Source organism: Arthrobacter sp. YD2 (assembly GCF_030410475.1).
Taxonomy (GTDB): domain Bacteria; phylum Actinomycetota; class Actinomycetes; order Actinomycetales; family Micrococcaceae; genus Arthrobacter_B; species Arthrobacter_B zhangbolii.
In genome coordinates this window covers 1-112,884 of sequence record NZ_JAUHHB010000004.1, presented here as the reverse complement: position 1 = coordinate 112,884, position 112,884 = coordinate 1, and the positions used below count along the sequence as shown (strand labels likewise).

Annotated in this window: 108 protein-coding genes, 1 tRNA gene, 2 rRNA genes and 2 pseudogenes (1 of these 113 only partly in view); 61 read left to right on the top strand and 52 right to left on the bottom strand. The window is 65.7% G+C overall.

The window, feature by feature from the left end; genetic code table 11:
• The 3 genes in view from QWJ37_RS15300 to QWJ37_RS15290 are tightly spaced (each overlapping or abutting the next) and all read right to left on the bottom strand, a layout consistent with a single transcriptional unit that may run on beyond the window.
• Positions 1–139, bottom strand: partial view of a bifunctional PIG-L family deacetylase/class I SAM-dependent methyltransferase gene (locus QWJ37_RS15300; protein WP_227904870.1) — the beginning only. The gene continues 1,211 nt to the left of window position 1, outside the view; 139 of the gene's 1,350 nt are visible here — the first part of the coding sequence; its start codon is at positions 137–139; its stop codon lies beyond the left edge, outside the window.
• Entirely contained in the window at positions 133–1,188 is a 1,056-nt protein-coding gene (locus QWJ37_RS15295) for an acyl-CoA dehydrogenase (protein WP_290245841.1), read from the bottom strand. The genes QWJ37_RS15300 and QWJ37_RS15295 overlap by 7 nt, the downstream gene beginning before the upstream one ends.
• Positions 1,185–1,805 carry a class I SAM-dependent methyltransferase gene (locus tag QWJ37_RS15290; RefSeq protein WP_290245840.1) on the bottom strand — a complete coding sequence of 207 codons (621 nt, stop codon included), beginning with the start codon at positions 1,803–1,805 and terminating at the stop codon, positions 1,185–1,187. The genes QWJ37_RS15295 and QWJ37_RS15290 overlap by 4 nt, the downstream gene beginning before the upstream one ends.
• A gap of 130 nt (positions 1,806–1,935) precedes the next feature.
• Here QWJ37_RS15290 and QWJ37_RS15285 point away from each other — a divergent pair, with 130 nt between their 5' ends.
• Positions 1,936–4,053, top strand: coding sequence for an NAD(P)/FAD-dependent oxidoreductase (locus QWJ37_RS15285; protein ID WP_290245839.1), 2,118 nt, complete (start codon positions 1,936–1,938; stop codon positions 4,051–4,053).
• A gap of 107 nt (positions 4,054–4,160) precedes the next feature.
• On the opposite strand, the gene QWJ37_RS15280 is transcribed toward QWJ37_RS15285, so the two are convergent.
• Positions 4,161–4,898, bottom strand: coding sequence for a glucosamine-6-phosphate deaminase (locus QWJ37_RS15280; RefSeq protein WP_227904861.1), 738 nt, complete (start codon positions 4,896–4,898; stop codon positions 4,161–4,163).
• Entirely contained in the window at positions 4,895–5,632 is a 738-nt protein-coding gene (locus tag QWJ37_RS15275; RefSeq protein ID WP_227904859.1) for a FadR/GntR family transcriptional regulator, read from the bottom strand. Before QWJ37_RS15275 ends, QWJ37_RS15280 begins: the two co-directional genes overlap by 4 nt.
• Before the next feature lie 199 nt (positions 5,633–5,831).
• On the opposite strand from QWJ37_RS15275, the gene QWJ37_RS15270 reads away from it, so the two are divergent.
• The 9 genes from QWJ37_RS15270 (at position 5,832) to tatA (ending at position 15,305) form a co-directional block, all read left to right on the top strand.
• Positions 5,832–7,439: an ABC transporter substrate-binding protein gene (locus tag QWJ37_RS15270; protein WP_227904858.1), complete on the top strand. Its 1,608-nt coding sequence runs from the start codon at positions 5,832–5,834 to the stop codon at positions 7,437–7,439.
• Positions 7,440–7,514: 75 nt separating this feature from the next.
• Positions 7,515–8,468 carry an ABC transporter permease gene (locus QWJ37_RS15265; protein WP_227905218.1) on the top strand — a complete coding sequence of 318 codons (954 nt, stop codon included), beginning with the start codon at positions 7,515–7,517 and terminating at the stop codon, positions 8,466–8,468.
• Positions 8,469–8,470: 2 nt separating this feature from the next.
• A complete protein-coding gene (locus tag QWJ37_RS15260; RefSeq protein ID WP_290245838.1) occupies positions 8,471–10,624 on the top strand; it encodes a dipeptide/oligopeptide/nickel ABC transporter permease/ATP-binding protein in 2,154 nt (717 codons plus the stop codon).
• A complete protein-coding gene (locus QWJ37_RS15255; RefSeq protein WP_290245837.1) occupies positions 10,621–11,439 on the top strand; it encodes an ATP-binding cassette domain-containing protein in 819 nt (272 codons plus the stop codon). Before QWJ37_RS15260 ends, QWJ37_RS15255 begins: the two co-directional genes overlap by 4 nt.
• 52 nt (positions 11,440–11,491) lie before the next feature.
• The gene (locus QWJ37_RS15250; protein ID WP_227904855.1) at positions 11,492–12,424 is read left to right on the top strand and encodes a dihydrodipicolinate synthase family protein; all 933 of its coding nucleotides are present in this window, start codon (positions 11,492–11,494) and stop codon (positions 12,422–12,424) included.
• A 5-nt stretch (positions 12,425–12,429) separates the two neighbouring features.
• On the top strand, positions 12,430–13,386 hold the full coding sequence (locus QWJ37_RS15245; protein WP_227904853.1) for an ROK family protein: 957 nt from the start codon (positions 12,430–12,432) through the stop codon (positions 13,384–13,386).
• Entirely contained in the window at positions 13,379–14,053 is a 675-nt protein-coding gene (locus tag QWJ37_RS15240; protein WP_290245836.1) for an N-acetylmannosamine-6-phosphate 2-epimerase, read from the top strand. The genes QWJ37_RS15245 and QWJ37_RS15240 overlap by 8 nt, the downstream gene beginning before the upstream one ends.
• A complete protein-coding gene (locus tag QWJ37_RS15235) occupies positions 14,053–15,027 on the top strand; it encodes an alpha/beta hydrolase (RefSeq protein ID WP_290245835.1) in 975 nt (324 codons plus the stop codon). The genes QWJ37_RS15240 and QWJ37_RS15235 overlap by 1 nt, the downstream gene beginning before the upstream one ends.
• On the top strand, positions 15,024–15,305 hold the full coding sequence (gene tatA / locus QWJ37_RS15230; protein WP_227904846.1) for a Sec-independent protein translocase subunit TatA: 282 nt from the start codon (positions 15,024–15,026) through the stop codon (positions 15,303–15,305). The genes QWJ37_RS15235 and tatA overlap by 4 nt, the downstream gene beginning before the upstream one ends.
• 41 nt (positions 15,306–15,346) lie before the next feature.
• On the opposite strand, the gene QWJ37_RS15225 is transcribed toward tatA, so the two are convergent.
• Positions 15,347–16,009: a response regulator transcription factor gene (locus QWJ37_RS15225; protein WP_227904843.1), complete on the bottom strand. Its 663-nt coding sequence runs from the start codon at positions 16,007–16,009 to the stop codon at positions 15,347–15,349.
• Complete coding sequence (locus QWJ37_RS15220) at positions 16,006–17,142, bottom strand: histidine kinase (protein WP_290245833.1); 1,137 nt, start codon at positions 17,140–17,142, stop codon at positions 16,006–16,008. The genes QWJ37_RS15225 and QWJ37_RS15220 overlap by 4 nt, the downstream gene beginning before the upstream one ends.
• Before the next feature lie 168 nt (positions 17,143–17,310).
• Between QWJ37_RS15220 and QWJ37_RS15215 the strand changes: the two genes are divergently transcribed.
• From QWJ37_RS15215 to murJ, 8 genes are all read left to right on the top strand, one after another.
• On the top strand, positions 17,311–18,312 hold the full coding sequence (locus QWJ37_RS15215; protein WP_290245832.1) for a type II CAAX endopeptidase family protein: 1,002 nt from the start codon (positions 17,311–17,313) through the stop codon (positions 18,310–18,312).
• A gap of 338 nt (positions 18,313–18,650) precedes the next feature.
• On the top strand, positions 18,651–18,845 hold the full coding sequence (locus tag QWJ37_RS15210; RefSeq protein WP_227929323.1) for a hypothetical protein: 195 nt from the start codon (positions 18,651–18,653) through the stop codon (positions 18,843–18,845).
• 158 nt (positions 18,846–19,003) lie between these two features.
• On the top strand, positions 19,004–19,153 hold the full coding sequence (locus QWJ37_RS15205; RefSeq protein WP_227904837.1) for a hypothetical protein: 150 nt from the start codon (positions 19,004–19,006) through the stop codon (positions 19,151–19,153).
• A complete protein-coding gene (locus tag QWJ37_RS15200; protein WP_290245831.1) occupies positions 19,150–20,310 on the top strand; it encodes a N(5)-(carboxyethyl)ornithine synthase in 1,161 nt (386 codons plus the stop codon). Before QWJ37_RS15205 ends, QWJ37_RS15200 begins: the two co-directional genes overlap by 4 nt.
• A gap of 80 nt (positions 20,311–20,390) precedes the next feature.
• Positions 20,391–20,972: a YdeI/OmpD-associated family protein gene (locus QWJ37_RS15195; RefSeq protein WP_290245830.1), complete on the top strand. Its 582-nt coding sequence runs from the start codon at positions 20,391–20,393 to the stop codon at positions 20,970–20,972.
• Positions 20,973–21,063: 91 nt separating this feature from the next.
• The gene (locus tag QWJ37_RS15190) at positions 21,064–22,119 is read left to right on the top strand and encodes a DNA polymerase IV (protein ID WP_290245939.1); all 1,056 of its coding nucleotides are present in this window, start codon (positions 21,064–21,066) and stop codon (positions 22,117–22,119) included.
• A gap of 146 nt (positions 22,120–22,265) precedes the next feature.
• Positions 22,266–23,813, top strand: a complete 1,548-nt coding sequence (locus QWJ37_RS15185; protein ID WP_290245829.1) for an LTA synthase family protein — start codon at positions 22,266–22,268, stop codon at positions 23,811–23,813.
• 56 nt (positions 23,814–23,869) lie between these two features.
• Positions 23,870–25,573, top strand: a complete 1,704-nt coding sequence (gene murJ / locus QWJ37_RS15180) for a murein biosynthesis integral membrane protein MurJ (RefSeq protein ID WP_290245828.1) — start codon at positions 23,870–23,872, stop codon at positions 25,571–25,573.
• Between the two features lie 77 nt (positions 25,574–25,650).
• Here the strand turns inward: murJ and QWJ37_RS15175 are convergent, their stop codons facing one another.
• The 3 genes from QWJ37_RS15175 to QWJ37_RS15165 form a co-directional block, all read right to left on the bottom strand.
• The gene (locus QWJ37_RS15175) at positions 25,651–26,637 is read right to left on the bottom strand and encodes an alpha/beta hydrolase (RefSeq protein ID WP_227904825.1); all 987 of its coding nucleotides are present in this window, start codon (positions 26,635–26,637) and stop codon (positions 25,651–25,653) included.
• Positions 26,638–26,680: 43 nt separating this feature from the next.
• The gene (locus tag QWJ37_RS15170) at positions 26,681–28,357 is read right to left on the bottom strand and encodes an NAD(P)/FAD-dependent oxidoreductase (protein WP_269436368.1); all 1,677 of its coding nucleotides are present in this window, start codon (positions 28,355–28,357) and stop codon (positions 26,681–26,683) included.
• 151 nt (positions 28,358–28,508) lie between these two features.
• On the bottom strand, positions 28,509–29,615 hold the full coding sequence (locus QWJ37_RS15165; protein ID WP_290245827.1) for a helix-turn-helix domain-containing protein: 1,107 nt from the start codon (positions 29,613–29,615) through the stop codon (positions 28,509–28,511).
• Positions 29,616–29,716: 101 nt separating this feature from the next.
• Here QWJ37_RS15165 and QWJ37_RS15160 point away from each other — a divergent pair, with 101 nt between their 5' ends.
• Together QWJ37_RS15160 and QWJ37_RS15155 are read left to right on the top strand one after the other, a co-directional pair.
• Complete coding sequence (locus tag QWJ37_RS15160; protein WP_290245826.1) at positions 29,717–30,739, top strand: NADPH:quinone reductase; 1,023 nt, start codon at positions 29,717–29,719, stop codon at positions 30,737–30,739.
• A 149-nt stretch (positions 30,740–30,888) separates the two neighbouring features.
• Complete coding sequence (locus QWJ37_RS15155; RefSeq protein WP_290245825.1) at positions 30,889–31,017, top strand: hypothetical protein; 129 nt, start codon at positions 30,889–30,891, stop codon at positions 31,015–31,017.
• A gap of 279 nt (positions 31,018–31,296) precedes the next feature.
• On the opposite strand, the gene QWJ37_RS15150 is transcribed toward QWJ37_RS15155, so the two are convergent.
• From QWJ37_RS15150 to arsB, 3 genes are read right to left on the bottom strand one after another with little or no spacing between them, the layout of a single operon-like run.
• Positions 31,297–32,805 carry an FAD-dependent oxidoreductase gene (locus QWJ37_RS15150; protein ID WP_290245824.1) on the bottom strand — a complete coding sequence of 503 codons (1,509 nt, stop codon included), beginning with the start codon at positions 32,803–32,805 and terminating at the stop codon, positions 31,297–31,299.
• 13 nt (positions 32,806–32,818) lie between these two features.
• Positions 32,819–33,244, bottom strand: coding sequence for an arsenate reductase ArsC (locus QWJ37_RS15145; RefSeq protein WP_290245823.1), 426 nt, complete (start codon positions 33,242–33,244; stop codon positions 32,819–32,821).
• Complete coding sequence (arsB, locus tag QWJ37_RS15140) at positions 33,241–34,344, bottom strand: ACR3 family arsenite efflux transporter (RefSeq protein WP_290245822.1); 1,104 nt, start codon at positions 34,342–34,344, stop codon at positions 33,241–33,243. The genes QWJ37_RS15145 and arsB overlap by 4 nt, the downstream gene beginning before the upstream one ends.
• Before the next feature lie 117 nt (positions 34,345–34,461).
• On the opposite strand from arsB, the gene QWJ37_RS15135 reads away from it, so the two are divergent.
• A complete protein-coding gene (locus QWJ37_RS15135; protein WP_227904814.1) occupies positions 34,462–34,806 on the top strand; it encodes a metalloregulator ArsR/SmtB family transcription factor in 345 nt (114 codons plus the stop codon).
• 10 nt (positions 34,807–34,816) lie between these two features.
• Positions 34,817–34,951, top strand: a pseudogene (locus QWJ37_RS15130) (DNA polymerase IV); the annotation flags it as partial.
• 33 nt (positions 34,952–34,984) lie between these two features.
• On the opposite strand, the gene QWJ37_RS15125 reads toward QWJ37_RS15130, so the two are convergent.
• Complete coding sequence (locus QWJ37_RS15125) at positions 34,985–35,857, bottom strand: helix-turn-helix transcriptional regulator (protein ID WP_227904813.1); 873 nt, start codon at positions 35,855–35,857, stop codon at positions 34,985–34,987.
• A 101-nt stretch (positions 35,858–35,958) separates the two neighbouring features.
• Between QWJ37_RS15125 and QWJ37_RS15120 the strand changes: the two genes are divergently transcribed.
• Both QWJ37_RS15120 and QWJ37_RS15115 read left to right on the top strand, forming a co-directional pair.
• The gene (locus tag QWJ37_RS15120; protein WP_290245821.1) at positions 35,959–36,651 is read left to right on the top strand and encodes an SDR family NAD(P)-dependent oxidoreductase; all 693 of its coding nucleotides are present in this window, start codon (positions 35,959–35,961) and stop codon (positions 36,649–36,651) included.
• Positions 36,652–36,865: 214 nt separating this feature from the next.
• Entirely contained in the window at positions 36,866–37,651 is a 786-nt protein-coding gene (locus tag QWJ37_RS15115) for a hypothetical protein (RefSeq protein WP_290245820.1), read from the top strand.
• A gap of 4 nt (positions 37,652–37,655) precedes the next feature.
• On the opposite strand, the gene QWJ37_RS15110 is transcribed toward QWJ37_RS15115, so the two are convergent.
• The 4 genes from QWJ37_RS15110 to QWJ37_RS15095 form a co-directional block, all read right to left on the bottom strand.
• Positions 37,656–38,117 (bottom strand): hypothetical protein, encoded by a 462-nt coding sequence (locus tag QWJ37_RS15110; protein WP_290245819.1) that lies wholly within the window; start codon positions 38,115–38,117, stop codon positions 37,656–37,658.
• Positions 38,114–38,407, bottom strand: coding sequence for a PadR family transcriptional regulator (locus QWJ37_RS15105; RefSeq protein ID WP_341482044.1), 294 nt, complete (start codon positions 38,405–38,407; stop codon positions 38,114–38,116). The genes QWJ37_RS15110 and QWJ37_RS15105 overlap by 4 nt, the downstream gene beginning before the upstream one ends.
• Positions 38,408–38,568: 161 nt before the next feature.
• The gene (locus tag QWJ37_RS15100) at positions 38,569–39,405 is read right to left on the bottom strand and encodes a PhzF family phenazine biosynthesis protein (RefSeq protein WP_290245818.1); all 837 of its coding nucleotides are present in this window, start codon (positions 39,403–39,405) and stop codon (positions 38,569–38,571) included.
• A gap of 96 nt (positions 39,406–39,501) precedes the next feature.
• Complete coding sequence (locus QWJ37_RS15095) at positions 39,502–39,969, bottom strand: VOC family protein (RefSeq protein WP_227929306.1); 468 nt, start codon at positions 39,967–39,969, stop codon at positions 39,502–39,504.
• A gap of 107 nt (positions 39,970–40,076) precedes the next feature.
• Between QWJ37_RS15095 and QWJ37_RS15090 the strand changes: the two genes are divergently transcribed.
• Positions 40,077–41,021 carry a WYL domain-containing protein gene (locus QWJ37_RS15090; RefSeq protein WP_290245817.1) on the top strand — a complete coding sequence of 315 codons (945 nt, stop codon included), beginning with the start codon at positions 40,077–40,079 and terminating at the stop codon, positions 41,019–41,021.
• A gap of 111 nt (positions 41,022–41,132) precedes the next feature.
• Positions 41,133–41,375, top strand: a complete 243-nt coding sequence (locus tag QWJ37_RS15085) for a hypothetical protein (protein ID WP_290245816.1) — start codon at positions 41,133–41,135, stop codon at positions 41,373–41,375.
• A 35-nt stretch (positions 41,376–41,410) separates the two neighbouring features.
• Here QWJ37_RS15085 and QWJ37_RS15080 read toward each other — a convergent pair whose 3' ends face one another.
• The 5 genes from QWJ37_RS15080 to QWJ37_RS15060 form a co-directional block, all read right to left on the bottom strand.
• On the bottom strand, positions 41,411–42,256 hold the full coding sequence (locus QWJ37_RS15080; protein WP_290245815.1) for a class II glutamine amidotransferase: 846 nt from the start codon (positions 42,254–42,256) through the stop codon (positions 41,411–41,413).
• 110 nt (positions 42,257–42,366) lie between these two features.
• Positions 42,367–43,017 carry a maleylpyruvate isomerase family mycothiol-dependent enzyme gene (locus QWJ37_RS15075; RefSeq protein ID WP_290245814.1) on the bottom strand — a complete coding sequence of 217 codons (651 nt, stop codon included), beginning with the start codon at positions 43,015–43,017 and terminating at the stop codon, positions 42,367–42,369.
• A 57-nt stretch (positions 43,018–43,074) separates the two neighbouring features.
• Complete coding sequence (locus tag QWJ37_RS15070) at positions 43,075–43,842, bottom strand: EAL domain-containing protein (protein WP_290245813.1); 768 nt, start codon at positions 43,840–43,842, stop codon at positions 43,075–43,077.
• An 88-nt stretch (positions 43,843–43,930) separates the two neighbouring features.
• Positions 43,931–44,143, bottom strand: coding sequence for a hypothetical protein (locus tag QWJ37_RS15065; protein ID WP_227904792.1), 213 nt, complete (start codon positions 44,141–44,143; stop codon positions 43,931–43,933).
• Positions 44,140–44,760 carry a helix-turn-helix domain-containing protein gene (locus QWJ37_RS15060; protein ID WP_227904790.1) on the bottom strand — a complete coding sequence of 207 codons (621 nt, stop codon included), beginning with the start codon at positions 44,758–44,760 and terminating at the stop codon, positions 44,140–44,142. The genes QWJ37_RS15065 and QWJ37_RS15060 overlap by 4 nt, the downstream gene beginning before the upstream one ends.
• Before the next feature lie 140 nt (positions 44,761–44,900).
• Here QWJ37_RS15060 and QWJ37_RS15055 point away from each other — a divergent pair, with 140 nt between their 5' ends.
• Positions 44,901–45,413, top strand: coding sequence for a PaaI family thioesterase (locus QWJ37_RS15055; RefSeq protein WP_227904788.1), 513 nt, complete (start codon positions 44,901–44,903; stop codon positions 45,411–45,413).
• 196 nt (positions 45,414–45,609) lie between these two features.
• Here the strand turns inward: QWJ37_RS15055 and QWJ37_RS15050 are convergent, their stop codons facing one another.
• On the bottom strand, positions 45,610–46,950 hold the full coding sequence (locus QWJ37_RS15050) for an APC family permease (protein ID WP_290245812.1): 1,341 nt from the start codon (positions 46,948–46,950) through the stop codon (positions 45,610–45,612).
• 183 nt (positions 46,951–47,133) lie between these two features.
• Between QWJ37_RS15050 and QWJ37_RS15045 the strand changes: the two genes are divergently transcribed.
• A complete protein-coding gene (locus QWJ37_RS15045) occupies positions 47,134–48,417 on the top strand; it encodes an MFS transporter (protein WP_290245811.1) in 1,284 nt (427 codons plus the stop codon).
• Positions 48,418–48,446: 29 nt separating this feature from the next.
• Here QWJ37_RS15045 and QWJ37_RS15040 read toward each other — a convergent pair whose 3' ends face one another.
• Together QWJ37_RS15040 and QWJ37_RS15035 are read right to left on the bottom strand one after the other, a co-directional pair.
• Entirely contained in the window at positions 48,447–50,096 is a 1,650-nt protein-coding gene (locus tag QWJ37_RS15040; RefSeq protein ID WP_290245810.1) for an FAD-binding protein, read from the bottom strand.
• A 1-nt stretch (position 50,097) separates the two neighbouring features.
• The gene (locus tag QWJ37_RS15035) at positions 50,098–50,925 is read right to left on the bottom strand and encodes an SDR family oxidoreductase (protein WP_290245809.1); all 828 of its coding nucleotides are present in this window, start codon (positions 50,923–50,925) and stop codon (positions 50,098–50,100) included.
• A gap of 82 nt (positions 50,926–51,007) precedes the next feature.
• Here QWJ37_RS15035 and QWJ37_RS15030 point away from each other — a divergent pair, with 82 nt between their 5' ends.
• Positions 51,008–51,601, top strand: a complete 594-nt coding sequence (locus tag QWJ37_RS15030) for a TetR family transcriptional regulator (RefSeq protein ID WP_290245808.1) — start codon at positions 51,008–51,010, stop codon at positions 51,599–51,601.
• An 80-nt stretch (positions 51,602–51,681) separates the two neighbouring features.
• Entirely contained in the window at positions 51,682–52,149 is a 468-nt protein-coding gene (locus QWJ37_RS15025) for a hypothetical protein (protein WP_290245807.1), read from the top strand.
• On the opposite strand, the gene QWJ37_RS15020 is transcribed toward QWJ37_RS15025, so the two are convergent.
• Positions 52,142–52,993, bottom strand: coding sequence for a MerR family transcriptional regulator (locus QWJ37_RS15020; RefSeq protein WP_290245806.1), 852 nt, complete (start codon positions 52,991–52,993; stop codon positions 52,142–52,144). The two genes, QWJ37_RS15025 and QWJ37_RS15020, sit on opposite strands and share 8 nt — an antisense overlap.
• A 150-nt stretch (positions 52,994–53,143) precedes the next feature.
• On the opposite strand from QWJ37_RS15020, the gene QWJ37_RS15015 reads away from it, so the two are divergent.
• From QWJ37_RS15015 to QWJ37_RS15005, 3 genes are all read left to right on the top strand, one after another.
• On the top strand, positions 53,144–53,539 hold the full coding sequence (locus tag QWJ37_RS15015) for a VOC family protein (RefSeq protein ID WP_290245805.1): 396 nt from the start codon (positions 53,144–53,146) through the stop codon (positions 53,537–53,539).
• Positions 53,540–53,597: 58 nt separating this feature from the next.
• Positions 53,598–54,065, top strand: a complete 468-nt coding sequence (locus QWJ37_RS15010; RefSeq protein ID WP_290245804.1) for a DUF2975 domain-containing protein — start codon at positions 53,598–53,600, stop codon at positions 54,063–54,065.
• A gap of 172 nt (positions 54,066–54,237) precedes the next feature.
• A complete protein-coding gene (locus tag QWJ37_RS15005) occupies positions 54,238–54,843 on the top strand; it encodes a DUF1349 domain-containing protein (RefSeq protein ID WP_290245803.1) in 606 nt (201 codons plus the stop codon).
• A gap of 14 nt (positions 54,844–54,857) precedes the next feature.
• Here QWJ37_RS15005 and QWJ37_RS15000 read toward each other — a convergent pair whose 3' ends face one another.
• Positions 54,858–55,544, bottom strand: coding sequence for a hypothetical protein (locus QWJ37_RS15000; RefSeq protein WP_290245802.1), 687 nt, complete (start codon positions 55,542–55,544; stop codon positions 54,858–54,860).
• A 1,094-nt stretch (positions 55,545–56,638) separates the two neighbouring features.
• Positions 56,639–57,019, bottom strand: a complete 381-nt coding sequence (locus QWJ37_RS14995; protein WP_290245801.1) for a hypothetical protein — start codon at positions 57,017–57,019, stop codon at positions 56,639–56,641.
• Between the two features lie 214 nt (positions 57,020–57,233).
• Here QWJ37_RS14995 and QWJ37_RS14990 point away from each other — a divergent pair, with 214 nt between their 5' ends.
• A complete protein-coding gene (locus QWJ37_RS14990; RefSeq protein WP_290245800.1) occupies positions 57,234–57,701 on the top strand; it encodes a hypothetical protein in 468 nt (155 codons plus the stop codon).
• Between the two features lie 18 nt (positions 57,702–57,719).
• On the opposite strand, the gene QWJ37_RS14985 is transcribed toward QWJ37_RS14990, so the two are convergent.
• Together QWJ37_RS14985 and QWJ37_RS14980 are read right to left on the bottom strand one after the other, a co-directional pair.
• Positions 57,720–58,445, bottom strand: a complete 726-nt coding sequence (locus QWJ37_RS14985; protein WP_290245799.1) for a class I SAM-dependent methyltransferase — start codon at positions 58,443–58,445, stop codon at positions 57,720–57,722.
• An 88-nt stretch (positions 58,446–58,533) separates the two neighbouring features.
• A complete protein-coding gene (locus tag QWJ37_RS14980; protein ID WP_290245798.1) occupies positions 58,534–58,818 on the bottom strand; it encodes a hypothetical protein in 285 nt (94 codons plus the stop codon).
• Between the two features lie 223 nt (positions 58,819–59,041).
• Here QWJ37_RS14980 and QWJ37_RS14975 point away from each other — a divergent pair, with 223 nt between their 5' ends.
• Genes QWJ37_RS14975 through QWJ37_RS14965 form a run of 3 tightly spaced genes read left to right on the top strand, consistent with a single transcriptional unit; the run spans position 59,042 to position 61,086 of the window.
• On the top strand, positions 59,042–59,743 hold the full coding sequence (locus tag QWJ37_RS14975; protein WP_290245797.1) for a histidine phosphatase family protein: 702 nt from the start codon (positions 59,042–59,044) through the stop codon (positions 59,741–59,743).
• 15 nt (positions 59,744–59,758) lie between these two features.
• Positions 59,759–60,319, top strand: a complete 561-nt coding sequence (locus QWJ37_RS14970; protein ID WP_290245796.1) for a DUF3090 family protein — start codon at positions 59,759–59,761, stop codon at positions 60,317–60,319.
• Complete coding sequence (locus QWJ37_RS14965; RefSeq protein WP_290245794.1) at positions 60,319–61,086, top strand: SCO1664 family protein; 768 nt, start codon at positions 60,319–60,321, stop codon at positions 61,084–61,086. Before QWJ37_RS14970 ends, QWJ37_RS14965 begins: the two co-directional genes overlap by 1 nt.
• Here the strand turns inward: QWJ37_RS14965 and QWJ37_RS14960 are convergent.
• Complete coding sequence (locus QWJ37_RS14960; RefSeq protein ID WP_290245793.1) at positions 61,083–61,649, bottom strand: GrpB family protein; 567 nt, start codon at positions 61,647–61,649, stop codon at positions 61,083–61,085. The genes QWJ37_RS14965 and QWJ37_RS14960 overlap by 4 nt on opposite strands.
• Complete coding sequence (locus QWJ37_RS14955) at positions 61,646–62,128, bottom strand: GNAT family N-acetyltransferase (protein WP_290245792.1); 483 nt, start codon at positions 62,126–62,128, stop codon at positions 61,646–61,648. Before QWJ37_RS14955 ends, QWJ37_RS14960 begins: the two co-directional genes overlap by 4 nt.
• Before the next feature lie 125 nt (positions 62,129–62,253).
• Here QWJ37_RS14955 and QWJ37_RS14950 point away from each other — a divergent pair, with 125 nt between their 5' ends.
• On the top strand, positions 62,254–62,898 hold the full coding sequence (locus QWJ37_RS14950) for a TetR/AcrR family transcriptional regulator (protein WP_290245791.1): 645 nt from the start codon (positions 62,254–62,256) through the stop codon (positions 62,896–62,898).
• 37 nt (positions 62,899–62,935) lie between these two features.
• Here the strand turns inward: QWJ37_RS14950 and QWJ37_RS14945 are convergent, their stop codons facing one another.
• Positions 62,936–63,739, bottom strand: a complete 804-nt coding sequence (locus QWJ37_RS14945) for an alpha/beta hydrolase (RefSeq protein WP_290245790.1) — start codon at positions 63,737–63,739, stop codon at positions 62,936–62,938.
• A gap of 66 nt (positions 63,740–63,805) precedes the next feature.
• Here QWJ37_RS14945 and QWJ37_RS14940 point away from each other — a divergent pair, with 66 nt between their 5' ends.
• The 3 genes from QWJ37_RS14940 to QWJ37_RS14930 all read left to right on the top strand — a co-directional run bounded on the left by QWJ37_RS14940 (position 63,806) and on the right by QWJ37_RS14930 (position 68,437).
• The gene (locus tag QWJ37_RS14940; protein ID WP_290245789.1) at positions 63,806–65,191 is read left to right on the top strand and encodes an NAD(P)-binding domain-containing protein; all 1,386 of its coding nucleotides are present in this window, start codon (positions 63,806–63,808) and stop codon (positions 65,189–65,191) included.
• Position 65,192: 1 nt separating this feature from the next.
• Entirely contained in the window at positions 65,193–66,020 is an 828-nt protein-coding gene (locus tag QWJ37_RS14935; protein WP_290245788.1) for an SDR family oxidoreductase, read from the top strand.
• A gap of 200 nt (positions 66,021–66,220) precedes the next feature.
• Positions 66,221–68,437, top strand: coding sequence for an acyltransferase family protein (locus tag QWJ37_RS14930; RefSeq protein ID WP_290245787.1), 2,217 nt, complete (start codon positions 66,221–66,223; stop codon positions 68,435–68,437).
• Between the two features lie 172 nt (positions 68,438–68,609).
• Here the strand turns inward: QWJ37_RS14930 and QWJ37_RS14925 are convergent, their stop codons facing one another.
• Positions 68,610–68,858: a GNAT family N-acetyltransferase gene (locus tag QWJ37_RS14925; RefSeq protein ID WP_290245786.1), complete on the bottom strand. Its 249-nt coding sequence runs from the start codon at positions 68,856–68,858 to the stop codon at positions 68,610–68,612.
• A 171-nt stretch (positions 68,859–69,029) separates the two neighbouring features.
• On the opposite strand from QWJ37_RS14925, the gene QWJ37_RS14920 reads away from it, so the two are divergent.
• Both QWJ37_RS14920 and QWJ37_RS14915 read left to right on the top strand, forming a co-directional pair.
• On the top strand, positions 69,030–70,034 hold the full coding sequence (locus QWJ37_RS14920; RefSeq protein ID WP_290245785.1) for a hypothetical protein: 1,005 nt from the start codon (positions 69,030–69,032) through the stop codon (positions 70,032–70,034).
• A 1-nt stretch (position 70,035) separates the two neighbouring features.
• Positions 70,036–71,487 carry a hypothetical protein gene (locus QWJ37_RS14915; RefSeq protein WP_290245784.1) on the top strand — a complete coding sequence of 484 codons (1,452 nt, stop codon included), beginning with the start codon at positions 70,036–70,038 and terminating at the stop codon, positions 71,485–71,487.
• Between the two features lie 23 nt (positions 71,488–71,510).
• Here the strand turns inward: QWJ37_RS14915 and QWJ37_RS14910 are convergent, their stop codons facing one another.
• The 3 genes from QWJ37_RS14910 to QWJ37_RS14900 form a co-directional block, all read right to left on the bottom strand.
• A complete protein-coding gene (locus tag QWJ37_RS14910) occupies positions 71,511–72,233 on the bottom strand; it encodes a potassium channel family protein (RefSeq protein WP_290245783.1) in 723 nt (240 codons plus the stop codon).
• A 136-nt stretch (positions 72,234–72,369) separates the two neighbouring features.
• Positions 72,370–73,767, bottom strand: coding sequence for an APC family permease (locus tag QWJ37_RS14905; RefSeq protein WP_290245782.1), 1,398 nt, complete (start codon positions 73,765–73,767; stop codon positions 72,370–72,372).
• Positions 73,768–73,810: 43 nt separating this feature from the next.
• Positions 73,811–74,722: a proline iminopeptidase-family hydrolase gene (locus tag QWJ37_RS14900; protein WP_290245781.1), complete on the bottom strand. Its 912-nt coding sequence runs from the start codon at positions 74,720–74,722 to the stop codon at positions 73,811–73,813.
• Positions 74,723–74,813: 91 nt separating this feature from the next.
• On the opposite strand from QWJ37_RS14900, the gene QWJ37_RS14895 reads away from it, so the two are divergent.
• Positions 74,814–75,545 (top strand): GntR family transcriptional regulator, encoded by a 732-nt coding sequence (locus QWJ37_RS14895; RefSeq protein ID WP_290245780.1) that lies wholly within the window; start codon positions 74,814–74,816, stop codon positions 75,543–75,545.
• Positions 75,546–75,587: 42 nt separating this feature from the next.
• On the opposite strand, the gene poxB is transcribed toward QWJ37_RS14895, so the two are convergent.
• Positions 75,588–77,306 (bottom strand): ubiquinone-dependent pyruvate dehydrogenase, encoded by a 1,719-nt coding sequence (gene poxB, locus QWJ37_RS14890; RefSeq protein WP_290245779.1) that lies wholly within the window; start codon positions 77,304–77,306, stop codon positions 75,588–75,590.
• A gap of 167 nt (positions 77,307–77,473) precedes the next feature.
• Here poxB and QWJ37_RS14885 point away from each other — a divergent pair.
• The 10 genes and pseudogenes from QWJ37_RS14885 to QWJ37_RS14845 form a co-directional block, all read left to right on the top strand.
• Positions 77,474–77,805: pseudogene (locus QWJ37_RS14885) on the top strand (phosphatidylinositol kinase); the annotation flags it as partial.
• 540 nt (positions 77,806–78,345) lie between these two features.
• Positions 78,346–78,891 (top strand): DUF4365 domain-containing protein, encoded by a 546-nt coding sequence (locus tag QWJ37_RS16215; protein WP_356882734.1) that lies wholly within the window; start codon positions 78,346–78,348, stop codon positions 78,889–78,891.
• Entirely contained in the window at positions 78,891–80,129 is a 1,239-nt protein-coding gene (locus tag QWJ37_RS14880; protein ID WP_290245778.1) for a hypothetical protein, read from the top strand. The genes QWJ37_RS16215 and QWJ37_RS14880 overlap by 1 nt, the downstream gene beginning before the upstream one ends.
• 3 nt (positions 80,130–80,132) lie before the next feature.
• Entirely contained in the window at positions 80,133–80,570 is a 438-nt protein-coding gene (locus QWJ37_RS14875; protein ID WP_290245777.1) for a hypothetical protein, read from the top strand.
• A gap of 322 nt (positions 80,571–80,892) precedes the next feature.
• On the top strand, positions 80,893–82,833 hold the full coding sequence (locus tag QWJ37_RS14870) for a hypothetical protein (protein WP_290245776.1): 1,941 nt from the start codon (positions 80,893–80,895) through the stop codon (positions 82,831–82,833).
• A 238-nt stretch (positions 82,834–83,071) separates the two neighbouring features.
• Positions 83,072–84,517, top strand: a complete 1,446-nt coding sequence (locus QWJ37_RS14865; RefSeq protein ID WP_290245775.1) for a DUF3375 domain-containing protein — start codon at positions 83,072–83,074, stop codon at positions 84,515–84,517.
• Positions 84,514–85,359, top strand: a complete 846-nt coding sequence (locus tag QWJ37_RS14860; RefSeq protein WP_290245774.1) for a DUF4194 domain-containing protein — start codon at positions 84,514–84,516, stop codon at positions 85,357–85,359. Before QWJ37_RS14865 ends, QWJ37_RS14860 begins: the two co-directional genes overlap by 4 nt.
• Positions 85,356–88,667 (top strand): ATP-binding protein, encoded by a 3,312-nt coding sequence (locus QWJ37_RS14855; RefSeq protein ID WP_290245773.1) that lies wholly within the window; start codon positions 85,356–85,358, stop codon positions 88,665–88,667. Before QWJ37_RS14860 ends, QWJ37_RS14855 begins: the two co-directional genes overlap by 4 nt.
• 141 nt (positions 88,668–88,808) lie before the next feature.
• Positions 88,809–89,726 carry an oxygenase MpaB family protein gene (locus tag QWJ37_RS14850; protein WP_290245772.1) on the top strand — a complete coding sequence of 306 codons (918 nt, stop codon included), beginning with the start codon at positions 88,809–88,811 and terminating at the stop codon, positions 89,724–89,726.
• 371 nt (positions 89,727–90,097) lie between these two features.
• Entirely contained in the window at positions 90,098–91,564 is a 1,467-nt protein-coding gene (locus tag QWJ37_RS14845) for an HNH endonuclease signature motif containing protein (RefSeq protein ID WP_290245771.1), read from the top strand.
• A gap of 53 nt (positions 91,565–91,617) precedes the next feature.
• On the opposite strand, the gene QWJ37_RS14840 is transcribed toward QWJ37_RS14845, so the two are convergent.
• The 3 genes from QWJ37_RS14840 to QWJ37_RS14830 are packed head-to-tail and all read right to left on the bottom strand — an operon-like array spanning position 91,618 to position 94,593.
• Entirely contained in the window at positions 91,618–92,406 is a 789-nt protein-coding gene (locus QWJ37_RS14840) for a GntR family transcriptional regulator (RefSeq protein ID WP_227904666.1), read from the bottom strand.
• Positions 92,407–92,416: 10 nt separating this feature from the next.
• Entirely contained in the window at positions 92,417–93,388 is a 972-nt protein-coding gene (locus tag QWJ37_RS14835; protein ID WP_290245770.1) for a hydroxymethylglutaryl-CoA lyase, read from the bottom strand.
• Entirely contained in the window at positions 93,385–94,593 is a 1,209-nt protein-coding gene (locus tag QWJ37_RS14830) for a CoA transferase (protein WP_290245769.1), read from the bottom strand. The genes QWJ37_RS14835 and QWJ37_RS14830 overlap by 4 nt, the downstream gene beginning before the upstream one ends.
• A gap of 307 nt (positions 94,594–94,900) precedes the next feature.
• Here QWJ37_RS14830 and QWJ37_RS14825 point away from each other — a divergent pair, with 307 nt between their 5' ends.
• From QWJ37_RS14825 to QWJ37_RS14805, 5 genes are all read left to right on the top strand, one after another.
• Positions 94,901–96,976, top strand: coding sequence for a hydantoinase/oxoprolinase family protein (locus QWJ37_RS14825; protein ID WP_290245768.1), 2,076 nt, complete (start codon positions 94,901–94,903; stop codon positions 96,974–96,976).
• 4 nt (positions 96,977–96,980) lie between these two features.
• Positions 96,981–98,855 (top strand): hydantoinase B/oxoprolinase family protein, encoded by a 1,875-nt coding sequence (locus QWJ37_RS14820; protein WP_290245767.1) that lies wholly within the window; start codon positions 96,981–96,983, stop codon positions 98,853–98,855.
• Positions 98,852–99,460, top strand: a complete 609-nt coding sequence (locus QWJ37_RS14815) for an isochorismatase family protein (protein ID WP_227904655.1) — start codon at positions 98,852–98,854, stop codon at positions 99,458–99,460. The genes QWJ37_RS14820 and QWJ37_RS14815 overlap by 4 nt, the downstream gene beginning before the upstream one ends.
• Before the next feature lie 179 nt (positions 99,461–99,639).
• Positions 99,640–100,323, top strand: coding sequence for a DsbA family protein (locus QWJ37_RS14810; RefSeq protein ID WP_290245765.1), 684 nt, complete (start codon positions 99,640–99,642; stop codon positions 100,321–100,323).
• Between the two features lie 112 nt (positions 100,324–100,435).
• A complete protein-coding gene (locus tag QWJ37_RS14805; RefSeq protein WP_227904651.1) occupies positions 100,436–101,047 on the top strand; it encodes a DUF305 domain-containing protein in 612 nt (203 codons plus the stop codon).
• Between the two features lie 28 nt (positions 101,048–101,075).
• Here QWJ37_RS14805 and QWJ37_RS14800 read toward each other — a convergent pair whose 3' ends face one another.
• The 6 genes from QWJ37_RS14800 to QWJ37_RS14775 form a co-directional block, all read right to left on the bottom strand.
• The gene (locus tag QWJ37_RS14800) at positions 101,076–101,639 is read right to left on the bottom strand and encodes an AAA family ATPase (protein ID WP_290245764.1); all 564 of its coding nucleotides are present in this window, start codon (positions 101,637–101,639) and stop codon (positions 101,076–101,078) included.
• A gap of 321 nt (positions 101,640–101,960) precedes the next feature.
• Positions 101,961–103,208 carry a beta-ketoacyl-ACP synthase II gene (locus tag QWJ37_RS14795; RefSeq protein ID WP_290245763.1) on the bottom strand — a complete coding sequence of 416 codons (1,248 nt, stop codon included), beginning with the start codon at positions 103,206–103,208 and terminating at the stop codon, positions 101,961–101,963.
• 7 nt (positions 103,209–103,215) lie between these two features.
• The gene (locus QWJ37_RS14790) at positions 103,216–104,904 is read right to left on the bottom strand and encodes an AMP-binding protein (RefSeq protein ID WP_290245762.1); all 1,689 of its coding nucleotides are present in this window, start codon (positions 104,902–104,904) and stop codon (positions 103,216–103,218) included.
• A 23-nt stretch (positions 104,905–104,927) separates the two neighbouring features.
• Complete coding sequence (locus tag QWJ37_RS14785) at positions 104,928–105,758, bottom strand: SDR family oxidoreductase (RefSeq protein WP_227904643.1); 831 nt, start codon at positions 105,756–105,758, stop codon at positions 104,928–104,930.
• A gap of 123 nt (positions 105,759–105,881) precedes the next feature.
• Positions 105,882–106,526, bottom strand: coding sequence for a response regulator transcription factor (locus QWJ37_RS14780; RefSeq protein ID WP_227904641.1), 645 nt, complete (start codon positions 106,524–106,526; stop codon positions 105,882–105,884).
• Entirely contained in the window at positions 106,514–107,857 is a 1,344-nt protein-coding gene (locus tag QWJ37_RS14775; RefSeq protein ID WP_290245761.1) for a histidine kinase, read from the bottom strand. Before QWJ37_RS14775 ends, QWJ37_RS14780 begins: the two co-directional genes overlap by 13 nt.
• A 146-nt stretch (positions 107,858–108,003) precedes the next feature.
• On the opposite strand from QWJ37_RS14775, the gene QWJ37_RS14770 reads away from it, so the two are divergent.
• Together QWJ37_RS14770 and QWJ37_RS14765 are read left to right on the top strand one after the other, a co-directional pair.
• Positions 108,004–108,759, top strand: a complete 756-nt coding sequence (locus tag QWJ37_RS14770) for an ABC transporter ATP-binding protein (protein WP_290245760.1) — start codon at positions 108,004–108,006, stop codon at positions 108,757–108,759.
• A 2-nt stretch (positions 108,760–108,761) separates the two neighbouring features.
• On the top strand, positions 108,762–111,239 hold the full coding sequence (locus QWJ37_RS14765; RefSeq protein WP_290245759.1) for an ABC transporter permease: 2,478 nt from the start codon (positions 108,762–108,764) through the stop codon (positions 111,237–111,239).
• A 57-nt stretch (positions 111,240–111,296) separates the two neighbouring features.
• Here the strand turns inward: QWJ37_RS14765 and QWJ37_RS14760 are convergent.
• The 4 genes from QWJ37_RS14760 to rrf (QWJ37_RS14745) all read right to left on the bottom strand — a co-directional run.
• Positions 111,297–111,384: transfer RNA gene (locus QWJ37_RS14760), tRNA-Ser, on the bottom strand.
• Positions 111,385–111,462: 78 nt separating this feature from the next.
• A complete protein-coding gene (locus QWJ37_RS14755) occupies positions 111,463–112,110 on the bottom strand; it encodes a TMEM175 family protein (RefSeq protein ID WP_227904626.1) in 648 nt (215 codons plus the stop codon).
• Between the two features lie 208 nt (positions 112,111–112,318).
• A 5S ribosomal RNA gene (gene rrf / locus QWJ37_RS14750) occupies positions 112,319–112,435 on the bottom strand.
• Positions 112,436–112,807: 372 nt separating this feature from the next.
• A 5S ribosomal RNA gene (gene rrf, locus QWJ37_RS14745) occupies positions 112,808–112,884 on the bottom strand; the annotation flags it as partial.

Below are 112,884 nucleotides of genomic sequence, written 5' to 3'. Positions count from 1 at the left end.
CATCATCCGGATGCGCGGCCAGGACCACCATCCGGCGCGGCGGCTCCGGCAGCACGTCCGCCAGCCCGGGCAGGCCGGCCAGCACCGGCTGCCAGATGTTCTCTCCGGGGGTGGGGTCCCGGTGCGTGAAGCTCACCATGGCTCTCCCCCGGCGGTGAGCAGGGCGCGGCCAAGGGCTGCCGAGTCCCGTTCGGCGTGGTGCTGGCGCAGATAGACCTGCAGGTCCGCCACCCGCCGGGCATACTCCTCCTCGCCGGTCAGCGGCCCCGGACCCAGCCCGTGCCCGGCCAGCCGGAGGACCTGCTCGGCGGCGTCCGCCACCACCGCCCTCACCTGTCCGGCGAGCAGCGCGCCGTCGGGCCCGTCCGCACGGCCGGCGTCGACGTCAGCCGCCGCGGCGGCCAGGACGCGGCGGGCCCCGTGCAGGGCGGTGTCCGTCTGGCCCAGCAGCATGAGGGCAATCTGGTCCGGTTCCCGGTTTCGGGCTGCGGCGGCCAGCCGGCGGGCAACCCCCACGGCGCCGCCAAACCAGACCGCGGCAACGCCGATACCGCCCCAGGCGAAGCCGCTGCGTTGGAGGTACCAGTTATCCCCGCCCACGGGCACCGCCGGCACGTCGGTGAACTCCACCGCGGTGCTGTCCACGGCGGTCAGCCCGCGGCTGGCCCAGGTCCCCCGGCCGGGACGGACACCGGCATGGCGGAGGTCCACGGCGAAGGCCCGGCGGGTGCCGGGGCCGGTATGGGCGGTGACCACCGCACGGTCCAGCTCTGCTGCCAGGGAGCACCAGGGTTTGGTGCCGGCCAGGCGCCAGCCGCCGCCTTCCGCCCGGGCATCCAGCCGGAGCCCGGAGCCTTCGGCGGCGTACACACCCCAGGAAGCCCCGGCGGAGCCTGCGCTTCCTGGATGGTCCAGGCCGGCCTGGGCAAGAATGGCCAGGGCGTCGAGGTGGGGCTCTACTACCCGGGCCGCGGTAAGGTCTGCCGCACCCAGGGTGGCCAGCAGCTCCCAGAGCCGCATCGTGGTGCCGGTGCCGGGCAGCGGCACCAGCGTCTCAGCCGGTGCCAGCAGGCCCAGGGCGGCGTCGACAGATCCTTCCACCGCCGCGGTCCGGCGGGCCAGGTCGGCTAACGCGTCCAGCCACGCTGCCGACGGGGCGTCGGAGTCCAGCAGGACGGGACGTCTCACTCCCCGCCGCCGCGTGCGGCCGAGAGTACCGCCACCAGGAAGCCGGCGTCCGGGGTCAGCGGGCGCAGGTCCCAGGTGGACAGCTTCAGTTCCACGCCCAGCCCGGCTGCCTCGGCGTCGGCGAAGAACTGTCCGAAGTCGTAACCGCGCCCGGCGCCGAAGCCGATCACCACCCGCCCTTCCGGCGCGAGGTGCGCACGCATCCGGGCCAGCACTTCAGGCGCGGTGCCGGGGGCCAGAAACGTCATCACGTTGCCGGCGCAGACAATCAGGTCAAACGGCTCGCGGATGCCCTCAGCGGGCAGGTCCAGTTCGGTCAGGTCCCCGACCAGCCAGGTGGCCTGGGGATGGTCGTTCCGGGCGGCGTCGATCAGCTCCGGGTCCACATCCACACCGACGACGGCGTGCCCGCGCCGCGCCAGCTCGCCGCCCACCCGGCCGGGCCCGGCCCCGGCGTCGAGAATCCGAGCCCCGCGCGGCACCATGGCGTCGATCAGCCGGGCCTCACCGTGCAGATCCGCACCCTGCTCCCTCATCTGCTCGAACCGCTGGATATACCAGGCGGAATGTCCCGGATTTTGCTTCTTTTTGGCTTCCCAGAGGGTTTCCTTGCGCATCCTTCCAGCGTACTCAACCGCGGAGAGGGAAAACGCCCGCCCGGGCGCCCGCCGAGGGGCATAAACGGCTGTACGTGGCCCACCCGACATCGTGTGTTTACACCGTAAACATCAGCGGTAAAGTACCACTGTGAGTACTAAAACCTTCCCCCACCTGATGTCTCCGGGCCGTATCGGCCCCATGGAAACGCACAACCGGATCGTCCTCCCTGCGATGGACATGAATGTCTCGGAGCACGGTGAGATCGAACAGCCGGAGATTGACCACTATGTGGCCCGCGCCAAGGGCGGCGCCGGCCTGATCATCACCGGCGCCTGTGCCATCGCGTTCCCGTACGGCGCGGCCTCCATGAAGGAGCCGGGCCTCTCCGATGACAAGTACATCCCCGGTCTCAAGGCGCTGACCGATGCCGTCCACGCCGCCGGCAGCAAGCTCTGCATCCAGTCCACCCACCACGGCAAGGTGGCCCGCGTCGACACCGCCAACGACCGCCCCGTGCTCGCCCCGAACCAGCCGGACTACAGCTATGACATGTCCGCCCTGGCTGACAGCACCCGCGAAGAACTCGGCAAGATGGGCGCCGCCACCGCCGGCAAGCAGACGTCCTACAAGGAGATGACGGCCGAGGACATCGCCTGGCTGGTCACCACCTGGGCCGATGCCGCCGAGCGCATCGCCAAGGCCGGCTGCGACGCCATCGAAATCCACGCAGCCCACGGGTACATCCTCGGGGTGTTCCTGAACCAGCGCGACAACAAGCGCACGGATCAGTACGGCGGTTCGCTGGAAAACCGGGCTCGGCTGGCCTGCGAGGTCATCAGCGCCGTCAAGGAGCGCGTCGGCGACCGCCTGGCCATCCTCGTCCGTGTCGCCGGTGAAGAATACGGACAGGACGGCGGACTCACCCTCGAGGAAGCCACGGAAGCCTCGAAGCTGTTCGAAGCCGCCGGCGCCGATGCCATTCACGTCACCGGCTGGGGCCGCAACCCGTTCGATAACTTCACCGACGGCCCGCTGCCCAACAAGGTCGGCGCCTACCTGGAGAACGCAGCCGAGATCAAAAAGCAGGTCAGCGTTCCCGTCATCGCCGTCGGCCGTATGCTGCCGGAGGTGTCCGAGAAGGCACTGGCCGCCGGGCAGATCGACTTCGCGGCCATGGGCCGCCAGCTGCTGGCCGATCCGGAACTGCCGAACAAGATCCGCGACGGCAGGTTTGACCAGGTCCGCCCCTGCATCAACTGCTACCTGTGCGTGGCCGAGAACTTCTTTGACGACACCCCGTTCTGCGCCGTCAACCCTGCACTGGGCAACGAGGCGCTGCTGCCGCTGAAGCCCGCCTCCGCCACCAAGCACGTGGTCATTGTTGGTGCCGGTCCCGCAGGTCTGGAAAGCGCCCGCGTGCTGACCGAACGCGGCCACCGCGTCACCGTGGTGGACAAGTCGGACCGTCTGGGCGGGACCATGTGGTTCTCCACCATGACCACCCCGGACAACGAGCGGCTGCTGCGCTGGTTCAAGTCCGAAATCCGGCGGCTGAACATTGCGGTGAAGCTGAACACCCCTGCCACGGTGGAATCCATTCGGGCCCTGCACCCGGACCACGTCATCATTGCCACCGGCGCCGTCCGCCCCAAGCCGGACTTCCCCGGCGGTGACCTGCCCGTGGTGCAGACCGGTGACACGCTGCGCGCCATGATGCTCGGAACGGCCACTGCCGAGGAAGCCGGTGCGGTACTGAGCACCCTGGGCAAGCTGGGCCGGCTCTCCGGCATCACCAAGAGCCCCGAGTTTGTCCGCCAGTTCACCAGGTTCTGGCTGCCCATGGGCAAGGACGTGGTGGTTATCGGCGGTTCGCTGGTGGGCCTGGAACTGGCCGAATTCCTCGCCGAGCGCGGCCGCCGCGTGACGCTGCTGCACGAAAAGCAGCAGCTCGGCCTGCCGCTGGCCATGCCCCGGCGCTGGACCGCGGTGAAGGATGCCGAGAAGCACGGGGTGAAGATCCACCGCAATGCCTCCATCACCCGCATCACGCCCAAGAGCGTGGAGTGGACCGTGGGCGAAGAGAGCTTCACCGCTCGCGCGGACATGGTGGTCTACGCAGACGGTACGACGTCGGCCTCACCACTGGCGGACGAGCTGCGGGCGGCGGACCTGGGCATCGACGTCGACGTTGTGGGTGACGCCGGCGCCGTCAACTACATCCACGGCGCTATCCACTCCTCGTGGAAGGTTGCCGCGGAGCTCTAGGTCATTGTCCGCAGGGAGCACCGGGCCGCTGAAATGAACTGCAGGACCAGGTCGCTGTCGGGGTCCAGAGTCACAGTGAGTTTCCGTTCGGGGGACGCTGCGGTCAGTCAGTTGCGCGGGGTAAGAAGCGAGGCGGCGGCGTTGTCCGCAAGAATGGTGACGCTTCCGTGCAGCTGCAGCACCGACGCCGGGCATTCCGGTGTCACCGGACCGGTGAGGGCACGCGCCAGGGCATCGGCCTTGTCCTGACCCTGCGCAAGCAGCAACAGATGCCTGGCCTCGCGAATGGTTCCGAGCCCCTGGGTGAGGCAGTGCGTTGGCACCTCATCCAGGGAAGCGAAGAAGCGCTGGTTGGCATGCCGGGTGTCCTGCGTGAGGGTCTCCACCCGTGTGCGCGAATCCAGCGCGGCTCCCGGCTCATTAAACGCGAGGTGCCCGTTGCGCCCAATGCCCAGGATCTGCAGGTCAATGCCGCCGGCAGCGGCAATCTGCTGTTCGTAGCTGTGTGCGGCATCCTGCAGGTCCGCCCGGTGCGGGTCCGGCAGGTGGACCCGCCGGGGGTCCAGGCCCAGCGGGTCAATGATTTCGCGGCGCAGTACCTCGGCGTAGCTTTGCGGATGGCCCGCCGGCAGCCCCACGTATTCATCGAGGGCAAACCACGTGGCGGCACCGAAATCCGCACCGCTGGCGGCCAGGGCGGCATACAGCGGCATCGGCGAGGATCCCGTGGCCACTCCTATCACCGGCGCGGGCCGGGCGAGCGCCTGCAGCACAACGTCGGCGCCGGCCTGTCCCAGGGCCGCATCCCCGGAGCAGCGGATCAGGTTCATGGTTCCGGCACTCATCGGGCATCGGGGAGTTTCGCGAGTTCGGCCCGGATGCCGTCAAAGTGGCGACGCAGCCGCTCGGAAGCGAGTTCCTTGTCGCCGTCCTTGACCGCTTCGAAAATATCGCGGTGCACAGCCGCGGTCTCCACCAGGTTGATCAGCGGGTCCACGCCAAGTTCGGAGTGGATCTTGCCGTACACCTTCCAGAAGACGGACATCAGGTTGGAGAGCAGTTCGTTCCCGAGGGGTTCAAACAGCTGGTAATGGAAGGTCTCGTCCACCTCGGTGAAGATTTCCCCGCGCTCTGCCCGGGCCTCCATTTCACGGACAGTGGCTTCGATATCGGCCAGGTGTTCCGGGGTGAAGAGGTCCATCGCCTCTCCCACCAGGCCGGCCTCGAGCGCCTGCCGCACGTCCACCAGCTGCAGGGCTTCCTTGCCTTCATGGCGGAGGGAGAGCCTGCCCCTAAACGTCAGGCCGTCAGCGAGCGCGTCAAAATTGGCCGGCGCCACGAACATGCCGAACCCGTGGCGGATCTCCACCACACCCAGAGCCTGCAACACCTTGAGTGCCTCACGCAGCGTGTTCCGCCCGACACCCAACGTGGCGGCAAGCTCAGCCTCGGTAGGCAACGCATCCCCGGCCTTCAGGTCGCGGTCAAGGATGAGTTCCATGATGTCCGCCTGCAGGGCGCGGGAACGGTTTTGGGCGCTGAACCGCGCCGGCGGCAGTGACGCCTCGGGCAGACTCATCGGGATCCTCCTGAACGGGATGGCGGTAGTGAGAGAACGAAAGACAGTTTGAGGTTATAGGATGTCCTACCTGTTCCGGAAGAGGCTCCAGGTACCCCGCCGACAAAAGCTTGACGCGGCGCTGTGATGAACCTTACAGTTCACGAAACAACTTCGGACATCCTACGTCCGATAAGTGACTTGGATGGTGAGGCAATAGATGAGCAACTCTTTTGAACCCGGCGGGCTGCTGAAGGATTCGAGCCGCCGCAATTTCCTCAAGCTTGCGGGCGTCATGGGTGCTGCCGCAGCCTTCGCAGGCTCCATTTCCGCCTGCAGCCCCGGCGGAAGCCCGGCCCCGGCCGGCAATGCAGCCGCCCAGGGCACCGGCTCCATCGAAGCCGGCATCTCCTACCAGCTCTCCACCGGCTTCGATCCGATGCTTTCCACCGGAGCCACCCCGCAGGCAGCCAACCTGCACATCTTCGAAGGCCTCACCGAGCTGCACCCGGCCACACGCGAGTCCTATCTGGCCCTGGCCAAGGCCGAGCCGGTCAAGGTGGATGAAACCACCTACGAAGTACAGCTCCGCGACGGGGCAACGTTCCACAACGGCGATCCGGTGACCACCGCCGACGTCGTCTTCTCCTTCCAGCGTGTGATGGATCCGGCCAACAAATCCCTGTTCGCGGGCTTCATCCCCTTCATCGACTCCGTCTCCGCCAAGGATGACTCCACCGTTCAGTTCAAGCTGAAGTACCCCTTCCCGGGCTTCAGCTCACGCATCTCCGTCATCAAGGTGGTACCCGAAGCCGTAGTGAAGGCCGATCCGGCCGGCTTTGATCTGAAGCCTGTCGGCTCGGGGCCCTACAGCCTGGTGTCCGCGGTCAAGGAAGACCGCATTGTCTTCAGGAAGTTCGACGGCTACAACGGCAAATACCCTGCCCGGGTGGCGGACATGACCTGGCTGCTGCTGGCCGACCCGGCAGCCCGTGTGGCAGCGGTTCCGTCCCGGACCCAGGCCATTGAAGACGTGCCCTACCTGGATGTGGACCAGCTGGCCGCCAAGGTGGACGTGGAATCGGTGCAGTCCTTCGGTCTGCTGTTCCTGATGTTCAACTGTGTGAAGTTCCCGGACAAGCGGATCCGCCAGGCCCTGCACTACGCCATCGACACGGATGCGGTCATTTCCAAGGCACTGCTGGGCAACGCCGCCGCGGCGTCGTCGTACTTCCAGGAAGGCCACCCCTCCTACACCAAGGCCTCCACCGGCTACGGCTTTGATGCCGCCAAGGCCAAGTCGCTGCTCGCCGAGGCCGGGATGGAGAACATGACCGTCACGCTGACCTCCACCGACACCGGGTGGGTCACCCGCGTGGTGCCGCTGATCAAGGAGTACTGGGACGCCATCGGGGTGAAGACCACCCTGGAGATCCTGCAGTCTGCGGCCGTGTACGCCCCGGAAAAGGTGGGCGGCAAAAACTTTGACGTCCTCTGCGCTCCCGGCGACCCATCGGTTTTCGGCAACGACGGGGACATCCTGCTCAGCTGGTTCTACCGCGGCGCCACCTGGATGGAGGCCCGCGCCGGCTGGAACACCACCCCCGAGTACGCCGCTGTGCAGCAGAAGCTGGAACAGGCCGTGCAGGTGGACCCGGATGAAGCAAAGAAGATACACGCCGACGTGGTCAACATTGTTGCCGAAGAAGCACCGCTGTACCCGCTGTTCCACCGCAAGCTGCCCACCGCGTGGGACAGCAACGCACTGGACGGCTTCCAGCCGCTGCCCACCACCGGCGTGTCCTTCATCGGGGTAGGACGCAAGTAGCACCACCACTCGCGGCGGGACGTTTCCACCGGGGCGTCCCGCCGGCCTCCCCTGTATTGGAGTTATGCAGTGACAATGTTTTTCCGTCTGCTGGGCCGCCGTTTGGCCGCCCTGCCGATCATGCTGCTGGGCGTGACCATCATGGTCTTCATCGTGCTCTCAGTGGTACCTGCTGACCGCGCCACCGCCGTCCTCGGTGAAAACGCCACCGAAGAAGCCAAAGAGGCCTGGCGTGAGGAGCGCGGACTCAATGATTCCCTCCTCATCCAGTTCTTCCGCTACCTCGCCGGTGTGATCCGGCTGGATTTCGGCACCACCAACCCGCCCGAAGAATCCGTGGCCGCCAAGATCGCCACCGCCTTCCCTGTCACCCTGCAGCTGACTTTCCTGGGCATCCTGCTGGCAGTCATCCTCTCCCTCACCCTCGGCGTGGCCGCGGCCCTCTACCGGGACCGCTGGCCGGATCAGGCCATCCGCATTTTCTCCATTGCCGCCATCGCCACGCCCTCCTTCTGGCTGGCCATCCTGCTGATCCAGTGGTTTGCCCTGCCCGAAGGTTCCATTTTCCCCACCGGCGGCCTCGCCTGGGCGGACCAGTACGGTTTTGTCGGGTGGCTCTATTCCATGGCACTGCCCGCGCTGGCCCTGGGCATCCCTGTTTCCGCCTCGCTCATCCGCGTGGTGCGTACCTCCATGGTGGAAGAGCTGGACCGGGACTACGTCCGTACGGCCATCGGCAACGGCGTGCCTTACCGCACCGTGGTGGCGCGCAACGTCCTCCGCAACGCACTGGTCACCCCGGTGACCGTGCTGGGACTGCGCGTTGGCTACCTGCTCGGCGGCGCCGTCGTCATCGAAAAAATCTTCAGCCTCAACGGCATGGGAGACCTCATTGTGGTGGGCCTGACGACGTCGGACACCAACCTCGTCCAGGGCGCCGTGCTCACCATCGCCGTTGCCTTTGTGCTGGTCAACATTGTGGTTGACCTGCTCTACCTGCTCATCAATCCTCGAATCCGGACGGTGTAACCATGCGCAACGGACTAACCGAACGGCTCAGCAACACCGGGGCCCGCTTCACTGCGCTGAGCATCAGCTCCAAGCTGGCCCTCGGCTTCCTGGCCTTTATTGTGCTCGTGGCAATCTTCGGGCCCTTCCTGGCCCCCTTCGGCGAAAACGAATCCACCGCTCCCGTCCTCTCCCCCGCCGGCGACCATATCTTCGGCACGGACGGCTCCAGCTATGATGTCTTCTCCCGCATGCTCTACGGGGCCCGGGTGTCCATCTCGATTGGCCTGGGCGCCGTCGCCCTGGCCCTGGTGCTCGGCTCCATCCTGGGCGCCGTCGCCGCTACGTCCCGCAAGGCCGTGAGCGAAACCGTGATGCGGATCCTGGACATCATGATGGCCTTCCCCGGCATCGCCCTGGCCGCCGCCCTGCTGTTTGCACTGCGTGAGCATTCGCTGAACCTTTTCGGATCCACGGTTCCGGTGCTGATCCTGGCCATCGCCATTGTCTACACCCCGCAGCTGGCCCGCGTGGTCCGCGCCAACGTGCTCGCCCAGTACGGAGAGGACTATGTCCGAGCCGAACGCGTCATCGGCGCAGGGCGCACCTACATTCTCCTGAAGCACATTGCCCGCAACTGCGCCGCCCCCGTGCTGGTGTTCGCCACCGTGATGGTGGCCGATGCAATCATCCTGGAAGCCTCGCTGTCCTTCCTGGGCGCCGGCGTCCAGCAGCCCGCCGCGTCCTGGGGCAACGTGATGGCGGACGGCCGCAACGTGGTCTTCTCCGGGGCCTGGTGGCCCACCACCTTCGGCGGCATCACCATCCTGCTGACCGTCCTGGCACTGAACATCCTGGCCGAAGGCCTCACCGATGCGATGGTCAACCCGGGCACCCGCCGAAAGACGAAGCGGGCCGCCGACGCCGTGGCTACCGCCTCCCAGCCCTCCGTGCTGGATCCCGCGGGCACCTCGCTGACCGAGTCCCCGCTCACCGCATCCGCCGACGCCGGAACGGACGCCGACGGTGCCGCCGCCGGTTCCCTGCGTTCCGACGCCGGTGCCCGCGTTGCCAGGGCCGGCTCACTGGAGGCGCTCGCCGCGGAACTGGAACTGCTGGCCGCCGCAGAGTCGGCCCGTTCCGACCGGCTGCCTCCGGTCAGTACCGACGCCCCGGTGATCCTGGAGGTTCGGGACCTCTCCATCCGGTTCCCGGAACGCTACGGCGAAACCGCCATTGTGGACCGGGTCAGCTTCACCGTCCGCGAGGGCGAGACCATGGGCCTGGTGGGTGAATCCGGCTGCGGCAAGTCCATCACTTCCCTGGCGATCATGGGCCTGCTTCCTGCCACCGCCCGGCTGAGCGGCTCCATTAGGTACCGCGGCAAGGAACTGCTCACCAACAACCCCAAGGACCGCGACAAGCTGTACAAGGGCCTGCGCGGGGAGCAGATCGCCATGGTGTACCAGGACGCACTCAGCTCGCTGAACCCGTCCATGCTGATCAAGGACCAGATGCTGCAGCTGACCCGGCGCGGCGGGCGGAAGAGCCCGCGCGAGCTGCTGGAGATGGTGAAGCTGGACCCGGACCGTACGCTCAAGAGCTACCCGCACGAGCTTTCCGGCGGACAGCGCCAGCGCGTGCTGATTGCCATGGCGCTGTCCCGCTCACCCAAGATCGTGGTGGCGGATGAGCCCACCACTGCCCTGGACGTGACGGTGCAGAAGCAGGTGGTGGACCTGCTCAACGAACTGCGCGAGCAGCTCGGCTTCGCCATGGTCTTCGTCAGCCACGACCTGGCCCTGGTCGCTTCCCTGGCCCACCGGGTCACCGTGATGTACGCGGGCCAGGTGGTGGAATCCGCCGACGTTCCCGAACTGCTCGGCAATCCGCAGCATGAGTACACCCGCGGGCTGCTGGGTGCGGTGCTCTCCATTGAGGCCGGCGCGGACCGCCTGCACCAGATCCAGGGCACCGTCCCCTCCCCCAAGGACTTCGCCCCCGGCGACCGGTTCGCCGAGCGCTCCCTGCGTCCCGATGCGGACCCGAACCAGGTGCTGGAGTTTGTCCGCGTCGGCAACCAGGACCACTTTTGGGCCAGCCACGAAACCGGCGCAGCAGCGCCTACCCCGGCCGCCCTGGTGGATTCCGGCACTACAGCAAGGCAGGACTCATGAGCAGCACCGTGCAGCACACAGACACCCGCCCCGTCCTCGAGCTAAAGGATGTGAAGGTCTACCACCGGGCACGTTCCGGCTCCCTGTTCCGCCCGAACATCGTCAAGGCAGTGGACGGCGTGGACTTCACCGTCCGCCGCGGCGAAACCGTGGGCATTGTGGGCGAATCCGGCTGCGGCAAGTCCACGCTGGCCTCCGTGCTGGTGGGGCTGCAGGAGCCGACGTCAGGCTCTGTCCTGTTCCACGGCCAAAAGGTCAGCACCCGGGCCTCCTCCTCAAAGAAGACCTTCGGCCGCGACGTCGGTGTGGTGTTCCAGGACCCTGCCACCGCACTGAACCCGCGAATGACCATCCACGACATCCTTACCGACCCGCTGCAGGTCCACGGCATCGGCAACCAGCAGAGCCGGGACGCCAAGGTCAGGGAACTGCTGGCCCTGGTCGGCCTGCCGCAGTCCGCCGCCGAGGTCACCCCGCACCAGGTCTCCGGCGGCCAGCGCCAGCGCGTCGCCATTGCCCGGGCGCTGTGCCTGGACCCGTCAGTGATCGTGGCCGACGAGCCGACCTCGGCGTTGGACGTTTCGGTGCGGGCGCAGGTCTTGAACCTGCTCTCGGACCTGAAGAAGGACCTGAACCTGGGCATGGTTTTCATCTCTCATGACATCCAGACCGTCCGCTACGTCTCGGACCGGATCTGCGTGATGTACTTCGGCCGGATTGTCGAAGAAGGCCCGGCCCGGCAGGTCTTCGACTCGCCCGCCAACGACTACACCAAGTCCCTGCTCGGCGCCGCACCCAGCCTGCTGCATGCCTGACCCTCAAACTGCACCCCTACATTCCGCACCAACACCAAGCACTGGAGAAGTTTTGTCACACGCACCAACGTCCCGCTTCCACGGCGTCATCCCGCCGGTCGTCACGCCCCGCACCGCGGACGGCGCCATTGACACCGCCTCGCTGGAGAAGCTGACCAAGTACCTGCTTGACGGCGGCGTCAGCGGCCTGTTTGTGCTGGGCTCCTCCGGCGAGGTCCCGTACCTGACCAACAGCGAGCGTGACACGGTTATGCGCACCATCGCCGGCGTCAATGCCGGAGCGGTGCCCCTCATTGCCGGGGCCAGCGAGCAGACCACCCCGCGCGTCATTGAGGAAGGCCGGCGGCTGATCGGGCTCGGCGCGGACGCCATCGTAGCCACCTCGCAGTTCTACGCCATCTCCGACATGGCCGAGACCGAAACCCACTTCCGCGCCCTGCACGCCGCCTTCGACGTGCCGCTGTTCGCCTACGACGTCCCGGTCCGCACCCACTTCAAACTGCCGCTGCCCATGCTGGTGGCCCTGGCCCGGGACAGCGTCCTGGCCGGTGTGAAGGACTCCTCCGGCGACGATGTGTCCTTCCGTCAGCTGCTGCTGGCCACCCGGGAAATCCCGGACTTCGCGGTCTTCACCGGCCATGAGGTAGTGGTGGACGGCGCCCTGCTGGGCGGCGCCCACGGCGTGGTTCCAGGCCTGGGCAACGTGGACCCGGCAGGTTACGCGGCGCTGTACGCCGCCGCGCAGGCAGGCGACTACGCCGAAGCGGCCCGGATCCAGGACCGCCTCGCGAACCTCTTCAACATTGTCTACGCACCCACCCCCGGCCGCGTCTCCCCCGGCGCCGCCGGACTGGGCGCCTTCAAGACCGCCCTCATGCTGCTGGGGGTCATCGACACCAATGTCATGTCCGCGCCCATGGCCGCACTGAACGAGGCCGAAACCGCCGCCATCCGCGCGGTCCTCGAACACAACGGGCTGCTCTGATTTCCATGCGCCACGTCATCGGGATCGATTTGGGCGGCACCAAGACCGCGGGCGGGATTGTCGACGCCGGCGGGAACGTGGTGTTCTCCTTCGCCGTGCCCACCCCGTCACAGTCCGGGGCCGACGAGGTGCTGGAAACGGCCGCCCGGCTCACCCGCTCCCTGCTTGAGGAGGCCGGCCTCCGAGGCCTGGCCGTGGAGGGACTGGGTATCGGGGCGGCCGGGGTCATCGATTCCGTTCGCGGCGTGGTGACCTCAGCCACGGACGCGATCCTCGGCTGGGCGGGCACGGAACTGACCGCCGAGCTTACTGCCCGGACCGGGCTGCCCGCGGCGGCACTCAACGATGTCCACGCCCATGCGCTCGGTGAAAGCTGGCTGGGAGCGGGCGCGGGCGTGCCCAGCGTCCTGTTCATCGGGATGGGCACCGGGGTGGGCGGCAGCTACGTTCTGGACGGCCGGCCCATCGAAGGGGCCAGCTTCACCGCCGGGCACGTGGGCCACTTAGCTTCCCCGTTCGCCTATGAGGCCGCCGAACCGCTTCCCTGCAGCTGCGGTGCCGCCGGGCATGTGGAAGCCATCGCCTCCGGCCCCGGCATTTTTGCGCTGTACACCCGGCTCGGCGGTACCACCGCACTGGACACCCGGGAGGTCTACCGGCTGGCGGCCGACGGCGATCCGGTGGCCGCCGAAGCCCTGCGCCGCGGGGCCGAGGCCGCCGGGTCCGCCGTTGGCGGGCTGGCCAACGTCCTGGACCCCGCCGTCGTTGTGGTGGGCGGCGGGCTGGCGTTCGCCGGGCCGCTCTGGTGGGACGCCATGGAACGTACCGCCCGTGGCGAACTGCTGCGTCCGCTCATCGACCTGCCCATCGTCCCGGCCCGGCTGGGCGAAACCGCGGCCATCCGCGGCGCCGCCCGCCGGGCGTTGTCCCTCATCCCCGTTTCCGAAGGCTCCCATGCTTGATCTTGCTCCCCTCCGCTCGTCCCTGATCGTCTCCTGCCAGGCCTACCCGGGCGAGCCGATGCGCGATCCGCGCACCACCGCCCAGGTGGCGCAGTCCGCCGTGATCGGCGGAGCCGCGGCCGTCCGGGTGCAGGGCATCGGCGACATTCTGGCCGTGCGTTCGGCCGTGGAGGTACCGGTGATCGGGCTCTGGAAAGACGGACACGACGGCGTCTTCATCACCCCTACGCTGCACCACGCGCTGGCCTGCGCGAACGCCGGGGCACACATCGTGGCCCTGGACGGTACACGCCGTCCCCGGCCGGACGGCCTGTCGCTCGCCGAAACCATCGACGGCGTGCACCGGCAGTCACCGGCGCTGGTGATGGCCGACTGCGGTTCGGCCGCCGACGCCGTGGCTGCCGCCGAGGCCGGCGCGGACATCATCGGCACCACACTGGCCGGTTACACCGGGGAGCGGTCAAAGACTGACGGACCCGATCTGGAGCTGCTGCACGAGCTGGCCGCAGTGGACCTGGGCGGACGGCCGGTGATCGCCGAAGGCCGGATCCACAGCCCCGCCCAGGGACGGGCCGCACTGGACGCAGGCGCGTTCGCCGTCGTCGTCGGGACCGCCATCACCCATCCGGCCACCATCACCGGCTGGTTCGCGGACGCGCTGGCCTGATGGCGTCCTTCCTGGCGAGGGTGGACCCGGAACTCCGGCCCGGGCTGGAGTATTCCTTCTCCTTCCCGCCACCGACGTCCCTGGCGGAGCTGCTCGCGTTCCGGCAGAATGCGGAGGCTCCCGCCGGTGCCCCGGCCATGCCGGGGATCACTGTTAGCGACCATGCCGCGGACGGACTGGCCCTGCGGGTGTTCACACCCCCGGGCCCGGGACCGCATCCGGCCATTTACTGGATCCACGGCGGCGGCATGATTGCCGGGAACATCGCACTGGATACCCCGTACTGCGCCGCCCTGTGCGCCCGGACCGCGGCCACAGTGGTAGCCGTGGAATACCGGCTGGCACCCGAGCATCCCTTTCCGGCACCGCTGAATGACGTGGTTGCCGGCTTGAACTGGCTGTTTGCCTCGGCGAAGGCTCTGTCCGTGGATCCGGCCCGGGTGGCCGTGGCCGGATCCAGCGCCGGCGGCGGCCTGGCTGCTGCCGTGGCCCTGCACCACCGCGACGCCGGCGGACCGCCGCTTGCCTTCGTTTACCTGATGTACCCGATGCTCGATCCCTCGCACACCTCCGCGTCTGCCCGGGAGTTCGAGGCCATTCCCACTTGGAACCGGGCCCACAGCGAGTTCGCCTGGACCTGCTATCTGGGCGGCGCAACCGCCGATTCCCCGTATGCTGCGCCCGCACGCGCCCGGGACCTCTCCGGCCTGCCGCCCACCCTGATCCAGGCCGGCGAGTTGGATCTGTTCCGTGATGAGGACATGTCCTATGCTTCGCGGCTGCTGCAGGCCGGAGTGCCGGCCGAGCTGCATGTGTATCCCGGCGCCTATCACGGCTTTGAGCTGAACTGTCCGGATTCCGCCGTCGGGAGCCAGTGCCTGCAGGACCGTGACCGGGCTTTGGTCCGGGCTCTGCATGGCGTGCCCTCCCCCGAATTATCCATCCCCACCCCTATGGAAGGTTCACTGTTATGAGGCTTGAAGGCTGGCAAATAGTTGTTGTTGTCGTGTTGGCGATTGTGCTGTTCGGCGCGCCGAAGCTGCCCGGCCTCGCGCGGAGCGTCGGTCAGTCCCTGCGGATCTTCAAATCGGAGGTGAAGCAGCTGAAGGAAGAGAACAAAACTGACGAGCCGGTGCTGGACCCGGTGACCGGCGCGGTGGTGGACGCCCCTGCGCCGGTGCGTCCGGCGGCGGGTAACGTGCCCCCAGCTGCAGCCGCCCCCGCAGATCAGTCCGCGGCGCGCCCCCTTTAGGGTCCCCTTCAGAGAGAAGCACAGCGGCAACGGTTCCGAAGCTACCCGGCCGGTGCGTCGGCCTGGAGGACGGTCACGGCCAACTGGACACGGTTGGTGACGTCGAGTTTGGTGAAGGCACTGGCAATATGGGTTTTCACCGTAGCTACGCTGACGAAGAGTTCGGCGCCTATTTCGGTGTTGGTCAGGCCGCGGGCAACGGCACGGGCCACGGCACGCTCCCGTTCACTGAGCTCCAGCAGCGGATTGGGCTGTACCGCGGGCGCCGGCCGGACCGTGGCTGCGGCCGCGACAATACGTTTAAGGATTCCCGGGGAGAAGCGCAGCTTGTCCTCCGCCGCGGCGCGGACCGCTGAGACTATGTCGGCCGGCGCGGTGTCCTTCAGCAGGAAACCGCTGGCCCCGGCCCGCAGCGCGGACAGAATGAAATCATCCGTCTCGAATGAGGTCAGGACAATCACCTTGGGCGGGACGGGCAGCACGGTCATGCGTTCAGTAGCCCCGATGCCGCTCAGGCGAGGCATGCGGATGTCCATCAGTACGACGTCGGGCTCCAGCTCGGCGGCGAGCCGGACGGCGGTTTCGCCGTCGCCCGCTTCACCGACAATGGAAAGGTCCGGCGCCCCGTCGAGGATGAGCCGCAGCCCCGCCCGGATCAGGGGCTCATCATCCACCACCATTACCCGCACTTTGTCCGCCTTCACCACGGCACCTCCACTTTGGTCATGTAAACGCCCTGGCGGGCCCCCGATTCAAAGGACCCGCCGGACAGCCGGGCCCGTTCGGCCAGCCCGATCAGGCCCAGCCCATCCGGCGAGCGGCGCGGAGAGCCGGAAATCGGATTGCTCACTTTCACGGTAATCCCCTGTCCGGGGGCACCGGTCAGGGACACCGTCACCGGATGGCCTGGGGCGTGTTTCTGGGCGTTGGTAATGCCTTCCTGCGCCACACGGTACAGGTGGCGGGAGGTGGCGTCCGCGGGAGCATCCTCCCCGGTGGCCAGCAGGGCCGGCTCAATACTCAGGGTGATCTCGGTGCCGGCCGCACGCGCGGAATCCACCAATGCCGGAATGGACGCGATGTTCGGCTGGGGCGCAGCCTCCGCCTCGTCCTCCCGCAGGACCGTCAGCACGGTGCGCAGTTCCGTTGCTGCCTTATGGGCCGTCTCCCGCAGCATCCCGGCCGTGGAACGGATGGTCTCGGCGTCCAGATCCGTCCGGTATTCCAAGGCTCCGGCATGCATGCTGATCAGGCTGAGCCGGTGGGCCAGGGTGTCGTGCATTTCCCGGGCGATCCGGGTGCGTTCGGCCAGCCGCGCCTGGTCCGCGCGGGCGTCCTGTTCCCGGCGTGCACTATCCGCTTCGTGGTGAAGGGAGACGATCAACTGCTGCCGCGCGCCGCGGTTCAGGCCGACAAGCACCAGGACCACCAGCGGGACCACTGCGGCCACGAGCACCCACCAGATCTCGCCGTCGATCGGATCACCGGGGTTGACGGCTGTGCCGGCGGCCATCCCCGCGGTAAAGACTGCCGCGGTCGCGGCCACGTACCTGGGACGCCGCAGCGCGGCAATGCGGATAATGCACAGACAGGCCGCCGGGAAAGCCAGGCTGGAGAGCCCGCTCACGGCGATGATGGCCAGCCCGGCACCCACCGGTGCCCGGCGCAGGGCAAGGGGCAGCAGCCCAAGCGCAGCAAGGCCCAGGAGGAAGTCCAGGAACATCAGGGCGGCGAACCTGCCCGTGACCTCTTCGCCTTCGGGCGGCATCATGGCGCCTTGGACCACCAGGAAAAGCAGCAGCCCGGCCACCCCGGTCCCGGCAGTAATACCGGCCACTCTCCAGGCGCTGTGGCGTTGTCTCAGAGGCGGCATTCCACCGATCCTAGTGAGCTGTGTGCCGGGCCCGCAATTGGCCGAAAGCATGAGGTTATCTCCTCCATCCGGCAGGCGGTTAGGACCCGATGGCCGAAGCGGGAGCCGGCATGCTGCGGTCAGGCTGGTTTCATGACATTCACCGACCCGCACCGGGACCCGCCGGTCCCTGACCTGCCCCGGCTCCCAGCGGAGCCCTACCCGTATCACCGGGCGGCCCTCGCCCGCCCCGGCAACAGGTGGTGGCACCCGCTAACCACCCTTCTGGTTGCCGTAGCTGTGTTCGCAGTCCTGATGCTGCCGACAGTGGTTGCGCTGGTGGTGGCGGGCATCTTCGTGCCTTCCATTGGCACCGCCGTGGACCGGGCGGTCTCCGTGGACGCGGACCTCACCGATCCCGCCCAGTTGCTCTTTATGCTTGCCACAATCTGCCTTCTGTGGCCGGCGGCAGCACTGGGCGTCCGCTGGGGAGGCAGGCGTCCGGCCGGCACACTCTCATCCGTCACCGGCCGGCTGCGCTGGCGCGTCTTTCCCCGCCTGCTCGGGTTGGCCGCAGTGCTGTTTGTGGTGTGGAACGGCCTGAGCCTGCTGCTGCCGGAGGCTTGGGTGCAGGCCGGTGAGGGCCGCGGGGACGGAAGCTCCGGCAACGTGTGGCTTTTGCTGCTGGTGGTCCTGGCCGTTGTGCCGCTGCAGGCCACCGCAGAGGAATACGCCTTTCGCGGCCTGCTGATGCAGGGCATAGGTTCCTGGCTGCGGCATCCGGCCTTTGCAATCCTGCTGCCGGTTCCGTTGTTTGTCCTCGGCCACGGGTACGGGCTGGTGGGGCAGATTGATGTTGCCGCCTTCGCTGTTGCCACGGGCTGGCTGGCCTGGCGCACCGGCGGCCTCGAAGCGGCCATCGCCCTGCATGTCATCAACAATGTCGGTGTTTTTGCCCTGGGATCGGTGGGGCTGTCAGACCCCAACGCCACCGATATGCCGCTGGCGGCCCTCCCGTTTTCGCTCGCCTTCCTGCTGGCCTATTCACTGATTGCGGCCCGCGCATTTCCAGCGCCGGCGCTGACGGCAAAGCCACACGAACGAAATGGTCATCCGCCAACGTCCGGAACCACAGCGGCCTCTTCCAGGGTTTGAGCGGCGGTCCGCCATCGCCTAGGCTCCCGCAGATAGGTTGCCTAACAGTTGTTCAGGGGGAAATCGCTTTGCGTATGGAAAACAGTTCAACCAGGACCACCGTTTTAATGCTGTCCGCTTTAGTCCTCTCGGCGGCGGCTGTCTCCGGCTGCAGCGTCAGCCCGGAGGCGGCGGATCCCGCACCGTCCCGGACACCTTCCGCGACGGCTGCAAAGTCAGCGACACCCGCCCCGGTCACCCGGCAGCCCTCACCGCCTGCGGGCGAAGTGTCAGTCCCGGAGGCGACCGCGGAACCGCCTGCCGTGTCCGCACCGGCCCTCCCGGGAACCCGGGCCCCGTTGACCGCCGACACCGCACAGCAGATCGTCGCCGATTCCCTGCAGAACAGCCCGGACCTGGTGTACGACGTGTTTGAGAAGCCGGACGGATCCTTCGAGGTGAAGGTCCGGTCCAAATCGCTCGCGGAGCAGGGCGGGTCCGGCACCGTGGGCCTGTACAAGGTCTCACCCACCGGGGCCTTATCGCTGAAGTAGATCGCGGCGGCTTCTGCCTCATGCACGGCGGTCATAACCGGTATACCCAGGGTCGGGGCAGGCCCGGGTACTCCGCAAAAACATGCGTAACCCGGAGACGAACCGGACCTGTATGGTTCAGAGTCAGGAACCCCTCCGGTTCCGCTACAGGAGCGAACATGTCAGACAAGTCCCCGCGCCAAGCAGCATCCAAGAAGTCCGGCAAATCCATCAAGGAAAAACGCGCCGAGAAGAAGGCCGCAGCAGCTCCGTCCGGTTCCATGGACAAGGCCACCGGCTCAAAGCCAGCAAGCAACCAAAAGAAGTGACCGGCCCCGAGCACCATCTCACTCTCGGTGTCCTGGCCAGCACCCGCAAGCCCGCCGAACGCCGGCTGCCCCTCCACCCGCTGCATCTGGAACGCATCGCGCCGGAGGTGCGGCAGCAGCTGATCCTCGAAACGGGGTACGGCGAGAGTTTCGGCGTGTCCGACGCCGTGCTGAAACCGCTGGTGGGCGCAATCCTCCCCCGGGCCCAGGTAGTGGCGGAGGCCGACGTCGTCCTGCTGGCCAAGCCGCAGCCGGAGGACCTTGCCGAGCTGCGGGACGGGCAGACCCTCTGGGGCTGGCCGCACTGCGTGCAGGACCGGGCCATCACCCAGCTCGCGATCGACAAGAAACTCACGCTGATTGCCTTCGAGGCCATGAACCACTGGGCCGGCGACGGCGGCTTCGGCCTGCACGTGTTCCACAAGAACAATGAGCTGGCCGGTTACAGCTCCGTGCTGCATTCCCTCGCCCTGACCGGCGTCACGGGCGATTACGGCCGCCGGCTCAGCGCCGTCGTTATCGGTTTCGGTGCCACCGCCCGCGGGGCCGTGACCGCACTGAACGCGCACGGCATCCACGAGGTCCAGGTACTGACCAACCGCGGCGTCGCGGCAGTGGGCTCCCCTATCCACTCGGTGCGGATAGCCCAGTTCGACCACAATGACTCTGCGCCGTTCCTCAGCGAAGTTATCACCGAACGCGGCCGGGTGCCGCTCGCCCCGTTCCTGGCCCAGAGCGACATTGTGGTGAACTGCACGCTCCAGGATCCCAATGCCCCGCTGACCTATCTGCGCACCGAGGACCTGGCTGCCTTCCGGCCCGGGAGCCTGATTGTGGATGTGTCCTGCGACGAGGGCATGGGCTTCGAGTGGGCGAAAACCACTACCTTCGCGGACCCCATGTTCGAGGTGGGTGAGCACATCAACTACTACGCCGTGGACCACAGTCCGTCCTACCTGTGGAACTCCGCCAGTTGGGAAATCAGCGAGGCCCTGCTGCCGTTCCTGGAAACCGTCATCGGCGGACCCGCGGCCTGGGCGGAAAACGACACCATCCGGCAGGCGATCGAGATCAGCGACGGCGTCATCCGGAACAAGGACGTGCTGCAGTTCCAGCGCCGTCAGGCCGTTTACCCGCACGCAGCGCTGGCGGTGTAAACGGTGCGGGCCGGCGGTTTGCCCCGGTCCGCTCCGGATAGCGGACCGTAGTTGTCCTGGTTATGCGCCAGACTCGAAGCATGCCCGCAATCCCATCTCCTGCCGTTCCAGAACTGACGGTGGCTGACGCCGCCGCCTGGCGGGAGTGGCTGGAGGAAAACGAATCCTGCAGCAACGGCGTCCGCCTGGTCCTGGCAAAGAAGGGCATTCATTCGCCCACGTCGCTGAGCTACGCCCAGGCCTTGGAGGAGGCCCTGTGCAGCGGCTGGATTGACGGGCGGAGGAACAGCGGAGACCAGGGGACCTACCGGCAGCACTTCACGCCCCGCCGGGCGCGGTCGCTGTGGTCGAAGCGGAACATCGAACTGACCGCAGGCCTTATTACTGCCGGCAGGATGCGGGAACGCGGTTACGCCGAAATCTCGCGTGCCAAGGCGGACGGCCGCTGGGACAGCGCCTATCCCGGAGCTGCCGAGCTCGACGTCCCCACGGATCTGCAGACCGCGCTCGACGCCGATCCCGCCGCAGCCGCCGCGTTTGCCGCGCTCAACCGCTCTGCCCGGTATCCGGTCCTGCTGCAGGTGGTCACCGCCCCCAATGATGCCGTGCGTGCCGCGCGCATCCTCCGGCAGGTAGCGCGCCTGGCCGCAGGCAACGGCTGAGGACTGCACTGTTCGCGGCTCTGTCGGGAAATTTTTGCTGGTCCCGCAGCGGTGCCTGCGGCACACTGGTCGCGTGGACGCTATCCCCTGGGTGCTGCATGTTGACCTCGACCAGTTCATTGCCGCCGTCGAGGTGCTGAGGCGCCCGGAACTTGCCGGCAAGCCGGTGATCGTCGGCGGCCGCGGTGACCCCACGGAACGGGCGGTGGTCTCCACAGCTTCCTATGAAGCCCGGGCCTTCGGCGTTGGCTCCGGGATGCCGCTGCGGATTGCGGCCCGGAAGGTGCCCGACGCCGTGATCCTTCCGGTCGACGCCGACGCCTACCTCGCCGCCTCGGAGACGGTGATGGCCACGCTGCGCGCCCGGCCCGGCGCCGTCGTACAGGTCCTGGGCTGGGACGAAGCCTTCGTTGGCACGTCCACGGACGATCCCGAGGCCTACGCCCGCCAGTTGCAGTCCGCAGTCCTGGAGCAGACGCAGCTGCACTGCAGCGTGGGCATTGGCGACACCCTGGTACGGGCAAAAAACGCCACCGATCTGGGCAAGCCCGCCGGGGTTTTCCGCCTCACCAAGGAGAACTGGCTGGAGGTCATGGGAGCCCGGCCCACCAAGGAGCTGTGGGGCGTTGGCAACAAAATCTCCGCCCGGCTCGCGAAGCTGGGCATCACCACCGTTGCGGAGCTGGCCGCCGCTGATCCGCGGTCGCTGGTGCCCGAGTTCGGGCCGAAGATGGGCCCCTGGTATGCGCAGCTGGGCCGCGGCGACGGCTCCGGTACCGTTGACGACACCCCGTGGGTGGCCCGCGGACACAGCCGGGAAACCACCTTCCAGCAGGACCTCGCCGAGGCGGAGCAGGTGGAGGACGCAGTACGGGAACTGGCCGCGAACGTCCTGAAAGACGTGGAAGCCGAAGGGCGGCCGGTGATCGGGCTGACCCTGAAGGTCCGCTACGCACCGTTCACCACCAAGACCCACGCCAGGAAGATCCCGGAAACCCGCGACCCGGGCGAAGTCCTGGACCGGGCGCTGGAGCTCGCCCGGGCCATCGAGCCCGGCCGCCCGATCCGGCTGCTTGGCCTGCGGGCGGAAATGGCCATGCCGGAGAATGCCAGGAAGGGCCATACCCCCACGCGCGGCGGCTGGTGAGGCCGCTGCAACGGGTGTGCAACTGGTTACTAAACGCACCATCATGTTGAACGGGTACCCTAACGGTATTAGTCTTCTATGACCCGAGAACGGGTGAATGTCAAGGGTGCCCGGAGAAACGTGCGTCCAGAACGAGAGGTGTAGCCATGTCCGGCCGTAATCTTCACGTGGCCCGACGGAGCGGCGCCGTGGTAGGGCATCTTCTTGTCTACCTCCTCATCTGGCTGGGCCTCACCCTGCTTATCGCTGCCATCGGCATCCGGATGTTCTGGGGCGAGATCACGGTGGGGCAGATGCTCCTGAACCTCGTGTCGGTGGAAACCGACGGCGGAGGCGGATCCATCGTCTGGATGGGCATCCTCGGCGTCGGCGTCCTGCCCGTGCTCATCACCCTGGCCGTCGCCTTCTGGCAGCGTTCCCGGCGCCGCAAGCACCGCGCCCGGGGCCAGCACCTTTCCTCCCCGCGCTCGCGCTGGGTCATGCGCAGCGTCTCCACCGTCCTGGTGGGCGCGGTGGTCATCGGCGGCACCACGGCCTTCGCAACCACTGTGGGCGTGGGCGACTACATCAAGGCCGCGAATTCCCCTTATGACATCGGGGACTACTACGCGGAGCCGAACGTCACCAGCGCGGAGAACAAACGCAACCTGGTGACCATCTACCTCGAATCCGGTGAAGCCACCCTCGCCGATGACCAGCTCTTCGAAAAGGACGCCTTCGCTCCCCTCAAGGAAGCCACCCCGGCCGAAGAAGGCTGGCAGAGCGTGGAAAACCTGCAGCAGTACAACGGCGGGGGCTGGACCATGGCCGGCCTGGTTTCCACCCAGTGCGGCATTCCCCTGAAGGGCTCGGGCCTGGGCGGCGGCAGTGCCACCAACGAACTCGGCGAAGACGTCGACACCTATCTGGGCGGCTCCACCTGCCTGGGCGACGTCCTGGAGGACCACGGCTACACCAGCGTCTTCCTGGGCGGCGCCAACTCCTCGTTCGCCGCGAAGGACACCTTCCTGGGCAGCCACGGCTACTCCGAGGTCAAGGGCCTCAACGAATGGCGCGCCACCGGGGAACCCGAGGAGAACTTCCGCAAGGACTGGGGCCTGAGCGACGAGCGCCTGCTCGCCCACGCCAAGGAGCAGATGGACGAGCTGCACGCCGAGGCAGAACGCACCGGGCAGCCATTCAACCTCTCCGTGCTGACCCTGGACACCCACGAGCCGGTCCACATTTACGATTACTGCGATGTGGACACGGATAGCGCCGTCACGTCCGTGTTCGCCTGCTCCCTCACGCAGGTGGCCGGCTTTGTGGAGTACATGGAAGCCCAGGGATACCTCGAGGACACAGCGGTGGTGATCATGGGCGATCACCTTAAGCACATGAGTGCCGGCGACGCGTTCCACGAACAGCTGGACCACCACCCCAACCGCACCATCTTCAACCGCGTCTGGGTTCCCGGCGGAAGCCAGCCGCTGCGCTCCGACATTGACCAGCTGAACATGTACCCGACCCTGCTCGAAGCCGCCGGCCTGACCCTGCGGGATAAGTCCGCCGGGCTTGGCGTCTCCGCCTTCGCCCCGGCGGTCCCGGAAAGCTCGGCGCAGGCGCTGGAACCCGAGGCATACTCCCTGCTGCTGGATTCCCTGTCGCCACGCTTCTACGCGAAGGCCTGGGCTGGCGAGGACCCGGTCCGGTAGCTGCGCGCCCGTGCCGGGAGGCGAGTCCCTCCCGGTGCCGTGAAACGATGGCCGATATGAGTACACCCTCCGGTCCGCAGCCGAACGCGGCGCCCGCGGCCGTTGACGGTCCTGCAGAGGCGGGGTCTACCGTCCGCGCCGGCGCCGTCATGGCGGCCGGCACCGTGGCCTCCCGGATCCTCGGCCTCATCCGGACGGCGCTGCTTGCCGCCGCCATCGGTACGGCCGGCGGAGTCTCGGATCCGTTCAACTCGGCGAACAGCCTGCCCAACTTCATTTACCTGATGGTTGCCGGCGGCGTCTTTAACGCCGTCCTGGTTCCGCAGATCATCCGCGCGAGCAGGCAGCCGGACCGCGGAGCGGACTACGTCAGCAGGCTGCTGACCCTCGCCGCCGCCGTACTACTGGTCCTCACGGTCCTGGCGACCCTCGCGGCCCCGCTCATCGTGGATCTGACCACCGGTTTCACCGATGAACGCCTGCAGCTGGCCACGCTGTTTGCCTACTGGTGCCTGCCGCAGATCTTCTTCTACGGGATGTATGCCGTGGTGGGCCAGATCCTGAATGCCAACGGCTCTTTTGGCCCCTATATGTGGGCTCCCGTGGTGAACAACGTGGTGTCCATCGCGTTTCTGACGGTCTTCCTGGTGGTGATGGGCGGCGAAGGCACGCAGGAGCACACCCCCGAGACCTGGACCTCGGCGCAGACCCTCCTGGTGGCAGGGGGCATGACACTCGGTGTGGCCGTTCAGGCCCTGGTCCTGCTTATTCCCCTTCAACGGCTCAAGCTGGGCCTGAAACCCAGGTTCGGCCTGCGTGGGACCGGGCTGGGACGGACCGGCAGACTGGCGTCCGTCACCATCATCACGATGCTGGTGGGCAACGGGCTGTACTTCGTAAACCTGCGCATTGCCACCATCGCCTCCGACGCACGGAAAGGTCTTTTGGCGCAGGATCCGCCGGTTCAGATTGCCGGCTCCAGCAACCTGGATACCGGCGTCCTGATGTACCAGCTTCCGCACGCCGTCATAGCCCTGTCCCTGGCCACCATCATGTTCAACCAGCTCTCCGCCGCCTCCGCGAACGGCGATCTTGCCGCAGTGCGGGCGGTACTCTCCCGGGGGCTGCGGTTCACCGGCGTGGCCACTGTCTTCGGCGCGGCCGCCCTGCTGGCGTTGGCCGGCCCGCTCGGCATGCTCTTCAGCGAATCCCCCGAGGTGGCCACGCTCAACGGCACCATCATCGCCATCCTCGCCGTCGGTACCCCGTTCCTGAGCATCAACTTCTTCCTCACCCGCGTCTTTTATGCCGCCGAGGATGTTCGGACGCCGTTGAAAATCCAGCTGATCCTCTCCGCCGTGGGGGTGGCCCTTGCCCTGACCGCCGGCATGCTGGACCCGCGCTTTATTGTGCCCACGCTCGCGGCCGCCTACTCCCTGGGTAACGTGATCGCCGTCGTCGTGAGCCATCTCTTCCTCACCCGGGCCATCGGACCCTACGGGGCCGGGCACGTTTTCGACGTGTATGTCCGGCTTGCCCTCGCCGGGCTTGCCGCCGCCGCTTCCGGCGCAGCCCTGTGCGGGGTGTTCGGCGCCAACGAGGTGGGCGGCTATTTCTGGCAGTCCAGGCTCAACTCCGTGGTGGTGCTGGCCGTAGGCGGTGTGCTGATGCTCGCCGTCTACTTGGGCATGCTGCGTCTGCTGCGGGTCAGCGAGCTCAAGCAGCTGATCGGATTGGTCCGCGAGCGCTTCGGCCGGTGAGCGCGGCCTGAAAGCGGCCGCGGACGCCGAAGCGGCGGCCCGGGTGTACCGGACCGCCGCTCTTTCAAACAGTGCAGCTAACCCTTGAGTGACCGGCTCAGTCCGCCCAGGAAGTCCCGGAAATAGGACCCGGTGACCTGGGCCTGCGGGTTCATGTCATAGGCGTGGTAGGCCCCCGGGTAAACATGCAGTTCGGTGGGCACGCCTGCGGCAATCAGCCGGCGGGCATAGTCGATGTCCTCTTCCAGGAACAGGTCCAGGGCACCCACGCTGATGAACGCCGCCGGCAGTCCGGCCACACTCTCCACCCGGGCGGCGGCCGTATAGGGTGATACGCCGTCGATGCCCGGTTCGTGGCCAAGGATCGAGGTCCAGCCGAAGCGGTTGTCCGACTGCGTCCACAGGAACTCACCGGCGTACGGGTGCGGGTCCCGGGTGCTGGCCGTGCGGTCATCCAGCATCGGGTAGATCAGCAGCTGGTAGGCGATGGGGAACTCGCCGCGGTCCCGGGCCAGGATCGCCAGGCAGGCAGCCAGCCCGCCGCCGGCGCTGGCACCCCCCACCGCAATACGGGCAGCATCGATGCCGAACTCGGCGGCTTTGCCATGCAGCCACCGAAGCGCGGCATAGCAATCCTCCACCAGACCCGGCGCCGCTGTCTCGGGGGCGAGCCGATAGTCCACCGAGGCTATGGATGCCCCGGTCTCGGCGACAATCCGGCGGCACAGAATCTCGTCGGCGTCGGCGGACCCAATGACGTATCCCCCGCCGTGGATCCAGACCATCGCGGCAGAGGACGTCGTCGTTTTGTTTTTGGGTTCGTAGTACAGGACCCGCACGTCGGGGTCGCCCTGGGCGCCGGGGACGAAGTACTCGGTGGTCGTGACGTCGGGGAAGAGTTCCTGGGGGTCCGGGGCATCCTCGACCGGGGCTCCCATCATTTCGCGGACACTCGGAAGAGTCTCGGCCGAAAGGTTCAGGACCGGGAAAACGTCGAGAAGATCGACAATTTCCGGGTCAATCAGATGCCGGGAACTGATGGATGAAGCGGGTTTCAGGGTCATGGCGTCCTTCATTCTGTTGGGAGGTGGGAGTGATTCGACGGAGTCAGGATTCGGCAGGCACCGGGGCCTGCGAAGCTGACTGCCGGGAGGGGCGTACATCGTTGGAGGTTTTGAGGGTGAAACCGCGGTAACCATCCGCCGCCACCTGGTCACACAGCTGGCGGTAGGCACCGACACCGCCGATGTACGGCATAAAGACCCGGGGCTTACCGGGGATATTGGCGCCCATGTACCAGGACGCCGCCCGGGGATGGAGGGTCATGTTGGCTACCTCGTTGACGTGGTCGCCCCAGTTCTCCTCCGCCGTCGGGTCGGCGTCGGTCCTGGTGACGCCGTGGTCCCGGGCGTACGCGATGTGGTCGGTAATCCAGTCCACGTGCTGTTCTATCGAGACCATCATGTTGCTCAGCACGGACGGGCTGCCGGGGGCAGTGATCATAAAGAGGTTGGGGAACCCCGCGCTGGCGATGCCCAGGTAGGTGCGGGGCCCGGCTACCCACTTCTCCCGGAGTGCCACGCCGTCCGTCCCGCGGATGTCGATGGCGTTCAGTGGGCCGGTCATCGCATCGAAACCGGTGGCGTAGACAATGTCATCCACTTCGTAGAGTTCCCCTGCCACCACCACACCGCGCTCGGTGATCCGTTCAATCGGCGTCTCGCGGACACTGACGAGGGTGACGTTGTCCCGGTTGTAGGTTGCGTAGTAGTCCGTGTCCACGCAGATCCGCTTCGTCCCGATCGGATGGTCCCGCGGCACCAGGAGGTCGGCGATATCCGGGCGCTCAACTACCTCGCGGATCCGGTCACGGACAAACTCCGCCACCACCTCGTTGGCTTCGGCGTTTACCCCCGTATCGATGAACGCGGACAGGAAGCCCGCACCGCCGTAGTCCCAACGCTCCTTCATTTCCCGGGTCCGGACATCCTCGGGCAGTTCAAGTGCGCTGCCGATGGGGGCCGCGGGATTCGTCCCGGTGGGCGAGATCCGTGCCGCCTGACGCAGCTGCTCGTAGTTCGCCTTGGTCTGCTCGATCTCTGCAGCGCTCAACGGTCCGTTCACCGCCGGCACCGAGAAGTTCGGAGTCCGCTGGAAGACCGTGACATGCGCCGCCTGAGCGGCAATCACGGGGATGGACTGGATTCCCGAGGATCCGGTGCCGATCACCGCCACCCGGCGGCCGGTGAAGTCGACCTCCTCATGGGGCCACCGCCCGGTGTGGTACGTCGGCCCGCTAAAGGTCTCCATGCCCTCGAAGTCCGGCACGCGGGAGGCAGAGAGGCAGCCGACGGCGGTAATCAGGTACTGCGCGGTGGTAACGAGGCCGTCGTCCGTGTATACCGTCCAGCGATCCTGCGCTTCGTCGTACCGGGCGCTGTCGATCGAGGTGGAGAAGGCAATGTCGGGACGAAGCCCGAACCGGTCAGCTACGTGGTTTGCGTACCGCAGGATCTCCGGCTGGGTCGGGTAGCGCTCGGTCCATTGCCATTCCTGCTGGAGCTCCGGCGAGAAGGAATAGGAATAAAACAGTGACTCAACGTCGCACCGCGCCCCCGGGTACCTGTTCCAGTACCAGGTCCCGCCTACCCCGTCTCCCCGTTCAAAGACCCGTACGTTGAGCCCCAGGTCATCGCGCAGCCGTTTCAACATGTACATGCCTGCGAACCCTGCGCCCACAATTACGGCGTCGTAGTCGGTTGTTTGCCCGTCCGATACAGTCATCGGGACACTCCGTCCTTTTCCGGCGTCATTGCCGGCCCAGGCTTTCTGGTGCCCATCAGTCTTTATCGAACCCGGGGACACGTCTTCGGCCAAGTGGCTCAACAAACCCTCCGGCGCACGCCATCTGGCGGTTTCAGGACCCGGCCAGGCCTTAGGTGCCGGACGTGTCCTGCTCCGCGGAGTCGCGGACCCGGCGCAGACAGAGGGCAATGAAGAGCCGGGTCCGTCCGTACGGTTCCGTGATGGTGAAGCCCAGTGCCTGCTCGGCGCGCTCAACCCGGTAGGCCACGGAGTTGTGGTGCAGATACACCGAGCGCGCTGCCTGCCGGACGGAGTCCGTTGCCGCGACCGCCTCGAGGATCCGCAGCATCTCCGGACCGTGTGCCTTCCGCAAGGCATCGAGTACGTGGACGTCCTCCACGGTGTCTATCTGCTCCCGGGTCAGGTACGCCGGCAGCAGGGCATACCCGCCCAAGGCCGCTGTCTCCACCAGCACCGCTTCACTCGTGGGATAGGGCGCACTGTCATGGGTTGCCGGCAGAGCGTAGCGCAGCCCCAGGAGCGCCTCGGTGTGAGCTGCCGGCAGGTCCGGGACATTGACGCCGCGTGAGAACGCCGCCCGCACCCCGGTCGGTACGGCCAGGCTTTGCAGCGTATCCGCTACGCCTGCGGCTGCGAGGAACAGGGCCTTCCCGTCATCGTAGGTACACAGCACCGAGGCCGTTTTCCCGATCCGCCGCACCAGTTCCTGCACCCCCTCCGCCGGGCCCCTGATACCGATGACGGTGAGCAGTTCAGCCGCGGAAAGCCCCAGCTGCCGTGCCGCCGTGAGCCGCTCATCCGGACGGCGGTTCGCATCAAAAACCACCTCGGCGGCCGGTAGGGAACCCCTGGCTGACTGCCGCAGGGCCACCTTCACGGTGATCCCGAGGCGGCGCAGGAGCAGATCCTCCTCCGGGCATGGCAATCCGTCCAGCCAGACCTGCAGACCTCCCGGGATCCGGCGCGCGCCACGAGGGAGGGGGCCCGTGCCGCGCCGTACCGCCCCGTCCGCATCAACGGTGAGCCCTGCCCCGTCCGGCGCCCGGAAACCGGCTCCGCGGCCCAGGACCCTGGCCACGCTCTGCAGAACTGTTGACGGGTCGGCCTCCCGTTCCAGCAGTTCGTCGAAGACTTCCCAGACATCGGCCCGGCAGGGAGCCCCGGCACCACGATGTGCCAGAGTTTCCTCGCGCGGGTTGTCCGAGCCGGTCAACATAGGGGTCAGGCTAACCCGTTACCGGTTTTTCCGCGATGGGTGTACCTCCGCGGAAGGCAGCCGGCGGGAATAGATCGCCGGTCACCGCACTTGTACCGCCCATGAAATCAATCGTGTACTCCGCCACCGGTCCTTCATCCGTCCTTTCACTCGCGGAGCGCGACGTCGCCGCGCCCGGTCCGGGCGAAGTGCGGGTCCGCGTCGCTATCTCCGGCGTGAATCCCACCGATTGGAAGGCCCGCGCCGCCGGGGAACCTCCGTTCCCCGAGGTGGTGCCGAACCAGGACGGTGCCGGTACGGTGGACGCCGTCGGCGACGGGGTCACGCACCTGCAGCCAGGTGACCGCGTGTGGATTTACCTGGCAGCGCACGGCCGCCCCACGGGCACTGCACAGGAATTCACTGTCCTCCCCGCGGACCGTGCGGTGAAGCTGCCTGAAGGCATCGGGTTTGACGTCGCCGCCAGCCTCGGCGTGCCCGCCATGACGGCGCACCGCGCCCTGACCGTGCATGAACACGGCCCTGCCCGGCTCGCCCCCGGGGCCCTCGCCGGACGCACCGTGCTGGTCCAGGGCGGTGCCGGCGCCGTCGGGCACGCTGCAATCCAGTTCGCCGTCTGGGCCGGAGCCACCGTGATTGCCACGGTGAGCAGCGATGCGAAGGCTGAACTGGCTACTGCCGCCGGGGCCCACCATATTGTCCGCTACCCCGACGACGCCGAAGCGGACCGGATCCGCGAGGTAGCCCCGAACGGTGTGGACCAGATTGTGGAGGTCTCCCCCGCGCAGAACGCCGCCCTCGACGTGGAAGTGATTGCCAACCACGGCAGTATTGCCTACTACGCCAACAACAACGGCGAAGAATTCACTGCACCCATCGTGGCCAGCTTCGCCAAGAACGTCCGCTGGCAGGGTGTGCTCATCTACACGGTGGGTGAAGACGCCCAGCATGCTGCCGCCGAGGACATCACCGCAGCCCTCCGCGACGGTGCCCTGCCGGTGGGCGGCTCCGCCGGACTGCCGCTGACCTGGTTCCCGCTGGAGGAAACCGCCGCCGCACATGACGCCGTCGAAAATGGCATCACCGGCAAGATCCTCATCCGCGTCTCTGAGGAAAGCGCCTAGTTCTCTGAGGACACCTAGTCAAGGGGCCTGCCCTCCGCCGGCGTACCTGATAGGGGTTACGTTCGGTGGCGCGCGGGTGCAGGATGGGTCCTACCAACCGAGGAAGTGGGCACGCGCTTCGGCCCCCTAGCGTGGAAAGGCAGAATCCCATGGCAGATCTGGGCGGAATGGCAGACAAGGCGAAGGATGCAGCCAAGGATCACCCCGAGCAGGTGGACCAGGCCAAGGAGAAGGCCAAGGACGCCATGAGCGGCAATAAGGACGACGAGCAGAAGTAGCACTCGTTCGCGCACCAATCTTCACAGCGGAGCCGGGCAGCCCCAGGGAGGCCCGGCTTTGTGCTGGTTTGGGGTCTGTTTCCTGCTGCCGCCCCGACCACCGCAGAACTTCCCAGTCAGTGGTGCCGATGATTCCGGTGAGGTCCCACGTGCCCCACCAGTCACCAAGCGTGGGAATTCCCGCAGGCGACGCCGTCGAGTGTACAGATAGCGGGCTTTTGACCGGCCGATAGGGCCGTTAGCTGTACGGCAACCCGAAAACACCCGGGCAGCGGGCATTCAGTTCCCCTGTGCTGCGGAGCGGCCGTGGGCCAGTCCGGTGGGAATGCCAAGGAACTGCGGTTCCGGCGCACTGCAGCACGACGACGACGCGGGCTCCGGTTCCGGCGCGGTCCCGCAGCACGACGACGCCGGCTCCGGTTCCGGCGCGGTCCCGCAGCACGACGACGCCGGCTCGGGTTCCACCGGCGCGGTTCCGCAGCAGGAGGCTTCAGCTGCTCCGCCGCCCGCCGGTGCGTCGCAGCTGCCGCCCAGATCCGTGGAACAGACACCGGTTTCGGGCAGGACCAGCTGCACGTCATCGGCGGCCTCCCGGTCTCCGGCCAATGCGGCAGCAATGGAACGGACCTGCTCGTAGCCGGTGGCCATCAGGAAGGTGGGCGCCCGGCCGTAGGACTTCATGCCCACAATGTAGAAGTCCTGCTCCGGGTGGGACAGCATTGTGGCGCCGTGCGGTGCCACTGTGCCGCAGCTGTGGAACTCGGGATCAATCAGCGGTCCGAGTTCCCGCGGCGCCTCCACGGCAGGGTCAAGGTCCAGCCGGATTTCGCGCAGCATGCCCAGGTCGGGGCGGAAGCCGGTGGCGGGCACCAGCAGGTCCACCTCCAACAGTTGTTCCCCGGCCGGCGTCTTCCCGGCCACGGACAGGGTGCCGGCGGCCGTGAACCCGGTGATGGTGAAGGAAGTGTGCAGCTGGATCCGGCCCTCCTGCACCAGGGAGCGCAGCCGGCTGCCCAGTGCGCCGCGGGCCGGCAGCCCGTCCAAGTCGCCGCCGCCGTACACCCCGGCCGCGGAGGCACTGCGGATGGCCCAGCTGATCCGGGTTCCGGGTTGCTGTTCGGCCAGCTCGCCCAGGGCCAGCAGGGTGTTCGCGGCGGAGTGGCCGGCGCCGACCACCAGCACGTGCTTACCGGCAAAGCGTGCACGGTCCCTGCCAAGAACGTCAGGCAGCGGACCGGTGATCAGCCCTGCCGCCAGCGCCTCGGCTTCCCCGGGGGCCGGCAGCCCGGCCTGTCCCAGCGGGTTCGGGGTATTCCAGGTGCCGGAAGCGTCAATGACGGCGCGTGCCCGGTACTCGGTGACCGTACCCCGGACGTCTTCCGTCCGGATCAGGAACGGGGTGTTCTCCCGGCCGCCGGTACGGGTTTTGTCCAGGCCTTCGCGGCTGACGGCCACAACGCGGGTGGAGGTGTGCAGGGAGCCGGCGATCGCGGGGAGCGCAGCCAGCGGCTGCAGGTACCCTTCCCACAGCTCGGCGCCGGTGGGCAGGGTGTCGGCATCCGGTTCCTGCCACCCGGCAGCAGTGAGCAGGCGGCGGGCGGCGGGGTCGACGTCGTACTGCCACGGTGAGAAGAGCCGGATGTGTCCCCAGGCCGCCACGGCGGCAGCCGGTGTTGGCCCGGCTTCGAAAATGACCGGGGTGAGACCGCGTTCCACCAGCTCGGCAGCGGCGGCCAGACCTACCGGTCCGGCACCGATCACGGCGACGGGAAGGTCGGAAGTGTTCATGGTGTGTTCCTCTTCAGCGCGGGTATTGGGTCGCGGGCAGCAGGTCGGTGATGAGTGCGGAAACCCGGGCCTTGATCTCATCGCGGATGGGCCGGACAGCTTCCACACCCTGGCCGGCGGGGTCCTCGAGCTTCCAGTCTTCGTAGCGTTTCCCGGGGAAGATGGGGCAGGCGTCGCCGCAGCCCATGGTGATCACCACGTCGGATTCCTGCACGGCCTGCGTGGTCAGCACCTTGGGCAGCTCCGCGGACATGTCGATGCCGTCTTCGGCCATCGCAGCCACGGCGGCAGGATTCACGGACCCGGCGGGTGCGGAGCCGGCGGACCGGACCTCGATCCGCCCCTCGCCCAGGCTGCGGAGGTAGGCGGCGGCCATCTGTGAGCGGCCGGCGTTGTGCACGCAGACAAACAGGACGGAGGGTTTCTGGCTGGCGCTCATCGGTTGGTCTTTTCTGTGGAAACGGCGGGGACGGGAGCAGCGGGCCAGTATTTCCTCTGCGCCCACAGGGCGGCGTAGACCAGGCCCACCAGCACGGGCACTTCGATCAGGGGCCCGACGACGCCGGCTAGTGCCTGCCCGGAGGTCACGCCGTAGGTGCCGATCGCCACGGCGATGGCCAGTTCGAAGTTGTTGCCCGCGGCGGTAAAGGCGAGCGTGGCAGTGCGGGGGTACCCCAGGTCCAGGACCCTGCCCAGGACCATACCGGCGCCGAACACAACAATGAAGTACACCAGCAGCGGCAGCGCAATCCGGGCGACATCCAGCGGGCGGGAGGTGATGCTGTCCCCCTGCAGCGCGAACAGCAAAACGATGGTGAACAGGAGGCCGTAGAGCGCCCAGGGGCCGAGTTTTGGCAGGAACCTCTGCTCGTACCAGTCCCGGCCGCGGGCTTTTTCACCCAGGATGCGGGTGAGGAAGCCCGCCAGCAGCGGGATGCCCAGGAAGATCAGGACGCTGGTGGTGATGGCCAGGAAGGAGAACTGCATGCTAGTGGTTTCCAGGCCCAGCCAGCCGGGGAGCACCTGGAGGTAGAACCAGCCGAGCGCACCGAAGGCCAGAACCTGGAACACGGAGTTGATGGCCACCAGTACGGCGGCAGCCTCACGGTCCCCGCAGGCCAGGTCATTCCAGATCATCACCATGGCGATGCAGCGGGCGAGTCCCACAATGATCAGTCCGGTCCGGTATTCGGGCAGGTCCGGCAGGAAGATCCAGGCCAGCACGAACATAAACGCGGGGGCGGCCACCCAGTTCAGGACCAGCGAGGTGAGCATCAGTTTCCGGTCCGCCACCACGGTGCGGGTTTCGTTGTACCGGACCTTGGCCAGCACCGGATACATCATCACCAGCAGGCCGACGGCGATGGGCAGGGACACGTTGCCCACGCTCACCGAGTCGAGGACGGGGCCAATGGCGGGAACCAGCCGGCCCAGCAGCAGGCCCGCTGCCATGGCGGCCAGGATCCATACGGGCAGGAACCGGTCCAGGGTGGAAAGCCGCCCGGTGACATTGTCGGCGGGCGGGGCGGGGGTGCTCACGGAACTCCTCTGGCGGGGACGGGATTCATAGCGGTCGGCAGGAATATATCGACGTTCTTCGATCTCGAGTATTCTCCCAGGCATCGACGGGTGTCAATTTATCGGCATAATGGACAGGTGACCTCCGCCCAGACAGCTACCGATCCCGCAGCCTGCTGCGCGCCGTTGACGTCCGAAGCGATCAGTCTTGAGGATGCCCAGCAATTCGCCCGGCTGCTCAAGGCCATGGCGGACCCTACGCGCCTGCGCCTTCTCTCACTCATTGCGGCCCAGGAGAACAAGGAAGCGTGCGTCTGCGATCTCACCGGCCCGGTCGGCTTGGGGCAGCCCACCGTGTCCCATCATCTGAAGATCCTCGTGGACGCGGGCATCCTGAACCGTGAAAAGCGGGGAGTTTGGGCTTATTACTCCCTCATTCCCGGCACCCTGGAGCGGGCTGCGGCCGTGCTCGCGCCGCGGTAAAAACCGCTAGGTCCTGGCCCGCTCGCTGGACCCGGCCGGCGCCATCGAACCCGGCCGTCCGATCCGGCTGCTGGGCCTGCGCGCCGAAATGCCGATGCCCGACGACGCACGGAAGTGCCGTACGCCCACCCGCGGCGAGTGGTGAGCAGGGACGTGGAGGCAGCGCCGGCGGGTCTCCTCAACCGTCCAGTTGAAGTGCCGCCGAGACAGCCGAGACAGCCGATACGCGCAGGAAATCGAGTTTTCCTGCCGCCTCGGATCCGGCGGCCGCGGTGTAGGCAACAATGTGCAGGTCCGTGCCGGCCACGGTGAAAATGTCGCAGTCCAGCTCCACATCCCCGACGACGGCGTTCTGCACCACTTTCATTTCGGACTGGTGCTCGCTGACGGTTCCGCTGTCCCACAGTGCCCGGAACCGTTCACTGGATGCAGTCAGATCAGCAATCAGTTCCTGCACCCTTTGGTCATGCGGGTACCGACCGCGAGCACGGCGCAGGTCCGACACAAGGGAGGCTTCAAAAATCTCCAGGCTGCCCTCCGGACAGATGATCCGGATTCCGCTGCTGCCCAGCGTTCTCCCGGCAAAGTGCGAGCGCAGGAGATTGGGACGGCCCTTGTCGGGCGGGGTGGGCTCCCCGAGAAGGGCAGCCCACAGCGGACTGAAGGAGAGCAGGTCCCAGGCGGCGGTGAATACGGCCACCGGTACTTCACCGAGCCGCGCCACCAGCCGCTGCACGCCGGGCGGGATATGCGCCGGCACTTCTCCGGGCCCGGGCGGAAGCAGCCCGGAAATCTCGAAGAGATGGGAGCGTTCGGCGTCGCTCAGCTGCAGCGCACGTGCCAGCGCCGCTGCCACCTGGGCGGAGGGCCGGCGGGCGCGGCCCTGCTCGAGGCGCACCAGGTAATCAACACTGACACCTGCCAGCTGGGCCAGCTCCTCCCGCTTCAGCCCCGGCGCCCGCCGGAAGCCGTAGACGGGAAGGCCCGCGTCCGCCGGCTGCAGTCGGTCGCGCCAGGAACGGAGAAGGGCACCCAAGCCAGAATCCTTCATGGAGAGAGTCTGCCAGCCGCAAACCGGTTCTGGGTGGCACTGACAGTCCATATGCTGGCCCGTGCCACGACATCGGTCCGCAGCGGGTCAAGACTAGGGCCATGACAACAACACTGATTACCGGCGCCAACAAAGGCCTGGGCTATGAAACAGCACGCCGTCTCCTCGAAGCGGGGCATACCGTCTGGATGGGGGCGCGCGATGAAATCCGTGGGCGGGAAGCGGCCGAAGCACTCGGCGGCACGTTCGTACAGCTCGATGTCACCAGCGATTCCTCCGTGGAGGCCGCCGCCAAAACCGTGGCAGCTGCCGGCGGCCTGGACGTCCTGGTCAACAACGCGGGCATTCCCGGACCCTTCGCCCAGGCGGAGGACCTGACGGCGGCCGATGCAGAGGCGGTGTACGGCACCAATGTGGTGGGCATCGTCCGCATGATGCATGCTTTCCTGCCGCTCCTGCGGGAGTCCGACGAGGGAACGGTCGTGAATGTCACCAGCGGAGTGGGCTCCTTCGGCTTTGCGCACGACCCGGAGCGTGTTGAGTCCACCGTGGTGATGCCGCTCTACACCTCCTCCAAGTCCGCCGTCACTATGCTGACCGTGCAGTACGCCAAGGCGTTCCCGGAGCTCCGCATCAATGCTGCGGACCCGGGCTACACCGCCACTGATTTCAACCGGCAGCAGGGCACCCAGACGTTACAAGAGGGAACGGACGCCATCGTGGAGCTGGCCACCCGCGGCGGTTCCGGCCCCACCGGCACGTTCATCGACAGGTCCGGTGCCGCCCCCTTCTAATATCACCGCTTTCCGGCAGCAGCTGCTGTCTCCTCTTCGTAAGCGCACACCATTGAACCGGGCGGGAGATGCCGGGAGCGAACAGACGGTCCGTACCCACCCATGCATCCAGCCTCGCGGCTAGACTGGATTTGAGCCTGGAGACAGGGCCGCCACTCGTGCGCACGGGAGAAGACGGTTGCCCTGATGGCCGTCATCTCACGAGAGGATCATGATGTCTCGTCTAACTCTGGAGAACATCTTCAAGGTGGCCGTCGCGGTCTTCTTCTTTCCTTTCCTGCCGCTACTGGTCCTGATGATCGGCATCCGCAGGAAAAACGTCAAAGTGATCCTCGAAGGCGCCCTCTACGTCGCCTGCATCCTGGCCGTCACCGCTGGTGCCACCTCGTTCCTTTTCGGCACCTTTGTGGTCCTTGGGATTATTGCCGTCTCCGGCATGCGGTCCTATCACCTTCGGGACCTGTGGCTGCACCCGAGAGCCCGCGGATGGCGGCCCTTCGGCATGACCCCTTCCCCGGATGCAGGACAGCCAGGCGACCCGGCCGCGACGGAGGCATCGGCGGCAACACAGGGGCTGTCTCAGGCGCTGTCGTGGTCTGCTTCTCTGGCGAAACGGAACCGGAACCGCCTTCCGGAGCAGGCGTATGCCAGTGTGCTGGAAACCTGCCGGACGTTGGATTCGGTGATCAAAGCCGAAGAGCGTGAGCCGCTGGGTGACCCGCAGTTTGAGTACGAACTCTCCGCCACCGTGCGGGACTACCTGCCCAGCGTCCTTCGCAGCTACCTGGCCATCCCGCCGCGCATGCTCGAGACCCCGCAGGCCAGCGGACGGACCCCCAACCAGGAACTCGCGGAGCAGCTGCAGCTGCTCCGCGGCCAGGCGGACACCCTGCATGCCAGCCGCCACCGCCGCACATCCGCGGAGCTGACCAACACGGGCAACTTCCTGCGGGAGCGGTTCGGCAACGGCAAGAGCGGCTTCGACTTCGGGATCAGGTAAGCAGTCAGCCGAGGCGCAGGAGGAATATCGCGCCGGAGAGCGCCACCGATGCAATGGAGATCCACAGAGCTACCCGCTGCAGTGTGCGGTTTCCGGTGTTTCGCCGAATCCGAACGATGGCCCAAACCAGCATCGCAACACCAATGAACGGCAGAATCCAATACACGAGGGCCGCGATAGAGCCAACCAGCAGCCAGATATCGGGCCAGGAACGCGGTGCGGGAGCCGGGCCGGGTGTGGGTGCGGACGTGGCGGCAGCAGCAATCTGTTCTACCGGGCCGAATTCGGCGATGATGCGTTTAGCGCTCTGCTCCGAAGTTCCCTCCCGGTTGAGCATCTCTGCGGCATCCTCCCGCATGGCCTGGACTGTCTCAGCTCGCTCGCGCGGGTCCGTGCCGATCAGCGCGCGGTCCAGATCGGCGAAGTACGCCTCCAACAGTGACGGCATCGGTTCGGTGGTAGTCATGAGTTCTCCTTAACCATGGTTGTAACGTCTGCAGCGAACGGGTGCCAGGTCCTGGTAAAAACCTGCAGCGCGTCCGTACCCTCATCCGTGAGGTGGTAGTAGCGGCGCGGCGGCCCCACGGGTGAGGGCTCCAGCGTGGTGGTGACCCATCCCTGCTGCCGCAGCCGCGACAGCAGCGGATAGAGAGTGCCTCCGCTGGCGAACAGCACTTTCCCCTCCCCTAGCCGTTCAGCTATTTCCAGCCCGTAGGCCGGTCCGGAGCGCAGACAGGCGAGGACACAGTAGTCCACAGTGCCTTTACGGAGTTGAGTCAGAACAGACTCAGCAGTAGGTGTCATGCACTGCACGGTACCGGTAACTTGTAATGCATGCAACCGGTCAGCAGTGAAAGCCCCGCCCGCTAGATTGGTCGGCATGAACTACAGGCGCCTCGAACGACAGGCGCCTTGAACTACAGCCGCACAGTCCCCTCGATGCAGCTGGTGACCGTGCCGCCAACCCAGATTTTCCCCTCGCGCCGGGTTATACGAACCCGACCGTGGCGGTCGAGGACGGATCCTTGCGACGCCGTGTAGGGCGGTGCCGCCACAGCCGTGTCGGTGAGCCACTGCCCCAGGCCGGCGTTGAGGCTGCCCGTGACCGGGTCTTCCCACACGGGGTCTCCGCCCACGAAGGCACGCACCTCAAAGTCGGCCTCACCGGCGTCGTCGTACGGTCCCACCACACCGATTTCCAGATCGCCTGCCTTGCCCGGATCGGGCTGCAGGTTCAGGACCTCCCGGGCCGAGGCAAGCCGGACACCGATCCACTGCGGACCGTTCACCAGCCATGAGGCATCAAGGATCTCCTCCCGACGGATCCCGAGCACCTCCGCCACCCGGCGGAGAAGCGTTTCATCAACCGGCCCATAACGGGTAAGCGGCGGCGCTTCGAAGGCCAGTGAATCCCCCTCCACCCGCACCGGGATCAGGCCTGCGGCACATTCCTGCAGCACCGTTCCGTTTGCCCTGGGCCTCCCTCCGGCATCCAGCCAGGCCCTGGCCGAGCCCAGTGTCGGATGCCCGGCAAACGGCAGCTCTTCCCTGCCGGTGAAGATCCGCACCCGGTAGTCGGCCCCGGGGCTGCTCGGCGGCAGAAGGAATGTGGTTTCCGAGAGGTTGGTCCAGGCGGCGAAGCGCTGCATCTCCTCGGCGCTCAGTCCGTCGGCATCGTGCACTACCGCCAGCGCATTGCCGCGGTAGGCTTCCTCCGAGAAGACATCGACTTCGCTGTAGGAACGCGTTCTCATCGCGCCACTGTAACAAGGCCACCGGCCGAACAAGGGTCCGCGATGAACCCGGTCCCCGGGCGGCGCGGCACCCGGGGACGGTAGCGGGACGGCGGTTCACCCGTTGTAGGGCGCCTCGACGTCGATCACCCAGGTCACGCCGAACCGGTCGGTGAGCATCCCGAAACCGGGGCTCCATGCCGAGGCGGCGAGCGGTTCGATGATCTGCGCACCGTCAGCCAGGGCGCCCCAGAGCTTGTCCACTTCCGCCAGGCTCTGTCCGCGCAGGGACTGGAAGAACGTCCGGTCCGTGATGGTGGTGCCGTTTTCACGGCGGGTGGTGCCGGCGGTTGCGGCGGCGTCGGCACTGTCCTGGCCGGGGATGTCGTAGGCCATCAGGCGGAAGCCGTCCGGGGCTTCGAGCTGGCCGAACACGATCTTCTCGGCACCCGGAACCTCCTTGGGCATGCCGAAGTCCCCGTAGGTGGCGGAGGTGACGCTGCCGCCGAAGACCGACTGGTAGAACGCCAGCGCGTCCGCCGCGGTGCCGGGGAAGTTCAGGTGGGTGGTGGTTTTGATGCTCATGGGTTCCGTCCTTTTGCCTCTGTAAAGGCCCGCCCTTTGCGGCCCTGAGAACAGACTGAACCTGGTAGAGGACAGGTTATGTCCTCTACTTCAGGCATACTCAAACCATGCCCGGAACCTCGTCGCGGATGCTCGCCCTGCTCTCCCTGCTGCAGTCGCGCCGGGACTGGCCGGGCCGGGTGCTGGCCGAGCGACTGGACGTGACCTCGCGAACGGTGCGCCGCGATGTGGACCGGCTGCGTGAGCTCGGCTACAGCATCGAGGCGGTCAAGGGGCCCGACGGCGGCTACCGGCTGGCGGCCGGTGCGGAACTGCCGCCGCTGCTTTTTGATGATGAGCAGGCCGTGGCCATCGCCGTCGCGCTCCAGAGTGCCGCGTCCAGCGGGGTGAATCTGGACGACGCCGCGGCCCGGGCGCTGACCACGGTGAAGCAGGTGATGCCCTCCCGGCTGCGGCACCGTGTGGAGGGAATCCGGTTCACCGACGCCGGGGCCGCCGTGCGGGTGGATCCGCAGGTCCTCGAAGCGGCCAGCACCGCCGCCCGGGACCGCCGGGTGCTTCGCTTTGACTACGGTAATGACGTGTCCGGGCCGCCGCGCCGTGTGGAGCCGCACGCCGTCGTCGCCCGCCACGGCCGCTGGTACCTGATCGGCTGGGACCTCGAGAAGGCCGATTGGCGGATCTACCGGCTGGATAAGGTGGCGCCCAGGTTCCCGGCCGGCCCGGTATTTGCCCCGCGGCCGGTCCCTGCCGGGAACGCTGCCGCGTTCCTCGCGGCCCGCCTGAAGGGTTCCGACGGCGGCACGGACTGGCCCTGCTACGGGGAGCTGCTGATCGAACTTCCCGCCGCCGCGATTGCGCCGTGGCTGGGTGACGGCGAGCTGGAGCAGATTTCAGAGAGCGCCTGCCGCGTGCGGGTCGGCTCCTGGTCGGAGGCCGGGCTGCTCTCCTGGGCACTGCGCTTTGATGCTCCGTTCACCGTCCTTGGTCCCGACTCGTTGAGGGACTCACTTGCCGGCTTCGCGGCGCGGATTGCTGCCGCCCGTCCCTAGTCCGGGAGTGCCACCGGTGACTGAGGCAGGCTATGTGCCTACGCTGGTGCTGACCGGCGGGCTGGTGTTTGCTGACCGCGTCCGATCACTGCGGCTGAAAGGGAAAATCCCATGGATGCGAGAAACCACCCGGCTGTCCGGCGAGGCACCGGCTGGTGGCGGTTCCAGACTGGACTGGCGGCCGTGGTTTTTTGGGGCCTCGCCATCCTGCTGCTGCGCGAACCGACCGTTCTGCATGTCCTGGGAGCAGTGGCATGCATTGCAGGTGCCGGACTCGCGCTCTACTTCGGCCAGCAACAAATACGGAAGCTGCGGCACGACTACCGCTATAAGGACACTGAGCCCTCCAGCTGACAGCCCCACCATCACGGGTCGGGCGCCGTCGGTCCTCAGACTGCAGTGGGGACCGGAGGTGACGGGGCAAACGGGTAGAGCTCCTGCTCGCCTCCCCGAACCACAACACACGTGGCATCCGGTATTTCCTGCCATGCCCCACGCAGATCCCCCAGGGGTTCGGAGACCACCAGCCGGGTGTCGGCGGAAAGGTCCCGCACCAGCGGGTGGTCCGGATGCTCGGCCTGGATGGCGGTTATGTCGGAGCTGCAGAAGAGGGAGCGGGAGCTGCCTTCACTGGAGTAGCGGAAGGCCCAGGTGGTCTCGCCGTCGGTGGTCGCCACTGTCATTTGGACCGGGTGCTCGACGCCGTGCCGCCGCCCGGCATCCTCGATGAATCCCACTGCCTCGGCGACGGCGGCCCGGGGATCGTCCTCCAGTCCGAAAGTCAGTGCCAGGTAAAAGAACAGCTCGGAATCCGTTGACCCTTCGATCTCTGGGTACAGGCCGGGTTCCACTGCCATGGCGAGGTCCCGCTTCACGTGCTGGAAGTCGGCGAGCGCGCCGTTGTGCATCCAGAGCCATTGCCCGTGGCGGAACGGGTGGCAGTTTGTCTGCTGGACGGGTGTGCCGGTGGTGGCGCGGATATGTGCAAAGACCCGGTCGGCAGAAGCCTGTGCTGAGAGCTCGCGCAGGTTCCGGTCACTCCACGCCGGCTCCGTGCTGTGGAACAGCCCGGGAATCGGTTCGGTGCCGTACCAGCCGATGCCGAATCCGTCCCCGTTGGTGGTCTCCGCTCCCATCCGTGCGTTTTTGCTCTGGATTACCAGCGAATTCGCGGGTTTGTAGAGCAGGTCATCCAACCGGACGGGGGAACCTGAATACGCTAGCCAGCGGCACATGGTCTCTCCTTCGGAGAATGCCGGTCCAACGGGGCGGGCTGTCATCACCGTTGTATCGCCAGTCGACCACAGACGGAAGGGAACTTACACCGGCTGCGGCTAACTTTTTCCTAGCCCTGTCCCGGGGCCGGCGCGTGCAGGAAATCCCCGGCACCGTCACCGGTGAACGCGTCCGCGCTAACCGGGCGTCCGGACACGGCCATCAGCAGGGACAGGGAACCGGCGAGAACTTCCGGCCCGGACCCGTGGTCCAGCCCGGCGTCGGCGGCACGAAGCCGGAATCCGGCCGCTCGTTCCCTGCCGCCGCCCATCGAGACACCGGTTTTGAGCTGATACCGCAGGGCCGCGGCAACCGGCCCAACCGGATAGGAGCGCACAATACCCAGCGGACGCCGGATGTCCTCCCCGTGCACAATGGCTTCGACCAGGCGGGTAGCCGGCGCCGCGGGCGGGGTTTTGGTAAACCCGCTGACCCGGCGGAATTCAGCCAGTGTGGCCTCCGGCGTCGCGCCGCGTTCCCTGGCAAGACCGTCAGCGTTGGCCCGATCGAAATCGAACCGGGCGGCGATCAGCCCGCGGACAAAGCCGAGCCGGGTGGTCTTCGCGGACTCCACCAGGTGGGCGACGACGTCGTGTACGTCCCAGCCCGGGCACAGCGAAGGCCTGGCCCACTGTTCCGGGGTGAGCCGTTCCAGGTCCTGGATCAGGGCCTGACGCTCGGCGTGCACGGCCGGCCACACCGCCGTTGATCGGGAAGACATGGGCCCATGTAACCACGCTCCTGCAGGGAGTCCACCCCGCCGGGCCCTGATGTGTGCCTAAACGGTCGCGCCGGCCTCCGGCACGGCGTCGAAGCGCACCGGCGGAAGTTCTTCGAAGGCGGGCTTGGCAAACCAGTAACCCTGGAACAGGCGGATTCCGGCATCCCTGAGCACCAGGAACTCCGCTTCGGTCTCAACACCTTCGGCCAGCAGGGTGATGTCCAGGTCGCGGGCGATGCCGATGATGCCGGCCAGGACGGCCTGGCGGGCAGGGCTGGTATCGATTCCGCGGACGAGTTTCATGTCGATTTTGATCAGGTCCGGCTGGAAATCAACCAGCAGGCCAAGCCCTGCATGGCCGGCACCGAAATCGTCCACGGCTGTGGTGAACCCGTGCTTGCGGTATTCGGTGATGATGTTGGTGAGGTGCGCGGTGTCGGAGACCTCTTCGTTTTCGGTGAACTCGAACATGATCGAGGACATCGGAAAGTTGCACCGGCGGGCAGTATTCAGGGTCGCCCGCAGGCAGGCAGCCGGTTCATAAACAGCTTTGGGCATGAAGTTGATGGAGAGCATCAGCTCCTCGCCCGCGGGAAACAGGCGCGAGGCCAGCTCAATGGCCTTGACCCGGCAGTCCTGGTCGAAGCGGTACTTCTGCTCCGGTGAAACCTTGGACAGGACCTCATAGGCCCCTTCCCCGGAGGCACCACGCACCAAAGCCTCGTAGCCCCACACCCGGCCGGCAGCGGCGTCGTAAATCGGCTGGAACGCCATACTGAAGTCGAAGTCGAGTTTTGAAGCCGTGCTGCAGCCGTTGCATGCCATGTGGTGTCCCCCCGAGTGAATAGGATCAGTACATTACTGCAGCTGGAACACGGAGGTGAGCACCCCGCCGCCCACACGCACCGCGGCGTTACAGCAGCGGGTAAAGACCGCTGTGGGCGATGGCCCGTGCGTCCGTTCGGCGCTCAAGGTGCTGCCGGAACAGGGCAACTTCGGGCCCTTCGGGCCGGCCGAGCCGGGAGCCGGCGGCGATGAAGGCCGTGCCGAGGCGGATCAGTGCGCGGGAGGTGAATCCTGCATGAACGGTTGCGGGCGGGTAGTACCCGAGGCTGGCGGAACTCATGGCTGCTCCTGGAAATCGATGAGGGGAAAGGCGTTGAAGTGCAGTTGGACGGGGCGGGCGCCGGGGGTTCCGGGTTCGCTCCGGTAGGCCTCGAGCTTTTCCCGCAGGATCGCTTCCATTTCGCGGGTGAACTTCCGGAGCTGGTCTGCGGTGAGCTGGGCGTTGAGGGTACTGAGCATGGCGGCGTCCGCCCACTCTGCCGGCAGTTCGGACGGGCTGCCTGACGTAAAGGCAGCCAGGGCCTCCGCACGTCCCTGGACAAAGTGCCGGTTCACCTGCCGGGCCGCCTCGCGGACGGCAGGGTCCTGTTCGGACGAAGAGGTATTGACGGCCAGGGTGCCCCGCGGGCGTTCCCACCACCGCTCGCGTCCCGAGCCCCGGTTCTCGATTTCGCGGACCAGGCCGTGCCGTGCCAGTTGCCGGAGGTGGTAGCTGGTGGCTCCGCTGGATTCCCCCACCCGTTTGCCCATGCTGCTGGCGGTCTGAGGCCCGTACTGGGACAGGATGTCCAGCAGCTGCACCCGGAGCGGGTGGGCCAGGGCTTTGAGTACGGGGCCGTCGAGGACACGGTCACCGTCACGGGCGGGCTGCTTTTCGGGCAGTGGTTCTGCGGTCATGGAGCCAGCATGCCAGTGCAAAGGTTTATTTGCAAACGTTTCTTTGCATCTGCTCCGCAAGCAGTCCTGCGCTGCCCTGTGTGTGGCCTGCATTACTGTGGCTATGGATCCCAGCACCCACAAGCCTTCAAGGAGACCCGATGTCCGCTTCCGAAATGCGTTCCAAAACGCTTGAATACTCCCCGGCGGAACGGGACGTCGCGCGCATCTTCTCGCGGACCGGGCTCGAGCACCTGCAGGCGCTGGCCGCCGGCGAGGTTTCCGGCCCGCCGATCAGCAGTCATGTCGGCCTGCGGCTCGTCAGCGTGAGCGAGGGCGACGTCGTCATGACGGCGGAGCCTGACGAATCGCACTACAACCCCATCGGCTCCGTCCATGGCGGCTTTTTCGCCACCGTCCTGGACTCGGCCTGCGGCTGCGCCGTGCACTCGACTTTGCCGGCCGGCGTCGGCTACACCAGCCTCGAGCTCAAGGTGTCCTTCCTGCGGCCGGCCACCGCGGACACGGGCACCGTCACCGCCCACGGGTGGGTGACCAAGACCGGGCGCAACGCAGCCTTTGTCGAAGCGGACCTGCGCGACGCCGCCGGCCGGGTCCTCGCTACCGCCTCAAGCACCTGCCTGGTGGTGGGCCCCGATCCGTCGGGACGTTGAGCTGGACTTATCCCTATTGTTTGCCCGCCCCGGCAAGCCCCCAACGCCCTGCGCTCACGTCACCCTCCCATGGATTCGGCTATCTCGTGCGCCCAGCCTGCCACACAGGCGCCCGGGCCGTCACACCCTTGAATCCCGGGGCGACTACCTGCGACCAGCAGCCTGCGGTTGCGTGCACCGGACCGGCAACTGCGGGTCAGCGGGGGTTCACACGGTCCTCGTGCTTGCGTTGCGCCCGTGCAGCGAGGAACAACAAGGATCCGATCGCCACGTAGACGGCTGCACTGAGCCAGATAGCCGCGGATTGCTGGGTGAGGAGCGCAATGCTGGCAATGATCGCCAGGACCGGCATGAACCGGGGGGCGGAGAAGTGTTCATGGTCCACTTTGTCCTTTTTGAGGACAAGGACGCTGACGTTCGCGGACAGGAACACCAGGAGCAGGAGCAGCACGGTGGTTTCGGCCAGCGAGGCGACATTTCCGGTGAGGGTCAGGACAATCGTCAGCCCGGCCACCACCACAATGGAGACCCACGGGGTGCGGCGGCCCGGCAGCACGCGGCTGAAGGCGCGAGGGAGCAGTTCCGCTTCCGCCAGGCCGTAACCGACGCGGCTGGCCATGACCATAAACAGCAGCGCTCCGTTGGCAATGGCGATCAGCGCGATGATGCTGAAGAGTCCCGGCGGGATGGCGACACCGCTGGCGCCGACGACGGCGAGGAGTGGGCCGGTGGACTCGGCCAGCTCCGTCGGGTCCATCACGATGACGGCGCCGAGGGCGATAAGGAGATACACCAGCCCGGCGGTGCAGATGGCGCCGAACAGTGCGCGGGGGTAGGCCTTGGAGGGATTACGTACTTCCTCGGCCATGTTTGCTGCCGCCTCGAAACCCAGGAAAGAGAAGAACGCGACGATCGATGCGGCGAAGGCGCCTTGCAGGGGCGGCACGTCCGGCGCAAATTCAAGGAGCCGGGAGGGTTCACCGTTGCCGGAGGTGAAAACGATGGCGCAGACCACAATGACGATGACCAGGCCGGATACTTCGATGATGGAAGCTATCAGGTTCGCGGCGAGGGACTCCTTGACGCCGCGAAGGTTGATCAGGGTCAGCAGGATGATGAACGCAACCGCTGCGGGGGCTGCCGGCACATCGATGAGCGCCGTCAGGTAGTCGCCCGCGAAGGCGTTCGCCAGCGCGGCAGCCGTGGTGATTCCGGAGGCCATCATCAGGAAGCCAACCAGAAATGACACATAGGGGATGCCAAAAGCCCGATCAGCATAGCGGGCGGCTCCGCCGGCGTGCGGGTACTTGGTGATCAGTTCCGCGTAGGTTGCGGCGGTGAGGAGCGCGACCACCAGCGCGATCAGCAGGGGTAGCCAGATCGCACCACCGACGTCGGAGGCCATGGTCCCCACGAGGGTGTAGATGCCGGCACCGAGGGTGTCGCCCACGATAAACGCGAACAGCAGCGGCACCCCGATGGCCCGCTTCAACCCGGGTGATGATTTTGATGTGGCAGTGCCGGTCTCTTCCGTCATTGGGCTATTGGATTCCGTTTGCTCCCCCTGCGCAATACTTGGGCGGAATCCGGTGCACAAAAAGTGTTGGCCAGCAGGCGCACCGGCCTGCCATGGTGCCGGCGGGGGCGGATAGGCTGGGGTTCGCCAGCCAGCGGCCGTGCGCGGCAAACCGCCTCGAGCCCCTCACGACGAAGGACGCCAGTGTCAGACCCCCAGCCGCCCGCGCGCGGGCCGTATCCCGCCGTCGCACCGGACCCGCTGGGCCTGGTGCAGCGGCGCACCATGCGCGTGCTTGTTGTGATGCAGATTATCGGCACTGTCGGCGTCGGCGTGGCCCCCTCAATCGGCGTGCTGCTGGCAGGGGAAGTCACCAACAGCGAAGCGTGGGCGGGGTTGGCGCGGACGGCCAGTACGCTCGGGGCCGCCCTCCTCGGCCTGCCGCTGGGTAATCTGGCCGCCCGCCGCGGCCGCCGCATCGCCCTGGCCACCGGGTGGTGGACCGCTGCCGCCGGCGCAGCGCTTCTGGTTGCGGCGGCCCAGTGGAGCCTGGTGGTGCCGCTGTTCATCGGGCTGCTGCTGATCGGCGCCGGGTCCGCTGTCAGCCTCCAGGCCCGGTTCGCTGCTACCGATCTTGCCGAGCCGCACCACAAGGGCCGCTCCCTGGCCCTTGTGGTGTGGGTGGGCACCATCGGTTCCGTGCTCGGCCCGAACCTGGGGGTGCCGGGCGAGATCATCCACCGGGCTACCGGACTGTCCGTGTTCGCCGGGGCGTTCCTGGTGGCCGCCGCCTGCCTGGCCCTGGCCGGCGTCGTTGTGTTTCTCCGGCTGAAGCCGGACCCCCTGCTGACCCTGCAGGCCAGTGCCCCCTCCCCCGCGGCACCGGCCGGGAAGAAACGGGCTCCGGTCCGCCGCATCCTCGCGGAACTGCGCATCAACCGGCCGGCCCGCTTTGCCATGATTGCCATCCTTTCCGCCCAGGTGGTGATGGTGTCGATCATGACGATGACCCCGGTGCATCTTGCGCACCAGGGCGGATCGATCACGGTCATCGGCATCACGATCAGCCTGCACATCGCCGGTATGTACGCGCTGGCACCCCTGGTCGGGTTCATTGTGGACCGCTACGGGCACCGGCCCAGCATCGTGGCGGGCATCCTTGTCTTCGGAGCATCCGCGGCCGTCGGCGCCCTCCGGCCTGCGGACGCCGGCTGGATCATGGTGTCGCTGTTCCTGCTCGGTGTCGGCTGGTCGTTCGTTAACGTCGCCGGCTCCGCCCTGTTCAGCCGGGTCGTCTCGGCGGAGACCCGCGCATCCTCCCAGGGCGGCGTCGACGCGCTCGCGAACCTGTGCGGCGCCGTCGCGGCCTTCGCCGCCGGCCCCCTGCTGGCGGCCAGCAGCTTCCCCGTGCTTTCCGTCCTCGCCACCGCGGTCCTGCTTCCGCTCGCGGTCCTCACGGTCCGACGCCGGCACAGCACCACGGTCTGATCCACCGCTGATCAGGCACGACATCGGCTTTAGCCCCGGGCGCCCTCCGCCGCACCCCCAGCCGCACCCCCGGCACCAGGACCGGCCAGCAGGGATGCCGCGTGAGCCCCCGCCCGGCGTCCACTGAAGATGCAGTCCGCCAGGGACAGGCCGCTGATGTAGCTGTTCGAACAAACGCCGACCGCCGTTCGCCCGGCGGCATACAACCCGGCGATGGCGGAACCGTCGTCGCGCTTGACCCGTCCGGTCCGCCCGTCAACCACCAGTCCGCCCAGGGTCAGGCCCGGTATCGGCGAAAAAGGTGACGCGTCGTCGGAGATATTCACCGCGTAGAACGGGGCCTTGGCTACGGGGTGGCACACCTCGGCCTCCTTGTGCGCAGGGTCGCCGGAGTCCGAGGCGATTCCGGTGTTGTACGCGGAGACCGTTTCCATCATTGCCGCCGGGTCAACACCGGTCTTCGCGGCAAGCTCCTCCAATGTACGGGCACGTGTGTGCCCGAGCGTGAACGTAAACGCTGCGGTGAGTTTGTGGAAAATCTGGGTCTGGGTCCAGAACTGCCTGCGGGCCTTCTTCCAGTTGTCGGCGTCATAGACGGCCCAGCCCTTGCCGCCGAACCGGCGCATCAGCACGTTTCCGTGCGTGGCCCCGTAGAGGTCTTCGTTGGCGATGCGGCGGCCGTTGAGCCCGACAGCCACGCCTTCAATGAACGCACTGGGCGGGGACAGGAACCGCCATGCGGTGACGTTGCCCATCTTCGCCGTTGCGCCCCCTGCGTCCAGGCCCAGCTGGATGCCGCTGCCGTCGTCGGCGGGAGTGCCGAGCGGGGAGATTTTCGTGAACTCCGGCGCGTGTTTGGCCACCCAGTCCCTGTTGTAGATGAAACCGCCGGCAGACAGGATGACCGTGGATGCGAGCGCTTCGCGTTCAACCGATCCCTCCTGCCAGATGCGTGCCATCCGGGCGGTGGTTCCCTTGACCAGGTCAGGGGCCCAGTTGCCGATTTTGGCCGAGGCCTTTGTCATCCGCCGATGGCGTGCGGCGGAGGGGTGGGACTGCTCGAGTACCCGGTACCTCACGCCGCTGACTGCGCCGTCGTTCATGATGAGGTCGGCGACCCGGGCAATCGGGATGAAATGCACGCCTTTCCGCTTGGCGGACTCGGCCAGATGCGTCCACAGAACCTTCCCCGAGGCGAGGCCCTTGGCAAGGGCACGGTGTCCGCGGGGAGCAGGGGTGGCGGTTTCCCGGTAGGGATACGCCTTTTCGTTTCCGGAGAAATACAGGTAGTGCTTATCCGTCGGATAGGACGTCTTATACGGTGCGACGGCGCTGCCAAAGGACACGCCCTGGCGCTCCAGCCAGGGGATCATCCCGGGGCTTTCCCGGCAGAAGCGGCGCAGTGTTTCCTCGTCGACGGCGTCCCCCACTTCCTGGCGGAGATAAGCGAACAGGTTGTCCGGGCTGTCGGTGTAACCGGCCTGCGTTTGGTACCGGGTGCCGCCGCCGGCATACACCACTCCGCCGGAGAGGGCGCTGGCACCGCCGCCGTAGGAACTGTCCAGTACCAGGACGCGGGCTCCCCCGTCCGCTGCCTCTATCGCTGCCGCGGCTCCGGCGACGCCGAAACCAACAATGATGACGTCGTAATCCCCCGCTGCGCCGTTTGTCCGGGTCATGTCAGATCGTCTCCCCGGCGTCGGCGAGCAGGACGCTGCCGGTCATGATGGTGGAGAGGTCACTGGCGGCAAAGAGCACAACGCGGGCAATGTCATCCGGGGTACCGGTGCGTCCGATCAGGCTCTGGTTCATCACGTCCATCTCCGGCAGCTCGATTCCCGCGGCGGCTGCCTGTTCCATCATGGCGGTGGCCATTGCCATGTTGCCTTCGGTGGGAACATAGCTCGGGGCTACCCCGAGAACACGGATGCCCAGCGGCGCGAATTCGAGGGCCATTGCCTTCGTCATGCCGCGGACAGCGTGCTTTGAGCTCACGTAGGCGGACAAGCCCGGGGCGGGGGCCTGGAAACCTGCGGTGGAGACGATGTTGACGATGACTCCTCCGTTGCCGCCCATCTGCTTCACTGCTTCACGGGCACCCAGGAAAGTGCCGCGGGTGTTCACTGCGTAGACCTGGTCCCAGGCCTCCACCGACATGGCCGGTACCGGCACGCTGGGGAAGAGTCCGGCATTGTTGACCCACACGCCGATGGCTCCGATAGCAGCGGCTGCTTCGTCAGCGCCCTGCGTTACGGACTGCTCTTCGGTGACGTCCATTCGTACACCCACGGCGGTGACACCGTACCGCTCCCCGATTGCACGGGCGGCTTCGGCGGCAAGGTCAACGTTCAGATCGGCCAGGGCAACGTTGGCGCCCGCTTCGGCAAGCCGCTCTGCGATGGCCCGGCCTAGCCCCTGCGCTCCACCGGTGATGAGTGCCGCGCGCCCATTGAGCGCTATCAGCTCGGCAATGGGGTTTTTGGATACATCGGGAAAAGGAAAAGACACAGTGACCTCCTTGGCACGTGCACGGATAGTTATGACACGGTATGCCATAAGTCCGTCCCTGCCTAGTGGTTAGGCTTAGCCAATGGAGCACACCAGACCGCGGATCGGCCGGCCGCCCATCGCCGACCCGGAAGCACTGCGGTCAAGACTGCTCGGATTCATCGAGCGCGCAGGCTACGGCAACACGTCAATGGCATCGCTCGCCGCGGAAGCCGGAATGAGCGCCCGGACGCTGCACCGCTACTTCCCCGCCAAAGCCGACATTGTCTGGGGCGGCATTGAATCGTCGATTGAGACGCTCACCTTGGAACTCGATAACGCCGACGACGGCCTTCCGGTCATCGAGGCCGTAGCCGCCGCAGTGGCAGGGGTTTTCGACCAGAACGCCGAGGACCTCGCAGTCATGCGTATTCGGCTTCGGCTGATAGCACTCACCCCTGAACTCCGGGCCAACCGCTCTGCCACGTTCGAGGGCTGGCGCCACGCCATCATCGGATTTGTGGCAGCACGCCGCGGCGAAGATCCGCGGAGCCTGGTCGCCGTCTCCGCCGGGACGGCGGTGCACACCGTGCTTCTGGAAGCACTCAGCTGGTGGGCGTTGCACAGCGAGGCGACCGACCCGGCGGCCACCATTGCAGCGGCACTTCACGGCCTGGGGACGCTGATCGCGTCCTAGCCGTACGGATGCGGGTGTCGATCGGCGCTCGAAAACCGTCGTAATGTTTTGCCCTATGGCTTCGGAAAGGATCAGGCGTTGTGAATAAGGCCGAGGTGACTCTGGGAAGTTATCCCCGTGATGATGTCCCATGGGCGAAGGACGGCAAGATTCGGGAAGGCCGCGCGACGGTACTGGTCCGCCAGCCGGACAAAACGCTGAAGCCCGCCGGCGAAGTCTCCATGGGGGACCGGAGCGTTATGCATCCCGACGTGGAAGTCGGTGGCGAGTTCGTCATTGAGCTGCGCGCCCGCTTCGAGTCGGAGGTATATGAGCGCCGGGTGACCTTCATTGCCAGTGGTGACGAGGCCAACGATGTTTTTGTGTCGGCTGTCGGCCCAGGCGCACTAGCCGAACCGAAGGCCGGCCGGTTTAAGCGGATACGGTATTCAGGCTTCGAGTTTGGTGTGCTGGTTATGGCCGCCACCACCGAGCAGGGCACCCGTCTCAGCGGCACGTCAGGCCCGCTTATCAAGCATGGACCCGGCGACGGCGTAGCCGCTATTTAGCCGCCGCAGCCGGGGACGCGTTCGGCTCGTTGGCGGCGAGCTCTGCGGTTAGTTCCAGGCACCGCAGGCGGGCCGGGGAGTAGTCGTAGGGCATCATTTTGACGGCGTCGATGAGGCTTACGCACGCTTCCCCCGCGCCGGCGTCCTCCCCACTTGCCGTGCCGGCGGGGTTCAGGGCATCCCAGGAGTCGAAAAGCTTATCGTCGCTCTGCGCCTGGCCGGATTTGGTGCTGGCGGCGTCCAGTTTCCCTTCGAAGGCGTGCCGGTCAGCGGCGGCCTGTGCCACGCGGGGGTCCTCGACGGCGACCGTGTCATCGAGCGCTTCCTCGGCGGCCTCCACGCGGTCCGATTCCTCCCGCAGACCCGGGTGCGCGGCCATGACGGTGTAACGGCCGGTATTAACGGCCGCTCCGAGCGGCCCGAAAATCCGTTCCATGACCAGCAGGCTGTCCAACTCCGCCTGCCGCAGCCAGCCCGCCGGCAGCTCCTTGAGGCGTCCCGTGACGACGTCGGAGAGCAGGTCCATCCGGCCCTCCACGGTGCGCATGCGCTTTACGACGACGGCGGCGTCACCGCCGTCGTCATCACCGGCAGGAGCCGGGTCGGCAAAGACTTCACGGATGTCATCCACGGCCATCCCGGCGTCGACCATTTTGCGGATCCACAGCAGCCGGATCATGTCCTCATAGCCGTACCTGCCGCCGCCGTCGCTGCCCCGTGCGGGCTCGGCCAGCAGGCCAATCCGTTGATACTCACGGATCGTTTCCGGTGCGGTGCCGGTGAACTGTGCCGCGTCAGCAATCCCGACCTGGCGCGGCGGAAGCGGGACAAGCGGTGAGGGCATGTACGGGGCCTTCCATAACGGGGCGGGACGTCACGCCCGGACTCCACACCCGGACTTCATGACGGTGCTGACAACCTTTCGCAAGACACTACCGGGCGGAGGGCACCCGAATCCCGCTGAACTGCTCTATGTCACTTGTAGCCTTCATATATGACTTCCCTCGCTGCCGCCCACATCAGAATTGCACGGCCCACCAAGGATATGGATGCCGCCATACGTTTCTGGGTGCAAGGCTTCGGTATGACATTGGAGGGGCGGAAGCCCAGTGAAACCGGCACGCTGGAGGAGCTGGCGTTTATCGGCTGGCCGGGCGGAAATTGGCATCTCGAGCTGGTTCTGGACCGGGAAATTACTCCCGCGCCTAGCGAGGAGGACCTTCTGGTTCTCTATCTTGAGGGTCCGGTTGAGGACCAGCTTCTGGAGAGCATTGAGAATGCAGGCGGACGGCGGGTGGGCGCACGCAATCCGTATTGGGACGAGCATGGGGTCACCATCGCTGATCCTGACGGCTATCTGGTGGTCCTGTCCACGCGTTCCTGGAGCTGAGGCACCCGCTCCTCCCAAAGCAGGTGAAACAACCGTGAGATAGGAAGATGATGTTGCTATGACGAAGCAGGAAGCCCTGCCTTTGCGCATTGCGTTCGCAGTCCTAGCTCTCGGAGCACTACTGCTTCAGCTCATTCTCATTCCGCAGGCGGGTGACAGCTACGCCGGCAGATTTCCCGAAGCCGAGTATCTCGCTTTCCCCTACGCCGCAGGAATTACGGTCGGGCTCATCGGTTTTGAAGTGGCGTTGGTGGCAGCGTGGCAGCTCGTCTCCGCTGTCCTGACGGAAAGGTCGCTGGACAGCCCGACAGTCGCATGGACCAACGTTATGGCGGCTTCGCTTGCGTTCATGGCAGCGGTCTTTGCCGGCGTGTGTGCACATGCCCTGTTCTGGACGAAGTTTGGAGGCCCGGCAATCCTTTTCGGGTTTTTTGTTTCCCTCGCCCTGATTGCCGGTATCTTCGCTGTTCGACACGGAATAAGGGATTGGTTGGAGAATGCCACGGACGACGGCGCTCACCAGTAGCCAATACACATGAACCTCTGGGCTTCACCAACTATCTTCATGGGAGCGTGAAACGAGTGGGGCCGGCTTAGCCACCGACGACCGCTACTGAATCGCCCCAAGTGCAGGCCCATGCACCACTGCTTGGACAATGTAAAAGGATTTCAAGACTCGCACGGGGAGATTGAGCGCGATGACAAAGGCCGAAGAAAACCGGATTGCCTGGGGCCGGGGGACGTGGCGTAACCCGCCGATACAAGTCGTCGCTGACGGGAATTGTCTGCAGGTGACCGCGGCCGGGCACAGTGATGCGTGGAGGCACACCTCGTATGGGTTCGTCCATGACAGCGCACATGCTCTCCTTGCGCCGCTAGCTGCCGAGGGCGCAATGGAGGTCTCGTTCCTGCTGGACTACTCGGAGCAGTTCGATCAGGCGGGAATCTTCCTGCACGTCTCGGAGTCGGTGTGGATCAAGGCCGGCGTCGAGGTTTCCGACGGGATTCCGCAGGTTGGTGCCGTCGTCACGCATGAGGTCTCGGACTGGTCGGTGGCACCTGTTCCGGAGTGGATCGGTCAGGTCATCACAGTGAGGTTGAGCAGATCCGGTGACGCTGTCACCATCAGGGCACGCGCCGGCGATGAACCTTTCCGCCTCATCCGCGTCGCTCCCCTGAGCGAGAACGCGAGCGCAGCGGCCGGCCCGTTTTGTGCCTCGCCCACGCGGGATGGTCTGACGGTCACGTTCACCCGATGGGTCGAAACGGATGCGGATCCGTCGCTGCACCCTGGGAGCGACTAGCGTCGCGTGCTCCGTCAGCCCCGGGTCGCAAACCGGACCTGGATCCATTTGAGTTCAGTGCGTGGAAGTACGGCGGTCACGACGCCGCCGCCGGTAAGGCGGGCTCCGACGCCGTAGACGAACGGGTCGGTATCGACCTCTGCACCGGGTACGTCGACTCCGTTGACGACGGTTCTGGCGTTGCCGTTGACCATCCGGCCGGTTAGTCCGGGAGCGTGCTGGTCCCAGGGGCTGGCCCCTGGCCAGAGCTCTTGCCGGTACTGGTTCATGAGGATGTAGTTGACATGGTCAGCCAGGAGGCTTTGAACCGAAGAACGCTCCGACGGCTCGCGGTGCCAAGTGGTTCGCACGGCCTCCCACAGCTGCGGATAGCGCATTCGCTCCACCTGCTCGATCAGCCACGGAGGCCGGGGCCAGGGCGGAACTTCCTCGATCGATCTGCGGGTCTCCTCGTCGAGGTCCGCGAGGTTAACCGGGTCTGAGCGATCATCCGGGTTTCGCCAGAGAGTGTATGTGATGCTCGCTGTCATTTCGCTGTACCCATGTTCACCCGAGGCGGAGTTCAGGCTGACTAAGTCCGTGTCCTCCAGCGACGGCTGGGGTACAAGCCCCAGCACCGGAATAGGCATGCGCTTCAGGTTTTCGGCCCATTCAACACGGGGATCGGGGGCGTCTTCGGGGAGAATACCGACCACTCTCATGCCTTGACTATGAATCAAGCGAGGATGCCTGTAAATGGGAATGAGTTAAGCCCGCAAATGTTCCGGTAAAGGACCGGGCCGCGAGACTCGATCGCCGGGAACAACGCGGTGCAAAGCCGTGCCTGTTTCTTATGCGGCCTAGTGGCAAAGCGCGCATCTGCGACAGAGCCCTGTTAGTTTCGGGTCATGGGGAGCATGGAAGACGGCATTCTTCACTCGATCGTGGATATCGCTATTAAGGACCTGTCGCCGGCTGCACAAGCGGCTCAGCGACAGGTTGTAGAGATCGGGTCAGCTCATATTGTTGTTCTGCTGCATGGGGCGGCCGCGGTTCGGATCGGACGCGATCCGCGCATGAACGTTGAGATGCGAAAGCGCCAGGAACTAGTAGACAGCATTCCGGTATCGATCGGGTTCCACGTACCCAGATCGTTGGGCCCGGTCGTAACGCTGGATGAGTTTTCAGCCGTTGCGGTTGAGCTGGTGCCCGGCGCACCTTGTCCTGCAGGTGAAGGTGAGCCATCGGAGCTCCAGGACTTGCTCGCCCAGGTGTCATCCATTCCCACGGAGCCAATCGCAGGGTTGCTCGCTGAGCCTCTGGCATTTTGTGGGGGGCCGGAGTGGTATCGGATCCAGCGCGACGAAGTACTTCCACGCCTGAAGCAGGAGGTGCAGAGGCAAGCCATGGATGCGATCTGGGCGCTGGTGAACCTTGAGCCGGTCAAGGAAGTGTTTGCCCATGGCGATCTCGGGGGCCACAACGTCTTCTGGGAGGCGGGCGCGTATCGGGTGTTCTCGACTGGGACCTGTCTTCCCGAAGCGACCTGTCCACCGACCTCGCCTGCGTGGGTGTTTGGAACGGATGGAAAAAACTTTCACTCATTGCGGATGCTGCGGAGGTGCGCCGGGCCTCCGTCCGGCGGAATACCTTTCGGCTCCAGCAGCTTGCCTTCGCCATTCTCCATGAACGGCCTCCAGCAGAGATCGACAGGGCGGTCTCAAGAGCAAATGCCTGGTTCGAGAAACAGTCCTTTTGAGCGAACGACTGTGGCCCGCCGTCGGCTTCCTGGGATTCGGCGCCGCTCAGGAAGTAGTCAAAGGCGGCATCGACTATGTACGTGCGACCCGTCTGACTTTCCCGTCGCGGCCCTTGCCGTTGGCTCAGCACAATCATGGCTGCCTGTTGAGATCTTGTCGAGGAGCGCAATCGCGGCTACAGCTACGGCACCAAGAACGCCGTTGGTCCACGCCAGCACAAACCAACCCAGCCCCGGGTCGGCCTCATTCGGCGTGCCGGGATGAGGCGTCAGCACGAGAATGCCGGTCACAAGCGCGGGGATTCCCAAGGCCAGACCCAACCCCCAGGCAAGATACCTTTCCCGGTCCAACAACCCCTGCCAGGACCTAAAGACACCGATGACCATGGCCAAGGCGGGGAAAACAAAAAATGGGGCAACTTGAGTAAATGTGCTCATGACTCCCCTACATCTTTTCGGTCACTCTGGCAGCAGTTACTGTCACGAACATAGATTAGATCCGATCCCAATGAAGGTGCCACGATTCCGTTCCTTGAAGCGATACCGCAGCGCGACATGCCTAAGGATCCTGCCGAGCAGAACACAGCATCCCTCGACGCGCGGGCAATCAACCGTTAGATTGTCACAACCGTCTAAATCTCCCGGGGGAACCATGAGAATATCTGCCATCAGCCCTGTCCTCGCGCTGTTACTCCTTACCGGCTGTGGCGCAGCCACCGTGGGAGCTGAGGCTAAGCCGCCCCTTCCTTCGGCATCTGCCGAGCCCTCCGTTGAAACAGGGGCTGCGGATACCGAAGAGCAGTCATGCCTCAAACTCCTAGGAACAGACGGTCAAGGACCGCTGACCCGGGTGGTTTCGGTAGTGAAAATCGGCGACGGTACAACCGGCGTCGAAATGGGCGCGGAGGAGGCACGCCCGCTCCACGACGAAGTCCTGGCTATCGCCAAGGAGGCCCCTGTGGAAATCGCTCCCCTGGTGAAAGAGCTGTCCTCCCCCACAGAAAACGTCCTGCGGAAGGCAGAAAATCCAGATGCCTCGTGGAACCTGAACGCCGATACCTGGACAACAGCCGTCACAGAACTTCAGACCCGGTGCGAACCATACGAGCCCGTCAGCTAGTAGCCCCCTTTGCCGGCGTCATGATGTGGCAGTGAGAACGAAGATCCATTCTCGCGACGCCGGGCCAACACCCTCTCGGTCCCAGCCTCCCCAAACCAGAGCGACATGAAGTCCTGCGTCCTTTATCCCATCGATCACATCATCCCAGGACGGGAAACGTAGCGTTTCACTTGTGGCCCAGTTCCTGTCGCCTACGTTCCAGCGATCCACATGGGTAATGAGGTCCCCGTCCTGCAAGACTTCCCCACGCACAGTTCCCCACCCGACGTCACGAGGAGCCTCGTCAGCCCACTCACGCCATTCCTCAACGGCGGCGTTGCGAATCTCGAAGGCAACGTGACCGCCAGGGCGTAGCGCCCGGCGCGCTTGGAGCAGTACATCTACCCAAGCGGATTGATCGAGGAAGTACTGTGCCACATGGCCGGTCATCAGAATCAGATTCGCGCACGCGTCCTCTAGATCAACTGCCGTTCCCTGAATCCAAGTGACATCGGAGGCATACGGCTGTGATTTAGCGAGAGCGAGCATTGTCTCTTGTGGCTCAACCCCTATTGCCTGGTGACCCTGCTCCACCAGGCGGCTGCATAGAAGACCGGTTCCTGCACCGATGTCCGCGACAACCTGCGCCTGTAGTTCTTGAGCCAGCGCGAGGTAGAAGGGGATATCAGGGCGGCACGCATAGTCGGCGTCGTAATGAGCTGCGAGCTGGTGTGTGGCGTAGTAGTTGCCATAAGACTCGTGCATGTTCAAACTCCAGACAGAACGCGGTCACTACGTTGGTGGCGGACGGGGAACGGCGTCGCGGTTAGAAACCGGGTGCCCACAGCTACCCTCACGAACCGAAACAGGCAAGCCGGCTGCCTGGACCCTGATCCAATGCAGAGGTTTCTTCGGCGGCGGGCACAACGTAGTGTGCGGACAACAGGGCCAGCGCTGCAGGCGGTTGGGATGAAATCGTGATCAAGCGGGGGAAACGTCGTTTCAACTGGCTACTTGCTGCCATCGCAACGTCGATTGCAGGCATTGTGGCGATGTTCTGGCGGTCGGGAACCTGTACTGATTTGGTTGCCGTGGCGGGGAAATGCAGTATTGGGCCGTCGCCGTCCACAATCATCATGGCGGCACTCCTTTGGGCTCTGGCGGTGTGGCTTCTCTACGTATGGTGGCGCGACGATCGGCGAGCATGAAGTCGGGCCGTGGAAAGTGGGGAGTGCCGAGACGAGCCGGTGACGCGTCCGGACAGGCATCGTCCAACGAACACACCCCACAGACAGCTAAAGCACGACGCCGGCCGCAGCCACCGTCCGCCCCTTCCCCGCCCGTAGAACTAGGCTGGGGGCATGGCAACAGTAATCCTCGTGCGGCACGGCCGCACCACCGCCAACGCCTCCGGGCTGCTGGCCGGCCGGACCCCCGGCGTCGAACTCGACTCTGTGGGCCGCGGCCAGGCCGCCGCCACCGGTGACCGGCTCGCCGTCGTCCCCCTGGCCGGTGTGGTGTCCAGTCCGCTGGAACGCTGCCGGCAGACCGCGCAGTTCATCTTGGACCGGCAGGCCGGCACCCCCCACACCCCGGTCGAGGACGGCCTCACCGAGTGCGATTACGGCTCCTGGCAGGGCCGCACGCTGGAGGAGCTCGCGAAGGAGGAGCTCTGGAAGACGGTGCAGTCCCAGCCCTCCGCCGTCACCTTCCCCGGCGGCGAGTCCATGGCCGCGATGCAGGCCCGCTCGGTGGCCGCCATCCGGCGGCACGACGCCGCGTTCGAGGCCGAGCACGGGCCCGGCGCCGTCTGGGTGGCGGTGAGCCACGGGGACATCATCAAGTCGGTCCTCGCCGACGCACTCGGTATGCACCTGGACATGTTCCAGCGCATCAACGTGGGTCCGGCCTCCGTGTCGATCGTCCACTACGGCGCGGGGCGGCCCACCGTCCTGGCCACCAACACCGACGCCGGGGACCTGTCCTGGCTCGCCGCCCGCCCGACGTCGGAGGATGCGCCGGTGGGTGGTGGCGCAGGGCACGCGGCACCTCCGGCCCAATGAGCCTAGAGTAGTTCCATGCCTACAACCGTTCATGAGTTCGACTGGCCGGACCGCGTTGTCGTCGGTACCGTCGGCGTCCCGGGCCAGCGCACGTTCTACCTGCAGGTACGCACCGGAAAGCAGATTGTCAGTATTGCCCTGGAGAAGCTGCAGTCCGCCCAGCTCGCCGAGAAGATTGACGAGATCCTCGACCAGCTGATGACGGCGGACGGCAACCCCTTCCACGTTCCCGCGAGCACTCCCCTGGAGCTCGTGGACAATGACGACCTCGACGCCGTTCAGGAACAGTTCCGCGCCGGCGTGATGAGCCTGGGCTGGGACCCGACGACGGCGCAGGTGGTCATCGAGGCCTACCCCCTCGGCGAGGTGGATGAGGACGACGACGGCTTCCTCGAGGATGACGACGACGAGGCCGACGACGCCGAAGAGGTGCTGCGCGTGCGGATGCCGGTGGGCACCGCCCGGGCCTTCGCCAAGCGCACCCGCGAGGTGGTGGGGGCCGGCCGGCCGATCTGCGTGATCTGCGGCCAGCCGATCGACGCCGACGGGCACACCTGCACCTTCCCCGAGGCCTGATGCCCGCGCCCGACCTGGTGACCGCCGAGCTCACGCTCACCGGCCGCCTCACCACGGCGTCCAACGCCACCTTCCTGGGCAGCATCGGCGACGCCGCGGTGGTCTACAAGCCGATTGCCGGCGAGCAGCCGCTCTGGGACTTTCCCGACGGCTGCCTGGCCCACCGCGAAGTCGCCGCCTACCTGGTGTCCGAAACGCTGGGCTGGAACATTGTGCCGCGCACCTGGCTGCGGGACGGCCGGTTCGGTGAAGGCATGGTTCAGCTCTGGCAGGAGACCGACCCGGAGCAGGCTCCGGTGGATCTGGTGCCGGAGGACGAGGTGCCGGAGACTGGGTGGAAAGAGGTGCTGCAGGGCTCCGACGAGGCCGGGCGGATTGTTTCGCTCATTCACGAGGACACTGCGGCGCTGCGGCGGATGGCCGTGTTCGACGTCCTGGTCAACAACGCCGACCGCAAGGGCGACCACGTCCTGGCCATGCCCGGCGGGCACCGGTACGGCGTTGACCACGGCCTGACCTTCCATCAGGAGCACAAGCTGCGCACCGTGCTGTGGGGCTGGATCGGCGAGGAGCTGAGCGCCGAGGAACTTGCCGGCATCGACCGGGTGCTTGAGGGACTGGAGGGTGAACTCGGATCGCAGCTGGCGAAGCTGCTCACCGCCGAGGAAATTGCGGCATTTGCCGCCCGCTGCGCCCGGCTGCGTTCAGCCGCGGTGTTTCCGGCTCCGAGCGGCGACATGCCTGCAGTCCCCTGGCCGCTGTTCTAGGAAGCTCCGCGAGCGGCCCGTGCGCGAGCCTTGATCGCCAGGATGACGTCAGTTTTCGCGTCGGCGTAGTCGTTCATGTCCTCCCACTGACCGCTGAGCAGAGTTCTCTTGGTGCTCTCGTAGAGCGCGCGGTCCGCCGCGTTGGCGCGCAGATGGTCGCGAAGGAGGAGGTACTCCTCCACGGCGTGATCGCCGCGCTCGTACAGGTGCACATGCACGTCACGGGCCGGTGTCCGCACCAGACGGCGCCCCGGTTCCCGCACCCGCAGCTCATAGCCGGCGGCGATGAGCGGAGCGAGGTAGTCCTCTTCGGCGGTGGTGTCCTCCACGGCAACCACAATGTCGATGATCGGTTTTGCTGCCAGGCCGGGAACCGACGTCGAACCGATGTGCTCGATCTCTACGCGTGTGGGCGCGAGTGCGGCCTCGATCCGGCGGCGGTGCGTCTGATAAACGTCCGGCCACCGGTCGTCGTAGCTGTGGAGGGCCACCTCGACCCGCTCGGGACCGCCGATCAGCTCCACCGTCGTCACGTCCGGGCGTGGCAGCTTTCGATTTTTCATTTCCCTACCGGCTTTCGCATCTGCGTGGAGACGGTTTCATAGCCCAGGGATTCGTACAGCTCACGCGCCACGGAGTTGTAGCCGAACACGTTGAGCCCCAGCGTCGCAGCTCCCTGTTCGGCTGCGGCGGCCTCCGCCAGTTGCATCGCGGCACGCCCGTAGCCCTTGCCCCGGTGCTCCTCACGAATCTCAATATCCGAAACCCACCACGCGTCTGCCCTGTCCTCTGTTTGCGAGATCCAGAGGTACCCGACGATCGTGGACGGGCCGTTGCTCCCGCGAGCGACGACGTCGTACACGAGGTGCCCGGGCGCGACCTTTCCGCCCGGGAACGAGGCCGCCATCCCAGCCCGCGCTTTTCGTGCCGCCACTTCCGCGGATTCGCCTGACTCAATGCGCGATTGCTCGTAGCTCCGGCGGGTTTCCTCCAGCCACGCGGGGAGTCTGTCGGCCGGCATCGCACGCAGTTCAATGGTCATTCGATCACTCTAGGGCGGTGTGCGACGGCGCGGGGCCAAGACCCTACCTCCCGCGTCCGCGTCCGGGCCGGGCAGGGACTCTGGGAGACTGGGGCTGACGGTGAGCGCAAGCGGGAGGACATTGGATGCCGACGACGACGTGGGAGCGGCTGCCGGAGGCCCGGCGCAACGCGGTGATCAGCGCGGCAGAGGATGAGTTCTCCCGGCACGGCTTCTCCGGGGGCAGCCTGAACGTCATCGCCCGCGAGGCAGGTGTCGCCAAGGGCAGCCTGTTCCAGTACTTCCGCGATAAATCGGACCTGTACGCGTATCTGTCCGAGCGCGCCAGCGTCCGCATCCGGGCGGACATGGAGGTGGCCATCCGGTCCCTCGACTGGAGCCACGGGTTCTTCGTCCCGCTGCGCGGGCTGGTGGTGCTGTGGGAGGAGTACTTTCATTCCCACCCCCTGGAGCTGGCCATGACCGTGGCGGTCAACGTGGAACCGGAGCGGTCCGCGCGGATGGCGGTCCGCCAGGTCGCCAATGAGCACTATGCCGCCGTTCTGCGCCCGCTGCTGGCCGGCGCTTCCGAACGGGGTGACCTGCGTCCGCAGGCAGACCTCGAGGCTTTCCTCGCCCTGTTGCTGGTGCTGCTGCCCCACATCGCGCTGGCCCCGCACAGCCCGGGCCTGGATCCGGTGCTGGGGTTGAGCAGCACGGCCCGGCGGGAACGGCATACCGCCGTCGAGCGTTTGGTCGCGGTGCTCGAGGCCGCGTTCGGTCCGGAATAACCCCGACGCCGTGTGACCGCGCGCGATACGTCGCTATTCAGCGCGGCGGCAGCTGGGCGAGCCAGCTGGTCATCGCGTCCAAGGGCGCGCGCCACCCGTGGTCGAGCATCAGGTCGTGGCCCATGCCAGGGAAGGTGAGGACGGGGGCTGCGTAGCGCGATGCGGTGCGGCGCACGTCGGCCAGCGGCACGAGGGCGTCGTCCGGAGTGGCGAGCACCAGCACCGGCGCGTCGCCACGCGGCTGCCCTGCTGGGCGGTGCATCAGCAGCTGATACTGGACCAGCGGCGACTCCGGCCCGCACCGGTCGGCCAGCCGCTGGGCTTCGGGGCCGGAGAGCTGGTTGAACAGGTACTCCCGGCGCAGCGGCAAGGACCTGCCGAGGAACAGGCGGGCCGCGTCTCCGGGGTGGCGGCGGGCAATCGCCAGAAGGGAGCCCACGGCAGGGTGAGCCGGCACGGGAGCCACCAGGACGCCGGCCCGGGCGGCGTACCGGGCCAGCACCAGCTGCACCACGAGCCCACCCAGGGAATGTCCCACCAGCACCGGACGCCGGGGCAGGCTGGCTGCCGTGTGGACGACGTCGTCGACATAGTGGCTCAGGCGGGCCGTCCGCAACGACCCCTGGCTGCTGCCGTGGCCGCGCAGCGAGACCGCGTATGCCGGATGGCCGGCCGCGGCTGCACCCTCGAGCCAGTGGGACCAGCACCATGCACCGTGCCCGAGCCCATGCACGAACAGCAGCGGCGCCTTCTCCGGTACGCCGGGCGCCGGAGACGCGTGGAGCAGCTCCAGGCCGCGGGGACCGATACTGCGTGTCGGGGTGTTGATGTTGATCGTCACAGTCGGGGAGTCTACAGTGACACACATCACATGACCACCGGTCATATTCAGAGCCCTGGAGCGCCAATGACGACATTCCACAGCACGTCCTCCGCCGACAATCTCAGCCGCAGCGACCGCGAGCGCGTGTGTGTCATCGGCGCCGGCTCCTCCGGCATCACGGCAGCCAAGGTGCTCCACGAACGCGGACTCGACTTCGACTGCTTCGAGCTTTCCGACCGGGTGGGCGGCAACTGGGTGTGGGGCAACAGCAACGGTGTGTCGGCGTCGTACAAGTCCCTGCACATCAACACCTCCCGCAGCCGGATGGAGTTCAGCGACTTCCCAATGCCCGAGACCCTGCCCAACTTCGCCCGCCACGACCAGATCGCCGCATACTTTGACGCCTACGTGGACCACTTCGGGTTCCGGGACAAGATCACCTTCACCACCGGCGTGGAGCAGGTGCGCCCGTTGTCCGGCGGCGGCTTCGAGGTGCGCCTGAACAGCGGGGAGACCCGGTTCTACCGCTCGGTCATGGTCGCCAACGGCCACCACTGGGACCCCCGGATGCCTGAGCCCGCCTTCCCCGGCGCGGAAACCTTCACCGGCGAGCAGATGCACTCCCACGACTACAAGGACGAGCAGCAGCTCGTCGGCAAGCGGGTCGTGGTGCTCGGCATGGGCAACTCGGCCATGGACATCTGCACGGACGCCAGTTACCACGCGGCCGAAACCTACCTCTCCCACCGGCGCGGGGTGCACATCATTCCCAAGTACGTCTTCGGCAAGCCCTACGACGAGATCGCCGGGAACGAGAAGATCCCGTCCTGGGTCCGCTGGCCCGTCGCCCGGCTGCTTATGCGCGCAGCCACCGGCCCGATGTCCCGCTACGGTCTCCAGGAGCCCGACCACAAGTTCGCCCAGGCCCACCCGACCATGTCCAGCCGGGTGCTCGACCGGCTGGCCCACGGCGCCGTCGTCCCGAAGCCCACCATTCAGCGGTTCGACGGCGACGACGTCGTCTTCGCCGACGGAAGCCGCGTCGCGGCCGACCTGGTGGTCTACTGCACCGGATACAAGATCTCCTTCCCCTTCTTCAGCCGTGACTTCCTAGACCCCGGCGGAGACAACGAGGTCAGACTCTACAAACGGATGTTCCACCCCACGGTGCCCGGACTGTATTTCATCGGACTGGTGCAGCCGCTCGGTGCGATCATGCCGATCTCCGAGCGGCAGTCCGAGCTGGCCGCCGACCACCTCCAGGGCCGTTACGCCCTGCCGGAACCGGAGGAGATGAACGCAGAGATCGACCGCCACCGGAAGGCGGTCGCCAGGAGGTACGTCGCCAGCAAACGGCACACCATCCAGGTGGATTTTGACGATTACATGCGCGTCCTGCGCACCGAGCGTGAGGCCGGGGCGCGGCGCGTCGCCACTGCCGACGCCGCGTCCCACCGCGTGGCGGCCTGACATGGCCCGGACCATTGAGCAGCACTCACGCCGCGTCGCCGTCGTCAGCGGCGCCGCCCGCGGCATCGGACACGCCACCGCGGCCCTTCTGCTGCGCAACGGATGGCGGGTCGGTGCCTTCGATATCGAAACTAACGGCCTCGCTGAGCTCAAGGACATCGCTGCCGCGCACGGCACGACTGTCGTCACCGGACCGCTCGATGTCGGCGACGCCCAACAGTGGCGTGACGCCCTGACCTCCGTGTGCGAGGACCATTTGGACCTGCTGGTCAACAACGCCGGGCTGCTGTCTGCCGGGCCGTTCGTCGATACTGATCTTGAAAGGCACCGGGCACTCGTGGACGTCAACGTTATCGGCACCATCAACGGTGCCCATACCGCGTTCCCGTACCTGAAAAACGCTGACAGGCCGGTGCTGCTCAATCTGGGATCCGCTTCGGCCATCTACGGGCAGCCTGATCTTGCCACCTACTCGGCCACGAAGTTCGCTGTCCGCGGGCTGACCGAGGCGCTGGAACTGGAATGGACGGAACATGGCATTGCCGTGCTCGACCTGTGGCCGCTGTTCGTCAACACCGGGATGGTCAAGGGTGTCAGTATCGGCGCCATCCAGTCGTTCGGCGTGCGGTTGAACGAGACCGATGTTGCTGCCGCCGCTGTCGCTGCCGTGGAACGCAGCGTCAAGGCCCGCAACCGGAGGTGGCCCCGGAACGTCCACCGCGCCGTCGGCGTTCAGGCCCGGTTCCTGGCTGCGACGGCCCAGATATCTCCGAACTGGGCCAACCGACTCCTCACCGAGCGCCTCACCCGGCGTCCGGATGTCCACTGACAGGTCCCTCCTGCCTGACGCCAGCCCGCACCAGCGCAGGCCACCTTCCTGTGCGCATCGGCGGCCCTGGGCTCAACATCGTGCCGTGCACCTTGCGGCGCGACGGCCCGTTCGGCCTCGCGAGGCCTTTCCACCCGGAAACCTGCTGATTCGCCAGCGGCGCCGGTACGCTACCCGCTCGCATCCGCGAACACTATGCTGTGGAAAATTTTGCGGTTGCAACGATGGGGGACAAGTACATGACCGTACTTAAGGCCGCTTTGCCGGCCCCGACGCGAAGGGCCCGCCGTACGCCCCCCAGCTCAGCACGCTTGGATATTCAGGGACTCCGTACCGTCGCCGTCCTAGCGGTGATCTCGGATCATTTGCTGGGCTATCCGTTCGGCGGATTCGTTGGAGTGGACGTCTTTTTCGTGATTTCCGGATTCCTGATTACCGGCCTGCTATTGCGGGAACAGGAGCGAACCGGCCGCATCTCCTTCAGCGGGTTTTACCGGCGCCGCGTCAAAAGGATCATTCCGGCGGCAGTTATCGTCATAGCGGTCACGATCATTCTTTCCTGGGCGCTTTTCCGGCGGACGCGGGCCGAAAGCATCACCTGGGACGGCTTCTACGCTCTGATCTTTGGCGCCAACTGGCATTATGCCGCAACGGGTACCGATTACATGCAGGCCGGCGGACCGGTGTCGCCGCTGCAGCATTTCTGGTCCCTCGCCGTCGAGGAGCAGTTTTATGTCTTCTGGCCCTGGCTGATAGTTCTGGTGATGGGTGTGCTCGCCCACCGGCTTAGTCTCTCCCTGGCCGCCGCCCGCCGTCTCCTGGCCGGCGTCATGGGCCTTGTCATTGCGGCATCCTTTGTCTTTTCCCTCTGGGAGACCGCAGCGCGCCCAACCGTCGCGTACTTTTCAACGGCGTCGCGGACCTGGGAACTGGCAGTCGGGGCGCTGCTCGCAGTGATAGCGGGCAGTCTGCCAACGCTATCCCTGATGATGAGGACTGTTTTGGGCTACGCGGGGCTGGCCGGCATCATCTGGAGCATCATCTACGTGAGTCCTGACATGGCGTTTCCCGGGCCATGGGGATGCGTACCCGTTTTGTCTACGGCACTGGTTATAGCCGCCGGCATAAATGGTCCACAGCCTTATCTGTATCCCCTGACCAACCGCGTCAGCAATTACCTTGGCAACATCTCCTACTCACTGTATTTGTGGCACTTTCCGGTCATCATCCTGATGGAATCGGTTGTTCCGCAAGAAAATCTGACCGCATGGCTTCTTATGGTGCTGGGAATGGTTGCGTTATCAATCGCTTCCTACCACTTTATTGAAGATCCCATCCGTAAATCGTCATGGCTGGATCCCTCTCCCCGCCCCCGCAGGAAGAGGAAGCCTTCCGGCCTTGACCAGCCGTCAAAGCAGGCCGCGATGGGTGTCCTTGTGTCAGTGACAGCTTTTGCAGTCATTCTCGCCATAACGACGACCACCGAAACGGAACCGTCGCTGTCCGTCCAGCCGGCACCGGCGTCGACCTCCGGCCAGGAGGGTGCAACTCCTGATGCACCGCCGGACACCGCTGCCGGCAGACTATCCGCTGAAATCGAGGCAGCCAGTACGTCAACGGCCTGGCCGGAACTCTCGCCGTCGCTGGATAACCTGGCGTTTGTTCCCGAGTGGACCGTCGACAAGTGCATGAATGTCACTGACGCAAACTTCAGCCAGTGCATTTACGGGGATCCCGCGGCTGCAAAGACGGCAGTGGTCATCGGTGATTCCGTGGCTATCAGCTGGATGCCGGGGCTGCGCGAATCGCTTGGAAAGCAGGGGTGGAGGATCCAGCTGCTGACCAAGGAGCAATGCCCTGCCATCGAGCTGCAGGTTGAGCGGTCTGATGACAAGGCCGGCTTTGCGGATGAATGTATTGCGCACCAGCAGTGGACCATGGCGAAAATCGCCGAGATGACGCCGGACATGGTGCTCGTATCCAGTGCCCTTAATACGCGTGATCGCCTCGTGGGAGCGCCCACAAAGGAGGAAGCCCTTTCACTCTGGTCCGAAGCAACGGTCCAAAAGCTGACGGACGTTCGTGAGGCGACGGAAGGGCAGATCGTTCTGATGTCGGTCGCTGCGACCGGTAAAAACCTGCTCGAATGCGCCACCAGGGTGAGCAGCCCCGGCGACTGTGCCGTGACGGATAGGGATCGATACGTCAGCACGGTCGCCGCGGAGAGAGCTGCAGCGGAGAGTGTGGAAGGAACCCGTTTCGTCTCGACCGTCCCGTGGTTTTGCGGTGCGGTCTCCTGCCCTGCCTTCGCCGGAACAACCCCGATATTCGTAGACCCGCAGCACATAACACCGGAATACTCGGCGAAGCTCGCACCCGTCCTTGCTGAAGCCATCCTTGGCCCGGAGGAGGGGTGAGCACTGTCGGCGCGTAGCAAAGCCGGTGGCCTGCTTCGCGTCGATCTTCGGCGGTGCATCTCTTACACGCCCGGCCACCGGTCGTCGTAGCTGTGCGGGGCCACCTCGAGCCATTCGGGTCCACCGATCAGTTCCACCGCCGCCACGTCCGGCCGTCGCGGTTTTTGGTTCGTCATTTCCCTACCGGCTTTCGCATCTGCATGGAGACGGTCTCATACCCCAGGGACTCATACAGGTCACGCGCCACGGTGTTGTAGCCGAACACGTTGAGGCCCAGCGTCGCAGCACCCTGTTCGGCCGCGGCAACCTCCGCCAGTTGCATCGCGGCTCGGCCGTAGCCCTTGCCCCGGTGGTCCTCATGAATCTCGATATCCGAAACCCACCACGCGTCTGATGATGACCGTGGCCGAGACGCCGACACCAGCTCCCCCCTAACGCCGTAGCTAGTGCCACGGCTAGGCTATTTCGGGGAAGTAATCCTTCGGCGGTCCCCGGAGTCCCGGACTGCCGAGCAGCAATAGAACGTCAGTGGGCTCAGCTACAGTTCTAGGACAATGCCGTTTTGATGTGACTGGGTGAGGAACCCGAGGGGTTGGAGATCACGATGGATGGTCCCTTCAATGCTCGTGATAGCAAGCACGACAAGGGGAAGGCCTTTGACGGACTCGACAGAATCACCGAGAGCGTCCGCCAAGCCCGTCGAGTAGTGTCGACACACCTAGTTGCCCAGACCAGCCAGACAAAGAAGAGAATCGAGGAGCTCAACACCAGGGCCCCCGATTCGTATGACGAAGCTGTGGCGGAATACAACGGCGTGTTCACCGTAATGAGCGACAAAGGCATGTCTCTCATGCGGCAACGTGAACGATCAACCGATCTAATCACCCTTGTCGAGATGCTGGTGAACAGTATCGCCAACACACCGAAGTCATTCCGCACCGATGTCGACGAGATCCTGCTCCGCAAGAGGGATTTTCTGCAAGCCGAGGAATTTGCTCGAAAGGATTTGGAGGCGGCACGGCGATCGGCAGTCGGAGCAGGGGCTGGCTTCACCGCGGGTGCCGCCGTTGCCAGCGTGGCGCCCACAGCCGCGATGTGGGCAGCGACCACGTTTGGGACCGCGTCGACCGGCACTGCCATTTCCACCCTTTCCGGCGCGGCCGCCACCAATGCCGCGCTGGCCTGGCTCGGCGGGGGCGCTATCGCCGCGGGTGGCGCTGGTTCCGCCGCTGGGGGTGCGTTACTCGCCCTGGCCGGCCCGATTGGTTGGACGATCGCTGGTGCCACTTTGTTAACGACCGTCGTACTCTTCTCTAGGAAAAAATCCGAGAACAGAGCTGCGAAAGACGTAGCGCTATCCGCGATAAAGCAGAACATTGCCCTGACTAAACGAAGCGATATTCAGATCGCGGCCGTGTTAGAGGAGACTTCTTCGTTGCGCAACCGCTTGGTCTCACTATATGCAGAGTGCCTGACCTTTTATCGTGCTGATTTTGCCACCCTAAATGAGGCCGATCAGGTGCGGCTTGCGACGCTGGTGAACAACACGAAGGCCTGTGCTGCCCTGCTAAGTCGGCGAATTGACCCGGAAGAGTGACATGAACAAGTTCGTCCAGACTACGCAGGAACAAGCAACCGCTGCTTGGATAAACTATCTAAACCAGCTTCGCGTGGACGCTCTACTAGAGTCACTCACTGCGCAAAAAGAGAATCTCAGCGAGGCAATTTCCAGCGTCAATAATGCTCTCTTGAAGATCAATCTCGAAGTCGTCTCAACCAATCGAGGCGGGCAAAAGGGAATGCATGGATTCATCGCTGAGATCGCCGAAGTGGGAATAGGGAACGCGAGAGAGCTGATAAGAGGCCAGAAGGCGACCAATACCTGGGTGAATGACAACGGGCCAGTGGACCTGATGCGCGCCGGAGTGGATATCCAGCAGAAGTTCTCCATGGCCGGAGGAAGTTTCTCGCTAGCGGCGGTGGAAGAACATCTCAAAAAGTATCCGGACTATGTCAAAAACGGTGGCCGATACCAGATCCCACGAGATCATTTCACGACCGTTCAACGGCTGCGCTCCATGTCCCCGGAGGAGGCGGGAAGGTTAGTGTCCCGCAACGGCAAGGGGGAATCGTTCAAGGATTGGCAGCGAGTCAACAAATTCTTCAACGAGGGATCGATCCACGTCGAATCTTTGGAACCCTCGAAGCTGGACTACGGCGACGTGCAAAGAGGGACCTACACGTCGACTTTAGAGTCCGAGCAGGACTCACTAAAATCCACTGACCAAGCGTTGCGTGACGGCGCCTACCAGCGAAGCCGTCCAAAACTACAGGAGGGCATGAAGGCTTCTCTAGTTGCTGCCGCTTTAGAAGGAGGAACGAGTTTTTTACTGGCAGTCACAGCCAAACGCAGGGCGGACAAACAGTTCAAAGAATTCAATGCCGAGGACTGGGCCGAGATCCTCACCGGATCAGGACTTGGAGTCGCCAGGGGTGGCGTGCGAGGTGCGAGCGTTTACTCGTTGACAAACTTCACCGCCACATCGGCGGCGGTTGCCAGTTCCCTCGTTACCGCTACTTTCGGCATTGCAGAGCAGGCGCACAGGCTACGTAACGGCGAGCTTAGCGAGCTCGCATTTCTTGAGAACGCGGAAGTCGTCTGTCTGGAAGCTGCAATAGCTGCCCTGTCGTCCTTCGTGGGGCAAGCACTGATCCCGGTTCCTGTCATCGGCGCCGTGGTCGGCAACACCGTTGGCACCATCATGTACCAGTGCGTTTCCGCTTCACTCTCCAGGGCCGAGGCGAACCTGATCAAGGGCTACCTCGCGGACCAGCGCGCTCTGGATGAAGAGCTGGCGGCACAGTACGGCCGCCTCGTCGCAGAGCTGAACGAGGGCCTGTCCAACTACCTGGCAGTACTGGAACGGGCTTTCTCGCCTGACTTTCAGATTGCGCTCCTGGGATCCGTTGAACTTGCGCGAGGGCTTGGTGTTCCCACCGAGGAGATACTGGACAGTAAGAACAAGACCAGCGCCTACTTTCTCGACTAATTGCCACCGCTGAGATGCCGGCACTAGCCATTTTGATGCTGGAGTGCCTTGGTGAGGACTTGGAGCTGTGCGCGCACTTCGGCAAGCTCCCGGCGGACGGATTCGTCAGCTACTTCGACATCGGCTGCTGTTTCCGCTGCGACACTTTCGACCAGCCATGATGCCAGGGACGCGGTCACGACGCCGAGCACAGCAATGCCTCCGATCATCAATGCTGCCGCGATGAGGCGGCCGGTATCCGTGACGGGGTAATGGTCCCCGTATCCGACCGTCGTGATCGTCGTCATGGCCCACCACAACGCATCTCCCAGCGACGTTATATTCGCGTCCGAATCAGTGCGTTCAATATCAAGAACTGCCAGCGCTGCCGCATAGGAAAGAATCCCAGCTGACGCGAGGACATACATGAGGATCCGACCCCGTAGAGCACGTCCACCCGCACGGTTGAGGGCCCTTAGCAACGTGATGAGCCGAAGCAGGCGCAATGGGCGGAGCATTGGAAGTACAACAATCAGGAGTTCGTGGAGATTATGCACGAACCATTGCCTGCGGTTGGGTGCCAGCCAGAAGTTCACCAAGTAGTCAATGAGGAACACCGTCCAGATGACCCATGTGAGGATTTCCAGTATCTGGCGTAGATCCTGCTCGGGCTGGCTTATGACCTGAATGGAATAGATCAACAAGAAGAGAATGGCGGCCGCAGCCAAAGGCCATTCAGTGCGGCTCCGCCAGGATACTTGGGTCATCGAAGCATTCTAGGCCGGGGATAACACCCCTGCGATGCGGTCGTTAGATCAGACAGCAAATCAGGGTGCGTCATTTCCATGGATACGGCGGGCCAGAGGCGCTGTCCCCTGCTGTTCTGCACGCCCGCTTGTTAGGTCACCCGACTGGATCGTGTTCCCGGATTTCGAGCGTGCCGCGCCGTGCTTGAATAACGGCAATGACGACGCCGATAGCCAGCCACGACAATCCCAGAATTTTGGCGTTGGCGTCAGCGCTCCACAATGCGTAAACCAGAACGGCCGCGCCAAGTACAGGTGAAATAAGGTGGGCAAAGAGACGACGGTTCCGGCCGCCTCGAATGCCCAGGTGCCAGAAAACGGCGATATGGAGCATGATGTACGCAGTCAGCGCGCCGAACGTCACCAGCGTGGTCAGCAGTGTGGAGTTCTCGGCTCCCAGCACGCCAATCGCCAGAGAGATTGCGGCGATGAAGAGGAGCGCATTCTGGGGTACTTGGCGTTTTGGGGTGACGTACGCCAGGAACTTGGGAAGCTGGCGGTCCCGCGCCATGCTGAAGATGAGGCGTGAAGATGTGGCTTGGGACGCAATTGAGTTTGCAAAGATGGCAATCAGCGCGGACGTCAGGGTCACAACAACCCGGAACCAATCCCCGAGCACGGTGCCCGAGATGTTGTAGAAGGCATTCAGCTCGTCGGTGGCACTTCCGAATACTCCGTCCGCCGGCGCGAACGCAGCCGCAAAATATACCTGCGTAATGAACAGGACCGCAACGGCCACGAGGACGATCATCGTTGCGCGCGCGACAGCCGGCCCGCCGCCTTTAGCTTCTTCATTCAGGGTTGAGATGGCATCGAAACCAATGAAGCTCAGCGCGGCGAGCGGGATTGCTCCGAAAACAATGGCCCACGAGAAATCCTCCGGACGGTACAGCGGCCCCCAGGTGAGACTGCCGTTGCCCTGCGACACGGCGACTATGGCGGCACCTACGAAGACTGCAAGAACAATCAGCTGAATGAGCAGGAAAATCAGATTCATCCGGGCCGTGAACTTGATACCGACCAGGTTGATCGCTGCGGCTGCGATCACGAAAACAGCAATCCAGATCCAGGCCGGGATCGCGGGCACCAGACTGGTCATGGCAACAGCCGCGAACACTGAGAGCAGCGCCGGGAGCAGAAGGTAGTCCAGGAGGATGGCCCATCCGGACAGGAATCCGGCGAAAGGATGGACCCCGCGGCGCACGTACGAGTAGACGGAGCCCGCGATCGGATAGCGCAGGGCCATTTCCCGGTAGCTGATGGCACTAAAGACCATGGCAATTGCCGCTACGACGTACACCAGGGCGGACATTCCATGGGCGAAGGCATGGATGGTTCCAAAGACCGCAACGGGGGCCATCGGGACCATATATATCAGCCCGTATATGACAACGTCGGCCAGTGACATGGTGCGACGGAGCTCTTGTCGGTAGCCAAATTCTTCCAGCTCATGTTGTGGATTCTCGGTGCTGTGGGGGTGGGGAACTGTGCTCATGGTCGGCCTCAGTGATTAGTGTGCGAATGGGAGGGGCTGCGGGTTAGTTGGCGTCGTGCTCGCTCAGGAAATTTCCTACTACTGAGTCGAACTCTTCTGGCCGCTCAAGATGAGGCGTATGGCTGGCTCCGTCAAAACGGTGAACACGCGCGCCGGCGATGTTTTCCGCGAACGGCAGCCAGGAGTCCGTGGCCTCGTCATGTTCGCCGTAGCCGACCAGCGTGGGAAGCGTGATGGCCTCGAGCCGGTCCGCGATGGTCCAGTCCGCCAGCGTCCCTGTGATCGTAAATTCGCTGGGGCCAATCATCGCGGAGTAAACGCTTGGATCCGCGTCAAGCTGGGCGAAGGATTCCTCGACATCGAGCGGCATGGGGTCAACGCGACACAGGTACTGGGCGTAAAACAGGCCCACCGCTTCTTGGTACCGCGGATCCTGGAAGGTTCCATCGGCTTCGTGGCGGGCAATGGTCTCCTGGACATGGGCCGGCAGCTTTTCGAGGAGGCGCCGGGTGCCCGCAGCCCATGCCGGCATTGACGCGGGACTATTCAGCAAGGTCAGGCTTGCGATGGGGGCTTCGGGGTGGGCAAGTATGTACTCCGGTCCGAACATGCCGCCCCAGGATTGCCCCAGAAGGTGAAATCCATCCGCCAGATCCCAGTGCCTTATCAACGCATCAAGCTCATCGACAAAAACGTCCACAGTCCATGCCACTGAGGGCGCATCCGGGTGGTGGCTGCTCCGACCGCATCCAATCTGGTCATAGAGGATGACTTCACGGCCGCCCTTCGCCAGATCCTCCAACCGGCGGAGATAGTTGTGGGCCATTCCCGGTCCACCATGAAGCACAACAACGGGCAAGGCTCCAGCGCGGGAATGCAGGGACCGGGTGCGGCGATACCACGTTGATCCGCCTTCTCCATGGTTGAAGTATTCTTCGACAGAGGTGGTCGTCATGGGTCACTTTCTTCAGGCGCGGGGATTTGGTGAGGCAAGTAAACCACCCCAAAGGTCTGGTAACAATACCTTTACGTGAAGGAATTCCCCGATGCTGTACGAAGGACCAACGCATACCGGCCTCGCCGTGACGAAGGCCCAGGCACTTGCGGAGAGACTGACGACGGCGATCGCGGTGGGCCAGTTTTCGCCAGGCGATCGAATACCCTCGGAGCGGGAAATTGCTGATCAGTTTTCCGTATCGCGGGTTACCGTTCGGGAGGCTATTCGTCTGGTCGCAGCAGAGGGACTGCTGGTTTCGCGCCGCGGCCGGGACGGTGGAACATTTGTCACCGAGTCCGGCGGTGTCTCTGCTGCACCGGAGGTTATCCGCCGCACCTTGGAGCGGGCACTGCCCGCACTAAGGGAATTCTCCGATTACCGCTGTCTCATCGAGGGAACAATCGCCAGAACAGCTGCTGAGCGTTGCACGCCGGTGGATGCCACCCGGCTATGGGCCCGGATGGCAGACTTCGATACCGCCTCCAGCCTGTCTGCTGCCCGGGGCGCGGATCGACGGCTGCATACCGAAATCGCTGCCGTCGCCCGGAACGACCATCTTTCCCAGCTCAGCGTGAAATTGTCCGCAGACGCGACATTGGGTTTCGGTTCAGAACCCTATCCCTTGGAATATCTGGAAAGGGCTGCCCGCGAGCATCGCGAATTAGTGGAGGCCATCGTGGATCGTGACATGGAACGATCCTTCAGGGCTGCCCGGGAGCACTACGCACTGACATTGGAGATTCTGGAACAGGGGCTCCGAACGGTTTCGGATGATTCCTGACTTATGCGTTTCGCCGCACAAAGCAGCCAGGGCGTCCAAACCTCACAGCAACTGCCGCGCGTTGGCCTTTGCCAGGTCGATGAGTTCGCGGCCGTTGCCGGCAATCACCGTGCGCAGCGCGTAGACCGCAAAGCCGGTGGCCTGCTTGGCGTCGATCTTCGGCGGGATGGACAGTTCCTGCCGCTCCACCGCGACGGAGACAAGCGCCGGTCCGTCGTACTCGAACGCGCGGCGCAGGGCGCCCTCGAGGTCCTCAGGACGCGTGACACTTTCGCCGTGCATCCCCACTGCCTGCGCGACCTTGCCGAAGTCCGGGTTCTGCAGCCCTGTGCCGAAGTTGACGATGCCCGCCGCTTTCATCTCCACCTCGACGAAGCTGAGTGCGGCGTTGTCGAACACCACGATCTTGATCGGCAGATTGTGCTGCACCGCGGTCAGCAGCTCGCCGAGCATCATCGCCAGGCCGCCGTCGCCGGCCAGGATTACCACCTGCCGGTTCCGGTCCACCGCCTGGACTCCGAGACCGAGCGGCGTGGCCGCGGCCATGGTGCCGTGCCAGAAGGAGCCGATCAGCCGCCGTCGCGCACCGATGTGCAGGTGGCGGGACGCCCAGATGACCGGGGTGCCGACGTCGGGCAGGAAGACCGCGTCGTCGTCGGCGAGTTCGTCGATCAGGTGGGTGAGGTGCTGCGGGTGGATGGCGCCCGGGCCCTGCTTCTCCAGGTCATCGAGCTGCTTGCGGGTGCGGCGGTAGTGGTCCAGCGACTTGTCCAGGTGGGCGCGGTTGGACTTGCGCTCGAGCAGCGGCAGCAGCGCCTCCGCCGTCTCCCGCACTCCGCCGACCAGGCCCTGGGTGAGCGGTACGCGGCGGCCGAGCTGTTCGCCGCGGATGTCGACCTGCAGGATCTTCGCGTGCTTCGGGTAGAACTGCTGGTACGGGAAGTCGGTGCCGAGCATCAGCAGCGCGTCGCAGTCCTCCATCGCCCGGTAGCCGGACGCGAAGCCCAGGAGCCCGGTCATGCCGACGTCGAACGGGTTGTCGTGTTCGATGAATTCCTTGCCGCGGAGGGCATGCACAATCGGCGCGCCCAGCGCATCGGCGAGGGCGAGGACCTCCTCGCGCGCCCCCTCGACGCCGGCGCCCGCCAGGATGGTGACCTTCTCACAGGAGTTCAGCGTGGCCGCGGCCTCCTGCAGCTCCGCCGGGGAGGGCACTGTGACCGGGTCGGTGCGGCGGACTGTGAAGACGCGCTCGTCGACGGCGTCTTCCAGGGCGGTGTCGCCGGCCATCACGAGCACGGCGACGCCCCGCTTTTCGATGGCCGTGCGCATGGCGATTTCCAGCAGCCGCGGCATCTGGTCGGCGCTGAGGACCATTTCGCAGAAGATGCTGCAGTCGCGGAACAGTTCGGTGGGCCGGGTTTCCTGGAAGTACTGGCTGCCGATCTCGTCGCTGGGGATGTGCGAGGCGATGGCGAGCACGGGGACCCGGCTGCGGTGCGCGTCGTAGAGCCCGTTGATCAGGTGCATGTTGCCGGGGCCGCAGCTGCCTGCGCACACCGCGAGCTCGCCGGTCAGCGCCGCGTCCCCGGCGGCGGCGAACGCGGCTTCCTCCTCGTGCCGGGTGAGCATCCACTCGATGCCCTTCTCCCGGCGGATCGCCTCGGTCACCGCGTTCAGGGAATCGCCGGGAACACCCCAGATCCGTTGGATCCCATTGGCGGCGAGGTTGTGGACGACGGTCTCGGCGATCGTGGGCATGCTGCTCCTCTGTTCGGTGCATTCAGACGGCCCTGTCAGTCTATGCACCTGGGATCGGGCGGTGCCAGAGGGGCGGCCGTGGGTGAGAATGCCCGGTCGCGGGCACTGGGCTGGGATCCGACCCCGGCGCAGCTCATCATCGAGGCCTAACGCCTTTGACGAGTTAGATGTGGACAACGACGGCGTCCAACGCCACCTTCTTAGGCAGCATCGGCGACGCGGCCATCGTGTACAAACCATCGCCGACTATAAACCGCTCTCGGATTTCTCTGACGGGTGCCTGGCCCACCGTGAGGTGACTGCCTATCTGGTGTCGGAGGTGCTCGGGTGGAATATCGTGCCGCGTGCCCGGCTGCAGGATGTTCCGCTGAGTGAGGGTACGTTGCACCTCGGGCAGGAGACCGACCCTGAGCAGACCGCTGTTGACTTGGTACCGGGCGACGAGGCTCCGGCTAGCGACTGGAAACAAGTCCTCAGGCAGGATGAAAGCGGACGGTCGTCTCCCTCATCCACGAAGCACCCCAGCGCCCCAGCGCCCCAGCGCCCCAGCAGATGGTCGTATTCCAACTCGAGCCACGCTGCGCACGGTATATGGAGCCGAATTGGCCATGCATGGAACATCGATGAACTTACGGGTCCAGAACGCGTACTCGAAGCCTTTCAGGCTGAGCTGGGGGACCTTGGCGGAACTGCTTACCGAAGTTGCTTCAATCGCAGCGCGCTGCACCGGCGGGACGTTTCCGTCTCAGAGCGCTGAGATAGCGACAACCATGGCCACCTTTCTCAGGGCTGCCAATGTCCTCGCAGACGGGGTTGGCTTCACAGCTTCCGTCCATCCGGGACCAGCGGGCCCTCGGTTTTCCAGAGGCGAAGAATGGCCCAGGCCGCTAAACACGAGGAAGCATATTGATCCTCGGTGGAATGCACACCACCTCGCGGCGGGACCTGACTTACCAGAGAGCTCTAAACCGAACACTGTGATTTACTGTGGTCACGTCATAGAAACTGCAAAGACCGTGGGGGTCCTTTGAGCCTTACCATGAGCCACACCGTTCCTCAGGGCTCAATACCGAAAAGCGCAATGCAGGAACAGGTTAGTAGAGCTTACATACACATGGTTGCCTCTGCTGCCGGTCTGACCGTCGGCACTTGGGGTACGGACTACGACGGCATAGATGTGACATTACGCAGCAAAGTCGATTTCGGCGGGTTGGTAGGGTCCCTGGGCTCCGAGCTCGATATACAGCTCAAGTGCACAGGACAGAAAACTACCGTACGTCCAAATACCATCGCGTGGAGTCTGGACAAACGAACGGCAGAATTACTGGCCGATCCGAGGCGCTACACCATGGGGGTATTTTGCGTCATGGTCGTTCCGCCGGATCCTGGGCATTGGCTCCATCATTCCGTTGAAGGACTACTCGCCCGGAGCCACATGTACTGGATACGGGGACGAGATATCCCTTCACCGGGAACCAATCAGTCCGTGACTGTTCATCTCCCAAAAAGCAACATTCTGCGACCCCAAGACGTGCTGGACCTAATGCAAGAGTCGAGCAAGATGCGGGCGGTGGCATTTCAGTGATGCATGAACTCTCAGATTATGCAGAAATATTGACGCCTGCATCGGTCGCAGGATGGCTAGCCGCTAACGACTGGGGTTGCGCCGCCCAAGGACCCTCCGGCCAGATTTGGACACCTATCTCAAACCCGAGGGAAGCCCTCGGAATCATGTTGCCTACGGATCAGTCCTATGCCGATTACGATCGACGCCTGGCGGATGCAGTATTGCAACTTCAAGAAGTTTTCTCGTGGGACCTAGCGGAACTGGCAGAGAATATTTCATCCGTTCACGCCGATCTATTCTTCCTTCGTCTTGATCAGACGATGCGCGACGGCACTATTCCCTTTCGCCAAGCCGCCAAATTGCTTGAAAGCATTGATCAAATGATGAAATCGGCAGCCTTGGTTGCATATAATCCACATCATTCTGGGCAAGGAAGGGCACCAAGCACGGTCACCGATTTCTTGGAACAAGACTTGCGGATGGGCCACACGAAGCGCGGAAGTTTCATTATCACTGTCGCCGCCAGGCACGACAATGAAGAGGAGTTACACCAAGAGATTAAACGTAAGGTCGAACCTCTACTAGAGGATGGTCCTGACAACCGTAAAGTTGAATCCATTGTTGAGCGTCCAACAGTTCCCACGTTCGCACGGCGGGTCATGAGCACCCTGAACAGATCCCTAGTTGCCACAAGGCACCACATCTCAACGGACCACGACTTCATCGATTTGGAATCAGCTGTGGACGCGGGAGTCCGATTGCCTTTACTGGAAGCCCTCGTAGACATTGGCCAGGCTGAAGGCCTCAAGAGTGTCGACATGCGCTTTGACTGGTCCGCTTTCCAACCCGAGCCCCCAGATATTTCCTCAACCGTCGAATTTCGAGCCGCGACTTTCGAATCTGTTTCCGTTGTCAGCGACCGTCTCCGTAAGGAGTACGAACCTCGCTCCGAAACAATAGCTGGCCACGTTTCCGAACTTAAACGCAGCCCCGACCAGGAGGTAGATGCTGAGGTTGGCAGTGTCGTCGTCAGAGCAGAGCTCGATGGCCGGCTGCGTAACGTTCATGTTGAACTCAGTGGCAGCGACTATGAATCTGCTATTTTGGCTCACCACCGGCGTGTTCCGGTAATTCTCTCGGGAACATTGCGGAATGAAAAGCGAAGTTGGATTCTTGGTGGTGACGTAAGGCTCGAATCACACAGAATTGGGACACTTGCGAATACAGCACAATCCGACAATTTGTCGAAGCCCTGAGATATGTCTGAGCTATATCTGTTTCATGGCGGCGCCCCCGGCCTAGAGGATGGAGGAGCGATACTTCCACCGGATATCACGGGTATTGCATCAGCTACCCTTCAGGCCACGTTGGAGAGCGGATTGACAGAGATTGCCCAACGGTCAGATAGGGTCTATATGACCTCCGATATTAAACTTGCGCGCGCTTATGCTGCAATGTGGACCGACCCGGTCACTGGAGCACAACGGGGCGGCGGATCGGTATATCAGGTAGAAGTGGTTGACGGTTCCCTCGAACCCGATGAGGATCTACTCTCCTTAGCGGGATTGAGTTATCAAGCAAAGACTGCGATGATCCTTCGTGTCTGGCACAGGTCGGTACCCCTAAATGCGAAGCACGTTCAGAAAAAAATGAGAGCCGTCATGCGCGAACATGAGCGCGCGAAGAACGTCCGCTAATTTCCGCCCGGCCGAGATCATGGAGGCCCACCCGTCTTCCCGTCGGCACGAAGCACGGACGTCCCTTCACAATCTCCATGTCCGCTGGTCCCGGTTCTAATGGCTCTAAGATGACCCTGCGGGACCGGACCACCCCCAGCACCTGTCGAGGGCCCTCGAAATATCGGTGGGGGGTGACTTAGGATTACCGAACGACTCGGCGCCCCAGAAGACATGATCCGAAGGAGTTGCCGGGCGGATAGGGTGAGCTCGCGGGAACTGACCGTTTTGGAGAGCATCGCCCGCATCCAGCGGGAAGCAAAACTAGTGATAGAAGCGGCGCGTGAAGGTTGAATTTCGGCTGGGATACTCCAAGATTCAGTGCGCCAGGTGCGGAGATCCCTCCCGGATTTACGGCGTCCCCTGTCCTACGTGCGGAGCGCCTCCGGGCCCCTCAGAGGTCAACTCCCTAGTTGTAAGCCGTAAAAAGCTGGCCTCTGCGTGCCTGAAAATACTAGAGACCCGGGCGGCTCGTGTTCCGATGGACGGCTTCTACAAGGCGTACCGCCGAGAATTCTCAGAGGTGGAGTCAGTCTTTTCAGGCACGCTAAAGGCCCTAGAAGCGGCCGCTCAAAGCCCGCCCGCCCAGCAATCAATCCATTCCCTAAAGTCCCAGCTTAAGAAGCTTGCAGAAACCCGTGACCGGCTCGACAGCTACGAAGAACGCCGCCCACACATCGCACAACTCTCCATGCTCCGGCGGACTATGCACCATACAGAACAGATGACACGCGCATACCTTCAAGCATTTGCAGCACCAACGCCTTGGGAAGCAAAGGCTCTAGGAAGCACGGCCCAGACACACATCGACGCGGCTGCGGCTGTAATGGCCGACGCAACCCTCCACAATCGTGCTGTAGAGCTCATGGCATCAGCGACGGAGCTGAATCAGACTTTTCCTTCCGTACTCTCAGCCCTGGAAGTCCTCCACCCTGGCCAAACACTCACTGAACTGGAAAGTAAAGGACAAAGCCGGTACCTTCAGGTATCCGGCGGAAGCGCGACCGCGGGTACCGGCCTCTCGTACCTCATCTTTCAGCTTCTGGCGGACGCCCACCTCTCTCCTGAACGGTTCAGCCGCGTCATCCGGGGCACTACTACGCTTCTGGCAGCCCGACATCAGGTGCTTGCCGACCACCTTGCTAAGGACAACGTGGTTCGCGATCTACATGCAGCCAAGCAACGCGCCTTGGAAGGTCACGCACAAGCTAACCTGATGCTGTCGATGGACCTTGATGACGAGGCAGTCTTCAGGCAAATGCTCAAGCTCTACTGGGTGATGTTTGAGGAAGTGGGTATACCGATAATGGCCACAATGCTCAAGATATCCGGCGTCGACCGTTCCTACGACAGCCTCATGACCGATGATGCAGGCGAACTGGCACGTCGTATAGCTTCCAATAAATCACTAAACCCTCTCTTCTATGGGCTGAACAAGAACTTTCGAAACGCCGCTAGCCACGGCCACACCTTCCGCTTGGAAAGAGATTTAGCAGTCTTCGAACTAAGGACTTTCACCGAGAAGATTCCGGTAGAAGTCGTCATTGACGCCTGCTTCAGCCTCATGGAGAGCGTCTACGGCATCCAACTGGCTCTTGACACGGAGATCAGCAAACTGGGTGTCGAAGGCCATCAGCTGAAACATGCAGGCCCCTTCCAGCCAGACGATCTCGATATAGCTGCTGTGATCATCCGAGGCATGGGCATTGACATAAAAGAGTCTGAGTTTCGTCAAGCAACGTGGGTCTTGAAGGCCGAGGGGGAGATCCGTTCCCTGACTGGCCTCGCGAAAACTATGTCGAAAATAGCTCCCGGCCACATAGAGTCTCTTGATATTGGGGACACAAAAGCGGGGATAGACCGCCGTCTCTGCATGCCTGTCAAGGCGATCAGCTGCTTCCGAGCAAAGGACGGCGAGGAACTTATCAAAGATCTCGTAGCCCTGATGCTTGACTGGCGAGAAAATGATGGTTCGTTTCTTGTTGGGCCGCGGCTGCGCTGCGCCATCGGATCAATTGGCGTGTTGGCTCTTCAGAGGGATGATGTATACGCGATTCCCCTGCTTCGTCGCCTCCGGACCAAAGCCGACGGCTCTAACGATCTCGAAGCAAGCGAGGCAATAAACAGAGTAATCCGTGCCATCCGGATAAAGAGCGAACCGAGGGGCAGCTTAATTGCATCGATACAGCCTTGGATAGACGGCGACCTACTCGCTCTCCCCTAGAAGAGCAATCCTTACGCAGTCGAGAAACGTGCGCGAGGGTTTGAACAGGACGATCGTTGAGGATTCCACGGTTGAGGGAGCAGCCAACGACGCCAACTGCGTCGGCTCCATAACCTGCCTTGTTTTTGCCTATGAGCATCTACCGACCTCAACCACACCTCCTGACCCACCCAACCCTCCCACCCGGCTAAAATCGAGGAGGCCCGTTTTACCCCACCGCACGGGCGGAAAGCGCAGAATGTCCTTCATCGAGAACGCCGTTGCCCGCTGGGCCGAACTGCAGCGGCTCCAGGCGGCCCCCGGCTGGAAACTGACCAACGCCAACGCCTGGGTGCTAGCGCTCTTCCGCGAAGCCTTCACCCGCACCCGGCCGCGCGTGCCGCTGGACGATTTCCACGCCATGACGGACAGCTTCCTGAACCGCCTCCGCATGGACGGCGTGCAGCTGCGTGAAGACTGGACCGGCCGGAACTACGCCGATGACTGGGTGGCCCGCCGCTTCCTGGCCCGCCCCCGAGCGGACGGGAAGTTCGTCTACGAACTCACCGAATCCTCCGCCCGCTTCCTCTCCTATCTGGACGGCTTCAGCAGCGACAAAACCTCGCTGAACTCCTCCCGGCTGGCCACCCTGCTGGACCGGGTGGAAAACCTCGCCCAGGAATCCAACCCGGACCCGGCCGCCCGCATCGCCGTGCTTAAGGAAGAGGTCGCCCGCCGCGAGGACATGGTCCGCGCCCTGGAAACCGGCGAGGCTCCCCCTCCGCTGCCGGAGGACACCGCCGTCGAAGCCGCCCGCGACATCCTGGACCTGGCCGCCGCCCTGCCGGCCGACTTCAAACGCATGCGCGACGGCCTGGAAAAGATGCTGCACAACCTGCGCCAGGAAATGGTGGAATCCAACGCCGCCAAGGGCCTGACCATGGGCGAAATCCTCGAAGCGGACAAAAAGCTGCGCAGCACCGCCGAAGGCCGCACCTATGAGGGCTTCACCGCCTTCCTGAACGACGCCGACCAGCAGGCCCGTTTCCGTGCCGCCATCGCCGAGGTCCTGGAACGGGACTTCGCCGATAACCTCACCCCCGAGGACCGGCAGAGCCTGTACCGGCTGATTTCCGACATGCGGGACCAGGCCACCGAAATCCACCGCATCTACGGCCGGCTCTCCGAATCCATGCACACCTACGTGCAGAGCGACGAGTACCGCGAATCCGTGCAGCTGCGCCAGCTCATCCGCGCCGCCGAGGCCGCCATCCACAAGGCGCCGCGCGGACGCCGCCGCGCCGCCGTCGTGCCCGCCCCGCAGCTGTACGGGTCGGGCTTCGAGTCGCTGAGCATGGTCCGGGTCTACAACCCCGAAGACCACGCCGCCCCGCGCACCCTGCCCGAACCGCCGCAGTTCACCGAGGCGGACATCCACCGCTCGGCCCGCACCCCGCGCGCGGACCGGCGGGTGCTGGCCGACGCCGTCTCCCGGGCGACGGCGTCCCGTCCGGCTGCCACGGTGGCCCAGGTGTTCGAGCAGCTGCCGCCCGAACACCGGCACCTGAACAGCATCCGCGCCCTCCTCGCCGGCGGCAGTGCCGCGGGCGACACGCTTGAATCCGTTACCTTTACCCAGATCGACGGCAGCGAGCGCACCGCGCTGCTGCCCGCCGTCGCCGTCGCGAAAGCCCCACAAAAATGAGCGAGACCATCCACGCCGCCCCGGACGAGAACGTCCTGGAAGAACACGCCCTGGACGAGAACACCCCGGAAAACCCGGAGCTGGAAGCCGAAGACGCTGAGGAAACGGAAACCCAGCGCGACCTGCTGGTCGACGGCCCGGAACTGTTCCCCGGCGACACCGGCACCCTGCCGCTGAAGCTGCGCCAGGCCCTGATCCGGCTGCTGCGCGGACCGTACCTGGACGCCACGTCGTCGGACACCGTGTACGAGACCGTGGTGGACAACCAGGAGCAGCTGCGCGTGCGGCTGAGTGAACTGTTCCTGTCCCTGGTCATTGACGAGGACCGCAAGGTCGCCCTGCTCCGCCCGGTGGAAATGCCCGAACCGCACACCTCCGCCCTGCAGCGCCAGCGCGAAATGACCCGCGAGGAAACCCTGCTGCTGCTGCGCCTGCGGCTGATCCTGGACCGGCACACCGGCACCGGAAACGAGGCCACCATCGCCCGGCAGGACATCCTCGAGGTGCTCGAGGCCTACGTGGATCCGGGCCAGCGCGACGCGAAGTCCGTGGAGGACACCGCGGACGCCGCCATCCGCAAGCTCGTCCAGGACCGCCGCCTGCTGATCCCCACCGAGCTGGACAACGTCTGGGTCATCTCCCCCGCCCTGCCGCTGGCCCTGCCCTATCACCAGATCGGCGACATCGTCACCTTTATGCAGACCCTCTCCGGGGACGCGGAAAACATGGACGACGACGGCGCTCCGACGCTCGACGTCGAACTCGCCGACACTGCGCCCGAGAACACTGACGCTGATACCGACACTGAACCCGCCACGAACGACGGCGAGGAGCCGGCATGAGCATCGAAACCACCCTCCCCATGGGAGACCTGATCAACCCCGGCCAGAACCGGCTCTCCTCCGTGCAGATCGTGAACTGGGGAACCTTCGACGGCGCGCACACCATCAAGGTGGACCGCGCCGGCACCCTGCTCACCGGCGATTCCGGCGTGGGCAAATCCACCGTCTTCGACGCCATGCTGCTGGTCATGGACGCCCGCCCCCGCATGAACGAGGCCGCACAGAACAACAACGGCACCAACGCCGAGGAAAAACGCACCGCCTTCTCCTACATGCGCGGACGGCTCGGCACGCAGGGAGCGGACGACGGCGCGGGCACCGCCTACCAGCGTCCCGGCGCCACCTGGTCCGCGGTCTGCCTGACCTTCGACAACGGGCTGGGCCAGATCACCTCCCTCTCCGTGGTCATGGACCTGCCGGCCACCGGCACCGAACACAACCTGGGCCGCTTCTACCTGGTGCACAACAAGCCCCTGGACCTCGCCGCCCTGCAGACCGGCATCCGCGGCCGCTTCACCAAGGGCAGCCTCGAGGCGCTGCTGCCCGGCGCCGCCGTGTTCGATTCGCACAAGATGTTCGCCGAACGCTACCGCGCGGCACTCGGCGTCGAGGATGAGAAGGCGTTCAACCTGCTGCGCATCCTGCAGACCGGCAAGGGCCTGGGCGGCACCGTCAATGACTTCTTCCGCACCAACGTGCTGGACACCCCGCGCACCCTCACCGCCGCCGAGGAAGCGGTGGAGGACTTCAGCCACCTGCGCAGCATCCGCCGCCAGCTCGAACGTGCCCGCCAGCAGCGCGACCACCTGGCCTCCGTCCCCGAACTGCACGCCCGCTACCGGCAGGCCGCGGACGCCCTGGCGCACAACCGCGCCCTGACCACCGAGGGTCTGCCCGCGTACCGGCAGCGCCTGGCCCTGGAAGGCGCCACCCGCACCGCGGAGAAGCTCGAAGCCGCCGCCTCGGCTGCCCGTGCCGGACTCTCCGCCGCGGAAACCCGCCGTGCCACGCTCAAGGACCAGCGCGATGCACTCAGTGCCCGCTACGCCGCAGAGGGCGGCGGCGCCATCGCCACCCTGGAACGCGAACTCGCCGCCGCCGCCGCGCAGCTGCGCTCCCGCGAAACCGTGGAAAACGCGTTCCGGGACGAGCTCGCCGCGGCGGGGATCGACGTCGACTTCTCCCCCGCCGGGCTGGTCACCGCCCGAAGCCGTGCCACGGACCTGATAAAGTCCCTGACCGCTGATCTCGAGGCCGCCAAGGAGCGCAGCAGCAACGCGCACGGCGAGGCCTGGTCCCTGAAGGGGCAGATCGCGAAGCTTGAAAACGAGATCGGCTCCTTCCGCCGCCGCAAGTCCAACATCCGGCAGGAATCCCTGGACCAGCGCACCCGGATCTGCGCCGCCACCGGCATCAGGGAAGCGGACATGCCGTTCGCCGCGGAACTGATCGACCTTCCCGCCGAGCACGCCCAGTGGCGTCCTGCCGCCGAACGCACGCTGCGCTCCCTGGCCACCGCCCTGCTGGTCCCCGGCGAACACATGGCCGCGGTCACCCGCTTCCTCAGCGAGAACGACATGCAGGGCTACGTGCGCTGCATCGACGTGTCCGTGCCGCTGGACGGCCCCACCGAGCCCGGCCCCGACGACCTGATCACCAAGCTGCTCACGCACGATTCGGCCATGGGCGACTGGGTGCGCCGGAAAATCACCGCGCACTACGACTTCGTGTGCGTGGAGGACCCGGCCGGGCTGGCCGATGTCGCCAAGGGCGTGAGCCTGGGCGGCGCGGTCAAGCGCAACCGCAGCACCACCGAGAAGGATGACCGGCACACCAAGGCCTCCGACAATGTGCTGGGCTTCGATAACAAGGACACCGTCGCGGCGCTCGGCAACGAACTGCTGGCCCTGCGCACCGTCTTCGAAGAGGCGGACACCGTCTCGAAGCAGCACGCCGCGGAGCAGGACGAGATTGTGCGCCGGCTCGCCGCGGTCCGCCGCGTCGCCGAAGACGAGCGCAGCTGGGAGGAACTCTCCGCGGACGAGGCCCGCGCCGCCGTCGAACAGGCCAACGAGCGGCTGGAAACGGCCCGGGACGCTAACGCGGACCTGGAGCAGATCCGCTTCGAACTGGACACCGCCGAGCTGGACCTGACCGCTGCCACGGAGAAGGTGGGCGGGCTCAAGGGCGAAGCGGCGCGGCTCGACGCCGACCTTGCCGCCGCCGTCGAACGCCGCACCGCGCTCTCCGCAAAGGCACCCGAAGCACTGTCCGAGGGACTGCGGACTGCGCTGGCCGAGCTGTTTGACCCGTTCGGGGACCTGACCGACGCCGCCCGACTGAAGGAAGCCGCCGGCGAGGTGGAGCGTGCCCTGATCACCGAACAGGGGCGGCTGGAGAAGACCCTGATGGAAACCCGCGCGAAGCTGGAGCGGACCTTCGAGACGTTCTCGGACAAGTGGGGCTCGGACTTCGGCACCTCCGTGGAGGCTGCCGGCGCGTACGAGGACCGGTTCGAGGGCATCATCACCGAGGGCCTGCCACAGCGCGAGGCCGAGTTCAGCGAGTACTTCAACAACCGCACCTACGAGCGGTTCAGCGACCTGCTGCAGCTGCTGGATGAGGAACGCCGCAGCATTTCCTCCCGCCTGCTGCCGCTGAACTCGGTGCTCCGCCGGGTGGAATACCACGCGGGCAGCCACCTGGAGATCGAGGTGGCCACCACCATTCCCGACGCCGCGTACAAGTTCCGTACCGAGCTGAAGAACGCGCTGCCGATGATGGGCTCCAGGCAGGACAAGGCCGACATGGATGCCCGGTATGCCGCGCTGGAGGCGCTGGTGGACCGGTTGAAGGATCCGGAGGAGAAGCGCTGGCGGGCCGAGGTGCTCGATGTCCGTTCGCACGTGACCATCACCTGCAACCATCAGTTGGCCAACGGGCACACGTACACCAACCTGCAGGCGTCGCTGATGTCCGGCGGCGAGGGCCAGCGCTTCACCGCGTTCATCATGGCCTCCGCACTGGCGTACCAGTTGGGCATTGTGTCGCAGGGCTTCAGCACATACGGCACGGTGATGATGGATGAGGCGTTTGTGAAGTCGTCGCTGTCCTTTGCCGAGGCTTCCATCAACGCGCTGCACGAGTTCGGCTTCCAGCTGCTGCTGGCGGCTCCGGAGGACAAGGTGGACCTGTCCCGCTTCCTGGGCTCGGTCACCGAAATCCTGCGCGACGACGTCACCAACCGGTCCGGTGTGCTGGAGCGCGGTCTGGGCAACTCGCGGTCGGTGGACATCCTGCTGCGTTGATCCGCCGTGGGGCACGACGGCGGCGCGCGGGGGCGGTGACGCGCCGTCGTCGTCGTGATTTTCTCTCCGCTGGGGCGGCTCCGCAGGGGCCGGCCGGCAAGGCTCTGGATTCACGGCTCTGCGGGGGCGAGACTGGGAGACGTGAGCATTTCCCTTCCCAAATCCATCGCCACCTGGCGCCGCCAGCTGATCGGCACGTTCAGCAACAACGCCACCGAGATTCCGCAGTGGGAGCTCGAGCTGGCCAAGGGCGACGACGTCGGCCACTTCGGTCCGGAGTCAGCGGTGTGGGCTGTGCACGGGTCCATGACGCCGATCATCGCGGGCATCCGCGCCCTGCTGTTGCAGGCGCTGCACCCTGGTGCGATGGCCGGGGTGCATGATTTCTCCGACTATCGCTCGGATCCCTTGGGCCGGCTGGCCGGGACCATCCGCTGGATCTTCACCGTCACGTACGGGGACACGCAAGCGGCCAAGGCCGGCTCGGACTGGGTGCTGCGCCTGCATGAGCGGGTGCACGGCACCTATGTGGACGCCGACGACGTCGAGCAGCCCTATTCCGCCAACGATCCGGAGATTGCCCGCTGGGTGCATCTGGCGTTCACCGACGCGTTCCTTTCCTCGCACCAGCGCTACGGCGCGCCGATTCCCGGCGGACCGGATGCCTACGTCGCAGAGTGGGCGGTGGCCGGGGAATTGATGGGCATTCCGAATCCGCCCCGGTCCGAGGACGAGCTGCGCAAGCAGATGGCTTCCTATGATGCCCAGCTGCGCAGCAGCGACTACGTCCAGGAGGCGTTGCGGTTTTTGCGTCGGCCTCCGCTGCCCCGGAACCAGCGTTTCGGCTACCGGGTGCTCTTTGCCGGTGCCGTTGCCAGTCTGGAACCGAAGCATCGGGAGCTGCTCGGGCTGAAGGCGCCGCATATCGGACCGGTGCCGGTGCCCATGAGGTTTCCCGTGAAACTGGTTTTGGGTGTCATCCGTCTGGGGCTGGGTCCTATGGGTCCCAGCGAGCGGTCGGCGCGGGAGCGGATTGCCCGGGTGAGTGGCGGGGTGTGACTGGCGGGTGTGATGGGCGGTGCACTTGGCAGGGCGCTGCTCGTCGATTCACTACCGTTTTCCTTTCCAAGGCGACCCCTTTTGAACACGAGTAGTGGACCCAAAAAGACAGGTATTTGCTGGTGCTCTGGCGGGTCCTTTTTGGAGCTTTTTTGGCCCGGAAATGTCAGTGCCGGATGAAATGCTGAAGCATGGATCAGGACGGGAATACCGGGTGCGGAACCGGAATGCCGGCCAGCGAAGACCTTCCACGGGAAGGGGCAGCCGGCAACCCGGATGCGCCCTCGACACCGTCTGCCATGGCCCCGACCAGTCTCGCGGTTTATCGTGCCGATCGGGCTGGTGAATCTGTCGCGGGGTCTGCGGATGCCATGCCCGCTGCAAGTTCCACGCGTACAGCCAGCGGCACTGCTTCCACCAGTCCCGCGGGCGCCCCCGGCAATGCGGAATGCTCAGGCAACATTTATCCGGACGGATTTACCGGAACCCTGGCTCTGGCGAATCTTGAGTCCTGCGACGAAGTGACCACGGGCGAAGCTCTGGGCAGGGTGTCACATTTGATTGCCTGGGCGCAGGCGCAGCAGGCCCGGCTGATGAACCGCATGCAGGAGGTCTTCCGGGACAGCTACCATGACGCCACCGGCCGGCTGGAACCGGGCATGGCCTTCAGCCTCGCTTCCACCGAGTGTGCGGCCATCCTAAGAGTCCCGCAAATGACGGCACAGCGGCTGATGGACGAGGCCGGCAGGCTCTGCGGCCCGCACGCCGCGACCCTCACCGCACTGGAGGAAGGCACGCTCAGCTACCCGCATACGCAAGTGGTTCTGGACCAGTGCGAGAACGTTCCCGCCGCTGACCTGCCGGAACTTGAAGCGGACCTGCTGGCCGCTGCCGCAGGACAGACCCGGGCTCAGTTCTCTGCCAAAGCCCGCAGACTGCGGGAGAAGAAATATCCGCAAACCATTGCTGCTCGGCACCTCAGCGCGTTCGAGAAACGGAAGGTCACTCTGGATCCGGTTGAGGACGGTATGTCCTGGCTCTCGGCCCTTTTGCCGGCACCGGACGCCCAGCAGATCTACACCGCCCTGAGCACCTCCGCCCAGGGAGAACAGACGGCCGGTGACCCGCGGAGCAGGGACCAGTTGCGTGCCGACATCCTCGCCCAACTGCTCATGGGCGGCCTCGGATCAGCCCGCAGCCAGCGCGCGGACAAAGCCGAAGGTGGAGGGCACGCAGGGGCGGCCGACGGTGGCGGGTACGCGGATAAAACCGCCGCCGGGCTCACCGATCCGGACGATATTGGCAGCATCCCGCGCGCCGAGATCATGGTGCTGATCAGCGCTGAAACCCTCTTCGGCGCTAACGAGGAACCCGCCGAGCTCCACGGCTACGGACCCATCAGCGCGGAAGCCGCCCGGCGGCTGGCCCGCAACGCCACCCGCTGGACCGGACTCGTCCGGGATCCGCACACCGGAGAGATCCTGGGTGTGGGCAGGCGCCGGAAAGTCCCCGCCGGGCTCGCCCGCTGGTTACGGGCACGGGACGGGACCTGCCGGTTCCCGGGATGCCGGGTCAGTACCGGGGTGACCGAGATTGACCACACCAAAGACTGGGCCAAGGGCGGGAACACCGAGCATTCGAACCTTGCCCACCTGTGCCGGAGGCATCACCGGTTCAAGACCCTGGGTTATTGGAAGGCCTGCCAACCGAAGCCGGGGGTGTTGGAATGGACCTCGCCCACCGGCCGGGTCTACCGGACCGAGCCCTTCCTGGAGCTGGCGGACGCGGATCCAAACGCACGCTCCGTCCCAGGACCGGAAGAGGTACCCCCGTTCTGACAAGGTTCGTCCCGGACCTACAAGGCGGACCAACAAGGGAACGCCAGCCCCCTCTAGGAAGCAGCCTGCACAGCCCCCGCGGCATTCCGGGCAGCCAGGATATGCGTCCGCATCACCGCTTCGGCCCACTCCCCGTCCCGGGCCCGGGCTGCAGCCACAAGCTCGGCGTGATGGGACATGCTGCGCTGCAACGCTTCCGGGCTGTACTTATGGAAGGTGTGAGCCACCACGGCAGGACGCATGAGCGTCTGCAGCGCTGCAGCAAAGTGCCGGTTGCCGCACCGCTGGACAAAAATCTCGTGGAATTCCTTGTTCAAGGCGCTCAGTCCCTCCAGCGATCCAGAACCAGCAGCCTCTTCCATGGCCGCTGCCAGCTCGGCCAGCCGGTCCACATCGGCATCCGAGAGCCGGGGCACCGCCAGCAATGCGGCATGCGGCTCGAACCCGGCACGAACGTCATACAGGTCCGCCACATCCTTGCCGCTGAAGCTGACCACCTGGGCACCCTTGTTGCGGCTGAGTTCCACTATCCCCTCGGCAGCCAGCCGGTTGAGGGCCTCCCGGATGGGAGTGCGGCTGACACCGAACCGCGAGGCAAGCGCTGCTTCGCGCAGCCAGTCCCCCGGTCCCAGCTCGCCAGATGCGATCAGTTCCCGGATCCGGGCATAGGCACTGTCATCAGCGGGAACGCCGTGTTGCGCCTGCACATCAGCGGGCGCTGCAGGGTGTGCCGGTGTAGCAGCAGGCTGCGCCTGCACATCAGCGGGCGCTGCGGGCTGCTCTGGCGCCGCAGCAGACGTGCCAGATCCCGCAGTCCCGGCCGTCGCGAGGGGTTCTTCCATGCCCACCACGTTATCCCCGACCGGCAGCAGGTTCGGGCAGCTCCGGCCAGGACGCGGCCGCAAGATCGGCACGGGTGCCGCCACGGGAGACAAACGACGCCGAAGGCCTCCCGGTGAGTTCAACACTCCGGTCCACCGCGCGCATGTACGCCGGCAGGTCTATCCCGGTGGAAATCCCCAACCCGTCACACAGGTGCACCAGATCCTCCAGCGGCGCATTACCCAGGACCGAGGGATCGCCGGGAAACCACAGGTCCCCGCCAAGCCCGGCAAAGGAGCCTTCCAACCAGTCCGCACCGGCCAGCATCGCCGCCAAAGCATTGGCAGGAGCAAACCCGTTGCGGTTATGCAGATGCACTCCCACCTCCAGGCCCGGATACAGCGAGCGCACCTCCGCCACGCCGTCGTACATCTCCCCGGGCTCCTCCTCCCCGGAGGTCCCGGCCAGATACACCCCGGCAGACCCGGCATCCACGGCAGCCTGCACCACACGCAGCCGTTCGGCCCGGGGCACCGGACCCCGGGCCGGCGCAAAGAACGAGCACGCCACCGCAGTGACCAGTCGCAGGCCCGCACCTTCGGCGAGTTTCCCGATGCGCTCCAGACCGGACAGCGCCTCCGTGACGGTCAGCCGCTGGTTGCGCAGGCTGACCTCCTCGTCCGCTGACACCACCACCACCAGCTCGTCCAGGCCGCAGTCAACGGCCCGTTCGGCACCGCGGTAATTCGGCGCCAGACCCCGGTACCGGACGCCGGGCACCCGCGGCACGGCAGCCATCACGTCCGCAGCATCGGCAAGCTGCGGCAGCACCTTCGGATGCGCAAAGGACACCGCCTCAATCTCGCGCACCCCGGCGTCGATCAGCAGCCGGGCCAGTTCCACTTTCTCCGCCGTCGCAAGCGGTTCGGGCACGGACTGCAGGCCGTCCCGCAACCCCACCTCCACCAGCCGGATTGACTGCGGCAACCCGGGCAGACTCATGCCACACCACTCGCCCGCAGCTGCGCCAACGCATCAGGATCGACGCCGATGCCGGCCAGCACCTCCGCGGTATGGGCACCCAGCTCCGGGCCCGGCCAGCGCACGGTCCCCCGGGTCCGGCTCAGCCGCGGAAAAACATTCTGCATCGCTACCGGCCCCAGCACCGGGTGGTCCACCTCGGTGATGGATTCCCGGGCCTGGAACTGCGGGTCCGCGAACATGTCCACCGGCCGGAAGATCCTCCCGGAGGGCACCCCGTGTTCTTCCAGCAGTGCCTCCAGCTTCTCCGCATCCAGTGCGGAGGTAAATGCGGCAATCCGGTTATCCAGTTCCTCCTGCCGGTCGCCCCGGGCCCCGTGGCTGGCGTAACGGGGATCGTCTGCCAGTTCGGGAGCGTCCATCGCCTTGGCCAGCCGTGCGAACACGGTGTCCTGGTTCGCGGCAATCAGCAGCCATTGCCCATCCTGCGTGGGATACACATTGCTCGGCGCCACATTGGGCAGCACAGCACCGGTACGCTCCCGCTGGTATCCGGTGACCTGCCATTCCGGCACCAGGGACTCCATCACGCCGAGCACCGCCTCGTAAATCGCCGAATCCACAATCTGGCCGCGTCCGCTGGTCTGCCGCTCCTGCAGCGCGGCAAGGGCTCCGATGGTGGCGAACAGCGCAGCGAGGGTATCCCCGATGGAAATCCCCACCCGGGACGGCGGCGTGGACGGATCCCCCACCACATACCGCAGCCCGCCCATGGCCTCGCCAATTGCACCGTAGCCGGCGCGCTGCGAATAGGGTCCGTCCTGCCCGAAGCCGGACACCCGCACCATCACCAGACCAGGATTCAGCTCCTGCAGCTCAGCGAAACCCAGTCCCCAGCGCTCCATGGTCCCCGGGCGGAAGTTCTCCACCAGGACATCAGCCCCGGCAATCAGCTGCCGGGCGAGCTCCTGACCTTCGGGATCGCGCAGGTTCAGCGTGACGGAGCGTTTGTTCCGCCCGACGACGGACCACCAGAGCGATTGTCCCTGCGGCAGCTGCCGTCCCCACTGGCGCAGCGGATCCCCTTTCGCGGGGTCTTCGATCTTGACGACGTCGGCCCCCAGATCACCAAGCAGCTGGCCGCAGAAGGGCCCCGCCAGCAGCTGGCCCATTTCCACCACCCGCACCCCGGCCAACGGCCCGGCGGACTGTCCGGAAGCTGTCATGGTGGTCCTCCTGAGGATGGTGCCGGGAACGGTTTCCGCAGTGACGGAAGCCGTGATGCATACAACTTGGCAGTCGCCCTAGGTAGATGTCAAGGAAATACTCGGGCTGCAGCAACGGGTTGTATGCAATGTCTTGACAGTGGTGTACGTCACACCTAGCCTGATGCCACCGGACACGGCACAGCATCACCCGCAGCGTTCCGACATGCTTCCACCCCGCACATCCCGTCCCCGCATATCTGCCCGGCTCCGGCGTCTCAGCGCCGCCACGGCCGGAAGGATGCCGGGCCACCCCCAAGGAGAACTGATGGCATTTCGGTTAGGCGTAGATGTGGGCGGCACATTCACCGACATTCTGCTGGTCAATGAGGACACCGGGCAGACCCACCGGTACAAGACCTCCTCCACGCCCGAAGATCAGTCCGCCGGGGTGCTGCACGGCATCCGCCAGGTCTGCGCAGCGGCAGGCATTGATCCGGCCGAGGTCCGCGATGTCCTGCACGGAACCACCGTTGCCACCAACGCGATCCTGGAGAAGAAGGGCGCCCGCGTCGGGCTGGTGACCACCCGCGGATTCCGGCAGGTCCTGCAGATTGCCCGCTCCTTTGTCCCCGGCGGACTGGCCGGCTGGATCATCTGGCCCAAACCTGAACCGCTGGCAGACCTGGAAGACACCGTGGAGGTCACCGAACGGGTTTCCACCACCGGGTCGGTGCTTATCCCCCTGGACGAGGAGAACGTCCGGGCGCAGCTGCGCAAGCTGCGGGAGAACGGCATCGAAGCACTGAGCATCTGCCTCATCAATGCCTACGCCAACGGCGACCACGAGGCGCGGATCGCGGACATTGCAGCCGAGGAACTTCCGGGAATCCCCGTCTCCCGTTCCTCGGTGGTGCTGCCGGAACTGCGCGAATACGAGCGGGCCATCACCACCGTGGCCAACGCCTACGTCCAGGGACAGGTGTCCGGCTACGTCCGCAACCTCGACGCCCAGATGACCGACGCCGGCATGAACGCCCAGCTCTCCATCCTGCGCAGCGACGGCGGCCTGGTCTCGGGTGCGGTCGCTGCCGACAACCCGGTTTCGCTGCTGCTCTCCGGACCGGCCGGCGGGGTGACCGGTGCAGCCTGGGCGGCAGAACAGGCCGGCTACAAAGACTTCCTGACCTTCGACATGGGCGGCACCTCCACCGACGTCGCCCTGGTGCAGAACCTGCAGCCGCGGATCGGACGCGAAACCACCGTCGGTGACCTGACCGTCCGCGCCACCTCCGTGGACGTCCGCACCGTCGGCGCCGGCGGCGGGTCCATTGCCCACGTTCCGCAGCTGACCCAGGCACTGCGCGTAGGCCCGCAGTCCGCCGGTGCCGCCCCCGGCCCTGCCTCCTACGGCCGCGGCGGCACCGAACCCACCGTCACGGACGCGAACGTGGTCCTCGGCTACCTGCCCTCACAGCTGGCCGGCGGCGAAATCGGCCTGGATACAGAAGCAGCGGCCGCGGCGGTCAAAACCATTGCCGACGCCACCGGGCTGAACGAGGTGGAGCGCGCAGCCGAAGGCATTGTGCACATTGTCAACGAAAACATGTTCGGTGCGCTCAAACTCGTCTCCACCCAGCAGGGTTTTGATCCCCGGGACTTCGCCCTGGTGGCCTTCGGCGGTGCCGGACCGCTGCACGCCAACGCGCTGGGGAAACTCACCGGCGCCTGGCCGGTCATCATTCCGCCCTCCCCCGGCGTGCTCTCCGCCTACGGGGACGCGACCACCAGCCTGCGCGATGAAGCGGCGCGCACCCTCGTGCGCCCGTTCGGCGATTTTTCCGACGCCGACCTGGCCGGGCTGCTGGAGGAACTGGCCCGCACCGCCCGGGAAACGCTGCTCTCCGCCGGGCTCGGCGAGGAGGACCTGAACACCACCTACTCGGCGGATGTCCGCTACCACGGACAGGGTTTCGAAATCCCGGTGCCCATTGATTTCCCGGCTTTCCAGGCCGGGGACGGCAGCGGTTTCGCCGCCCTCCGCGCAGGCTTCGATGCCGAGCACCAGCGGCTGTTCTCCTTCCTGCTGGACAATGACCACGAGCTGGTCACCGTCCGTGCCACGGTCAACGGGCCGCATCCGGAGGTCGCCGCGATCACCCTCGAATCCGGCGGCACCGATCCGTCGGCCGCCGAGCGCACCAAAAGCAGCATCTACGTGGACGGTGCCACGGTGGAGGCCACCATTTATGACCGGGACCGGCTGCTCGCCGGCAACGTGGTCACCGGACCGGCAGTGATTGCCGAAATGGATTCCACCACCCTCGTCCTGCCCGGACACGCCGCCACGGTGCACCCGCACGGCAGCCTGCTCATCCGCCCCGTCGAAGATTCCAAGGAGTAGCCCCATGGCCCAGCTTGTGGAGACCGCCACCGAGCCGTTGCAGGCGGTCGACGTCGACGTCGTCACCCTCGACCTGATCGAAAATGCCCTGCGCAGCGCCCGCTACGAAATGGACGAAACCCTCTTTCGCACCGCCCTGAGCCCGGGCATCCGGGAACAGCATGACGAGTTCCCGCTGATCGCGGACCCGGCCGGAAAAATGATCGTGGGCCAGTTCGGCCTCTCCATCCCGGATTTCCTGGAGAACTTCAACGGGACCATCGAGGAGGGCGACGTCCTGATGACCTCGGACCCGTACTCCTGCGGCGCCGCCATCAGCCATGCCAATGACTGGCTGGTGGTGATGCCGATTTTCTACGAGGGCAGGATTGTCGGCTGGTCCTCCCAGTTCGGCCACATGACCGACGTCGGCGGCAAGACCCCGGCGTCCATGCCCACCGACGCGCGCACCATCTTCGAGGAAGGCGTGGTCATCCCGCCGTTCAAGCTCTACCGGCGCGGGGAACGGGACGAGACGTCGCTGGGCATCATCCTGAACCAGGTCCGGAAGCCGGACTGGAACCGGGCGGACCTGAACGGACTGGTGGCAGCCTGCAGCACCGCCGCCCGGCGGGTGCAGGAAATGTGCGCCCGCTTCGGCGTCGACACCTACACCTCGGCACTGAACGCCCTGCTGGACCGCAACTACCGGGCCATGAAAACCCTGCTCTCCATGGTGTTCGAAGAGGGCAAACCGCTCTCCTTCACCGACTTCATTGACGACGACGGCCGCGGCTTCGGTCCCTACGAACTGAAGATGACCATCACCCGCACCGGGGAAAAGGTGCTGATCGACCTGACCGGCAGCAGCCCGCAGGCGCAGGGCCCGATCAACTACTACATCAACGAAAACCTGATCCGGATGTTCTTCGGCATCTACATGATCACCGTCGCGGATCCGCAGATCCTGTGGAATGACGGTTTTTATCCGCTGGTGGACGTGGAAATCCCCGAGGACACCTTCTGGAAACCCCGCTACCCCGCAGCGCTGAACGGGCGCAACCACGGCATCGGCCGGCTTTTTGACCTTTTCGGCGGGCTGCTCGGCCAGGCCAATCCCGATCTGCTCAACGGCGCCGGGTTCTCCTCCTCGCCGCACTTTATGTACTCCGGGAACTACAGTTCCGGGGACCGCAAGGGCGAGTGGTTCCAGCTCTACTCCATCGGTTTCGGGGGTATCCCGGGACGGCCCGTGGGCGACGGACCGGACGGCCACTCCCTCTGGCCCTCCTTCACCAACATCCCCTGCGAGTACCTGGAGTCCTACTACCCGATGGTCATTGAACGCTGGGAAACCATCGCGGACACCGGCGGCGCCGGGCTGCACCGCGGCGGCAACGGGGTGGATGTTGCCTACCGGTTCCTGGAACCGGGCACCATCGCCATCCACGATGACCGGTGGCTCACCTACCCCTGGGGAGTCCGCGGCGGCGAACCGGGTACCCGGGGCCGCAAATGGATTGACCGGGCGGACGGCAGCACGGACATCCTGCCCTCCAAGGTGCACGACGTCGCGGTGCACCCCGGCGATGTGCTGCACTTCGTCACGTGGGGCGGCGGCGGCTGGGGGGATCCGCTGGAGCGGGATCCGGAACTGGTGGCCAAGGAAGTGCGCCGCGGGCTGGTCACCGCCGACGGCGCCCGCCGCTACGGCGTCGCTTGCTCGGAAAGGGGGATGCTCGACGACGGCGCCACCGCTGAGCTGCGCACCCAACTGCGTGCCACCCGGGAGGAGCCGCTGCCCCTGTTCAACCGGGGCGGTGAACTCTCCGACCTGCTGGCCAACAGCCTCGCCGAAACCGGCCTGGCCGCACCGACTCCCCCGGTGGCGATGCTGTGACCGGCTTCGCCTCCGGCTTTGACGGGAGCCTGACGCCGGGCGCCACACCGGCGGTGGTGTCCGTGGACCTGATGCGTGCCTACTTCGAGCCGCAGAGCCCGCTCTGCCTGCCGGACAAGGATTTCCTGGACACGGCCGCCGCGGTGATCGGGGCGGCCCGGGCGGTCGGCATCCCGGTGCTGCACACCCGGGTCAGTTACGCGCCCGACGGCGCGGACGGCGGTGTGTTCATCCTGAAGGTCCCGGCCTTGCGGCTGCTGATCGGCGACGCACCGCTGGGCACGATCATGCCGGAAGTGGCGCCGGCGGAGGGTGAGACGGTGCTGGTCAAACAGTATGCGAGCGCATTCTTCGGCACCGATCTGGCGGAGCGGCTGCGTGCCCGGGGAGTGGACACCCTGGTGATTGTGGGCACCAGCACCAGCGGCTGCATCCGCGCCACGGCCGTGGATGCGGTGCAGCACGGCTTCATTCCGATTGTGGTGGGAGACGCCGTCGGAGACCGGGATGAAACGGTGCACAACGCCTCTCTGTATGACCTGCAGGCCAAGTACGCGGAAATCTGGGACGGCGCCGGAGTGATGGAGTATTTCCGGGCCGGATAGCCCTGCCCGGATAACCCGGCCCGGTAATCCGGCTCACCCGCTGACCCGTTCAAGATCACACGGGCAGGCCGCAAAACCCCTTTCGAAGCCTGCCGTGCCGGTAGGAAAATTGAAGGAAAGCATTGTCCAACCCGTACTTGGCGCGTGCTGCGCGCGCTTCCCCGATCCGGAAAGGAACTATGCGCAGGGTTGTACCTTCACTGATCATTGCCGGACTGCTTGTGAGTGGAGGGGTGGTGTCCTGCGGGACGGACTCCGCAACCCCCGACACCAGCGCCACCGCTTCCGCTTCGGCCTCCGCGGAAGTCACCATCCCGGCGGACCAGATGGACAAGCTGGTTCCCGCTGATGCCCGGACCATCACCGATCCGGCCGATCCGCAGGCCACCCTGGTCCTCTTTACCGACTACCAGTGCCCGTACTGCGGCATGATGGACCCGCTCATCCAGCAGGCCAAGGCCGACTACGGCAACCAGGTACGCATCGTGGTGCGCAACTATCCACTGCCCAAGCACCAGAACGCTGAACCCTCGGCCCGCGCCGTCGAAGCCGCAGCGGAACAGGGCAAGCTGGAGGAAATGGCGGCCAAGGTTTTCGAGCACCAGCAGGGCTGGAAGGCCGAGTCCGATGTGGACGGCATCTTCGAACAGTACGCCGAAGAGCTGGGCCTGGACATGGACCGGTTCACCGCCGACTACTCCTCGGACGCCATCAAGGACCGTGTGGCGCGGGACCTGCAGGATGCCCAGGATCTCCAGGTTCGGGGCACGCCCACGCTCTATCTGGACGGCAAGGCCGTACAGCTGGAAACCGGCGACTACAGCGAAATCTCCGAACCGCTGGATAACGCCCTGAACAACTAAGCGGGCAGAGGACAACTAAGCGGGCAGAGGCCGGTGCGGCCCCACGTTGCCCTGCCCTGATGGGATGGCTACGCTGGGCCCACACAGGTCTCAACGCAGTACAGGGGGAATCATGACCACACCGTCCAAGGCAACTTCCCGGGGACGCTCCCCGCGCTCACTGCTCAGGCTGCTTCCCGCCCTCGCCTTGGCGGTGGTCCTTTCCCTTAGCGGCTGCGCGGATACTGCTGCCCCGGAAACCGCTCCGCCCACCGGGCCGCTCGGCCACAACGATGCCGATGTGCAGTTTGCCCAATCGATGATTCCGCACCAGCAGCGGGCAGTGGAGATGAGCGACATGATCCTCGCCAAGGAGGGCGTGGGCCCGGATGTCGCGGAGCTGGCCGGGGAGATCAAAGAGACCCAGGGATCGGAAATGGACACCCTGACCACCTGGCTCGAAGCCAGGGACCAGCCGGCGCAGGCCACTCCTGATGCTGAAACCGCCGAGGGAGAGGGCCTGCTCAGCACCGCCGAGGTGGCCGCCCTGGAAGCGGCCCAGGGCACGGACGCCTCCCGCATTTATCTGGAGTCGATGACGGTGCATCACGACGCCGCCATCGACAAGTACCAGCGACAGGTGGGCGGCGGACAGAATGAAGAGGTCCTGACGCTGGCTCACGGCGTGTACGAGGACCGGTTCCCGCGAATCGAGCGCATGAACGCGCTGCTTGCCGGGCTGTAGACGCAGCCTAGCTGTACTGAGACAACACCTAGCCCTGCGGGACCCTGCTTTCGACGGCGTGCTCAATCCGGTGTGCGCACTCGTCGGGGGCAGCGAGGCTGGTGTCCACTTCCACGTCGTAAACGACTCCGCGGTGCACGCTGGCGGCCTGCGCCCTGGCCATGCCGACCACCCGGTCCGGACGGTCCGCCTCCCGGGACGCGGCGACGTCGGGAGGGCAGTGAACGCCTACCCACATCACCTCCACGTCGCTGAAGGCTGCCTTCACCCGGTCCTGCCCGTCAGCGCCGGAAAGGAACACCTCGTCAAGGATCAGGCAGGCACCGGCACGGACCATGGCATGGAGCCCGGCGTACCAGGAGGCCTCCAGCGCACGGTAGGCGTCGCTGACGGTGACGGTGCCGTCCGGAGCGAAGGTGATTCCTGCACGCGGGCTGTCCCCTCCGCCGGGAAGGGCATCGATGAAGCTGTCCACGCCGAACGTCAGCCAGATCCCGGGCAGAACCTCCTGCAACGCCCGGGCCAGGGACGTTTTACCCGAACTGGATCCACCATTGAGGACAAGCACTTGTGGACTTCGGCGGACAGACATGCAGCGAGCCTAACGGAGTCCACACGGGGAAATGGAACCTGGCCCGGGACTGACACAAGGGCACCGGGTCCCGGGTAACGGGGCGGACGGACGACGGGCGCGGGTCCCGGGCGGCTAACAACCGGGGGCCACGGGTCGGGGCCAGGCGACCGATGGCGGGGGCACCGGAGGGTTCGGAGGAAGGCGGCTTTAATATTTCCCGCGAGCTCTGCGAGCGCGGAAATTTCGTTGCCGCCGTTCCGGGCCCCCCGCAGGCGCCCGGCTGTCACCCGCAAGCGCCCGCAGGCACCGCCCCCGACAGGCTGACGGCAACAACCAGGCTCAGACCGGCCCGAACGCCGCCACGGCATTCTGCCCGCCGAACCCGAAGGCGTTCGTCACGGCATAGCGCACCCGGGATTCCCGGGCCGTCCCGGGCACATAGTCCAGATCGCACTCCGGATCGGGGGTGGTGTAGTTGATGGTGGGCGGGATAACGCCGTCCCGGACGGCCATGGCGCAGAGCAGCGAGCCCAGGGTGCCGGCCGCCCCGATGAGGTGTCCGGTCATGGATTTGGGTGCGGTGACCGCTAACGACGGCGCATGCTCGCCGAACGCAGCATGCAGGGCGAGGGTTTCGGTCCGGTCATTGGCCAGTGTGGAGGTACCGTGCGCTGCCACCAGGTCCACGTCCTCCGGGTTCAGCCGGGACCGGTCCAGGGTGCGGCAGATGGCTTCGGCCGCATACCTGCCGGTGGGTTCCGGAGCCACAATATGGAAGGCGTCGCTGGTCATCGCCCCGCCCAGCACTTCGGCATACACATCGGCGCCGCGGGCCCGGGCATGGCTGAGCAGCTCCAGCGTGCACACCACCGCCCCTTCCCCGAAGACAAAACCGTCCCGGTCCGCATCGAACGGCCGGCTGGCTTCCTGCGGGGACTCGTTGTGCCGGGAGAGCCCGCGCATGGCGGAGAGCCCGGCAAACATCACCGAGGTAATCGCCGCATCCGTGCCGCCGGCCACCACCACGTCCGCGTCGCCGGCCAGCAGGGTCCGGCGGGCCTCCAGCAGGGCCGCAGTGCCGCTGGCGCAGGCCAGCGCACTGGCGTTCACAGGCCCGTGCACCGCCAGGTCAATGGCCACTTCGCAGGCAGGCATATTGGTCAGCGACGATGCGACGAAGCTGGGACTGATGGGCCGCAGCCCGTCACGGCCCAGCGTCTCGGTGGCGTCCTGGATTTCCGGATACCCGGACACCGCGCTGTTAATCAGGACCGCCGCTTCGGTACCTTCCAGCGATTCGCCCAGTCCGGCGTCGGCCACCGCTTCCCGTGCGGCCGCCACGGCCAGATGGGAGGCGCGGGAGGAACGGCGCAGCCGTTTGACCGGCAGCAGCCGGGCGGCGTCGAAGTTCCTTACTTCGCCGGCAATCCGGGTGGGGAAATCCGAGGCGTCAAACGCGGTGATCTTCTCGATCCCGCTGCGCCCCGCCAGCAGGCCGGACCAGGTGTCCGGCCAGGTGTTTCCCAGCGGAGTCACCGCCCCCATTCCGGTGATGACGACCCGCTCAGCTGCTCGTCCCCCAGCCATCGGCCCCTCACCCATCCGCCGCCGCCGTCGGACCCGCCCCCGGCACGTGCATCCGGCCGTCCAGCCAGTCCTGGGCGGCGGAATCGGCCACCTTATAGTGCATCTTCTTCCCGGTTGCGGTCAGCGGCACCTCGTCCACGAAGCGGTAGCCGCGCGGCCGCTTGAAGTCCGCCAGGCCCGGGTGTTCCCGGCAGAACGCGTCCAGGCCGTCCACATCCACCGCCTCATCCCGCCGGACCACGTAGGCCACCACCCGCTGGCCCCACTGATCGTCCGGCACCCCCACCACCACGGAATCCAGCACGCCGGGATGGTCCGCAAGCGCGGCCTCCACCTGCACCGGATGGACGTTCTCGCCGCCGGAAATGATCATGTCATCGGTCCGGCCCATGATGGTCACGTACCCGTCCGCATCCCACGTGGCCATGTCCCCGGGATACAGCCAGCCGTCGTGGAACTTCTCCTCCTCCACCTGTGGCAGGTTGGCATAGCTGAACCCGGACTTCGGCGAGCGCATGATCACCTCGCCGATTTCGCTGCCGTCCCGGGCGGCCAGCTCATGCGGCTGGCCGCGGCGGCCCTCGAACACGCGGACGACGGCGACGTCGTCGTCCGTGCAGGAACGTCCGGCGCTGCCCGCGTGGGCCGGCAGGTCCTCCGGGCGCAGGAAGGTGTTCCAGAATCCCTCGGTGGTGCCGTAGCCGTTGAAGAGGCGCGGGGTGAGCAGTTCCTGGTACCGGATCGCGGCGGCGCGGTCCAGCGGCGCGCCCATGGTGACAATGCCGTGCAGGGTGGTCAGGTCCCGCGGGTTTTTCTCCTGCTCGGCGGCGATCATCTCCAGGGTGGTGGGCGCGCCGATCAGGTAGGTCAGCCCCTGCTCCCCCACCCAGTCCAGCACCGTGGCCGGATTAAAACTGCGCAGCGGCACCACCGATCCGCCAATGTAGAACACCGGGTTGGGCCCGCCGGAGTGCAGCCCGCCGCGGTGGAACCAGGGGGTCATGTTCAGGGTGCGGTCCTGCGGGGTCAGCGGGAAATGCATGATCACGTCGTGGGCGCTCATCAGTTCCGCGATGGAGGGCAGCGGCACCCCCTTGGGCATGCCGGTGGTACCCGAGGTGTAGAACCGGGTGCTTTCCTCGAAAGTCGAGAAGTCCGCAGGCAGGTCCGGCAGGGTGCCGGACGCCTCGGCCACGGCGGCGTCGAAGTCCTGTCCCAGGTGACCGGAGCCCATCCCCCAGTGCCCGGCGTCGTTGCCGCCGGCCACCAGCACTGTCGGGGACACGCCGGCCAGCTCGAGCGCCCGCTGCGCGCCGTCCGCGTGTTCGGCGTCGATCACGAACACCGCCGGATCGCTGTCCCGCAGGATGTGCGCGGTTTCCGCCGGCGCCAGCCGGTAGTTCACCGGGACGCTGACGGCGCCCAGCCGCTGCGTGGCCAGATACAGCAGGGCAAACTCCACGCCGTTGTAGAGCTGGTAAAGCACCCGGTCACCACGTCCGACGCCGCGTTCGGCCAGGGCGCGCGCCACCGAGTCCACGGCGGCACCGAGCTGCGCGTAACTCCATTCCCGGCCGGTCGGCGGATCCACCAGCGCAATGCTGTCCCCGTACCGGGCCACGTTGCGGCCAAACCCGGCGGCATAGGTGAGCGAGTGCTCGAAATAGTCCCGGTAGCGGGTGGAATCGTAGCTCACAGCTGCCTCCTGGTGGGTTCCGGCTACTGGCGGCGGTCCCGGGTGGGCCGGTCCGGAAGTTGAATCGGCGGGCCCGAGGCCTCGGAATGGAAGGGCGGGGCAATCACTGACAGGCCGCCGTCCACGGCCAGCACCTGGCCGGTGATGTACTCGGCGCCGGGTGAAAGCAGGAATTCCACGGCGGCAGCCATCTCATCCACAGTGCCGGCCCGGCGTTTGGGAATCCGGGACAGCACGCTCTCCATGGCGGCCATGCCCTCCATGGAGTAGAAGTAGTCCAGCGAATCCGAATCGATCAGTCCGCCGTTCACGGCGTTCACGTTGATGCCGTAGCCGGCGAATTCCACAGCCATAAACCGCACAAAGGACTCCACGGCGGCCTTGTAGGAACCCAGAACGGCGTAAGTGGGGAAGGCCCGGCTGCTGCCGTAACTCGTCAGTGCCACAATGCGCCCGCCGCGGTCCATCAGCTTCACCGCTTCCTGGGCGCCGAGCACAAACGGGCGCACGTTCACGGCATAAGCCCGGTCCAGGTGATGCGTCTTCAGGTCCACCACGTTCTTGAAGGCGGCAGCGGCGGCATTGTTAATGAAGTAGTCCAGCCGGCCGTATTCATCCGCGGCGGTATCAAAAAGCCGGACAATGTCCTCAGGATTCTCCACGTCCGCCTGCACGGCTATCCCGCCGCCGCCCAGTTCCTGCAGTTTCGCCACCGTCTCCTTGGCCATTTCCGCGTTCTGCCGGTAACTGACCACCACCTGGGTGCCCTGCTCCGCGAGGCGCTCCGCCACCCGCCGCCCAATACCGCGGGACGCACCGGTGATCAGGGCGATCTTTGCCTCGCTTTGTTCCACGTGCAACCTCCCGGGCCGGTCCGTGCCTCACACCTTGTCACCGGACGCCGCCGGGAAACAAGACCCGGCGGGCAACCCGGGCCCGGACCAGCGGCACCTGGTGCGGGAGGGCGGGTAGCCGGGCTAGGAACGCAGGTAGGCCAGCGTGGCGAGCACCCGCCGGTGGCCGCTGTCCGACGGCGCGAGCCCCAGCTTCGCGAAAATGTTGCCGATGTGTTTGCTCACCGCGGTTTCTGACACGGTGATGGCCTCGGCAATGGCGGTGTTGCCCAGCCCCTCGGCCACCAGGCCCAGCACTTCAAACTCCCGCGGCGTCAGGGAACGGATGGGGTCTTCGGTGGAGCGCCGGCTGAACAGCTGGGCAATGACTTCGGGATCCATCACCGTCCCCCCGCCCAATACACGGCGCAGGCCGTCCACGAACTCGCCCACGTTGCCCACCCGTTCCTTGAGCAGGTAGCCCACGCCCTGGGCACCGGAGCCGAGCAGCCGGCTGGCGTACCGGTCCTCCACATACGCGGAGAGCACCAGGACGGGGAAGTCCGGGACCTGGGCCCGCAGCTCCAGTGCGGCCTTCAACCCCTCATTGGTGAAGGTGGGCGGCATCCGCACGTCCAGCACGGCGCCGTCGGCACTGCCCGGCTCAAATGCGGCAAGCAGGTCATCGGCGTTATCCCACGCACCCACCACCTCGAAGCCTTCGCTCTGCAGCAGCAGCTGCATTCCGGCCCGCAGCAGGGCATCATCTTCGGCAATCAGAAGGCGCATGGCAGCTCCACTCGCAGGTGTGTCGGTCCGCCCGGCGGACTCGTCAGGATCAGTTGGCCGCCGAACGCCGCCGCACGCCGGGCAATGCCGGCCAGCCCGGTGCCCGAGCCGTCGCTGGCGGGCTCATCGCCGCCGGACGCCGCGTCCCTGGATACCCCGTCCCTGGAAGCCCCGCCCCCTGGCGGCAAATCCCCGGCAGCGCTGACCCGGGCACCGCCGTCGCCGTCGTCGTCCACCTGCACCACCAGGATCTCCTCCCGGCCCGCAGTTTCGGTCCGCAGCACCACATCAATCCAGTCCGCGCCGGAATGTTTCGCCGCATTGGTCAGGGCTTCGGCCAGCACAAAGTACGCGGCCGCTTCCACCGCTGCCGGGGCGCGCTGCAGGCCGGTGATGTTCAGGGAGCAGGGAATGGGTGACCGGCTGGTCAGGGCCGACGCCGCTCCGCCCAGGCCCAGCTCATCCAGCACCGGCGGGTAAATATCGTGCACAGCGGCGCGCAGCCCGGCCAGCGCCTCGGACGCGGCATCCTGGGCACGGCCGATAAACGGCACGGCCGCCGCCGGGTCGGTTTCCGCCGCCCGCTGCGCCAGCCCGAGCATCATCACGACGCCGACCAGCCGGTTCTGCGCGCCGTCGTGCAGTTCGCGTTCAATCCGGCGCAGTTCGGCAGCGTGGGCGGCGAGCGCGCTGGCCCGGGCCGCAGAGAGATCAGAGATCCGCCGGGCCAGGTCCGCGTAACGCCGCGGCGAGAGGATCGCCAGAGTGGCACCGCTCAGCCGCCGGGCCAGCCAGGGCACCAGCATCCAGGCCCCCGCCACGTACGCCAGCCCCAGCAGGATCATCAGCCCGGCGTCGGTCCAGCTGCGGACGGAGATGGTCAGCTCCAGCGGTGCATCCGGCGGAAACAGCGGCCAGAACGGGGCAGCCAGGACATACAGCACACCGCCCAGCGGCAGCGCCAGGGTCAGCACGGCAGCGAGCAGGGCGGAGGCAGCGTGGAACAGCAGCCAGGACACATCCCGCCGGGTTTCCGGGGCGCTGACCATGGCGGCGAGTTCACCGAAGGAATGCTTTCCGGCCAGATGCCGCCGGTCAAAGGGGATCACGGCGGACGTGAAACCCGCTGCCCGCCCCTGGGCCCGCGCCGCCAGGAGGTTCAGGGTACCCAGCAGCCCCGGCACTGCGTACAAGCCCACCCCCAGCGGAAGGAACGGGAGCAGCACAATGCCGGCCACCAGCATTCCCAGGGAGGCGAGCCAGTAGCCGCCCTCACGCAGCAGGAAGGCGGCATCCCGGAAACGGGATTCGAGGCCGGCACGGATAGTCACCTGCCCGATTATGCCGGAGCGGCCCGCCCATGTCGGTATAGCCAGCTATACCCTCAACCGGCCGTTTGGCTGTATCGGATCCGCTCTTCCCGATCCGTAGCGTCGAAGACAGCCAACCTGCCCGCCCGATTCAAAGGATGATCCGCATGTTTACCGATACCGACGAGTTCTCCGCCCCCGCAGCCCTGCAGCTTGCGGGCGTTTCCAAAAGCTACGGTTCCGGCCCCGCCGCCGTACCCGCCCTGCGCAATGTGTCCCTGGCCGTTCCGCAGGGCAGCTTCACCGCGATCATGGGCCCCTCCGGTTCCGGTAAATCCACCCTGCTGCAGTGCGCGGCCGGATTGGACGCGCCGGATCAGGGCCGGGTGCTGCTGGGCGAAACCGAAATTTCCCGGTTGCGCGGCAAGGCCCTGACCCGGTTCCGCCGGGACCACGTGGGGTTTGTCTTCCAGGCCTACAACCTGCTGCCCCAGCTCACGGTCTCCCGCAACGTGACCCTCCCCCTGCTGCTGGCCGGGCACGCCACCGACGCCGTCTGGCTGGAGTACGTACTGGAGTCAGTGGGTCTGGGCGGCTTCGGCGAGCGGAAGCCGCAGGAGCTCTCCGGCGGGCAGCAGCAGCGGGCAGCCATCGCCCGGGCGCTGATCACCCGGCCCGCCGCCGTCTTCGCGGATGAGCCCACCGGCGCCCTGGACTCCGGGACCGCCCGCCAGGTCCTGGACCTGCTGCGGCACACGGTCTCGGAACTGGGACAGACCGTGGTGATGGTGACCCACGATCCGGTGGCCGCCGTCGCGGCGGACACCGTGGTGTTCCTGGCCGACGGGCAGCTGGACGGCAGCCTCAGCGGCGCCACCGTTCATGAAGTCACCGAGCACGTCGCCTACCTTGGGGAGCGCTAACCATGTGGTCTTTTGCCAAAGAATCAATCCGGCACCACCGCGGCGGATTCGCCGGCGTGTTTGTGGCCGTGTTCCTGTGCGCGGCGCTGATCACCGCCATGGGTGTTCTCATTGAATCCGGGCTGCGCGGCGGTACCGACGCGCAGCGCCTGCAGGCCGCCGACGTGGTGGTGGGCGCCCCGCAGTCCCTGCCCGTGGTCGAGGACATGGACGCCCCGTTCTCCGAGCGGGTGCTCCTGCCGGAAGACGTGGCCGCCGCGATCGCCGACGTCCCCGGGGTCGGGCAGGCGGTGGGTACCGTCAGTATTCCCCTGGCCGCCGACGGCGGCCGCAGCCTCTCCGCCGCGGCCTGGGACTCCGCGGCCCTGGCGCCCTATGAACTGACCGCCGGCGAGGCACCCCGTGCCGCCACCGATGTGGTGGTGGACGGCTCCTTCGGTGCGGCTCCCGGGGAGCGGCTGATGCTCTCGCACGGCGGCGTGCCGTCCGAGTACACCGTGTCCGGTATTGCGTCGGCGCAGGACGCCGGCTCAACCCCCGCAGTATTCCTCAGCGCGGCCGGGGCGGACGCCCTGTGGCCGCATCCCGGGTCGGTTGCCACCGTGGGGGTGATTGCCGATTCCTCCGTGGATCCGGAGCAGCTGGCGGCCGACATCGAAAACCGGGTGGACGGCGTCGTCACCTATACCGGTGACCGCCGCGGGGACGTGGAGAACCTGGGCGGATCCGCCGCCCGTTCCATGCTGCTGTTGCTCAGCGGGTCTCTGGCCGGGGTGGCCGTGATGACAGCCGTGTTTGTCACCGCCGGCACCCTGTCCCTGTCCATCCTGGGCCGCCGCCGCGAGTTCGCGATGCTGCGCGCCGTGGGCGCCGGCAGCGGGCAGACGCTGGGCATGATCATCCGCGAAGTCCTGCTGGTGTCCGGTGCGGCGGCGGTGCTGGGGGCAGCACCGGGCTTCGGGCTGGCGTATCTGCTGGGTGCGCAGTTCACTGCCGGCGGCATCATTCCGGAAGATTTCGCCTTGGCCTACAGTCCCCTCCCGGCGCTGGCCGCCGTGGTGCTCAGTATTGCTGCCGCCGTGGGCGCGTCGCTGGTTTCGGCCCGCGGCACGGTGCGCATGGCTCCCACCACGGCCCTGCGTGAAGCAGTGACGGAAAAGTCACAGCTGGGCCGGGGCCGCCGGCTGGGCGGTGTGTCTCTGGTGGCGGCGGGGCTGGTGGCCGCTCTGCTTCCCGCGGCGCTGCCCGGCACCGCCGGACTGGCGGTGGCCGCGTCCAGCGTGCTGTTGCTGATCATCGGCGCGGGCATGCTGGGGCCGTGGATTGTCGCCGGCATACTGCGGCTGGTGAAGCCGCTGCTGGGCCGGAGCCCCTCGGCGTCGCTGGCTCTGGCGGAAGCCAATGCCTCGGCGTTCCCCCGCCGGCTGGCCTCCGGAATCATTCCGCTGGCCCTGGCCATCGCGCTGGGCTCGGTGCAGCTGTTTATGCCCACCACGGTGGAGTCGGAAGCGGACCGGCAGTCCCGGGACGGCATGGTGGCGGACTACATGGTCAGCGCACCGGCGTCCGGCATCTCCGCCGAACTGGCAGCAGACGTTGCCGGCCTGCCGGCAGTGGACGCCGCCACCCCGGTGGCCCACTCAGCGGTGCTGGCCGATCTGCGGTTCCTGGGCACCGAGGACGGGATGGAGGCGTACGGCATCCAGGGCGTGGACCCGCAGGATCTGGGCGCCACCCTGGACCTGGATGTCAGCGAAGGATCCCTGGACCGGCTGGCCGAGCCCGAAACTGTGGCACTGAGCGTGGACCTGGCGCGGGAATCCGGCGTGGGCCTGGGTGAAGAGTTCGCCTTCCATTACGGCGACGGGACGGAAACATCGGCCGTCGTTGTGGCCACCTATCAGCGGGGACTGGGGTTCGGCGACGTCACCGTTGCCAATGACACCCTGCTGCAGCACACCACCGCCGGGCTGAATGACCACCTGCTGGTGAACGCCGCTGACGGAGCAGCAGGCAGTGACCTGGCCGATCAGCTGGCAGGGGTCGGCCTGACCGCCGCGGACCGGGATGCCGCCGGTGCTGCCGGGGCCGCGGAACGGCAGGCGGAATCCTGGGTGAACATCATCGCGATGCTGGTGCTGCTGGGTTATGTGGGCCTGTCGGTGGTGAATTCGCTGGTGATGGCCACCGCCCGGCGCCGGCCGGAGCTGATGCTGCTGCGCTCCCTCGGAGCATCGGACCGGCAGCTGCGCCGAATGACCGGTGCGGAATCGCTGCTGCTGGTGGTGGCCGCCGTCGTTCTCGGCACCGTCCTGGCCGTTCCGCCGCTGATGGGCATCGCGGTGAACGTCTCGGGGATGCCGCTGCCCACCATCCAGCCGTGGGTGTATCTGGGCTTGGCCGGTGCCGCGGCGGTGATCGGGTTCGGCTCGGTCTCCGTGGCTACCCGGGCTGCCCTGCGGGAGGAGAAACAGCGCTGAGGGAACAGCCTGCAGACAAAGAAACACCCCGGCCCAAAGGACCGGGGTGTTTCTTTTTGGCGGAGGATGGGGGATTTGAACCCCCGAGGGCGTTAACCCAACACGCGTTCCAGGCGTGCGCCATAGGCCGCTAGGCGAATCCTCCAGGCTTGCTCCGTAAGAAGCAGATATAAGACTACCCGACGCAGTGCCAATCCAACGAATCGGCGTCCCGGCCGGCCGGTCAGCCCGGCGCGGCCTGTTTGCTGCCCAGGTAACGGAGCACGGCATTGATCAGAAGAATTGCCAGCCAGGACAGGGTCGCCGCCTGTGGACCCCAGAGGAAAGCCACCGGGATGGAGGCCAGGAAGACGGCGGGCGTCACCGGGGCGCGGACCTGCGCGTAGGCCGGAAGTCGGGGGTCAACGTCATCCAGGAACATGTGCTCGCGGCTGCAATACCACCAGAGCGCGCTATTGACGGTGCCGATCAGCCCGAGGGCCGCCGCATAAATTACGACGCCGAGCACCTGGTCTCCGTAGAAGGCCAGCATGTCCGTGGCGTACCCCAGCAGGGCAACAAACAGCAGGAGCAGCAGGTTCAGCTGCTGCAGCCGGCCGGTGAAGCCCTTGAGCAGGCGGAAGAGGCGGTGGTGGCTGAGCCAGTAGGCGGCAGTGACCACAAAGGACAGGGCATACGCACCGAACTCCGGCAACTGCTCGGCGACGGCGGCACCAAGTTGATCCGGCGGAACCTGGGGAACCTTGATGTCCACGGCCAGCAGCGTCATGGCGATGGCGAACACGGCATCGCTGAAGAACATGGTGCGCTCCAGATCGGGCCCGGAATTGACCCGCCGGGCAAAATGCCTGTTCATGTTCGCTTCGGCCACCGGACCATCGTGACCCGGCGGCCGGGTCCAGGTCACGGGGTCGGGCGGCAAACAGGCACGGGCCTACGGCTTTTACTGTGCTTTTACTGGGCTTTTACTGTTCCGCGGATTGTCCTGCTGGGCCACGGAATACCGGGTACGGCCTCACAAGACGCTTAAACAGATAAGGACCCGCACGTCCTTGTGCGGATCCTTATCTTCAACAGATGTCCGGCGGTGACCTACTCTCCCACATCCTCCCGGATGCAGTACCATCGGCGCTGTGGGTCTTAGCTTCCGGGTTCGGAATGGGACCGGGCGTTTCCCCCACGCTATGACCGCCGTAACCCTTGCCCCGGACCGCTTTCGCGGCGGGAAATCTTCGGTTACAGGCTGCCCTTTCGGGTTTCTGCTCTACAAGTCTACCGCGTCTTTGAGTCACCTTTGACCATTACTTTTTGGTGTCCCCGGCGGGCTCCTGGCGGCAGGGGTCAGAGCGGACCGAGGCAGAGCCAAGGCGGGTCCGGGGTCGGGGCCGGATGACGACGCACCATGATTTTGCCCACCTGCTCCTCTGCCGGCCGGCCCCGGCGGGGAACCAGGCCGTCCAACCGCCGGCGCAGCCGACCCAGGGCGCCGGCAGCACCGGCATCCCTGGTGGGGGTTAAACAAGTGAGGCCCGTACCAACACTGGTACGGGCCTCACCCTTCACAATTTGTCCGGCGGTGACCTACTCTCCCACATCCTCCCGGATGCAGTACCATCGGCGCTGTGGGTCTTAGCTTCCGGGTTCG

Coding starts and splice junctions, on each gene's coding strand:
- QWJ37_RS15290 (WP_290245840.1), bottom strand. CDS start 1,805: ATGCGCAAGGAAACCCTCTGGGAAGCCAAAAAGAAGCAAAATCCGGGA.
- QWJ37_RS15280 (WP_227904861.1), bottom strand. CDS start 4,898: ATGAGTGCCGGAACCATGAACCTGATCCGCTGCTCCGGGGATGCGGCC.
- QWJ37_RS15275 (WP_227904859.1), bottom strand. CDS start 5,632: ATGAGTCTGCCCGAGGCGTCACTGCCGCCGGCGCGGTTCAGCGCCCAA.
- QWJ37_RS15270 (WP_227904858.1), top strand. CDS start 5,832: ATGAGCAACTCTTTTGAACCCGGCGGGCTGCTGAAGGATTCGAGCCGC.
- QWJ37_RS15265 (WP_227905218.1), top strand. CDS start 7,515: ATGTTTTTCCGTCTGCTGGGCCGCCGTTTGGCCGCCCTGCCGATCATG.
- QWJ37_RS15260 (WP_290245838.1), top strand. CDS start 8,471: ATGCGCAACGGACTAACCGAACGGCTCAGCAACACCGGGGCCCGCTTC.
- QWJ37_RS15255 (WP_290245837.1), top strand. CDS start 10,621: ATGAGCAGCACCGTGCAGCACACAGACACCCGCCCCGTCCTCGAGCTA.
- QWJ37_RS15245 (WP_227904853.1), top strand. CDS start 12,430: ATGCGCCACGTCATCGGGATCGATTTGGGCGGCACCAAGACCGCGGGC.
- QWJ37_RS15240 (WP_290245836.1), top strand. CDS start 13,379: ATGCTTGATCTTGCTCCCCTCCGCTCGTCCCTGATCGTCTCCTGCCAG.
- QWJ37_RS15235 (WP_290245835.1), top strand. CDS start 14,053: ATGGCGTCCTTCCTGGCGAGGGTGGACCCGGAACTCCGGCCCGGGCTG.
- tatA (WP_227904846.1), top strand. CDS start 15,024: ATGAGGCTTGAAGGCTGGCAAATAGTTGTTGTTGTCGTGTTGGCGATT.
- QWJ37_RS15215 (WP_290245832.1), top strand. CDS start 17,311: ATGACATTCACCGACCCGCACCGGGACCCGCCGGTCCCTGACCTGCCC.
- QWJ37_RS15205 (WP_227904837.1), top strand. CDS start 19,004: ATGTCAGACAAGTCCCCGCGCCAAGCAGCATCCAAGAAGTCCGGCAAA.
- QWJ37_RS15195 (WP_290245830.1), top strand. CDS start 20,391: ATGCCCGCAATCCCATCTCCTGCCGTTCCAGAACTGACGGTGGCTGAC.
- QWJ37_RS15185 (WP_290245829.1), top strand. CDS start 22,266: ATGTCCGGCCGTAATCTTCACGTGGCCCGACGGAGCGGCGCCGTGGTA.
- murJ (WP_290245828.1), top strand. CDS start 23,870: ATGAGTACACCCTCCGGTCCGCAGCCGAACGCGGCGCCCGCGGCCGTT.
- QWJ37_RS15175 (WP_227904825.1), bottom strand. CDS start 26,637: ATGACCCTGAAACCCGCTTCATCCATCAGTTCCCGGCATCTGATTGAC.
- QWJ37_RS15170 (WP_269436368.1), bottom strand. CDS start 28,357: ATGACTGTATCGGACGGGCAAACAACCGACTACGACGCCGTAATTGTG.
- QWJ37_RS15165 (WP_290245827.1), bottom strand. CDS start 29,615: ATGTTGACCGGCTCGGACAACCCGCGCGAGGAAACTCTGGCACATCGT.
- QWJ37_RS15160 (WP_290245826.1), top strand. CDS start 29,717: ATGAAATCAATCGTGTACTCCGCCACCGGTCCTTCATCCGTCCTTTCA.
- QWJ37_RS15155 (WP_290245825.1), top strand. CDS start 30,889: ATGGCAGATCTGGGCGGAATGGCAGACAAGGCGAAGGATGCAGCCAAG.
- QWJ37_RS15150 (WP_290245824.1), bottom strand. CDS start 32,805: ATGAACACTTCCGACCTTCCCGTCGCCGTGATCGGTGCCGGACCGGTA.
- QWJ37_RS15145 (WP_290245823.1), bottom strand. CDS start 33,244: ATGAGCGCCAGCCAGAAACCCTCCGTCCTGTTTGTCTGCGTGCACAAC.
- QWJ37_RS15125 (WP_227904813.1), bottom strand. CDS start 35,857: ATGAAGGATTCTGGCTTGGGTGCCCTTCTCCGTTCCTGGCGCGACCGA.
- QWJ37_RS15120 (WP_290245821.1), top strand. CDS start 35,959: ATGACAACAACACTGATTACCGGCGCCAACAAAGGCCTGGGCTATGAA.
- QWJ37_RS15115 (WP_290245820.1), top strand. CDS start 36,866: ATGTCTCGTCTAACTCTGGAGAACATCTTCAAGGTGGCCGTCGCGGTC.
- QWJ37_RS15110 (WP_290245819.1), bottom strand. CDS start 38,117: ATGACTACCACCGAACCGATGCCGTCACTGTTGGAGGCGTACTTCGCC.
- QWJ37_RS15100 (WP_290245818.1), bottom strand. CDS start 39,405: ATGAGAACGCGTTCCTACAGCGAAGTCGATGTCTTCTCGGAGGAAGCC.
- QWJ37_RS15095 (WP_227929306.1), bottom strand. CDS start 39,969: ATGAGCATCAAAACCACCACCCACCTGAACTTCCCCGGCACCGCGGCG.
- QWJ37_RS15090 (WP_290245817.1), top strand. CDS start 40,077: ATGCCCGGAACCTCGTCGCGGATGCTCGCCCTGCTCTCCCTGCTGCAG.
- QWJ37_RS15085 (WP_290245816.1), top strand. CDS start 41,133: ATGGATGCGAGAAACCACCCGGCTGTCCGGCGAGGCACCGGCTGGTGG.
- QWJ37_RS15080 (WP_290245815.1), bottom strand. CDS start 42,256: ATGTGCCGCTGGCTAGCGTATTCAGGTTCCCCCGTCCGGTTGGATGAC.
- QWJ37_RS15075 (WP_290245814.1), bottom strand. CDS start 43,017: ATGTCTTCCCGATCAACGGCGGTGTGGCCGGCCGTGCACGCCGAGCGT.
- QWJ37_RS15070 (WP_290245813.1), bottom strand. CDS start 43,842: ATGGCATGCAACGGCTGCAGCACGGCTTCAAAACTCGACTTCGACTTC.
- QWJ37_RS15065 (WP_227904792.1), bottom strand. CDS start 44,143: ATGAGTTCCGCCAGCCTCGGGTACTACCCGCCCGCAACCGTTCATGCA.
- QWJ37_RS15060 (WP_227904790.1), bottom strand. CDS start 44,760: ATGACCGCAGAACCACTGCCCGAAAAGCAGCCCGCCCGTGACGGTGAC.
- QWJ37_RS15055 (WP_227904788.1), top strand. CDS start 44,901: ATGTCCGCTTCCGAAATGCGTTCCAAAACGCTTGAATACTCCCCGGCG.
- QWJ37_RS15050 (WP_290245812.1), bottom strand. CDS start 46,950: ATGACGGAAGAGACCGGCACTGCCACATCAAAATCATCACCCGGGTTG.
- QWJ37_RS15040 (WP_290245810.1), bottom strand. CDS start 50,096: ATGACCCGGACAAACGGCGCAGCGGGGGATTACGACGTCATCATTGTT.
- QWJ37_RS15030 (WP_290245808.1), top strand. CDS start 51,008: ATGGAGCACACCAGACCGCGGATCGGCCGGCCGCCCATCGCCGACCCG.
- QWJ37_RS15020 (WP_290245806.1), bottom strand. CDS start 52,993: ATGCCCTCACCGCTTGTCCCGCTTCCGCCGCGCCAGGTCGGGATTGCT.
- QWJ37_RS15015 (WP_290245805.1), top strand. CDS start 53,144: ATGACTTCCCTCGCTGCCGCCCACATCAGAATTGCACGGCCCACCAAG.
- QWJ37_RS15010 (WP_290245804.1), top strand. CDS start 53,598: ATGACGAAGCAGGAAGCCCTGCCTTTGCGCATTGCGTTCGCAGTCCTA.
- QWJ37_RS15005 (WP_290245803.1), top strand. CDS start 54,238: ATGACAAAGGCCGAAGAAAACCGGATTGCCTGGGGCCGGGGGACGTGG.
- QWJ37_RS15000 (WP_290245802.1), bottom strand. CDS start 55,544: ATGAGAGTGGTCGGTATTCTCCCCGAAGACGCCCCCGATCCCCGTGTT.
- QWJ37_RS14995 (WP_290245801.1), bottom strand. CDS start 57,019: ATGAGCACATTTACTCAAGTTGCCCCATTTTTTGTTTTCCCCGCCTTG.
- QWJ37_RS14990 (WP_290245800.1), top strand. CDS start 57,234: ATGAGAATATCTGCCATCAGCCCTGTCCTCGCGCTGTTACTCCTTACC.
- QWJ37_RS14985 (WP_290245799.1), bottom strand. CDS start 58,445: ATGCACGAGTCTTATGGCAACTACTACGCCACACACCAGCTCGCAGCT.
- QWJ37_RS14980 (WP_290245798.1), bottom strand. CDS start 58,818: ATGATGATTGTGGACGGCGACGGCCCAATACTGCATTTCCCCGCCACG.
- QWJ37_RS14975 (WP_290245797.1), top strand. CDS start 59,042: ATGGCAACAGTAATCCTCGTGCGGCACGGCCGCACCACCGCCAACGCC.
- QWJ37_RS14970 (WP_290245796.1), top strand. CDS start 59,759: ATGCCTACAACCGTTCATGAGTTCGACTGGCCGGACCGCGTTGTCGTC.
- QWJ37_RS14965 (WP_290245794.1), top strand. CDS start 60,319: ATGCCCGCGCCCGACCTGGTGACCGCCGAGCTCACGCTCACCGGCCGC.
- QWJ37_RS14960 (WP_290245793.1), bottom strand. CDS start 61,649: ATGAAAAATCGAAAGCTGCCACGCCCGGACGTGACGACGGTGGAGCTG.
- QWJ37_RS14955 (WP_290245792.1), bottom strand. CDS start 62,128: ATGACCATTGAACTGCGTGCGATGCCGGCCGACAGACTCCCCGCGTGG.
- QWJ37_RS14950 (WP_290245791.1), top strand. CDS start 62,254: ATGCCGACGACGACGTGGGAGCGGCTGCCGGAGGCCCGGCGCAACGCG.
- QWJ37_RS14940 (WP_290245789.1), top strand. CDS start 63,806: ATGACGACATTCCACAGCACGTCCTCCGCCGACAATCTCAGCCGCAGC.
- QWJ37_RS14935 (WP_290245788.1), top strand. CDS start 65,193: ATGGCCCGGACCATTGAGCAGCACTCACGCCGCGTCGCCGTCGTCAGC.
- QWJ37_RS14915 (WP_290245784.1), top strand. CDS start 70,036: ATGAACAAGTTCGTCCAGACTACGCAGGAACAAGCAACCGCTGCTTGG.
- QWJ37_RS14910 (WP_290245783.1), bottom strand. CDS start 72,233: ATGACCCAAGTATCCTGGCGGAGCCGCACTGAATGGCCTTTGGCTGCG.
- QWJ37_RS14905 (WP_290245782.1), bottom strand. CDS start 73,767: ATGAGCACAGTTCCCCACCCCCACAGCACCGAGAATCCACAACATGAG.
- QWJ37_RS14900 (WP_290245781.1), bottom strand. CDS start 74,722: ATGACGACCACCTCTGTCGAAGAATACTTCAACCATGGAGAAGGCGGA.
- QWJ37_RS14895 (WP_290245780.1), top strand. CDS start 74,814: ATGCTGTACGAAGGACCAACGCATACCGGCCTCGCCGTGACGAAGGCC.
- poxB (WP_290245779.1), bottom strand. CDS start 77,306: ATGCCCACGATCGCCGAGACCGTCGTCCACAACCTCGCCGCCAATGGG.
- QWJ37_RS16215 (WP_356882734.1), top strand. CDS start 78,346: ATGAGCCACACCGTTCCTCAGGGCTCAATACCGAAAAGCGCAATGCAG.
- QWJ37_RS14880 (WP_290245778.1), top strand. CDS start 78,891: ATGCATGAACTCTCAGATTATGCAGAAATATTGACGCCTGCATCGGTC.
- QWJ37_RS14875 (WP_290245777.1), top strand. CDS start 80,133: ATGTCTGAGCTATATCTGTTTCATGGCGGCGCCCCCGGCCTAGAGGAT.
- QWJ37_RS14865 (WP_290245775.1), top strand. CDS start 83,072: ATGTCCTTCATCGAGAACGCCGTTGCCCGCTGGGCCGAACTGCAGCGG.
- QWJ37_RS14860 (WP_290245774.1), top strand. CDS start 84,514: ATGAGCGAGACCATCCACGCCGCCCCGGACGAGAACGTCCTGGAAGAA.
- QWJ37_RS14855 (WP_290245773.1), top strand. CDS start 85,356: ATGAGCATCGAAACCACCCTCCCCATGGGAGACCTGATCAACCCCGGC.
- QWJ37_RS14845 (WP_290245771.1), top strand. CDS start 90,098: ATGCCCGCTGCAAGTTCCACGCGTACAGCCAGCGGCACTGCTTCCACC.
- QWJ37_RS14840 (WP_227904666.1), bottom strand. CDS start 92,406: ATGGAAGAACCCCTCGCGACGGCCGGGACTGCGGGATCTGGCACGTCT.
- QWJ37_RS14835 (WP_290245770.1), bottom strand. CDS start 93,388: ATGAGTCTGCCCGGGTTGCCGCAGTCAATCCGGCTGGTGGAGGTGGGG.
- QWJ37_RS14830 (WP_290245769.1), bottom strand. CDS start 94,593: ATGACAGCTTCCGGACAGTCCGCCGGGCCGTTGGCCGGGGTGCGGGTG.
- QWJ37_RS14825 (WP_290245768.1), top strand. CDS start 94,901: ATGGCATTTCGGTTAGGCGTAGATGTGGGCGGCACATTCACCGACATT.
- QWJ37_RS14820 (WP_290245767.1), top strand. CDS start 96,981: ATGGCCCAGCTTGTGGAGACCGCCACCGAGCCGTTGCAGGCGGTCGAC.
- QWJ37_RS14810 (WP_290245765.1), top strand. CDS start 99,640: ATGCGCAGGGTTGTACCTTCACTGATCATTGCCGGACTGCTTGTGAGT.
- QWJ37_RS14805 (WP_227904651.1), top strand. CDS start 100,436: ATGACCACACCGTCCAAGGCAACTTCCCGGGGACGCTCCCCGCGCTCA.
- QWJ37_RS14800 (WP_290245764.1), bottom strand. CDS start 101,639: ATGTCTGTCCGCCGAAGTCCACAAGTGCTTGTCCTCAATGGTGGATCC.
- QWJ37_RS14795 (WP_290245763.1), bottom strand. CDS start 103,208: ATGGCTGGGGGACGAGCAGCTGAGCGGGTCGTCATCACCGGAATGGGG.
- QWJ37_RS14780 (WP_227904641.1), bottom strand. CDS start 106,526: ATGCGCCTTCTGATTGCCGAAGATGATGCCCTGCTGCGGGCCGGAATG.
- QWJ37_RS14770 (WP_290245760.1), top strand. CDS start 108,004: ATGTTTACCGATACCGACGAGTTCTCCGCCCCCGCAGCCCTGCAGCTT.
- QWJ37_RS14765 (WP_290245759.1), top strand. CDS start 108,762: ATGTGGTCTTTTGCCAAAGAATCAATCCGGCACCACCGCGGCGGATTC.